Source organism: Aeromonas sp. s2, assembly GCF_040907935.1.
GTDB lineage: Bacteria > Pseudomonadota > Gammaproteobacteria > Enterobacterales > Aeromonadaceae > Aeromonas > Aeromonas dhakensis.
Genome location: NZ_JBFOCR010000020.1, coordinates 1 through 113104, shown reverse-complemented (window position 1 = coordinate 113104; position 113104 = coordinate 1). Strand labels below are relative to the sequence as shown.

Here is a 113104-nt window from a genome sequence, read left to right as displayed (position 1 = left end):
AACTTGCTTTGCCCGGGAAGCGTTCCGGTTCTTTTGAGGCTGATAACCGAAGCTATGTCATGTTTCAGGGCGCCGGAAAACACGGTATGGGCAAGATCGGTCGAAACCAGATAGTAAAAACGGAGCAGTTCGGTCATGGGGATCAGCAGCCCCAGGGGATCGTCATTCCAGGTGACGGCCATCAGCCGGGTTTTGCCGTTGCCGACGCCAAACCTGTAAAACCGGGGGCTGACGAGCCAGCCGCCGCCGACCTGGCGGTTGGCGGTGACGACCCGGGTCGTGCCGGGACTGACAAGCAGATCCCGGAACGTCTCCTCCCGGCCGGCGTAATGAGATTGGCAGATGCCATCCTTCCAGAGTGAGCCGATGCACAGCAGCGGCAGCTGACCGGTGCCGACCAGCACGGTCGTCTGCTCCTGGGCGTTTATCGCCCGGACCGAGGCGGGATCGGTATCGGAGAGGGAGGAGGAAGTCCTAAGCGGACTGAGCAGGACCTGGATGGCCGGTTCGGAGGGAACGTAGGGATTTCTTTCTACGCCTCCGAACCAGTCTATGCGCCAGAAACGGCCATCCGAGGGGAACTCCCTGATCCTTGGAATCCTCGTGATGGCCATGGTCGTCAGTCCTGGCGGTACATTAATGCGTTGTCGGGTACAAAATAGTTATGTTCAGTCCTTTTTAATTTTGTAACCCACAACCTCTTCCCCCTTGGCTTGCAGATCAGCGTGGTAGGAGGAACGCACGAAGGGGCCGCAGGCGGCGTGGCTGAAGCCGAGCTCCATGGCCACGTCTTTGAGCTCGTCGAACTCTGCGGGCGGTACGTAGCGCTTCACCGGCAGGTGGTGGCGGCTTGGCTGCAGATACTGGCCCAGGGTCAGCATGTTGACGCCGTGCTCGCGCAGATCCTTGAGCACCTGGACTATCTCTTCATTGGTTTCGCCCAGACCCATCATGACGCCGGATTTGGTCGGCACATGGGGGTGCATCTCCTTGATGCGGCGCAAGAGCTCCAGCGACCACTTGTAGTCGGCGCCCGGGCGGGCGACCCGGTACATGCGCGGGGCGGTTTCCAGGTTGTGGTTGAAGACGTCAGGCGGGGTCTCGCGGAACACCTCCAGCGCCTGCTCCATCCGGCCGCGGAAGTCCGGGGTCAGGATCTCGATACGGGTCTGCGGGCTGTGCTCGCGGATCTGCTTGATGCAGTCGGCGAAGTGCTGGGCACCGCCGTCGCGCAGATCGTCGCGGTCCACCGAGGTGATTACCACGTATTTCAGCCCCATCTCCTTGATGGTCAGCGCCAGCTTCTTCGGCTCTTCCGGGTCGAGCGCCAGCGGGCGGCCGTGGGCCACGTCGCAGAAGGGGCAACGACGGGTGCAGATGGCGCCCATGATCATGAAGGTGGCGGTGCCGTGGTTGAAGCACTCCGCCAGGTTGGGGCAGGAGGCCTCTTCACACACCGAGTGCAGCTTGTTTTTGCGCAGGGTGCTCTTGATGTGCTCGATCTTCTGGCTCGACGGTGGCAGCTTGATCCGCATCCAGTCAGGCTTGCGCAGCACTTCCTCGTTGGGATCCGGCATGAATTTCACCGGGATCAGGGCCATCTTGTCGCCATCGCGCAGCTTGACGCCCGGCTCCATACGAACGGGTTTGCTCATGATTCACTCTCGGTGTTTGTTATTGTTTGATAACCAATCAGGCGGGCCAGTTCGGCCACCAGGATGGATTGCGCCTCGGCCACGCTCTGCGGGCCGCCCAGGGCGCTGGTCTGGGTCATGGCCATGCCCGCATAGCCGCACGGGTTGATGCGCAGGAAGGGGGTCATGTCCATGTTGATGTTGAGGGCCAGCCCGTGGAACGAGCACCCCTTGCGAATGCGCAGGCCAAGGGAGGCCAGTTTGGCCTCCATGCCGAGCTCGTTCTTCACGTAGACCCCAGGGGCATCGGGTTTGGCATAAGCCTCAATCCCGCTCTTGGCCAGGGTATTGATGATGGCGGTCTCCAGGCAGGTCACCAGCTCACGTACCGTCAGCTTGCTGCGACGCACGTCCACCAGCACGTAGAGCACCAGCTGGCCCGGGCCGTGATAGGTCACCTGACCGCCGCGATCGCTCTGCACCACCGGGATGTCGCCGGGGGCGAGCAGGTGTTCGGCCTTGCCGGCCTGCCCCTGGGTGTAGACGGGGTCATGCTCCACCACCCAGAACTCGTCCGGGGTGTCGGGGGTGCGGCTGTCGGTGAAGGCCTTCATGGCATCCCATACCGGCTGGTAGGGACGACGGCCCAGCTGTCTCACCAGCAGCTGGCTGGCGGACTGTGATGACTCGGCGGGAGTTTGGGGTGACATCTTTCCTCACTGACAGGCGCTTGGGTCGGCCGGCACGGCGCTGGTCGCCGGCGGCAAATAATCAGTCGCCCCGGTGGCGGGGCGAAAGAGGCGACTTACAGGACGTAGCGAACCAGTTCTATGTTGCCGAGGGCGGTATACATGGCTTCGATATGTTCCTTGCTCTGGGCAGTCACAGTGACCCGGACCGAGTGGTAGTTGCCCTTGGAGCTGGGCTGGACGGTCGGGCTGTAGGTGCCGGGGGCGTGCTGCTGCAGCACTTCCACTACCATGTCCGGCAGGGCCGGGTCGGCAACGCCGAGCACCTTGAACGGGAACTTGCAGGGGAACTCCAGCAGTTCATCAAACTTGGTATTCATTTACTCACCTTTTGCGGTCGTCGCGAGACGACTTTCTTGCTTGTGGCTAATGGCCGTTGGCCCCTCGGGGCCGCCATGCCCCCGTCTGTGCGGGGCACTGCTCAAGTGTATATGGGCATTGCCCGGGCCGGGATCAAGGCCGGACCGGCAGACAAGGGATGGAGGTGCTGCTTTTTACCACAAATCGTCAGTCGGCGGAACCTGCAGTTTACAGGGTTATTGACTGGCCCGACCCCAAAAAGACAGCAGCGGCGCCTGTTGGCGCCGCTGTTTGGTCGGGATCCTGCGTGTGGATTACTTGAACCAGCTGGAGACCAGCATCACCAGGTAGTCCCACAGACGGCTCATCAGGCCACCCTCTTGCACCTCTTCCAGGGCGACCAGCGGTACCTGCTTGATCTCCTTGTCCCCTTGCTTGAGGAACACGGTGCCGACGCGCTGACCCTTGGCCAGCGGTGCCTTCAGCTCGCTTTCGAGCTGGAAGTCCGCCTTGAGGTTGTTGCCCTGGCCACGGGTGACCAGCACGGAGACGTCCTTGTCGACGCCCAGCTTCACTTCCGGCTTGTCGCCCATCCAGATCTTCTGGGTCACCAGCTCGGTGCCGGCCTTGTAGGGGGTCAGGCTCTGGAAGAAGCGGAAACCGTAGGTGAGCAACTTCTTGCTCTCGGCGGCGCGGGAGGCTTCGCTGCTGGCGCCCAGCACCACGGCGATCAGGCGCATGCCTTCGTTGTTGGTGGCGGAGGAGACCAGGTTGTAGCCGACCTGGCTGACGTGGCCGGTCTTGATGCCGTCAACCTGCAGGGACTGGTCCCACAGCAGGCGGTTGCGGTTGTGCTGGGTGATGCCGTTGAACACGAAGGATTTCTGGGCGTAGATCTTGTACTCCTCCGGCAGGTCGCGGATCAGGGCCTGGCCCAGGCGCGCCATGTCGTGAGCGGTACTGTAGTGACCTTCCGCATCCAGACCGTGCGGGTTCATGAAGTGGCTGTCGTTCATGCCGAGCTTGGCGGCCCAGCTGTTCATCAGGCTGGCGAATGAGTCGGTGCTGCCCGCCAGGAATTCGGCCATGGCGACGCAGGCGTCGTTGCCGGACTGGATGATGATGCCCTTGTTCAGGTCATCGACGGAGACCTGCTTGCCCACCTCGATGAACATCTTGGAGGAGTCGGAGTAGTTCTTGGACCAGGCGTTCTGGCTGATGGTCACCATGTCGGTGCGCTTGATGTTCCCCTTCAGCAGCTCCTGGCCGATGATGTAGGAGGTCATCATCTTGGTCAGACTGGCGGGCGGCAGACGCTCTTCGGCGTTCTGCTCGGCCAGTACCTGACCGGAGTAGTAGTCGATCAGGATGTGGGCCTTGGCGGAGATCTCCGGCGCGGCGGGAACCACCACGGGGTTGGCGTTCGGCGTCGGGGTCGGTACAGGCGTGTTGGCCTGGGCGGTGGCGCTTATCAGGGAGGCCAGAATAACTGAACGGGCAAATTTGGACATCTTGAAATTCCTGGTGCCTGGTTGGGGTAACCCAAGTTAAAAATGCGGGCTTCACTATACCAGAAGCGACCGTCGGTCAAAGCCCGACGTGCCATCTGGTCTGGTTTTTTCTCCCTCCGTTGCCGCCATCACGCCGGGAAACGACGTGATGGCGGGCCACAGAGGGCGGTTCGGTCAGCTTGAACCTGAGACGCTCAGGGGACGATGAAGGCTTGCTCCAGCCCCCCCTGGCGCACTTTCTCCAGGGTGGCGGCCTGCTGGTCGGCAGGCACGGGGCCGATCAGCACCCGGAAGATGGCACCATGGGCGTCCACCCGATAGGGCAGGCCGTGACGCTGGGTCATCACCTTGCCCATCGCCTCCGCCCGAGCCTGCGAGCCGCTGGCCAGCACCTGGATCATCTTGCCCTCGCCGCTGCTGGCGGGCGCAGCCGTCTTGGCCGCTGCCGGTTTGGCGGGTTTGATGACCGGCGCCTTGACGGGGGCCGGTTCGGCGGTGGCCGGTGTGGCCATGGCCAGCTCGGTGGGCTGGCCGACGAAGCCGTCCTGAGCGACGGGGGCCGCGGCGGCCGGGGTGGTCGGCGTCATCTCGATAGGCTTCATGGGGGCCATGAGCACCATCTGATCCGGGGTGTCGTTGATGAGCTCGAGCCGTACCCGCGCCTCGCCCCCTTCCACCATCCCCAGCTGCTTGGCGGCGGCATGGGAGAGGTCGATCAGCCGATCGCTGCCGAAGGGGCCGCGATCGTTGACCCGCACTATGGTCTCCTGCCCGTTGTCCAGGTTGGTGACCCGCACATAGCTTGGCAGCGGCAGGTTGCGGTGGGCGGCGCTGAACAGCTTGCTGTCCTGCACGTCGCCGTTGGCGGTCTTCTGGCCGTCCAGATCCTGGGAGAGCCAGCTGGCGGTCCCCTCTTCGCTGTAGTGCTTGATGTCGCGCCACACCTCGTTCTTCTGCTTGCCTATCCAGTAGTCACGGTTGCCGCTGGCGCTCAGGGGCTCGGGACGCGGGATGGCGCCGGTGGCCTGCGGGATCTCGATGACCTGGGGTTTTTCCGGCTGGACCGGTTCGGGAGGCGGGGGAAGCTGTTCCGGCTGGCTGCTACAGGCGGCCAGCAACAAGGTCAGGCTGAGCGGGAGAAGTTTGTGGCTGTAATGCATACGCGTCCTGGATTGCTTGACTGAGTTGATGCACCGCCATCGCATAGAGCGGGCTGCGGTTATAGCGGGTGATCACGTAAAAATTGTGGCGCGCGACCCAGTATTCCGGTCCATCGGCCTGTTCCAATGCCAGCAGTTTCACCGGCGTGTCGGGTGCCAGCGGGGTGGCGAGTTCAATGCCCGCGGCGGCCAGCTCGGCCCAGGTCTGGGTCAGCTCGGGGGCAGGCCCCAGCAGGGTACCCACTGGCGCCAGTCCGATCAAGGCGGGTTCGACCGCCGACTCCCCCCAGCGCCACTGGTGCTCGGCAAAATAGTTGGCGACGCTGCCGATGGCATCCACCGGATTGGCGAAGAGATCGCGCTTGCCGTCGCCGTCGAAGTCGACCGCGTAGTGGCGATAGCTGGAGGGCATGAACTGACCCATCCCCATTGCGCCGGCATAGGAGCCCTTGAGAAGGGTGAGCGGCCACTTCTCTTCCCGGGCAAGCAGCACCAGCTGGGCAAACTCCTTGGCGAAGAAGTCGGCCCGCTCGGGGTAGTGAAAGCCCAGGGTGTAGAGGCTGTCGAGCACCGGATGGCGGCCCATCTGGCGGCCGTAGAAGGTCTCGATGCCGATGATGGCGACGATGAGGGAGGCCGGCACCTGATAGGTCTGCTCGGCCCGCGCCAGGGTGGCGGCGTGGCGTTGCCAGAAGCCGACCCCGTCCCGGATCCGCTCCGGGGTGATGAACAGCGGCCGGTAGCGATGCCAGGGTTTGGCCTCCCAGGGGCGGCTGATGGTGTCGAGCACCTCCTGGCGCAGGCTGGCCTGGGCGGTGGCGGCCTGGAGCTCGGCCAGCGGCACCTGCTGCTGCTCGGCGAGCCGGGCGAGCCCGGGGGGCTCGACGGCCGCCGTTGCGTTCAGGGCAACGAGCGAGAGCAACACACCGGCCAGTCGCATCAGGCCAGCAACCTTCTGTGGGTCTGGATGGACATCAGGATGCCGAAGCCGGCCATCAGGGTCACCATGGAGGTGCCGCCGTAGCTCACCAGCGGCAGGGGGACCCCCACCACCGGCAAGATGCCGCTCACCATCCCCATGTTGACGAACACGTAGACGAAGAAGGTCAGCGTCAGGGCACCGCCCAGCAGGCGTTCGAAGCTGTTCTGGGCCTGCATGGAGATAAACAGACAGCGGCTGATGATGTAGAGGTAGATCACCAGCAGGAGGGCGACCCCCACCAGACCGAACTCCTCGCTGAACACCGCGAAGATAAAGTCGGTGTGGCGCTCGGGCAGAAACTCCAGCTGGGACTGGGTGCCCTGCAGCCAGCCCTTGCCGAACACGCCACCGGAGCCGATGGCGATCTTGGACTGAATGATGTGGTAGCCGCGGCCGAGCGGGTCCTTCTCAGGGTCCAGCAACATCAGCACCCGCTGGCGCTGGTAGTCGTGCATCAGGAAGAACCAGAGCACCGGCATGAAGGCGCAGATGAGCAGCACCGCGAGCCCGATGAGCCACCAGCTGATCCCCGCCAGGAAGATGACGAAGAAGCCGGAGGCGGCCACCAGGATCGAGGTGCCAAGGTCGGGCTGGGCCGCGATCAGCAGGGTGGGCAGCAGCACCATGATGAGGCTCAGCACCAGGTGGCTGAACTTGGGCGGCAGCGAATGACGGCTGAGCCAGGCGGCCACCATGATAGGCATGGAGAGCTTCATCACCTCGGAGGGCTGGAACTTCATGAAGCCGAGGTCCAGCCAGCGCTGGGCCCCCTTGCCGATGTGGCCGAACACGTCCACCGCGATGAGCAGCAGCACCACCACTGCGAATAGGGGCACCGACCAGCGGGCATAGAGAGAAGGTGGCAGCTGGGCCATGCCGATCATCAGGGCGAACGCCAGTCCGCCACGCACCAGCTGGCGCACGATGGAGTCGACATCCTGACCGGAGGCGGAGTAGAGCACCACCATGGAGAGGGACATCAGGGTCAGCAGGCCGAGCAGCAGCGGCAAGTCGATGTGCAGCTTGTACCAGATGCTCTGCTGGCGAGCGGAATTACTCATGAGGAGCGACCTCTTTAGATTGGGGCTTCTTGGCCGGCGCCGGCGGCAGCTGGGGCTCCGGCGGCAGCAGATAGGCATCCAGCATGTTGCGGGCGACCGGCGCCGCCATGGCGCTGCCGCCCCCGGCGTTCTCCAGCACCAGGGCGACCACCGCCTTGGGTGCTTCGAACGGGGCGAACGAGACGAACAGGGCGTTGTCGCGATGCTCCACCTTGGTGGTAGCCGCGTTGTAGACCTGGTTCTCCTTGAGGCCCACCACCTGGGCGGTACCGGACTTGCCCGCCGCCTTGTAGGGGGTGTTGGCAAAGGCGCGCCGACCGGTCCCTTCGTGGCCGTTGATGACCCGCCACATGCCGTCCTTGGCCACCTGCCAGTAGCTGTCGCTCTTGGTCTGGATGGCCATGTTCGGGTTGATGGGGGCGTTGACGACGCCATCGATGGAGGCGGTGCTCTTGAGCAGGTGCGGCGTCACGTCGTGGCCGTTCTGGGTCAGGATGCTGATGGCCTTGGCGAGCTGGATCGGGGTGGCGCTCCAGTAGCCCTGGCCGATACCGATGGAGATGGTGTCACCCTGATACCAGGGCTGGCGCCAGCGGGCCATCTTCCAGTCGCGGGACGGCATGACCCCCTTGGTCTCTTCGTAGATGTCGACACCGCTGTACTGACCGAAACCGAACCTGGTCATGTAGCTGTTGATCTTGTCGATGCCGACCCGGTAGGCGAGATCGTAGAAGTAGGTATCCGCCGACACCTCGATGGCGCGATAGACGTCGAGCCAGCCGTGGCCCCAGCGGCGCCAGTCGCGAAACTTCTTGGTGGTGCCGGGGATGGAGAAGCTGGGGCCGCCGAAGTAGCGGTAGTTGGGGGTGATGGCCCCCTCGTTGAGCCCCATCACCGCCATCATGGGCTTGACGGTGGAGGCGGGGGCATAGATGCCCTGGGTGGTGCGGTTCACCAGCGGCCGGGCCGGATCGTTGAGCAGCGCCGAGTAGTTGGCGCTGGAGATGCCGGTCACGAACAGGTTGGGGTCATAGCTCGGGCTCGACTCCATGGCCAGGAGGGCGCCGGTATTGGGATCCATCATCACGATGGCGCCGCGGCGGCCGGCCAGCAGTTGCTGAGCCTTGAGCTGTAGGCGGATGTCGATGTTGAGGTAGATGTCCTTGCCGGGCTCGGGCGGCTGGAACTTGAGGGTGCGCACCACCCGGCCGCGGTTGTTCACCTCGACCTCCTGGTAGCCCGCCACGCCGTGCAGCTGATCCTCGTAGTACTTCTCCACCCCCTGCTTGCCGATGTCCTTGGTGGCGGCATAGTTGGCGAGCTTGTCCTCCTTGTCGAGGCGCTCCACGTCGCGGGTGTTGATCTTGGCCACGTAACCCAGGGCATGGGTCAGGGTGTCGCCAAACGGGTAGTAGCGCTTGAGGTAAGCCTCGATGCTGGCACCCGGGTAGTTGTGCTGGTTGACCGAGAAGAGGGCGACCTGATACTCGGTCAGCTTCTCGTACAGGGCGACCGGCTTGAAGCGGCGCTGGCGTTTCACCTCGGCCAGGAACTTCTCCTTGGTCCCCTCCGGCAGCTTCAGCAGGGCGATCAGCTCGTCGGCGGTCTTCTCCAGATCTTTGGTCTCTTCCGGCACGATCTCGAGGCTGTAGACCGGGCGGTTTTCCGCCAGCAGCACGCCGTTGGTGTCATAGATGAGGCCGCGCGGCGGCGCCACCGGCACGACGCGGATGCGGTTGTCGTTGGAACGGGTCTGGTAGGTGTCGTAAGACTCTACTTGCAGGTAGTAGAGATTGCCCAGCAGCACCAGCATCAGCACTATCATGCCAACGTAGGCGACCAGGGTTCGTCGGAAGAAGAGGCGACCCTCGGCGCTGTGGTCGCGCATTTCGATGCGAGTCTTCAGCATGCCGCTACCTTATGACTGTCGAGCAGGTGAGAAACGGGGTGCAGATGTGCATGCTCACGCTCTGTGATATGGGTATGTGAGGGTGATGCTGGAATAGCGCATGGCTCACTCTCTGTGATACGGGTATGTGAGGGTGATGCTGGAATAGCGCATGGTTCACTCTCTGTGATACGGATGATTGGTTGTGATGCTCCAGGCGCGATAGAGGCTCTCGGCCACCAGCACCCGCACCAGCGGATGGGGCAGAGTCAGCGGCGACAGCGACCAGCTCTGCTCGGCGGCAGCCTTGCACTCGGGCGACAGCCCTTCCGGACCGCCCACCAGCAGGGCCACGTCGCGGCCATCCAGCTTCCAGGCTTCCAGTTGCACGGCCAGCTGCTCGGTAGTCCAGGGTTTGCCGGGGATGTCCAGGGTCACGATGCGCGAGCGGCCGGCGGCAGCCAGCATGGCTTCCCCCTCTTTTTGCAGAATGCGGGGAATGTCGGCATTTTTACCACGTTTTCCGGCGCCGATCTCGACAAGTTCGAACGGCATGTCTTTGGGGAAACGGCGGCGATACTCTTCGAAGCCATGCTCTACCCAGGCGGGCATCTTGGTGCCCACCGCAATCAACTGGATTTTCATCGGTCGTTACACTTGTGCTCGTTTATTGCGCATTCACCTGAGCGGTGTTGCTCCAGAGTTTTTCCAGCTGATAGAAATCGCGATGCTCATCCTGCATCACGTGCACGATGACGGAGCCCAGATCCACCAGCACCCACTCGCCGGTGAGCTGGCCTTCCACGCTCAGCAGATCGAGCCCGGCATGGCGAGCTTCGCTGGCCAGATGGTGGGCAATGGCGCTGACGTGACGGCTGGAGTTGCCGGAGCAGATGATCATGGTGTCGGTGATGCTGGATTTGCCGCGCACATCGAGGGTGATGATGTCGCGGCCTTTCATGTCATCGATCTTGTCGACGATAAAGGCATGCAGTTCTTGGCCTTGCAATGAGTCTCTCCTGTATTCCGGCGCGCTTTCACGGCGTGAGGGCGGCGGATTATATCATGGTCACTCCCGTTTCCCAGTCCGGTGAAGGGGAGTGGAACAGGGGCCGTGCCCGCTCGGAAAACGGCCCCCTGTTGATCACTATAGTGCGCGATCCGCGCCGGACAACCACCCCGGCAAACCGGGTTCAGGCCGGTCGATAGAGCCCCTGCTGGCGGATGTACTCCGCCACCGACGGCGGCAGCAGATAGCGGGGATCCGCCCCCGCCGCCAAGCGCTCTCTGAGCCGGGTGGCCGACAGCTCGACGGGCAGGTTGTCCGCCAGCCAGATGCGGCCGTGGCGCAGCCGGTGCAGCTCCGCCACTTCGCGGGCCTGGTGGCGGGTCAGCAGCGCGACCACTTCGGCCGGGTAATCCGGTTGCCAGCCGGGACGGGTGCTCACCACCAGGTGGGCGTAGTCGAGCAGCTCCTGCCAGCGGTGCCAGCTTGGCAGGCTCAGCAGGGAGTCCATCCCCATCAGAAAGCAGAGCGGGGTGTCGGGCAGCTCGCTCCTCAGCTCGATCAGCGTGTCGATGGTCCAGGAGGGGGTATCGCGCTTGAGCTCCCGCTCATCCACCACGAAGCCCGGGTTTTCCGCCGCCGCCAGGGCAACCATGGCCAGACGCTGCTCGCTCGAGCAGAAGGGGCTGGCGCGGTGGGGCGGGATATGGTTCGGCAACAGGCGTACTTTGGCCAGACCAATGGCGTCGCGGGCCTCGATGGCCGGGCGCAGATGGCCGATGTGGATGGGATCGAAGGTTCCCCCCAGGATGCCGATGGGCGGCTGCAACATGAGTTCCCCTCCGGTGATGGCCGGGATGTCGACGGGCTGGCTCATGCGTCAGATCCCGCCAGCGGCAAAGGGGTGCCATCGCGAAAACCGAGGGCGATGGTCTGCAGCATCAGCCAGGCCTGCTCGGTATCGAAGCGACGCTGGGCGTCGTCGAGGCGGGCCATCAGCTGCCACAACTGCTGCAGTTTGGCGAAGGGGAGCCGGGTCAGCGCCTGTTGAATGAGCTGCTGGCGGCTCTGCCAGATGCGCAGGCGGCTGAAATGCTCCACCAGCGGCTGACCGGCGCGGGCCGCCAGCGCCAGCTCGGTGAGCTGCTCCAGCTCGCGGCACAGGGTCCAGGCCAGCATGCCGGGCTCGGTGCCTTCGGCGCGCAGGGCCAGCAGGATGCGCTGGGCCCGGTTCACCTTCCCTTCCAGCAGGGTGTCGATGAGCTGGAACGGGGTGAAGTGGGCGTGGCGGATGATGGTCTCCTGCAGATAGGCGACGCTGATGGGTTGGGGCGGCGAGAGCAGGGTCAGCTTCTCGATCTCCTGGCTGGCGGCCAGCAGGTTGCCCTCGTAGGAGTGGCACATGAAGTTGACCGCATCCGGCAGCGCCTTGAGGCCGAAGCGCTGGAAGCGGGCGCTCATCCAGCGCGGGAAGAAGCGGGGCTCGGGGTGGTTGACCGGCACATAGGTGCCGCTTTGGCTCAGCTTGTCGAACCAGGCTGCCTTCATCTGGGTCTGGTTGAGACGATTGCCGCTAAGTACCAGCAGCAGGTCGGGGTGCAGCTGCTTGCCGATCTCGCTGATGCGGGCGGCCAACTCCTTGTCGACCTTGGCCGGCAGCTCCAGCTCGATGATCTGGCGGGCCGAAAACAGGCTCATGGCCTGGCAGGCATCGTAGACCTGATTCCAGTCCAGCCCCTGTTCCACCACGAAGCTGTGGCGCTCATCGAAGCCCTGTTTGCGCGCCACCTGGCGCACGGCGTCGATGGCCTCGAGCTTGAGCAAGGGCTCGTCCCCAAAAATGAGATAGCAGGGCTTGAGCCCTGCCTTGAGATGATCCGCAAACTGCTCGGGATAGACTCTCATCAACACACTCTCATCAGGATGGGCGCATCAGAATTTGACCTGACTGAGCTGGCGGATCACCAGGTTGGCGGCCTGCTCCTGCATCTCCTTGCCGAGCTGCTCCTGCTCGCGGGAGGAGGCAAGCGCCGCGTCCGGCTTGTTCAGGAAGCTGCGGTTGAAGGCGATGGGGAAAACCTGGGTCGGTTTGCCCGGCATGGAGACGGTGAACTGGGTGTTGTAGCCCAGCACGTACTCACGGGCCTGGCCGATGGAGTCGACGGAGGCGACCTGACTGGTGCTGCCGACGCCGGACAGGGTCAGCACCGGAATGCCCTCCTTGTCGGCGAGTTCGACGCCAGCGGCCTTGAGGCGGGTGGTGACCAGCCGGTAGAAGTCGCTCTTGTTGTCACCGACCACCTTCATGGTCATCAACTCGGGCGGGATGGCGGTGCCGCGCATCTGGAAGCCGCAGGCCTGCAGCAGCAGACCGGTCAGCAGGATGGCCATCCAGCGGGTGAGGGTGGTGCCCATAGAAAATCCTCTTTGCATGAAGTGAAGAGCGGCGGGCGCAGGGCCCGCCGTTATCATCCGTTTGCTGTGACCGCTTGGCAACCGCTCCGTTGGCGACGCAGTTGCGTCGACCCGAACCGGTACCCGGTTGCCAGTAAGCGATATGGCATCAGTTGGCTACGATGTTGAGCAGCTTGCCCGGCACGTAGATCACCTTGCGCACGGTCAGACCGTCGGTGAACTTCTGCACGGAGGCATCGGCCATGGCCAGCTTCTCGACGTCGGCCTGGCTTATCTCGGCCGGCACGGTCAACTTGCCGCGCATCTTGCCGTTGATCTGCACCACTACCAGCTTCTCGGTCTCGACCATGGCGGCCTCGTCGGCCACCGGCCATGCCGCGTGATCGATGTCGTCGCCCTTGCCCAGCATCTTCCACAGCTCGAAGCCGATGTGCGGGGTGATGGGGTAGAGCATGACCACCACAGCTTCCAGCGCTTCCTGCATCAGGGCGCGATCCTGAGCATCGCTGCCCAGCTTGGCCAGGTTGTTCATCAGCTCCATGATGGCGGCGATGGCGGTGTTGAAGGTCTGACGGCGACCCACGTCGTCGCTCACCTTGGCGATGGTCTTGTGCAGCTCGCGGCGCACGGCTTTCTGGTCGCTGGTGAGGGCGGCCAGATCCAGCGCGGCAACGGCGCCACCAGAGACGTGCTCGAAGGTGATGCGCCACAGGCGGCGCAGGAAGCGCTGGGCACCCTCTACGCCGGAGTCGGACCACTCCAGGGTCATCTCGGCCGGGGAGGCGAACATCATGAACAGACGGACGGTATCGGCGCCGTAACGCTCCACCATCAGCTGCGGGTCGATGCCGTTGTTCTTGGACTTGGACATCTTGGTCATGCCGGAGTGGATCACTTCACGGCCTTCGAGGTCGACCGCCTTGGTGATGCGGCCCTTGTCGTCGCGCTCAACCTTGACGTCGAGCGGGCTGACCCAGACGTTGCCGCCCTTCTCGTCCTTGTAGTAGAAGGCGTCAGCCAGCACCATGCCCTGGCAGAGCAGGCGCTTGAACGGCTCGTCGCTGTTCACCAGGCCCGCATCACGCAGCAGCTTGTGGAAGAAGCGGGCGTAGAGCAGGTGCATACAGGCGTGTTCGATGCCGCCGATGTACTGATCCACCGGCAGCCAGTGGTTGGCAGCAGCCGGATCCAGCATGCCCTTGTCGTAGTCCGGGGAGCAGTAGCGGGCGTAGTACCAGGAGGACTCCATAAAGGTGTCGAAGGTATCGGTCTCGCGGAACGCTTCCTGGCCGTTGTAGGTGGTCTTGGCCCACTCGGCGTCGGCCTTGATCGGGCTCTGGATGCCATCCATCACCACGTCTTCCGGTAGCAGCACCGGCAGCTGATCTTCCGGGGTCGGCACGACGGTGCCGTCAGCCAGGGTCAGCATCGGGATGGGGGCGCCCCAATAGCGCTGACGGGAGACACCCCAGTCGCGCAGACGGTAGTTGACGGTGCGCTTGCCGTGGCCGAGGGCTTCCAGCTTGTTGGCGATGGCATCGAAAGCGCCCTGGAAGTCGAGGCCGTCGAACTCGCCGGAGTTGAACAGCACACCCTTCTCGGCGTAGGCGGCTTCGATCACGTTCGGCGCTTCACCGTCGGCCTGCTTGATGACCGGCTTGATCTCGAGGCCGTACTTGGTGGCGAATTCGTGGTCACGCAGGTCGTGACCCGGTACCGCCATCACGGCGCCGGTGCCGTAGTTCATCAGCACGAAGTTGGCGACCCAGACCGGCACCTTGCGGCCATCCAGCGGGTGAATGGCGTAGAGGCCGGTGGCCATGCCCTTTTTCTCCATGGTGGCGAGCTCGGCTTCGGCCACCTTGGTGTTCTTGCACTCTTCGATAAAGGCGGCCAGCTCCGGATTGCTTTCGGCAGCCTGCAGCGCCAGCGGGTGACCGGCGGCGATGCCCACATAGGTCACGCCCATGAAGGTGTCCGGACGGGTGGTGTAGACCTCGAGATGCTCAGTTTGATCCTCGATGGCGAAGCTGATGTTGACCCCTTCGGAGCGGCCAATCCAGTTGCGCTGCATGGTCTTGACCATCTCAGGCCAGCCTTCGAGGTTGTCGATGTCGTTCAGCAGCTCTTCGGCGTAGTCGGTGATCTTGATGAACCACTGGGGGATCTCTTTCTGCTCCACCGGGGTGTCACAGCGCCAGCAGCAGTTGTCGACAACCTGCTCGTTGGCCAGCACCGTCATGTCGTTCGGGCACCAGTTGACGGAGGAGGTCTTCTTGTAGACCAGACCCTTCTCGTAGAGCTTGGTGAAGAACCACTGCTCCCAGCGGTAGTAGTCCGGCTTGCAGGTAGCCAGCTCGCGATCCCAGTCATAACCCAGACCCAGCATCTTCAGCTGGTTCTTCATGTATTCGATGTTTTCGTAGGTCCAGGGCGCCGGCGCCGTGTTGTTCTTGATGGCGGCGTTTTCCGCCGGCAGGCCGAAGGCGTCCCAACCAATGGGTTGCAGCACGTTCTTGCCATTGAGGCGTTGATAACGGGAGATCACATCACCTATGGTGTAGTTGCGAACGTGCCCCATGTGTAGACGACCAGACGGATAGGGGAACATGGAGAGGCAGTAGAACTTTTCCTTGTCTACTTTCTCCACCGCCTTGAAGGTTTTCTTGGCATCCCAGTGCTTTTGCACTGCTGGTTCTATGGATTGGGGAACGTATTGCTCTTGCATTGGTGACATCCGGATCTGTGAAATGGATAGATAAATCAGCTGGGAAATCGCAATAGAATACCCATATCCTGCGGCGGCAACAACCGCCAGCGTCCCTCGGGCCTTAAGCCGGGCTCGATCAGGGTTCAGTAGAGGAGTAACGGCCATGGACAAACGTCAAAAAGGGTACGAAGCCTTCATTGCCGAACTGCAGAAGCAGTGGCAAGAGACAGAACAGTTCCAGGGGGAGCGCCTCAACCGGATGATCGCCAAGGTACAGGCCTATCTGGAGGCGGCCGGGGATCTGACCCAGGACGAGCTGGCGCTGATCGCTGAGTATGTGAAGCGGGATCTGGGCAACTATGACGAGGGGCGCAAGGATGAGCAGGTGGAGGAGTCTGCCTTCATGCTGGCGCTCAAAGACACCGCCTGGTCCTGGTTGGCGGACGTGACCGACCGCACCCAGGTGGAGTGGCAGGAGCTGGCGGACGAGCTGGAGCACAAGGGGGTCTACCGGGCCGGTGACTGGGTGGGGCTCGGGGTATTGGTGTGCGATCACTGCGAGTGGCGCCATACCGTGCTGCACCCGGAACAGCTTGGCACCTGCCCCGAGTGCGGGGCCGATGAGTATCACCGTGAGCCGCTCTCGCCCTGAGAACCTGTCCACACTCTTACTGCGAGGCCGTGATCAAGGCTCATGTACTGCTCGCTTGCTTGTAACCGATAGTTCTCACGTATATCTATACGCTCCGGTTCCTGCGCTGCTCTTTACCTTGCTGACGACCTCTCGTTGCAGAGCCTGAACAGGTTCTGAGCGGGTATCAGACTGAACAGAAGAGAGGCGCCCCTGGGCGCCTCTCTTGTTTATCTGCCTTGTGTTGCCTCAGCCCTTGCGCGCCCAGGGGTGGGCACGGGGGCGCAGCCCCAGTCCCAGCGCCAGCAGCAGGGCGGCGATGCCGTACATGGGCCAGCTGCCAAAGCGCAGATAGGGGGTCACGCCGTGGGCGGGACGCACCTCGGTGCGCAGCACGCCAGCCTCGAACTGCGGGATCTGGGCGATGATGCTGCCGTCGATCTCGGTGACTATGGTGATGCCGGTGTTGGTGTCGCGCAGCAGCGGGCGGGCCAGCTCGAGGGCACGCATGCGGGCGATCTCCATGTGCTGCCAGGGGCCGATGCTGGTGCCGAACCAGGCGTCGTTGGAGACGGTCAGCAGGAAGTCGGTATCCGGCTGCACGTTGCGGCGCACCTCGTCCGGGAAGATGATCTCGTAGCAGATGGCGGCGGCAAACTTGAGCCCCTTGGCGATCAGGTTCGGCTGCACCTCGTCCCCGCGGCTGAAGGAGGACATGGGCAGGTTGAAGAAGGGCGCGATGGGGCGCAGCAGATCTTCAAACGGCACGAATTCGCCGATGGGCAGCAGGTGATATTTGTAGTAGCGGTTCTTGTGCTGGTAGTAGTAGGACTCCTTGCCTTCCGCATCCTGCACCCCCATGCCGAGCACGGTATTGAAGAAGCGCTGCTGCTCGAGATCGTAGTGGATGATCCCCGCCAGCAGGCCGGTATCGTTCACCTTCATCGCCTTGTCCAGGCTCTCCAGGTAGTTGCCCATCTCCTTCTCGATGGCCGGGATGGCGGATTCCGGCCAGACGATGATGTCGGCATCCTGGTTCTCGCGGCTCAGATCCTGATACTTGCGCACCGTCGGCACCAGGGCCTCCGGATCCCACTTGAGGGACTGCTCGATGTTGCCCTGCACCAGCGCCACCTTGACCGGTTCACCGCGGGTCACCCAGTTGAGCTGCATCAGCCCCTGGGCGGCGCCCACCAGGGCCACCGGCACCAGCAGCCAGGCCGGTTTGCGGCTCTGCCAGAGCAGCCAGAGGGCGGAGGCGGTCAGCAACAGCGCGAGGGTGATGCCCTGTACGCCGAGGATGGGGGCAAAGCCCTTGAGCGGCCCGTCGATCTGGCTGTAGCCAAACCAGAGCCAGGGGAAGCCGGTCATCACCCAGCCACGCAGCCAGTCGGCCATCAGCCAGAGCGCCGGGAAGGCGAGCAGCCAGCGGCTCCAGTGACGTTCGCGGAAGAAACGGGCAAACAGCCAGCAGGCCAGGGTCGGATAGAGCGCCAGATAGGCCGACAACCCGGCCAGCAGCACGAAGGCGACCGGCAGGGCGATGCCGCCGAACATGGTCATGCTGACGTGGATCCACCACAGCCCCGGCAAAAACAGCCCCATGGCGTAGCCAAAGCCGCGCCAGGCCGCCTGCTTGGGGGTGGCCTTGTCCAGCAGGGCGTAGAGGCCGAGCAGGGACGGGATCACCAGCGGCCAGTAGTTGAAGGGGGAGAAGGCCAGCACGGCGATGGCGCCAGAGGCCATGGCAAACAGGCTGGTCAGAAGTTTCGATTTTGCGGGCTGTAATTTCACGGGCGATGAGGCTCGGATTGGACTGCTATGGGTTGAATGGCCGGTATCTTAACCCGTAAAGGCGGTCAACGGCGAGCCTCCCGGCCGACGGCCCGAAGCGAGGGGATAAAAGGGTGATGACGGGCCCGGTAGTCGGTGGGAAACAGGGGACATGTGGCCAAACGAACAGCGCCCCGACGGGCGGGGCGCTGTTGACTCGAACCAGGGCTTATTGGGCCTCGGACTGGGCCGCGACATGGTTGTCGGGGATCTTCACCTGCAGCTGCTGCAGACGACGCTTGTCGGCATGCATCACCTTGAACAGGTAGCCGTCCAGCTCGATCTCCTCGCCCTTCTTGGGCAGGTGGCTGAAGGCGTGCATCACCAGACCGCCGACCGTATCCACCTCTTCATCGCTGAACTGGGTGCCGAAGAAGTCGTTGAAATCCTCGATCTCGGTGAGGGCGCTCACCGAGAAGACCCGTTTGCTGATGCGGCGGATCTCGTCCGGCTCGTCCTCGATGTCGTCGAATTCGTCGTCGATCTCGCCGACGATGAGCTCAAGGATGTCCTCGATGGTCACCAGACCGGAGACGCCGCCGAACTCGTCCACCACGATGGCCATGTGGTAGCGCTCTTCGCGAAACTCCTTGAGCAGCCGGTCGACCCGTTTGCTCTCGGGCACGATCACCGTGGGGCGCAGGATATTCTCCAGTTGCAGCGGTTCGCTGGCGTGGTGGCCGCCGAACCCGAACGGCAGCAGATCCTTGGCGAGCAAGATGCCCTCCACGTGATCCTTGTCCTCGTTGATCACCGGGAAGCGGGAGTGGCCCGACTCGATGATCACCGGCAGGATCTCGTCCACCGGCTGGGATTTCTCGATGGTCACCATCTGGGAGCGGGGGATCATGATGTCGCGCACGCGCAGCTCGGCAATTTCGAGCACCCCCTCGATCATGTCCTTGGTGTCCTGATCGATGAGATCGCGCTCTTCGGCGTCGGCTATCACTTCCACCAAATCGTTGCGGTCTTTTGGCTCGCCCTGGAAGAGTTGGCTGAGTTTGTCGAGCCAGGTTTTCTTCGGCGAGCCGGTACTAGGGTGATCGTCGGTCATTTTCTCTCTTGGTTACTCGTATGAACACACTTGAAATCGTTGTGGCTATATGAGGATGACCATCGGCTGTTTCAAGGCGATGACCATCCCGCGGTTTACTCTTCGTCGTTCAGATAAGGATCGGCGAAACCGAGCCCCTGCATGATGTCGCGCTCGAGCGCTTCCATCTCTTCGGCCTCGTCATCCTCGATATGGTCATAACCTAGCAGATGGAGACTGCCGTGCACAACCATATGGGCCCAGTGGGCCATCAGCGGCTTGCCCTGCTCAATGGCTTCGCGCTCCACCACCTGGCGGCAGATCACCAGATCGCCCAGCAGCGGCAGTTCCAGACCGGGCGGCGCCTCGAACGGGAAGGAGAGCACGTTGGTGGGCTTGTCCTTGCCGCGATAGGTGAGGTTGAGCTCGTTGCTCTCCGCCTCGTCGACGATGCGCACCGTCACTTCGGCCTCCTGCTGGAAGCCGAGAATGGTGCCGTCGAGCCAGCCCTGCAGCTGGGCCTCGCTCGGCAGGCCGTCGGTGCTGGCACTGGCCAGTTGCAGATCCAGGGTCACGCTCATTGGGCACTCTCTTTACTGGTGTGGGTGGCGATTTTGTCGGCCGCCTGTTTGGCATCGAACGCCTCGTAGGCCTGCACGATGCGGGCCACCACAGGGTGGCGCACCACGTCGGCGGACTGGAAGAAGTTGAACGACAGGCCGTCGACATTCTGCAGCACTTCCAGCGCGTGGCGCAGGCCCGACTTCTGGTTGCGGGGCAGGTCTATCTGGGTGATGTCACCGGTGACCACCGCCTTGGAGTTGAAGCCGATGCGGGTCAGGAACATCTTCATCTGCTCGGTGGTGGTGTTCTGGGCCTCGTCCAGGATGATGAAGGCGTCGTTGAGGGTGCGGCCGCGCATGTAGGCGAGCGGCGCCACTTCGATGATGTTGCGCTCCATCAGCTTCTCCACCCGCTCAAAGCCCAGCATCTCGAACAGGGCGTCGTAGAGCGGGCGCAGGTAGGGATCCACCTTCTGGGAGAGATCGCCGGGTAGGAAGCCGAGCTTCTCGCCCGCTTCCACCGCCGGACGGGTCAGCAGAATGCGGCGAATTTCCTGACGCTCCAGCGCATCCACCGCCGCCGCCACCGCCAGATAGGTCTTGCCTGTTCCTGCAGGGCCTATGCCGAAGCAGATGTCGTGGCGCACGATATTGGCGATGTACTGGGCCTGGTTGGGGCTACGCGGCTTGATGAGGCCACGCTTGGTCTTGACCGTCACCTCCTTGCCGTAGGGGATGCTCGGCGCCGGCTCGTCATCCTGCTCCAGCACCCGCGACTCCTGAATGGCCAGATGGACCATGTCGGGGGTGATGTCGGTCACCTTGCCGCCCTTGAGCGGCTGGGTTTCCACATAGAGGTGCTTGATGATGACGGCGGCCGCGTCCACCTGGGCCTGCTTGCCCAGCAGCTGGAAGTGGTTGTCGCGGTAGCTGATCTCGACGCCGAGGCGGCGCTCCAGCTGTTTGATGTTGTCATCGAACGGGCCGCACAGACTGGCGAGACGCTGGTTGTCGGCGGGTTCCAGATGCAGATTCAGGGTCGAGAGGTGTCGGCTCAAAGTGTCCTCGTCTTGACGCGACCCCATCCGGCCGGGGCCGGATGGGGTGAACAGATTAGTGGGGAGTGAAGGCGGCCACGCCCAGCTGGTCCGGTACGTTGTCCGGGCGGCGGGCCAGGATTTCGCTCGGGGCGGTGGCGATGCGCAGGTTCATCTCGTTCTCGCCGCGCAGGAACTTGCCGCGCAGGGAGTTGGGGCGCACCTCGGTGATCTCCACGTCGGCAAAGCCGCCGATCAGGGTGTGCGGGCCTTCGAAGTTGACCACCCGGTTGTTCTCGGTGCGGCCGCACAGCTGCATGGGATCGAGCTTGGAGGGCCCTTCCACCAGGATGCGCTGGGTGGAGCCCAGCATGGCGCGGCCAATCTGCATCGCCTGGTTGTTGATGACGTGCTGCAGGCGGCTCAGGCGGGCTTTCTTCACCTCCATGTCGACGTCATCGGGCAGGTCGGCGGCCGGGGTACCGGGGCGCGGGCTGTAGATGAAGCTGAAGCTCATGTCGAAGTTGATATCCTCGATGAGTTTCATGGTGGCCTCGAAATCCTCGTCCGTCTCGTTCGGGAAGCCGACGATGAAGTCGGAACTGATGGTGATGTCGGGACGGGCGGCGCGCAGGCGGCGGATCTTGGACTTGTACTCCAGCACGGTGTGCGGGCGCTTCATCATGGTCAGGATGCGGTCGGAGCCGCTCTGCACCGGCAGGTGCAGGAAGCTGACCACTTCCGGGGTGTCCTTGTAGACCTCGATGATGTCGTCGGTGAACTCGATGGGGTGGCTGGTGGTGTAGCGAATGCGGTCGATGCCGTCGATGGCGGCCACCAGTCGCAGCAGCTCGGCGAAGGTGCAGATGCCGCCGTCGAAGGTCGGGCCCCGGTAGGCGTTGACGTTCTGACCGAGCAGATTCACTTCGCGCACGCCCTGCTGGGCGAGCTGGGCGATCTCATAGAGCACGTCGTCGAGCGGACGGCTCACCTCCTCGCCGCGGGTGTAGGGCACCACGCAGAAGGAGCAGTATTTGGAGCAGCCTTCCATGATGGAGACGAAGGCGGTCGCCCCTTCGGCGCGCGGCTCGGGCAGGCTGTCGAACTTCTCGATTTCGGGGAAGGCGACGTCCACTTGGGCGCCACGCCCCTCCTGGACCTGCTTGATCATGGTGGGCAGGCGATGCAGGGTCTGCGGACCGAACACTATGTCCACATAGGGGGCGCGGGTGCGAATGTTGTCCCCCTCCTGGGAGGCGACACAGCCGCCCACGCCGATCACCAGACCGGGCTTGTTCGCTTTCAGTTTTTTCCAGCGTCCCAGCTGGTGGAACACCTTCTCCTGCGCCTTTTCGCGAATGGAGCAGGTGTTGAGCAGCAAGACGTCTGCCTCTTCGGGCTCTTCGGTCAGCGTGTAGCCATTGCTGGCATCCAACAGGTCGGCCATCTTGGACGAGTCGTACTCGTTCATCTGGCAGCCCCAGGTTTTAATGTGAAGTTTCTTGCTCATTGCTTCTCTTGACTTGTTTTGAATGCGGCATGGTCAAAGGACCGGGCATTTTACTCCGCAATCCGGAGGCTGCCTAGCAAATATCCAGCCCGCCATGGCCGGAACGCAGCCGTAGCCGCCCCGAGAGGCATCGGCTTTCTCCTTGATTTGGCGCACTAATTCTCCACGGCCTTCACTGTTTCTCGGCGCCCCTTGCGGTATCATGTGACCATTCGGTCCGGCTGCGCTCTCCCCTTGTCCGGGCCCACCCCTTGCAGGAATCAAGTTATGGAACAGTGTGATATCGCCATCGTCGGGGCCGGCATGGTCGGCGCCGCCACCGCCTGTCTGCTGGCGGCGCAGGGCCTCTCCATCCGGGTCATCGAGACCCGGTTGCCGGAGCAGTACGCCCCCGAGCAGCCGCTGGATCTGCGGGTCTCCGCCATCAGTCAGGCCTCGGTGGCGCTGCTGGAGCAGGCCGGTGCCTGGCAGCACCTGCAACAGATGCGGCTGTGCCCCTATCGCCGGTTGGAGACCTGGGAGCTGGACGGCTTCGCCACCCGCTTCAACGCCGCCGACCTCGGCTTGCCCCAGCTTGGTTACATTATCGAGAACCGGCTGGTGCAGCTGGCGCTGCTCAGGCGCATGGAAGATTTCCCCAACATCCAGACCCACACTCCGGCAGCGGTGACCAGCCTGCGCCAGGGCGCGGACGAGGCGGTGCTGACCCTGGATGATGGCAGCGAGCTGGCCGCCCGTTGGGTGCTGGCCTGCGATGGCGCCGAATCCCGCACCCGCCAGCTGGCCGGCATCGGGGTGTCGCGTTTTGAATACCGCCAGCACTGCATGCTGATCAACATCGACACCGACTTCGAGCAGGAAGACATCACCTGGCAGCAGTTCACCCCGAGCGGCCCTCGCGCCTTCCTGCCGCTGCCGGGCTGGCACGGTTCCCTGGTCTGGTATGACAGTCCGGCCCGCATCCGGGCGCTGGCGGCCATGAGCAACGAGGGGTTGACGGCCGAGGTGCGCCGCCACTTCCCAGCTCGCCTCGGTGGTTTTTCCGTGACTGGCAAGGGGAGCTTCCCGCTGGTGCGCCGCCACGCCAACGACTACCACGCCGGCCGGGTGCTGTTGCTGGGCGATGCCGCCCACACCATCAACCCGCTGGCGGGGCAGGGGGTCAACCTCGGCTTCAAGGATGTGGCCTGCTGGGCGGATCTGTTGCAAAGTGCCGGTGCCGAGTGGCACAAGCCCGAGCTGGCGACCCGCTATGAACGGCGGCGTCGCCCGGACAACCTGCTGATGCAGTCGGGGATGGATCTCTTCTACGGTGTCTTCAGCAACGAGATAGGCCCCCTCAAGCTGGCTCGCAACCTGGCCCTCAATCTGGCGGACAAGGCGGGCCCGCTCAAGGAGATGGCGCTACGCTATGCGCTGGGGCTGGTTTAAGGCGCGTGGCGCCATCATGAGGGAGGAGAGCCCATGAACAAGGCATTGCTGGTGATCGACTTCATCAACGACATCGCCCACCCGGACGGGCGCATCGCCGCCTCGGCGGCCCATGTGCTGGAGCAGGACGCCATCGCGCACGCCAACCAGGCGCTGGCCCATGCCCGCGCCCACGGCTGGCTGGTGGTGCAGATCAAGGTGGGCTTTGACCCGCACTATCTGCTGCAGCCCAAGGGTTCCCCCATGTTTGGCCGGGCTCACCAGTTCGGGGCGCTGTCGCTTGGCGATAGCGGCACCGACTTTCACCCTGATCTGGACGTGCGACCCGGCGATCTGGTGCTGACCAAGCCCAGGGTCAGCCCCTTCTACGGCACGGCGCTGGAGCCGGCGCTGCGGGCCAATCGCATCGAGCACCTCTATCTGTGCGGGGTGAGCACCGGCTGGGCTATTCAGGCGGCGGCGCGGGAGGGTCACGATCGGGATTACGCCATCACCATCCTGGAAGATGCCTGCGCGGCGGCTGATGCCAACGAACACCACGCCTCGCTGCGTCTGCTCGGCCGCATCGCCGAGATCATCAAGGTGGCCCAGCTGGCCTGATCCCGGCCGCAGGCGGAGCTTGCTCACTGTTTTGACATTTTGTCTGCGGCCCCCTGTCGGGCCGCAGCCATTTTGGGCAACATGAAGCGAGCATCGATGGCCACAAGGATGGGGACATGCGTTATCAGGGACGGATCGTGCGCTGGAACGAGGCGCGCGGCTTTGGTTTTATCGCGCCCGAGCAGGGCGAGGGAGCCCCGAAAGGGGCCGAACTGTTCGTGCACATCTCGGCACTGAGGTGTGACGGCCTGCCGCCCATGGCGGGAGAGCGGGTCTCCTACCTGGTGGGGGCTGGCCAGGATGGCAAGCCCAGGGCCGAGCAGGTGTTTTTCCCCGAGCGCCCCCTGTCGCTGGCAGACGGCAACGAGAGTCGACCCGCGCCGGCGGCCCGCCGCATGTCGGAGGGCAGTCGCATTCCGGCGGGCAGCGGGTCTACCCCGCAGCACACGCGTCCTCGCCCCGCCTACCGGCGCCGCAGCCACTGGCGCGGCAAGCTCATCCCGCTGCTGGTGCTGGTCGGGATCTTCTCCCTCTACTCCCGTTTTTCGGCCGAGTCGGTCTCACCTACCTCCACTTCCGCGTTCAGCCAGGCAGAGGCCGACAGTTCGGACACCCCGCAGCAGACCGCCAATTTCGTCCGCCAGTGCGACGGTCGGCAGTACTGCTCCCAGATGACCTCCTGCGAGGAGGCGACCTGGTTTTTGCGAAACTGCCCCAATACCAGGATGGACGGCGAGGGCGACGGCATCCCCTGCGAGCGGCAGTGGTGTGGCCACTAGCGGACCCGGGGGCCGACTCAAGTCGTTGATCATCTATCATTATCTTGCTGGTCGGGTCATGGCAGGTGTGGCCCCGGTCATTGGCAACACACGGGCGGGCCGGGATGGCTCCGGTTGTCGCGGCCATGCCGGGGGCGCCGTTTTTGGGTGAGGAGTGCGGTCATGGCGGACTATTTTCAGGGCTCACTGTTTCACTTCTCCGATCGGGCGCAATACCTGGCCGCGCTGCTCAATTCGCTGGAGGAGCAGATCTCGGTGATCGACCGGGATGGCGTCATCCACTACACCAACCTCGCCTGGAATCGCTTTGCCGAGCAGAACGGCATGCCGGCAGGCTATGACTGGCTGGGGGTCAACTACTTGCGGGTGTGCGACAACTCGGTGGAGCCGCTGGCCCTGATGGCGGCGGAGGGGATCCGGCGGGTGCTGCGCCATGAACAGCAGCACTTTCATCTGGAGTACCCCTGTCACAGCCCGGACACCCAGCGCTGGTTCATGATGCGGGTCTCCGCCATTCCGGGTATCGAGGTCGAGTTCTACACCATCAGCCACATCAACGTCACGGAGCGCAAGCTGCAGGAGCTGGACATGGCCTACCTCTCCCTGCACGACCCGCTGACCGGGCTGGCCAACCGACGACTGTTCAACAGCTTCTTGCACAACGAGTGGCGGCGCAGCATGCGCGAACAGACCCCGCTCTCCTTCATCATGCTGGATCTGGACAACTTCAAGCTGTGCAACGACCATTTCGGCCATCAGGTGGGGGATGACTTCTTGCAGCAGGTGGGCCGGCTGCTGAGCACCTTTTGCCAGCGAGCCACCGATCTGCCGAGCCGTTTCGGCGGCGACGAGTTTGCCCTGATCCTCGGCAACACCGGGGCCGAGGCCGCCGCCCGCATGGGGGAGGCCATTCGCCTCGGCATCGGCGAGCTGCTGATCCAGGGGGCGGACACCCTTAGGCTCAGCGCCAGCGTCGGCATCGCCACCCTGCTGCCGCAGCAGGCCCGCGTCTCGGAGGAGGAGTTGCTGAGCGCCGCCGACATGGCGCTCTATCTGGCCAAGCAGGGGGGCAAGAATCGCTGCCACAGCGTCAGCTGCAGTGCCCTGCCATCCCCCTGATATTCCTCGTTTTATCCTGCCTGCGACCCTGTTCTCTATGAACGATTCTGCTTGCTGTTAACGCTGTTGCCCGGCCGGCTGCGGTTCGGGATGGGCATCGACGACCAGTTGCAAGAAACGATCGCGGATCGGGTCGGCAAAGTCGGGGTTCCACACCAGGCTTATCTCCCACTCGGAGCAGGGGCCGGAGAGGGGATAGAGGGTGACGTCCCGGCCCGCGATGAAGCTGACGCTACGCGGCAGGATGGCGTTGCCGATGCCGGCGGCCACCAGCGCCACCAGGGTCTGGATATCCTCTGCCTCCTGCACCATGCCGGTCAGCCGGTTGGCGCCGAGGAAGCCGGCGATCTGCTGGCTGAGACCGGGGCAGCGGTGCCCCACCATCTGCAGCAATGGCTGGCTGGCCAAGGCCTGCTCGATGTCGAAGGCGGCCGGATCCGGCTGCGTCATCTGGGTCGGCACCGCCAGCACCAGCCGGTCGGTCAGCAGCCTGTGCTCCCTAAGCTGCGGGGCCTGTGGCCGGCGCATGAAGCCAAGCTGCAGCTGGCCCGACAGCAGCCGCTCTTGCTGGATAGCGGAGGTCATGTCCTGCAGGTGCACCATCACATCGGGGGCCTGCTGTTTGAAGCGGGCCACCAGCGCCGGCGCCAGCGCAAAGCTCGACAGCCCGAAACCAATCTTGAGTCGTCCGGCAATGCCGCTGGCCAGCGCCAGGGCGTGGCGCTCAAAGCCCTTGCCATGCTCGACCAGCGCCCTGGCCTGGGTGAGCAGCTGGGTGCCGATGGCGGTCAGCTCGGCGCCGTGACGCCCCCGGTTGAACAGGGTGCTGCCGAGGGTCTGCTCCAGCCCCTGGATCTGCTTGGTGAGGGCCGGCTGGGTGATGAACAGGCGGTTGGCGGCCTCCCGGTAGTTGGCGGTCTCCGCCAGGGTCACGAAGGCCTGCAGCTGTCTCAAATCGAATTTCATTCTGTTTGGTTATCGAAAGTGGCCATTTTGTGATTATAAATTATCTAACTGCCTTGTTCTAATAGACCTGAAGCGGGCCCTGTCGGCCCCGTCAGCTTGCTAACAAGGAGTCATTCATGCCTGCCGAACGCTATCTGTTTTTGATCAAGGGAGATCTGGTGCTGGCCCAGCCGCTTGCTGCGCCGGAGACGGGGGAGCTGCTGACCAGCCTGTTGCAGCAGGGCTTTGCGGTGGGTCCCCTGCAAGTCTGGGCGAGCAATGCCGAGCAGGCGCTGGCCTGTTATGAGCAGGCTGCCCAGCGGCGGGCCTTCGGCGATATTCTGGCCGGGGCCGAACCCGCCGTGGCCGGAGCCGTTTCATGAGCATACTCACGCTGCGGGCCCGCGCCCTGCTGCTGGACATGGATGGCACCCTGGTGCACTCCACCGGCGAGGTGGAGACGGTGTGGCGGCTCTGGTGTCGCCGCCATCAGCTGGCGCCCGAGCCGGTACTGGCCATGTGCCACGGGGTGCGCTCGCGGGAGGTGATCCGCACCCTGGCCCCGCAGCTCGACCTGGCACAGGAGGTGGCCCTGCTCGACGAGCTGGAGATCCATCACACCGGCCAGGCCGAGGCCCTCGCCGGCGCCCGGACCCTGCTAGCGGATTTGCCCGTCGAGCGCTGGGCAGTGGTGACCTCCGCCAGTCAGCGGGTGGCCAGGCATCGATTGCGCAGCGCCGGTCTGCCGCAGTCCGCCCTGCTGGTGGGGGCCGAGGATGTGGAACACGGCAAGCCGGATCCCGCCCCCTACCTGCTGGCGGCCGAGCGTCTGGGGCTGGCTGCGGCCGATTGCCTGGTGTTTGAAGATGCGCCCGCCGGCATCAGCAGCTCCCTGCGGGCGGGTTGCCGGGTGGTACAGGTGGGGGGCAGGCAGCGGCTCAGTCCCGGCATCAGCGCCCTGATCCAGGACTGGCGCCAGGTGAGCGTAGTGGTGGAGGCTGAGGGTCTGCAGCTGACGCTGCTCACCTGACAACAAAAAGCCCCCGCGAGCGGGGGCCTGACTGACGATGGGACTATTACTTGAACACGCGAAAACGCACGGCGTCGTCCATGAAGGTCTTGTCACCGGCCGGTTGCTGGATGCTGCCAAAGGGCATCTGGGCGCGCAGCAGCCAGCTGGCGGGCAGGTTCCACTCCTTGCGCACCGCCTCGTCGATGAGCGGGTTGTAGTGCTGCAGGGAGGCGCCGATCTTCTCCTGGGCCAGGGTGGTCCAGACCGCAAACTGGGCGATGCCGGTGGCATGTTCCGACCAGATGGGGAAGTTGTCGGCGTAGAGGGCGAATTTTTGCTGCAGCTCCTTGATGACGTCGGTATCTTCGAAAAACAGCACTGTGCCGACACCTGCGCGGAAGCTGCCATTCACCTTGGCTTCGCTCTGGGCGTAGGCTTCCGGCGGCACGATCTTCTTCAGCTCTGCCTTGACGATATCCCACAGCTTGTGATGCTGGGCACCAAACAGGATGACGGCGCGGGAGCTCTGGGAGTTGAACGAGGAGGGACTGTGCTTGATGGCGTCCTGGATGAGGGCGGTCAGCTGCTCCGGCGTATGGGAAACCTGGTCACCCAGGGCATAGATGGTACGACGTACTTTGATCTGTTCGATAAACGGACTGCTCATAACATCTCCTTTGTTTGACGGGGAATCGTCTTCGGTGATCCTTGGCAAGGCCATCCGGCTCCGATTGCTCGAGTTGTAGACTATAACACCCTCTTGCGGGTTAGCCGTCAACGCACAGTGGTCACTGTTTTTACTTTTTGTTGATATACATATCTACCGTATGGATGAGCAGTATCACGTTTATGTGTTTTTTGTCAGTTAGCCGAAATCCGGCTGATATCAATCAATGAATAATTCCGTTTGAGCACCATAAAATTCTCGCATTCCAGTTTTTGTTGCGGAGTGTTGATGATCCAGTGGTTGGTTAGTCGGCGTTATTATCTGTTGACCTCGTTTACCCTCTTGCTGGGGGCCCTGGTGCTGGTGGTCACCCTCACCCTGGCGATGGCCAGCTATCTGCGCAGCATCGACAAGACGGTGACCGGCTACGGTCACATGCTCTCCTCCCTCGAAGCAGCCCTGATCCACGAGCTGGTGCTGGCCAACCAGCGTCAGATCGCCGTGCTGGAGGCGTCGCTGGACAAGGCCGCCATCGCCCGCGGCGAGCCGGCCGACAACCCGCTCTGGGCCATCGCCCACCAGATCAAACGGGACAGCCACTACATCTACTTCTATCACCCGCAGACGGATCGCCTCAGCAGCTACCCGGCCTGGCAGCAGCCGGTCGAGTATCGTGCCGCCAGCCGGCCCTGGTATCAGGCGTTGTCGATGCCGGGGGCGGATCTCGTCTGGCTCGGCCCCTATCCGGCGTTCGACACCCAAAAGCCGATCCTGACCCTCATCAAGCGGGTAAAGGGGCTGGATGATCAACTGCTCGGCCTGCTGATGGTCGACATGTCCTTCAACACCATCGAACAGGCGTTGCAGCGGGCCATGGGCAGCAACCGGGCTGCCATCTACATCAGTGCGCGGGAAAGCGGAAAGCTGGTGGTGGGCAGCAACATGGGGCTCTATCAGCCGTCAGCGGCCGAGCCGGGCGGTGCGGACAAGGGGCTGGCGGTGATCTGGCACGGCAGCCATCTGCGCCGCGAGCTGGAGGATATCGACTGGGATCTCAACATCTATCTGCCGCCAAGGCTGTTTCATGACGACCTTGAAGAAGCCCTGCTGATGGTGGCGCTGCCGCTGCTCCTGCTGTTTGCCATCTGGTTTTGCAGCATCAACTTTCTGGTGCGGGTGTTCAATCAGGAGCAGGCGCTGGTGGCGGGCTCGCTGACCGGCATAGTGCGGGATCCGACCCAGGCCAGGAGACCCGGCCGGCTGAAGACCTGGTTCGTACACGACAGCCTCAGCGAGATAGATCAGGTGCGGGCGAGTTTTCTGCAGGGGCAGGATGCGCTGCTGCACGATCCCCTCACCGGCATCATGAACCGGCGGGCCTTCACCCAGCGTCGCGCCGAGCTGGAAGAGCGCGCGACACCCCACTGGCTGCTGCTGTTCGACGTGGATCACTTCAAGCGCATCAACGACAGCTGGGGGCATGCGGTGGGAGATGGCGTGCTCTGCCGGGTGGCCGAGCTGCTGGTGAGCGAGCTTGGCAGCGGCGGCGTCTTCCGGATCGGGGGGGACGAATTTGCTGCCCTGCTGCCCTGGCCGCGCAGCGAGCTGGAAGCGGGGCTGACCCGGCTGCTGACCAGGGTGCGCAACCAGCGCTGGCGCGAGTTTCACGAGGCGGTGACCCTGAGCGTGGGCGGCGCCCACTGCCCGGAGGACGGGGCTCTGCTGTTCGAGCGGGCCGACGAGTGCCTCTACCGGAGCAAGCGGCTGGGGCGCGACGGCTGGTCGCTGACGCAGTGGCCCCGGCCGGACGGAGATGCTGACAGATCCTGTCATATCGATCATGGGTGAGCGGAGGTGCTCTGCCCGGGGGGTCGGCGACTGCCTCTGCTGCTATTTCACAACATCTGTTTTTTAGTAAGCAAATTCAAAAGGTTAAGCCTGATTTGGTCAGCGCGGCAGGTCGTGCCAGGCCGGGTGTCGCTCTGCTGCGACAGTGGCGCCCTTTGCCGGGAATCGTATAGTTCGGGGAAATTAATCAGGTTTGACAGGAGTACCCCATGGAGATGAACAAGCACGGCATGCGCGCCCTGGCCCTGTTGGGCTCACTGCTGCTGGTCAGCGGCGTAGCGCAGGCCTCGGAGACACTCAATACCATCCTGGGCGGCGGTGCGGGCGGCGTGGCCGGCACCATGATCGGCAAGGAGCTGGGCGGTGACACCGGCGCCCTGGTGGGTGCTGCACTGGGCGGGGCGGCCGGCGGCGCGGCCACGGCCAACAAGGGCAACAAGAACGAAGCCGCCCTCGGCGGGGCCGTCGGGGCGCTGGGCGGGGCCGCCATCGGCAAGAGCGTGGGTGGCAGCACGGGTCAACTGATCGGGGCCGGCGTCGGCGGGGCCAGCGGCTCTGCCATCGGGGCCAAGACCGGGGATGGCCACAAGAGCAACGATCGCTACTACGACGATGACCACAGGCACTACAAGAAACACAAGAAGCACAAGAAACACAGATGGCATGACGATGATTGATCGCAGCCAGCATTGAGAGAGGGGCCGATGGGCCCCTCTCTCGTTTTGGTCGCCAGAGGGGTCACACCAGCCGGTGCTGGCGGCGCCCCTCGGCGAAGGCGTTGATGTTGTCGATGAGCTGATCGGCGAGGCGCTGCATCGACTCCTCGCTGGCCCAGGCCACGTGAGGGGTGAGGATGAAGTGGGGGTACTGCAGCGCCTTCATCAAGGGGTGGTCGGGGGGCGGCGGTTCGACGCTCGCCACGTCGAAACCGGCGCCGCCGAGGCGACCGTTGGCCAGCGCTCGCAGCAGGGCCTCCTCGTCCACCAGACCGCCGCGGCCGACGTTGATCAGCAGGGCACCCGGCTTCATCAGCCCCAACTCCCGCTCGCCGATGAGGTTGCGGGTATAGGGGGTGAGCGGGCAGTGCAGGCTGATGACGTCCGCGCTTTGCAACAGCTCGTCCAGCGGCAGCCGATCCTCGTCGTGGCTGGCACCGACCTGGCTCTGGGCGTAACGCACCTCCATGCCGATCCCCCTGGCCCGCTCGCCTAGGGCCTGACCGAGCGTCCCCTTGCCGATGATGCCGAGCCGCTTGCCGTGCAGATCCGTGATGTGGTGATCGAAGAAGCAGAACTGGCCGCTCTGCTGCCAGCGCCCCTCCAGCAGCGACTGGCGCCAGCAGAAGAGGTTGCGCGCCAGGGCCAGCATCAGCGCCATGGCGTGCTCCGGCACCGAGGGGCCCGAGTAGTTGCGGATGTTGCAGACGCCGACGTTGGCGGCGCGGCACGCCTCCAGATCCACGTTGTCGCTGCCGGTGGCCGCCAGCGCGATGAGTCTGAGCTCCGGCAGCTGGGCCAGCTCGGCTGCGCCGATGCGTACCTTGTTGATGATGGCGATGCTGGCGTCTTTGAGTCGCTCTACCACCTGCTCGGGGGCCGTGCTCGGGTAGCTCTGCCAGTGGTGGGGAAAGTCGGGGTGGCGCAGGGTGATGCCGGTATCCAGGGTATCGCTGTCGAGAAACACAATTTGCTGCATGAAGCCTCCTGCCGTTGAGGCGTCCATGATGCCAAACATCGGCGGCCGAGGGCCAGTTTGCTGCACCTCAAGGCCTTGGCAATCGCGCCGGATGTGAGACAGGCGGCATTTTTGGTGTCAGAGCCAGCCGAGGTGGGTGAGCCAGCCCTGGATCCGGGTTGGCGTTTCATCCAGCTCCAGCAGGGCGTAGGGGCGGTAGTTGAGCTTGTGGCTGCGGCGGCTCTCGCTTCTGCGCGCCTCGGCGGCCAGCAGCGGCCAGCGTCCGCCATCCTCCTGATAGAGGTCGAGGGTCGGCATGGTGGCCTGGGCGATCTCCTTGGCGAAGATCTGGTTGCTCTGCTGGTCAGGGAAAAAGCCGTCGAGCAGCACCAGCGCATCGGGGGCGGGCAGCTGTTCGCTGGCGATGAGGTTGGTGGCCCAGGCGGCACCTGTGCCTTGCGCCAGTATCAGCTTGAAGCCCCCCTCCTGCAGCTTGGCATCTCCCAGCTTGCTGATGCGGGTGGCGAACTGCTTGCGAAAGTCGTCTATGGCCTGCTGTTTCTTCTCGGCGGCGGGGTCAAATTCGGTTTGCTGCGGCGAGGGGAGCAGCAGCAGGGTGTCGAAGCCGAGCCGGCCGAGGGCCCGGGTCAGCTGCCACAGCTGGCCGCTGCGCTGCCAGTCGGGCAAGAGGATGGCGAGCCCCACGTAGCTGTCGCTGTCGTGCTTGGCGAACAGCACCGTCTGCTTGTCGATCTGGGTGCTGTTGGGCAGCCCCTGCCAGTCACTGTTCTGCCAGTAGTCGAGGGGCGTGAGCGGTGTGCCCTCGCTGGCCTGCAAGGGGTTGCCTGCCAGCAGGGTCAGTAACAGCAGTGATAAGAACAGTCTGGCCATAGTGCGCTCCCCCGGTTATTCGGGTTAGCGGCACCAGGCCGGTTTTCTGAAGGGGGAAGTGGCAGCGCTAGCGTGGCGGTCGCTTGAGGCTGGCCAGCCCGGCCAGCTGGCGGTCGTGCAGGGGGGAGAGCAGCAGCAGGGCGCTGACGGCGCCAATCAGGGCGAAGAACATGTCTGACTGGGTATCCCAGGGATCGCCCTGGGTGCCGAGAAACTCATCCGCCCCCTGGCCAAGCGCAAGGGCGGCTCCCCACTCGATGAACTCGTAGGTGGCGCTGATGGCGAGCACCACGCAGACCACCAGAAACGCCAGCATGCGCCGGCCCTGCACATAATCTCCGCGCAGCAGGATCTCCCGGCACACCAGGGCGGGCACGAAGCCCTGGAAGAAGTGGCCAATCTTGTCATAGGGGTTGCGACCGAACTCGAGCCACTGCTGCAGTTCGAACCCGAGCGGGACGCGGGCGTAGGTGTAGGCGCCGCCCAGCATCAGCACCATGGCGTGCAGGGTGATGCACAGATAGAGCAGGCTGGTGAGCGGAAAAGAGCGGTGCGTCAGGACAAGCAGCGGCATGGCGATGAGCACGGGCGCGATCTCCATCAGCCAGGTCGCCCTGTCATAGGGTTGCCAGCCGGAGAGCGCCAGCAGTAGCAGGGTCAACAGCAGCAACAGCGCTTTGTGCAGGGATGTCATGGGGCGCTCCGGTTGGATGGCACAAGCCAGCATGCTTCATTTAGCCATGTTTGCGCCGTGAATACAGCCAGGGGGCCGATGCGCCCATAAAAAAAGCGAGCCGACGGCTCGCTTTTTTACCACTGATCCAAGGGGTCAACTTAGTTGACGCGACGCTTGAACTCACCGGTGCGGGTATCGATTTCGATCTTGTCACCGATCTCTACGAAGGCGGCAACGGCCAGCTCGTAGGTGGTGCCCTTCAGACGGGCAGGCTTGGTCACTTTACCGGAGGTGTCGCCACGGGCAGCCGGCTCGGTGTACTCAACTTCGCGCACGATGGTGGTCGGCAGTTCTACGGAGATGGCTTTCTCGTTGTAGAAAGTCACTTCACACAGATCTTCCATGCCGTCTACCAGGTAGTTCAGCGCGTCACCCAGGTTGTCTTTCTCGACGTCGTACTGGTTGTATTCGGTATCCATGAATACGTACAGCGGGTCGGAGTAGTAGGAGTAGGTGCACTCTTTACGTTCCAGCTGAACAACGTCCAGCTTGTCGTCGGCCTTGAAGACGGTCTCGGTGGCGCTGCCGTTCAGCAGGCCTTTCAGCTTCATTTTGACCACGGCGGAGTTACGGCCGGATTTGTTGAATTCAGCCTTCTGGACCACCATCGGCTCGGTGCCGATCATGACTACGTTACCAGCGCGGATTTCCTGTGCGGTTTTCATGTAAAAAATTCCTGTTCGTGAAACGGACGGATAAAAACTGCCAGATTATATACGGCTTTCTAAAAATTTCACCAACCTCGTGACGAGATCCCCGTCCTGGAGCAGCTTATGTGACCAGTGTCGCCCATGTTGCTGCCATATCGCGGCGTGATCCGGCCATTGGGCCCACCATTCGCGGCTATTTTCCCCCTGATTGAGGGCGTGGCTGAAACCGCGCAGCCACTGGCTGGTGGCGGTGGGCAGCTCCGCCAGATAGTGGTCGAGAAAGCCGTTCAGCTTGACCATGTGCGCCTGCTCTTCCTGCGGGTAGATATGCCAGAGGAAGGGGCGGGCAGCCCACTGGGCCCGCACGAAGGAGTCTTCGCCGCGCACCAGGTTGAGATCGCAGCTCCACAGCAGCCGATCGTAGCCGGCCTGATCGGTCATCGGCAGCAGCTTGATGGCGAGGTTGCCCGAGTGCAGCAGATCCCCCGCCCGGGCCGTGGGGATGGCGTCTGCCAGCCCGGCGCCGGTGAGCACGTCGTTGAGGGAGCGCCCGAGCGGCAGCAGCAGGGTGACGGGGGTGGCGCTCTGGCACCAGCACTCGACCAAGCTGGTCAGGGCGGCGCTCTCGTAGGTAAAGAGGCTGACCCGCAGCTCGTGCTCCTGTTTGGGGGGCAGGCCCAGGCTCGCCCAGTAGGCGTTCAGTCCCGCTTCATCCTGTTGCCAGCGCTCGCGCTCGACGATGAGACCGCGCTCGCACAAGAGGCCGCCGGTTCTGGCGGTGAAGCCCGGGAAGAAGAAGTATTTGTTGAGACTCAGGCTGCCGAGGCTCTGGCTCTCGAGACGTTGGGGGGAGGCGAGGCCATGGCAATCCTCGACCCAGCTCTCGGCCGAGAGGTATTCGAGGTTGAGCCAGCAGGGGGGGCTTGGCTGGCTCGCCATCTGCGCGACGAAGGGGGCGGGCAGTTCACAGGCGAACGCCTCGATCACCACCCGGGCCGGGATGGTGTCCGCCGGCAGGGTCTCGTGCCAGTGCTGGATATGGATGCCGTCGACCCACTGGCTCTCCTGCGCGGGGTCTAGCCCAAGGCAGATGCGGGCGAAGCTTTCTAGATCGTCCACCCAGAGCCGCACCTGAACCTCACTCTCCTGCGCCGGGAGCGCTCCTTCCTGTTTCAACTGGCGGGCCAGCCGCCAGGTGACACCGATGTCACCGAAGTTGTCCACTACGCAGCAGAAGATGTCCCAGTCAAACGGGGGAAGCGGGCTTGTCATGTCGCGGGGTTCCAGATGCAAAAAACCGGTGCGCAGGGTAGCACACCGGTTGGCTGGCTTCTAACCGTCAGCGCGTGACGGTGGCTGCGGCAGGTTACTCCTTGCCGTAGACGTTGTTCTCTTGCTCACGCACCCGGATAAAGGTGGTGCGCTTGGTGAGTTCCTTCAGCTGGCTGGCCCCCACATACGTGCAGGTGGAACGCACACCGCCCAGGATGTCGCGCACCGTGTTCTCCACCGGGCCGCGGTAGGGCAGCAGGACTGTCTTGCCCTCGGAGGCGCGGTACTCGGCGACGCCGCCGGCGTGCTTGTCCATGGCGCTCGATGAGCTCATGCCGTAGAACTTCATGAAGGGTTCGCCATCCACATCGACGATCTCGCCACCGCACTCCTCGTGGGCCGCCAGCATGCCGCCCAGCATCACGAAGTCGGCGCCGCCGCCAAACGCCTTGGCCACATCCCCCGGGCAGGTACAGCCGCCGTCACCGACGATCTGGCCGCCCAGACCGTGGGCCGCATCGGCACACTCGATAATGGCGGAGAGCTGCGGATAGCCGACGCCGGTCTTGACCCGGGTGGTGCAGACCGAACCCGGACCTATGCCCACCTTGACGATGTCGGCGCCGGAGAGGATCAGCTCTTCGACCATCTCGCCGGTCACCACGTTGCCCGCCAGGATGACGTGGTTGGGGCAGGCGTCACGAATCTTGCGCACGAACTCGACGAAGTGCTGGGAGTAGCCGTTGGCCACGTCGACGCAGATGAAGCGCAGCGCCTCGGACATGGCGAGGATCTGACGGGTCTTGTTGAAGTCATCCTCAGAGGTGCCGGTAGAGACCATCACGTGGCCCAGCAGGGCCGGGTCGGTTTCATTCACAAAGGTTTGCCACTGCGCAAGGCTGTAGTGCTTGTGTACTGCGGTCATCATCTCGAAGCCGGCCAGGGTACGCGCGATGGCGAAGCTGCCGACGGTATCCATGTTGGCGGCAATGACGGGCACGCCCTGCCATTGGGTCTGGGTGTGCTTGAAGGTGAACTGGCGGGTCAGGCTGACTTGGGAACGGCTCTTGAGAGTAGAGCGCTTGGGGCGGAACAGGACATCCTTGAAACCGAGCTTCAAGTCTTCTTCGATACGCATTACGAATTCCTTATTGAGCCTTGTTTGATAGGTCACTTTGCAGTGGCAACTTTTCGGCAGGCACAAAAAAACCGGTGGTTTTCAGGGCCTCCGGTTTACAACAGTGTAGGCAAAAATCCATCCGGAACAAGACTGATAATTCGCGAAGCCTTGTGGTAGCCTTTGGCGTCACAACCTGAGCACAGCCTCGGGTTTCATCCAACGCCAATCTTGCCTCCCTCCTTGCCTGCCAGGTCGGCTTCTGATGACACTGTTCTGCCCCGTCACCGCAGGCTGCTGACGCACCGCATCCGGCCACTCGTTACTCGCTGGTCTGCCGTGCTTTTCAGCGGTTGACAGTGGCGCTTTCCATCCCCACTCTGGGCGGCTCGGGCCTGTGTCGGCCCCGTCCTGACAAGGAGTAGACATGATCCGATTGCGAATGATACCGCTGCTGCTGGCCGGGTTCGCCCTGCCGGCCCTCGCCGCGCCGGCGCCCGCCATCTATGGCTGGATTGAGAAGGGGCTCATCATGCCAAGCGGGGTGGCGGTGAAGATGAAGCTGGATACCGGGGCGCTCACCTCCTCGCTCGATGCGCGGGATCTGCGCCACTTCAAGCGTGACGGCAAGCCCTGGGTGCGCTTTACCCTGCAGGTGACCGATGCCAATACCGACCGGCAGGTGAGCCAGACCCTGGAGCGGCCGGTGGAGCACATGGTGACGGTGCGTGGCGCCGGCGGCATGGAGCAGCGCCCCACGGTCACCATGTCCATCTGCCTGGGTGACAAGGTGTACGAGGAGTGGTTCACCCTGCGGGATCGCAGCAAGATGATCTATCCGGTGCTGTTGGGGCGCCGCCTGCTGGCGGATCTCGGCGCGGTGGATTCGAGCCGTACCTTCACGGTGCAGCCGAGCTGCCGCTGAGGCGAATAGCAGCATGAGAAACGGGGGCCTGGCCCCCGTTTCTCATTGCGCTGGTTGGGTCTGGCGGGCAGGGGCGGGCAGCAGCACGCTCACCTCCAGCCCCCCTTCTGGCCGGTTGTGGATGTCGAGATCGGCGCCGTGCAGCTGGGCGATGCGCGAGACGATGGCCATGCCGAGGCCGACTCCGTCCCCCTGCTGGGGATTGACCCGAAAGAAACGCTCGCACAGGCGCGACAGGGCGGCGGTGGGGATGCCGGGGCCGTTGTCGCGGATGTCGACTCTGACCCTGTGCCCCTCCTGGCGCGCCTCGACCACGATCTCTCCCTGGGCCTGGGTGTAGCGCAGGGCGTTGTCGATGAGGTTGCTGAACATCAGCTCCAGCAGAGTGGCCTGCCCCATCACCGTCAGTTGCTCGGTGCCCTCCAGCGACAATTGCTGATCCTTTTTCAGGGCGATGGGGGCCAGGGTGGCCAGGGTGCCCTGCAGCAGCAGGTTCAGGTTGAGCTCGCTCAGCTCCAGCCCCTGCTGGTTGTCGATGCGGGCCTGGGTCAGCAACTGGCGCAGCAGCCGATCGCTGCGATCGAGCGCCAGCAGCATCTTCTGCAGGGAGTGCTGACGGCTCTCGGCATCCTCGGCGGCCAGCGCGTTCTCGCTGTGGATGCGCAGCACCGCCAGCGGGGTGCGCAGCTCATGGGCCGCCTCGTTGGTGAACTGCTTCTCCCGCTCTATGGTGTCGGCAAGGGCGTGCATCAAGCGGTTGATCTCGTTGGTGAGCGGGGTCAGCTCCTGGGCCCGGATCTTCAGGTTGAGCGGACTCAGGTTGGCCGGGTGGCGCTCACCGATGGCCTGGGCCAGCTGGCGCAGCGGCGCCAGCCCGCGCGAGATGAGCCACCACAACAGGCCGAGCAGGAAGGGCAGGGTGATGAGCAGCGGCAGCATGGTCAGGGTGGCCATCTTGCTGGCCAGCTCGCTGCGCTCGTCGTCCCGCTCCGCCACGATGAGCCAGGTCTGCGCATCCTGGTTGTAGAGGGTGAAGGTGCGCCACTCGTGGTTGTCCTTGGTGACGCTGTTGAAGCCGGGGGCCAGCGCGCCGAGGGGCTGGCTGGGGGCGCTGGGGGAGCGCAGCAGTATGCCGCCCTGCTCGCTCAGCAGCTGGAAGTAGAGGTTGCGTTCGAACTCGTGACCAAAGGGGGTGAGCTCTCTGTCTTCCCCCCGCAGGTTGAAGCTCTTGTCTTTCTGCCACGGCTCCGGGTTGCTCTGCTCCCACTCCTGATAGACGGTACCGTTGGCGGGCAGCTCGCCGTTTTGTTCCAGATAGCGGCCGAGCAGCTGGTTGGTAATGCGGGCCGACTGGGCGAGCCTTGCATCGAACAGCTCCTCCATTTCGTGGCTCGCTTCCAGATAGCCGATGAGGGCGCTGACGGCCAGGCTGGCGCTGACCAGCGCCAGGATGCCGGAGAGCAGAAAGCGGCGGATGGAGCGGGGACGTGTCATGCCCGGCCGTCCCGGCGCTGGGCCTGCTCAAGCTGGGGAATGATGTAGCCGACCCCGCGGATATTGCGGATGAGGTCGCTGTAGAACTTCTTGCGCAGGTGGTGAATGTGCACCTCTACCGCGTTGCTCTCGGCCCCCTCGTCCCAGCCGTAGAGGCTCTGCTGCAGCTGATCCTTGCTCAGCACCCGGCCGCTCTGGGTGATGAGCTCCTGCAGCAGCTTGTATTCGTGGGGGGTGAGCTTGACCGGCTCGCCGCGATAGGTGACCTGCTGGGACTCGGGATAGAGCTGCAGTTCGCCGTACTCGAGCACCGCCTGGGCCTGGCCCTTGCTGCGGCGCACCAGGGCGCGCAGGCGGGCGTTGAGCTCCTGCAGGGCGAACGGCTTGACCATGTAGTCGTCGGAGCCCGCATCCAGCCCCAGCACCCGGTCGTCCAGGGCGTCGCGGGCGGTGAGGATCAGCACCGGCAGCGTCTGCCCTTCCCGGCGCAGCTTGCGCAGCAGGCTGATGCCGTCGATGTCCGGCAGGTTGAGATCCAGAATGAGCGCGGCAAACTCCTCGCTCTTGAGCACCGACAGGGCAGGCAGCCCCTGCTGCAGCCAGTCCACCGTGTAGCCGCTGCTGCGCAGGGCATCCACCATGCCGTCGCCCAGCATCACATCATCTTCCACCAACAGGATCCGCATTGTTATTCCCCTCAAAAGACGCTGCCCACCAGTATGCAAGCTGGTGGGCAGAGTTTAAATAGCCCGCTGATCCCGAACGGATTTACAGCTTGTCGAGGCGGTCGCGGATCTCGATGCGCCGACCCTGATCCGCCAGCTCGCGACCCGGCCGGGGCGGGGCGCTCAGCGCCTTCTCCAGATAGCTCTTGGCCTCGGCCTTGCGACCCTGATCCAGCAGGAAGTCGCCGTAGAAGAAGTTGGGGTCTATGCCGGTCGGGTTGATGGCCAGCGCCTGCTTGAGCAGCTGCTCGGCCTTCTCGTCATCGCCAAAGCCCACCGGCCAGCCCGGCACCTGGTAGTAGAGCGAGCCCAGGCTGGTGTAGGCGGAGCCGTCCAGTGCCTTGGGGTCCTGCCTGAGGGCGATCTCCAGCTTGGCCTTGGCCTCCTTGACCAGACCGAGCGCACCCAGCCCGCCCTTGGCGCCGGCCCAGGTGCTTTTGACGATGGCCGACCAGATCAGCAGATCGGTGCGAAAAGCCTCCTTGGCGCTGGCCTGATCGGCCTCGCTGCTCAGCTGTTCGAGACAGCTCTCCTTGGCCTTGCCGGTCTGTTGATACTGGCAGACGGCCCACTGCTGCTGGATGGCTGGCAGGGCGTCGGCGGCCTGGGCCATCCCCGAGCCCAGCATGAGCAGCAGGAGGGCGCCGTGGGTGAAACGGGGGCGGAAAGTGGCGTGCTTCATCTTAACGTTCCTTCTCTGTCATGACGGAGGTGGGGTGCCCCGACGTGCCGGCAGCGGGCGCCGGGTGGCGGGCATAGCGCTCTATGATGGGTTTTTGCCTGGCCAGCGCCCGGTCGACCAGGCCGGGCAGCAGGCCGTTGAGCCGCACGAACAGCTTCTCCGGCCAGCCGAGCCAGCTGCGGCGGGTTTCGTTGCACAGGGCGATGACGGCCTCCTCGGCCACGTCCTGCGGGCTGTCGGTGTGGGTGCCGAGCTCGGCATTCATCTCGTAGGCCGCCTCCGAGTTGAGGCGGGTACGGGTGGCACGGGGGGCAAAGTGCAGCACCTGGATGCCGGTCCCCTCCAGTTCGCGGCCGAGCGCCTCGCTAAAGCCGCGCAGGGCGAACTTGCTGGCGCAATAGACGCTGTAGCCGGCGTAGCCGATGGCACCGAAGCTGGATCCGATGTTCATGATCACCGCCGGTTTGCGCAGGCGGGGCAGCAGCATGCGGGTGAGCTGGATCGGCGCCTCGACGTTGAGCAGCAGCTGGCGCTCGACCTGCTCGCTGCTCTGATCCTCCAGCCAGGCAAACTGGTTGCAGCCGGCGTTGTTGATCAGCACGTCCAGCCCCTCGTCCAGCGCCGGGTGCTGCAGCAGTCTGGCCCGCTCCTGGGGCGAGCCCAGATCGGCGATCACCGTCTGGTGGCGCTCCGGGTGCGGCAGCTCCTTGCACAGCCGATCCAGTGCACCGGCCCTGCGTCCGTGCAGCAACAGGTGCGCTCCCTGGGCCGCCAGCTCCTGGGCCAGCGCCTCGCCGATCCCGCCGCTGGCGCCCGTGAGCAGCACGAGTTTTCCTTCAAGCTTCATGATGTCTGGTTTTCCGTCAGTTGATAGAGCATGTCGGCGTAGAGGCGGTAGACCACCCTGGCCGAGTGAATGATGGCCGCCTGATCGGCCGGGCTCTCCACCCGGTTCATCAGGGATTCGAAAAACTTGAGGTGATCCTGATCCAGTGCGCCGTGGGAGCTGAGATAGCTCATGGCCTGGGGCGGCAGACCGAGGCCAGCCTTGAGCTGGTCGGCCACGGTCAGGGCGATGGCGACGCTGGTCCCCTCCAGCACCTGCACCATGCCGAAGAAGCCCATGGGGTTGCCGCGCTGCACCTGGTCATAGAGAAAGGCCACCATCAGCTCGATGGGCAGCTCGGGCTGGCCGTGGCGCACCGCCTCGGCATCGCCGCCGCAGGCGCGGATGTCGCTCAAAATCCACTCCTGATGGCCGTACTCCTCGTCGATGTACTCCTTGATGGCGCCGCGCACCCACTCATACTCCTGGCCCAGCTTGCCGCCCGTGGCCATCAAGAGCGGCACCGTGTGGCGCACGTGATAGAAGGCCTGGGAGAGGAAGCGTAGATAGGTGTCGCGGGAGATCTCCCCCTTGCGGCACGCCTCTATGATGGGGGCGTTGAACAGATGCTCGCGCTCACTGGCAGTGGCTTGTTGCAGAGTCTGATAGAAGCTCATGAGGTCTCTCCTGTAAGGCATTGGCTTATCTGCCGGGAAAAGTGGTGATAAATCCGTTCGCGACGGGGGCGGCCGTTGGCAGTGAGCAGCTCCGGATGTTGATCCAGCGCCACCGGCAGCCAGTGATGGATGCGGGCATAGTCGGGCAGGCGATGATTGAGCTGCTCGATCTGCTGGGCCAGCAGGGCGTCGGTGCCGGGCTGCGGCTGGATCAGGGCGACGTTGGCCGGCTGGCCGTCGCCGAAGATCACGATGCGGGCGATGGCCGGGCAGAGCTGGGCTTCCGCCTCGACCCACTCGGGGGAGAAGTTGCGGCCGAAGGCGGTGATCTGGACGTTTTTCTTGCGCCCGGTGATGTGCAGATAGCCCTCGGCATCCAGGTGGCCCAGATCGCCGGTGGCGACCTGTACTGGCGTCGGTTCGTCGCTGTCCAGATAGCCGAGCATGGCGGCTCCCTCCACCAGGATCTCGCCGTCGGCGGCGATCGATACCCGGCAGTGGGGCAGTGGCTGGCCGACGCTGCCCAGGCTGTGGCCATCGGGGCCGTTGAGGGCCACGACGGAGCCGCACTCTGACAGGCCGTACCCCTCGTAGACCGGCAGCCCCAGCTTGCGGGCCCGGCTGATGAGCTCGGGCGAGACCTTGCCGCCGCCCACCGCGACGAAGCGCAGGCCGGCCAGCTGTTCGGCCAGCGCCGGGTTGGCGCTGCACAGGGCTAGCAGCAGGCGCAGCAGCTCGGGCACCAGCACCAGGCTGTGGGTGGGCCAGCGCAGCAGGGCCTGGGCCAGGGTGGCCGGATCCAGCTTGCTGGAGCCGGCAAAGCCGAGCTCTGCCAGCGAAGGGATGCGGCTGCAGGCACCGGTGAGCAGCGGCACGTAGAGACCGGTGAGGTTTTCCAGCAGGGTGGTGAGCGGCAGCAGGGTCAGGTGTTTCTCAACCTTGGCCGGGGCGACCCGTTCGGCCAGCGAGCTGCAGACCGCCATCATCTGGGCCAGCGACAGGCAGACCCCCTTGGGCTGCCCTGTGGTGCCGGAGGTATAGGTGATCTTGGCGGTGCCGGCCGGCAGGGGCGGCAACCGGGCAGGGGGACGGCGCCACAGCGGTAGCTCGCCAACCACCAGTTGCAGCGGATCGCTGGCCTGCCAACCGGGATGGTGGGGGCCGATCAGGGCGTCGGCGCCGCTGCTCTCCAAGAGCCACTCCTGCTGCTCCAGGCTGAAGAAGTGGGGGATCGGGATCACCACGATACCGGCCATGGCGCAGGCGAGATCGATGAGCGCCCAGGGCAGGCCGTTGTCCAGCTGCAGCGCCAGTCGGCTGATCCCGGCCATCTGCAGGCGGTCGGCCAGCGGCGGCAGCTGCTGCCACAGCGCCTCGTAGCTGAGGCTGTGCTGGCTGCTGGCGAGGGCCGGGCTGTGGGGCGTCTGGCGGGCAAAGTAGGCGATTTGGTCAAACAACATCATAAGGCGCTCCGATGCGGGCAGTTGAACAGGGAGGGCATGGGCGCCAGCAGGGAGAGCAGCAGGCTGCCCCGGGCCAGCGCCTGCCGTCCGACGCCGAGGTCGCCAACCATCACCTTGGGCTGGCAGTGGTAATAGGCGCCCCAGGCGCTGGCGTCGTCACCCACCTTGTCGGCCTGGGCGGGGGCCAGCTCCACCGGGGTGAGATGGAGGCGGTGAAAGCTGTTGCGCAGCTTGGCGGTGCCGGTGAACACAACATAATCGAGGTCGTTGTCGCACAGCAGGCGGCAGAGCGCCGCAAACATCAGGCGGGCGTTGCCGGGCTCGCTGCAGGCGAGGTTGCCCACCTCGACGATGCGATCACGCCGGGCGGGGGCGCCGAGCCGGGTTTCGATGGCGACCTCGATGGGCTGATCCAGATACTGTTCCAGATAGAGGCGATCGCTGCCGGCCAGCTTGAGACCACAGGCGCCGACCAGCAGGCCATCGGCCCGGTAGAGACCGAGCAGGCAGGGCAGAAAATGGGGAATGCGGGCGTTGAACTCCTGGCTGTAGGCCGCCTGGATGTAGCCCTGCAGTGCCATGACCTGTTGTGGGGTATCGGCCAGCGTCAGCCGATAGGGGGCTTGAATGTCGGTGGTCATGGATGGCTCCTTCTTGTCGATTGTCATCAGACTAAAGGGGCAAACTTAAGAAACCCTTAAGAGGTAAAAAATCTGTTTCACACAGATGCAACTGGTTGAAAAAAGAGGTAAAGCTGCGACCCGAACACGGGGCGTGCGGACAAAAACCTTGTCAGCCGCCAGCCTGGCAGGCAAGCTGCGGCCACGTTTGACCGCCCCGCTTTCGAGAGGAGATGCCATGACCCCCTTATCCTGCCCGCTCTGCTGCGCCACCGATGCCTATGAGCTGCCGGTGGCCGGCAAGCTGTACCATCGCTGCCGGGCCTGCGAGCTGGTCTGGCTGGATGCGGCCGAGCACCTGGATCCCGCGCGCGAGAAGGCGGTCTATGACGGCCACGACAACCAGGTGGATGACCCCCGCTATCGCCATTTTTTGCAGCGTGCCTTCGGCGAGGTGCAGCGCCGCCTCCCTCCGCCGGCCAGCGGCCTCGATTTTGGCTGCGGCCCGGGCCCGGCGCTCATCGCCATGGGGCGGGAGGCGGGCTACCAGATGGCGGGCTACGACAAGTTCTATGCCGATGAGCCCGAATTGCTGACGCGGCAGTATGACTTCATCACCAGCACCGAGGTGATCGAGCACATCGCCACCCCGAGCGCCGTGCTGGAGACGCTGTGGGGCTGCCTCAAGCCCGGCGGCCTGCTGGTGCTGCAGACCCAGCGGGTGCTGGGGGACGAGCGCTTTCGGCAGTGGCGCTACCGCCACGATCCCACCCACATCGTCTTCTTTGCCGAGGCCTCCTTTCGCGCTCTGGCGGACCGCTGGCAGGCGCAGGTCGAGTTTCCCCACGCAGATGTGGCGGTGTTCACCAAACCCTGAGCCGGGCGTTTTCATTTGGCGGCGGCTTGGGCATGCTGATGGCCTGATTGGCGGGATCCGCTTGCCTGTTCCCCTGCATTGAGTCCCAGGCGCCGCAAGCCGTCCGTCCCCCGATACCAAGGAGTGGTTCTTCATGTCGATTCCCCATCTTTCACTGCAGGATGCCCGCCATCTACAACTGGCGGCCCAGGGCCTGCTGACGCCGCGCCGCGGCAAGGCGAAACCGGCCGATCTGCTGGCCACCATCCGCCGCATGGCGCTGCTGCAGATAGACACTATCTCGGTGGTGGCCCGCAGCCCTTACCTGGTGCTGTTCAGCCGGCTGGGGCAGTACGAACCAGGCTGGCTGGAGCAGTTGCTGGCCGATGGCGATATCTTCGAATACTGGGCTCACGAGGCCTGCTTCGTGCCGCGGGAGGATTACCGCCTGCTGCGTCATCGCATGCTGGATCCCGCCGCCATGGGCTGGAAATTTTCGGCCAACTGGCTTGCCACCCATCAACAGGAGATTGGCGAGATCATCGAGCGCATTCGCCAGCATGGCCCGGTGCGGGCGGCGGATTTTGAACGCAAGGGGGGCAAGGGCAATGGCTGGTGGGACTGGAAGCCGGAGAAGCGCCATCTGGAGGTGCTGTTCACCGCAGGCCAGCTGATGGTGCGCGAGCGGCGCAACTTCCAGCGGGTTTACGATCTGGCCGAGCGGGTGATGCCCGAGTGGCGCGACGCGCGGGATCTGCCGAGCCCGGAACAGGCGCAAAGGGACATGGTGCGAGCCAGTTGCCGGGCGCTGGGGCTGGTCAAGACCGGCTGGGTGGCCGACTACTATCGGTTGCGACGCGGCAAATACGACGCCCTGCTCCATCAGCTGGCGGACGAAGGGGAGCTGCTGCCGGTGCGGGTGGAGGGGTGGCAGCACGGCGCCTTCGTGCACGCCTCGCTGGCGGACGAGCTGGCCCGGGCCCAGGCTGGCACCCTCAAGGCCAGTCACACCACGGCGCTGTCACCGTTTGATCCGCTGGTCTGGGATCGCAAGCGGGCCAGCGAGCTGTTCCAGTTCGACTATCGCATCGAGTGCTACACCCCGGCGCCCAAGCGCCAGTACGGCTACTTCGTGCTGCCGCTGCTGCATCGCGGCAAGCTGGTGGGCAGGATGGACGCCAAGGCCCATCGCCAGCAGGGGATCTTCGAGATAAAGAACCTCTATCTGGAGGCGGGGGTCAGGGTGACCCGGACCCTGGCGCAGGACCTGGCCAAAGCGCTGCAGCGGCTGGCCAACTGGCACCAGACTCCGACCTTGCGCTACGGCGCCATCCCCGCGCCCCTGCTGGCCCTGTGGCAGGAGGGGGCACCCTGAAGGGGAGCATCACCCCGTCTGCACTAAGCTGCAAGGGAGGCGAAGGAGGGAGACAATGACGCGAGCCATGTTGTTGCTGCTGGGATGGGGCCTGACCGGGCTGGTGGAGGCGGCCCAGCCCGAGGTGCAGATCTGCCTGGGGGAGGGCAACGAGTGGGCCCCCTTCACCTACTGGGAGCGCAAGGATGGCGTGCCCGATACCGGCCGTCTCACCGGTTCGGCCACAACCCAGGTGCTCGAGGCCCTGCAGCGGCTCGGCTTGTCCTACAAGATCCGCTATCTGCCCTGGGCAAGGGTGCAGCAGGAGCTGGCCGACTATCGCCAGAACCGCTTGTGCGAGCTGACCTGGGATGCCAGTTACAAACCGGAGCGGGCGGAATATGCTTTCTACAGCGTGCCGCTTTACTACACCCACCTCGGATTTTTCTACCTCAAGCGGCGCTTCCCCGAGGCGCCCGATCTGCAGACGGTCAATCGCTCACGGGTGTGCGGGGTGCTCGGCTACAACTATGCCCCCTACGGGCTGGCGCAGGAGCCGCGCCGGCTCAAGCAGTTGCAGCAGGCGCTGGACATGCTGGGGCGCGATCGCTGTGACTTTTTGCCCAGCGAGATTGAACCCCTGATGAGCGGTATCGGCCTTGGCATCTACCAGAGCGAGAGCGGCCTGCTCCACCTCGCCCTGCCCAGCCGCAAGGGCTTCTATCTGCTGGTGAGCAAGGGCTCGCCGCGCTCCTATGAGCTGGTGACCCGCCTCAACCAGTTGCTGATCGAGTTTCAGGACAGCGGTTACAGCGACGAGGTGATGCGCCGCTTCTTGCCGCCGATGGAGTGATGACCATAAAAAACCGGGCCTGATGCCCGGTTTTTTATGGCTGTGATGGCGCTGACTGGGGCGGCAACTTATCAGCAGGTTTCGCGTGCTGATGTCATCTCGCCCTTTGCCGCGACGCAGCCTCCTGGCCGAGGGGGCTTTACCCTCGCACCAGGCCGGGCAGGACCAGAGCAACGGCGGCGGCGATGCGCGCGCGGATGTCGCTGCCCGGCGCCAGCAAGCCGAGCGCCATCTGGCGCAGCGGCTCCGCCATGGTCATCGCCAGCAGCAGATCGCTGGTCTGGGCTGAATCAAGCTCGCGCAGCCAGCCCAGTTGCTGCTGGCGCTGCAACCACGCCGCCAGCGTCGCCCTGCCGCGCGCAATACCGTTCTCCTGATAGGCCATCAACAGGGCATCGCGCCCTGTGAACTCATGCTGCAGCAGCCGGAACATGCCGACCGCCTGAGCACTCAGCACCTGATCTGCAATCGCCTGCAAGCCCTGCTCCAGTATCTCCCCCAGGGCGCCTGGGTGAGTGGCATCCTGCTCGAATGCGGGTTGAAAGGCATCGGTCCAGCTGCGCACCGCCTGCGCCACCAGTTCGTCGCGGTTGGCGGCAAAGCGGTAGAGGGTCTTCTTGGCGACCCCCGCCTCTTTGGCCACCGCATCCACGGTCGCGGCGCCGTATCCTCCCTTGAGCAGCAAGGTCAGCGTTGCCTCGGCGAGGGCGCCACGCAGATCCGCTTCCGGGGTGACCGGACGGCCTCGTGAGCGTGTCTCTTGATCGGTTTGCTGTGACATGATGGGCTCCTGGAAAGCATTGACAGACTCAGCATACAGGCATAGCGTAATTTAGGAAACGACTTTCGTTTCCTAAATTTATCGGAGTCTCATCATGAATACTTCCGCCTTGTTTGCCCCCTGGGGCGTCAATGACATCAATGAGTTGCTCAGGCCGCAGCCGCTGCGCCTGGAAATGGGCCTGACCCGCAGCACCGAGGGCCTGCTGACGGTCGCCATCCGCACCGATCTGCACGGCTGCAAGGGGCGCATGCTGGATTGGTGGTTCACCTTCTTCGAGACGACCCAGCACATCCATTGGTGGCACCCCCACGACCACGTCGAACACCGGGGCTGGGATCATCACTGGAAGAGAGGTGAGCGTTATGTGGGAGCCAGCATAGAGGCGGTGGAGTGGCTTGCCGAGCTGCCGCCGGTGGCAGCTCGCCTCAAGTTCCACGGCGCCGAAGAGGTGTTCGCCCCGCAGCCGCTGCAGGAGGCGCGGGAGACACAGGCTCTCTCTGCCGCCATCTGCGCCCGTATCGGCTTTGGCGATGAGGTAGTGCTGGATGAGAACGGGGCGCCGCTGGATGGCGAGATGTTGCACCTGGCGCGCGATACCCCATACGGCTGTGTGCTGCGCAGCCGCTTCCTGCTGGGCAAGGCCTGCACCAATCCGCTTGACGAGGTGCCGGACGAGATAGGCTTCAATTTGATGCGCCACTGCTACAGCGAATTCAGCTATCTGGCGCAGTTTCTGCCGTCGCTCTACTACGCGGAAAACGGCCGTGAGCCGGCACCGAGGCTCTGGTGAAGGATGCCGAACGAGTGCGCAGGCCAGCTGCCGGATGGAGATGAGCCGCGGAAGATGGTCATAAAAAAACCGGGCACTTGGCCCGGTTTGTCATGCAGTCTGGATGTACTTACTGGAACACCAGCACCATCAGCAGACCCAGGGTGATGGCGGACACCAGGAAGGCGAAGCCATAGAACACATAGTGGTGCAGCTTGGTGGTGTGGATCCCCAAGTCATGCAGGCCATGGTAGATGCGGTGCATGCCGTGCCAGATGGGCAGGGCGATGATGGCCAGCAGGATGCAGGCACCCCACCAGGAGCTGGCGAATTCCAGCACGCGCTCGTAGCTCATGGTCTCCACGTCCATGATGCCCATGGGCACCAGCAGACCTGTGATGAGGACAATGACCGGCAGCAGCATGGCAACGACCATGCCGCCGGCACCAAACAGACCCCAATATATAGGCTCGTCAGAACGTCTCATATTTTTTCCTCAAATCATGATTGAGTGATCGTGGCCAACGTTTCTGAATGAGAGCCCGGTACCAAACAGACACCAATAACCAGGCTCGTCAGAACGTCTCATTGTTTTCTCCTCAGGCCACGATGATCAGGACAAGCAGGGATACCACCGCCAGCGCCACATACTGGGCGATGACGATCGGCTTCTCCGGCACCAGGTCTTCGCCACGGAAGATGCGCATGGCTTTCGGCGCCAGTGCGAACCAGGTCTTGGCGTGGAACAGGCAGGCTGCCAGGGCGATGACATGGAACAGGATGGCGATCGGGCTCTGCAGGGATTCCAGCCAGCCGTTGAACGCCTCCTGACCCTGTACCAGCCGCAGCAGACCCCACATCAGCACGACGGCGTAGATGGAGACGAAGATGCTGGTGCCTTCGCGGATCATGTAGCCGGTGTAGAAGGCATTCTTCAGCCACCAGTCTTTCTTCATTTCGCGGACGTAAGGCTTACGTTTGCTATTGGTGTTGTTCATGGTCTCATTCCTGCTCTCAATCTGGCTTGAACATGGCGATCATGTAGTCCTTGGCGCTCTCGACCTTGCCAAGCTGGATGGCGGCGGCCGGATCCACGCCTTTCGGGCACACTTCGGAGCAGTAGCCCACGAAGGTGCAACCCCAGACGCCCTCGTCCTGGCTGATGATCTTCATCCGCTCTTTGGACGCGCTGTCGCGGTTGTCGGCGTTGTAGCGGTAGGCCAGTGCCAGGGCCGCCGGACCGGTGAACTTCTTGTTGATGCCATACTGCGGGCAGGCCGCGTAGCACAGACCGCAGTTGATGCACATGGAGAACTGGTGATACTTCGCCATGTCAGCCGGGGTCTGGGTGTACTCGCCATCGCACAGGTTGCGCGGTTCAGACGGGATGATGTAGGGCTTGATGCTCTCCAGCTTCTCGATGAAGTCGGACATGTCGACCACCAGATCGCGCTCGATCGGGAAGTTGTTGAGCGGCTCGATAGTCATCTTGCCCGGCAGGTAGTCCCGCAGGAAGGTCTTGCAACCGAGTTTCGGAATACCGTTGACCATCATGCCGCAGGAGCCGCAGATCGCCATCCGGCAGGACCAGCGGAAGCTCAGGGTAGAGTCCAGATGATCCTTGATGTATTGCAGCGCATCCAGCAGGGACATCTCTTTGAGGTAGGGCACCTGGAAGGTCTGCATCCAGGGCTCGTTATCCTGCTCGGGACGGTAGCGCAGGATTTCAATTTCGATCATCTCAGCCATTCTTCTTAGCCTCGTCTTGTTTCTCACCCTCGGAACCGTATACGCGTTTCGCCGGTTGGGATTTAGTGATCTTCACATCGGAGTAATCGATGGTCGGGGCCCCTTCGCCGTTGTAGAAGGAGAGAGTGTGCTTGAGGAAGTTCACGTCATCGCGCTCCTCGTAACCGTCCAGACGCTGGTGGGAACCACGAGACTCTTTCCGGTTGAGGGCGGAGTGCGCCATGGCTTCGGCCACGTCCAGCATGTAGCCCAGTTCGATGGCGTACAGCAGGTCGGTGTTGAAGACCGAGGACTTGTCGTTGATCTTGATCTTCTTGTAACGGGCTTTCAGCTCGTTGATCTTGTCGATGGTGCCCTGCATCAGCTCTTCGGTACGGTAGATACCGACCCCGGCTTCCATGGACATGCCCAACTCGTTGCGGATATCCGCCGGGTTTTCGGTGCCGTCGATATCGAGCAGGGAGAGGTGCTGCTTGATCAGCGCCTCGGCCTTGGCGGCCAGCGCCTGGGTGTTGCCGTGAGACTGAGTCTTGGCAAATTCACCGGCGTGCTCACCGGCCACCTTGCCGAACACCACGATCTCGGACAGGGAGTTGGAACCCAGACGGTTGGCGCCGTGCAGACCGACGGAGGCACACTCGCCCAGGGCATAGAGGCCCGGCAGACGGGTGGCGCATGCGCCGTTGGTCTCGATGCCGCCCATGGTGTAGTGGGCAGTCGGACGCACCGGGATCGGCTCCTTGACCGGATCCACACCCACGTAGGCCTTGGCCAGTTCGCAGATGAAGGGCAGACGCTCTTTCAGATACTTCTCGCCAAGGTGGCGCAGGTCGAGGTGAACCACGTCGCCCATCGGGCCCTGGATCACGCGGCCTTTCTGTTGCTCCTGCCAGAAGGCCTGGGAGAGGCGGTCACGGGGACCCAGCTCCATGTGCTTGTTCTTCGGCTGGCCGACCGGGGTTTCCGGGCCCAAGCCATAGTCTTGCAGGTAGCGGTAGCCATCCTTGTTGAGCAGGATGCCACCCTCACCACGACAACCTTCGGTCATCAGGATACCGGTGCCCGGCAGGCCGGTCGGGTGATACTGGACGAACTCCATGTCGCGCAGCGGTACGCCGTGGCGGTAGGCCAGCGCCATGCCGTCACCGGTGACGATGCCGCCGTTGGTGTTGTAGCGATAGACACGACCGGCGCCACCGGTGGCCAGAATGACGGATTTGGCCTGGATGAAGCGAGTGATGCCGTTCTGGATGTCAAAGGTCAGTACGCCCTGGACGCGGCCATCTTCCACGATGAGATCCATGCAGAAGTGCTCATCGAAGCGCTTGATGCTCGGGTACTTGATGGAGGTCTGAAACAGGGTGTGCAGAATGTGGAAACCGGATTTGTCTGCCGCGAACCAGGTGCGGGGGATCTTCATCCCGCCGAAACGGCGCACGTTGGCCTTGCCGTCCGGCTTGCGGCTCCAGGGGCAACCCCAGTGCTCCAGCTGGATCATCTCGTTGGTGGCGTTGTTGACGAAGTAGTCGACCACGTCCTGCTCACACAACCAGTCGCCACCGGAGACGGTGTCGTTGAAGTGGTTTTCGAGGGAGTCATCATCACGGACGACACCGGCGGCGCCGCCCTCTGCGGCCACTGTGTGGCTGCGCATCGGGTAGACCTTGGAGATCAGGGCGATCTCCAGCTCCGGGTGAGCTTCCGCTATGGCGATTGCGGCACGCAGGCCACCACCACCAGCACCGATGATGGCGACATCGGTCTTGATAATATCCACATCTGCCTCCTTAGGGATAGATTTGCTGGGCACGATTTTGCTCTATGAAAAAAATTCAGGCTTGATGCAAGTCAAACTGGTCTGTTTTAGTGCTTGGCAATGGTGATCTTTATCAAAATCACCCCATTCCTTGGATGAAAACGCCGTAATTATCGCCATCCTGCAGTTATCGGTATCAGCCGCTGTCATTACTATGGTTATTTTAAGCTCAGGATTATACGTAGTTTTCTTTCAAAAAAATGAGAAACACCTCTCTTTTTAGGTATTACCCCCAAAGTTTTTAAGTTTTTTATCAAAAATATTTAATAAGAATTATTCACGGATAGAAGAATGTGGTGATTGAGTTCAAAAAACTAATCCGAAGATTGTGATGGGTCAGCTGTTGCAGAGTCGATGGCTGACCGGTGTCGTGCAGGAGAGTCGGTAATCCCTGCGGGTTGATGTAGTAATAACTATTGAAACCAAAGCATTTTTTCATAAAAAAAGGGGCCTGCATGGCCCCTTTTGTCGAACAGCATCAGATGCGGAACATGCCGACCTGATTGCTCAGTTCACCTGAAATATTTTTAAGTTGTTCAGAGAGATGGCGCGAGCTGTCGGCATCGACCGCCAGCTCGTCCGAGACATCCTTGACCGCCTGGATGTTGCGGCTCACCTCGTCGGTAACGGCACGCTGCTCCTCGGCGGCGCTGGAGATCTGGGTCGCCATGTCGGAGATCTGGTTGATGGAGGCGGTGATCTGCTCCAGTGCCTGGGTGGCATCGTTGGCATCTTCCACGCTGTTCTGGGCCAGCAGCTGGCCTTCGTGCATGGTGCTGACGGCGCCCTGGGTGTTGCGCTGCAGGGTCTCGATCATGTTGCGGATCTCGACGGTGGAGCTGTGGGTGCGCTGTGACAGCACCCGCACCTCGTCGGCCACCACCGCGAAGCCGCGGCCCTGCTCGCCGGCACGGGCTGCTTCGATGGCGGCGTTCAGTGCCAGTAGGTTGGTTTGCTCGGCGATGCCCTGAATGGTGGAGAGGATGGTGTTGATCTCCTGAGCGTTCTTCTCCAGCTCCTGGATGATGCCGGAAGCCTGTTTGACCTGGGTGGCGAGATCCGTGATGGAGCGCTGGTTGCGGGCGATCACCTGCTTGCCGTGCTCACAGCTGCTGGAGGAGCTGCGGGCCGCATCGGCAGTCTGCTCGGCGTTGCTGGCCACTTCCACCGCGGTGGCGGACATCTCATGCACCGCAGTCGCGATCTGGGAGATCTCGTTTTGCTGGCGGGCCAGACCTTGGCTCGATTTCTCCGCCATGTTGTGGGACGACTTGGCCTGCTGGTTCAGTTGCCCGGAGGAGTTGGAGATGTCCTGTACCATCACGTGGATGCGGTCGATGAAGGTGTTGACGTGTTTGGCGACTATGCCCACTTCGTCTTCCCGCTCGATCTTGACGCGGCGGGTCAGATCCCCGTTGCCGCGGGAGAGATCGGCAATCGCCTCACCTAGAGTCTTCAGCGGTGCCAGGGAGCCGCTGATGGCGACGTAGGAGAAACCGGCCACGATGAGGATGGTCAGCAGGCCTTGCAGCAGGGCGGAGGTGACCATGCGCGAGACGGACTGGTAGGCGACCGCTTCGTCCACCACGATGCCGAAATACCAGTTGGTGTTCGGGATCTCGGTCAGGTCGAATACGCTGGGTTTGCCGCTGATCTCCATCTCGGAGATGGTGTTGTCATGGGCCAGTTCGTTGACCTTGGCGGCTGTCAGATCGGGGGAGAGGGCGGTGGCCGGCTTGAGCGCCAGCTCCTTGTCCGGGTGGGCGATGATGGTGCCATTACCGTCAACCAGGATGGCGTAGGTGCCTTCCGAATTGAGGGCCAGCACATCGCGTACCAGGGCATCGATGGAGACGTCACCGGCGATGACCCCCTGGGTGTTGCCCCGGGTGAAGGGTTCGGCGATGGTGATGATCAGCTGACCCGTGGTGATGTCGGCATAGGGCGAGGTGATGGCCAGCTTGCCGGCGGCCATGGCGTCCTTGTACCAGGGACGTTGACGGGGGTCATAGCCGGCCGGCAGGTCGGTCGGCTTGCTCTGGATCATCTTGCCATCCTTGGTGCCCACGTAGACCAGGTCGAAGTTGCCTGCGTTCATGGTCTGGGCCAGATGGCTGATGGGTTCGTCTTCCTTGGCGAAGGCCTCCTTGGTGGCGGTGACCATGCCGATGCGGGCATCCAGCCAGCGGGAGATGCCTTTGACATTCGAGACCGAGCTGTCGTCGATGAAGCTCCAGATCAGACGCCGGGTCTCGCTTTTCAGTTGACTTGTGTTGTACCAGACCTGCAGGCCTGTGATGACCAGGATAATGACCCCGATGGCGAGGACAAGCTTGTTCTTGATGGATAAGTTCATGTTTACATCCTTGTGAGCTTCAGTCTGCGATGTGTGGTTTTATTGTTATGGGCCAACACTGTATCGGCCAAAGTCGAACTTTTTGTATCCCGGTGCGCCATTAAATTTATAGCTTAAATCAGCGGTTATCGATCACCCCCAACACAATGAGTCCAATTTGGCGGATGGCAGAAAGCGATCCGGCCGGTTGGTGAAGATGCCGTCGACGCCGATGGCGGCCAGCATAGCCTGATCGGCGGGATCATCGACCGTGTAGACCAGTACCCTGAGCCCGCGATCGTGGGCATCCTGCACCAGCTGTTGATCGACAAAATCCACGTCGCAGTTGAGCGACCAGGCCCCCAGCTCGGCCGCAAAGGCCGCCTGGGTGAGGGGAATGGTGGAGGTGAGCGCCCCCAGCCGGATCTCGGGGCGCAGGGCGGCGAAGCGGGCAAGCTCGGGATGGTGGAAGGAGGAGACGACCCACTGGGCGGTCGTGAAGCCAAGCTCGGCCTCGGCACGCCGGGTCAGTCGGGCCACCTCGTCGGCTGTTTGTGCTCCTTTCAGCTCGATATGCAGCTCGGTCTGTCCGGCGATGGCCTCCATCACCTGCCACAGGGTCGGGATCCCCTCTCCCTCGCCGGCATTCAGGCTTTCCAGATAGGTGCGTGACTGGGCCATCAGCACGCCGCGGCCGTCGGTGCAGCGCTCCAATCTGCGGTCATGGAAGACCCACAGCTCGCCGTCGGCCTGCTGCACGTCGATCTCGATGGCTTCAGCCCCCAGCGTCAGCGCCAGCCTGATGGCCTTGAGGGTGTTCTCCGGTGCCAGTCCGCTGGCGCCGCGATGGGCGATGATCTGCATGTTGTGCTCCTGTGAGGGCGACTCAGGCCCGGCTCAGACGAATGTCGATCTGCTGGTGCGGCAGCCCCAGCCCCTGTTGCTGCAGTTTCTCCAGCACCAGCGAGTGGACCTCGTGGGTGATGGGCATGCGGTGATCCATGCTGTTCACGTAGAGCCGGATCTCGTAGATCAGGGCCGAGTCGGTGAATTCGATCAGGAACACCTCGGGGGAGGGGGTCTCCAGCACCAGGGTGGAGGCCTTGATCGACTCTTCCAGAATGGTCTGTATCTTTCTCGGCTCCTGGGTCAGGCCGATGCGGATGCGCAGCCGTACCCGGGTGATGGCGTCGGACAGGGACCAGTTGATGAACTGCTCGGTGATGAAGGCCTTGTTGGGGACGATGATCTCCTTCCTGTCCCAATCCACTATGGTGGTGGCGCGGGTCTTGATCTTGGTGACGGTGCCGGTCAGCTCGCGGATGGTGACAGTGTCGCCGAGCCGGATCGGTTTCTCGAACAGTATGATGAGGCCGGAGACGAAGTTGGCGAAGATCTCCTGCAGCCCGAAACCCAGGCCCAGGGAGAGGGCCGCCACCATCCACTGCGCCTTGGACCAGTCGATGCCGAGGATGGAGAAGCCGGTCAGCGCCCCCACCACCAGCACTATGTACTTGGTCACTGTGGTGATGGCGAAGCCGGTGCCGGGGGAGAGGCTCAGGTGCTGGAGCAGGGTCAGCTCCATCAGGCCTGGCAGGTTGCGGGCGGTGACCACGGTCAGGATGAAGGTGAAGGCCGTCAGCATCAGATCCTGCAATGTGATGGCGACGACCTGCTCGATGCCGCCGATCTTGCTGCTCACCTGCCACACCTCGATGCTGCGCAGGAAGCTGAACGCCGAGTTGAGTTCGGACCACTGCACCACCACCAGCATGGTGAAGCCCAGCATCAGCAGGGTGCGCACCAGCCCGAGGGACTGGGCGCTGATGGTATCCAGGTCCAGCTCGGTGTCCTCCACCACGTCCGGGATCTCGGAGCTGAGCTCGTCGTGTCCCTCTTCCCGGCCGCGCTGGGCCAGGATCTCGGCGCGCTTGCTCTTGGCCCGCTCGAAGGCGAGGCGGCGGCGCTGGATCAGCATCCAGCGGTGCGCCAGATAGTAGACGAGCAGACAACCCAGCCCCATCAGCAGGCTCAGCTCTAATTGGCGCAACAGGATGCGGGAGGTATAGAAGTAGCCGAGCAGGGAGCCGATCACCGCCAGCAGCGGCGCCAGCATCAGGCTGTTCCAGATGAAGTGGTGCAGCAGGTGGGGCTTGGTCATGTCGGCTTGACCCCAGGTGAGCGGCAGCCGCTCCCGGTTGAGGCGGGCGAAGAACAGCAGCAGCCAGAGGGCGCCGACGATGAAGGCCAGCCGGCCGAGGGAGTCGTAGAAGGCGTGCTCCTGATAGCTGTTGGCCATGCCCTGCACGAAGAAGCTCGGGATGATCACCAGCAGCAGGGTGCGAAACTGGCTCCACACCTTCTGCACCCGCTCCTTCTGCCAGCGGAAATGGAGGATCAGGATCCCCTTCTCCAGCGTCAGGTGGCGCGCCATCAAGAGCGCCAGCAGCAGGAACCAGATCTCGCCGAGGCCGCGGGCCACCGCCACCGCGAACGGGTATTGCCAGGCGCCGTCGAGCAGGCCGCGCACCATCAGCACCATGGCGGGCAGCGGCAGGGAGGCCAGCAGAGAGCGCATCAGCAGCCGGCTGGTGAGGCTGAACTTGTCCTGGGTCACCTTGCCGATGCGGGGCGCTATGTACTGGCTGTAGTGGGTCAGGTGGCGAGCCAGTTTGAACCAGCACCAGGCCAGCACCAGGATGCCGATACCGGCGAAAGTGAGGGTGATGGGGTTGTTCTCGGCGATGGCCTGGGGCAGCTGTAACCAGTTGACCGGGTTGAGGGCGAGACCGAGGGCGGCCGGCACCCCGAGCAGCACGGCCGGGGTGAGCGGGCGCACGTCCGGCATCCAGAACAGGTGGCTGGCGCTGAGCTCGCGGATCTCGTCGATCTTGCTGTTCTGGCGGCTGTAGAGCAGCTTGAGCCGGGTCTGCTCCTGAATGAGGCTGTCGGCGGCGTCGTTGAGTCGGGTCAGCAGCTGCCGTCTGGCCTTGAGCAGGTTGTCGAGCACCGCCAGCTGGGCGCGATCCAGGGTGATGCCGTCGGTGGCCAGCAACTGATCGCGCAGCTGACGCGGATCCTTGAGGGCATCCTGCTCGGTCTCGTACTGGTATTTGGCCATGCGGGCGTTGACGATGGCCGACTCCAGCTTGTCGAGGGGGAAGTAGGCGGGCAGATCCGAGAGCTTGCTGCGCAGGTTCTCGCCGTAGGCGTTGCTGATCTGCAGCCACTCCAGTTGCTCGCGCACCGAGTTGACCAGGTCGTTCAGGGTCGAGAGGTTCGTGTCGATCACCCGCTGCTCGTCCTGCACCCGCTCAATCTGATCTTCGAGCGCGCCGAGCTGGATGGAGAGCGCCTGGTTCTGCTGTTGCTGCTCCAGCAGCAGCGGCATGTCGGAGGTGAGCTGCTTGCGCAGCCGCTCGCTCTCCGCCAGTGCCTGTTCTGTCTTGTCGCGGCGCAGCTGGTTCTGCTGGTTGAGCAGGCTGGTCTGCCACTCGTCCTCGTCGGTGATGGCGAGGTTGAGCTCCTGCAGCCTGAGCTTGCCCAGATCGTTGCGCTGCTGGGCGGAGAGCTGCTCCAGCTCCAGCATCTGGATCCGGTCGGAGAGGCTCTGCTCCTTGAGGCGGGTCACCAGCTGCTGGGCATCCTGCTGGCGGTCAGACTCGCTGCTGAAGCTGAGCCGATCGAGCAGGGCACGGGTCTGCTGCAACTGCTTGCGCAGCTCGTCGACCCGCAGGTGATACTCCTGGCCGGTGCTCTCCAGCTGGTTGAGGCTGTCCATCACCCCCTGGCGCTCCTTGCGCAGGTTGAGCTGGCGGTTGCTGCTCAGGCCGATGGCCTGGCGCAGCGCCTCCTCCTTCAGGGATGAGAGGGCAGGGCGAGGCTGGGGCTGGTAGTTGTGCAGGCTCTCCTTGAGGCGGGCCGACTCCTTGGGATAGTCGATGAGCACCTGCTGATAGGCCTTGCCCTGCTCGCGGTAGCGCTGGGCCTCCCGGGCAAATTGCAGTGCCTGCTGGTAGCTCTCCCGCAGCTTCTGGTTCTCCGGGGTGTCCGTCTTGGGCACGCTCTGCAGCAGCTCTTCCACCTGGGTGATGGCGTCATCGGCCTGGGCAAGGGGAGAAAGAAGAGTAAGGCAGAGCAGCAGGGAGAGCAGGCGTTGCAACATGGCGCACGTTTCCGTTCAGGTGGAGTCGCCCTAGCCTAAAGCAGGGGCCAGGGCGGGTAAAGTTTTCCATATTAATGATTTGTAACATAAATAACGGGCGATCCCGGCCCGCTTTGGCTATCATTCCGGCCGTTTTCCCCTCCATTGAGCATCCTATGTCCGCAGTCGATCTGGGCACGGCCCCCCTTTCCCGCCTGTTCTGGCGCTACGTCACTCCGACCGTGGCCGCCATGCTGGTCACCGGCATCTATGTCACCATAGACGGCATCTTCGTCGGCCATATTCTGGGCCAGGACGGCCTGGCCGGCATGATGCTGGCCTACCCCATCTGCGCCGTGCTCTATGCGGTGGGGGCGCTGATCGGCATGGGCTCCTCGGCGCTCGCCTCGTTTTATCTGGGCAAGGGGGAGCAGGCCAGGGCCCGTCACATCGTCGGCAACGCGCTGGTGATGGTGCTCATCGCCTCGGCGCTGCTCGCCTTCATCGGTATCCACTATGGCGACGAGATGCTGGTGTGGATGGGGGCGGAGGGGGCCATCTTCGACGCTGGATACGCCTATCTGCAGTGGTACTCCTGGCTCGGGGTGTTCGCGGTGCTCTCCATGGCCTTTACCGCCCTGCTGCGCAACGACGGGCGACCCGGCCTCACCACCTGGATCCTGGTGGGGGGCGGCGTGCTCAACGTGCTGCTCGACTATCTGCTGATGGCGGTGATCCCCTGGGGGCTGGCGGGGGCCGCCATTGCCACCATGCTCTCCCAGGCGGTGACCGGGGGGCTGTGCCTGTGGCACTTCTTCACCCCGCGCAGCCAGCTGCGCATTGGCTGGGATACCCTGCGGCCCGACTGGCGGCTGATGGGGGAGACATTGCGACTCGGGGTGTCGAGCTTTCTGATGTACCTCTATCTGTCGGTGGTGCTGGCGCTGCACAACAAGGCGCTGCTCTCGGTCGGCACTTCACTGCACGTGGCTGCCTATGGGGTCATCAGCTACAGCGAGGCCTTCTTCTATCTCATCTTCGAGGGGATCGCCATGGGCATCCAGCCCATCGCCAGCTTCAACGCCGGGGCGGGCAACTGGGCACGGGTGCTGCGGGTGCGCAACCTGGCGCTCGGGGTGACGCTGCTGGTGGCCCTGTGCGGCATGTTGCCGCTCTATCTCTGGCCGGAGGGGGTGGTCTACCTGTTTGCCGGTGACAACGCGGCCCTGTTGCCGGTGGCCAGCCTGGGCATCTGGCTCTACTTCTGGGGCTTGCCGATGGAAGGCCTGCTGCTGGTGGGGGCCACCTACTTCCAGGCCATCAACCGGGCCCGTATCGCTTCCCTGCTCACCGGCGGCAAGCTGGTGCTGATCGGCGGCTTTCTGTGGGGCTTCTCTTCCCTGTGGGGGGTATCCGGCGTCTGGTTGGCGCTGCCCACCTGCAGCACCCTGCTGGTACTGGTGATGTGGCGGGCGATGAACAGGGAGGCGCGCCAGCACAGCGCTGCCTGACAGGTGGTCATTCGTCCATGAAAAAGGCAGCCTAGGCTGCCTTTTTCGTTTTGAACGCCCCTGCCTGCGCGCGACAGGTCTCCGGCCTCAGGGCTTGAAGGCACCGATGAAGATGGCGGGATCGACGCGGGCGTCGTTGAGGCTGACATTCCAGTGCATATGGGGACCGGTGGCGCGGCCGGTGGCGCCGACCCGGCCGACGATGCCGCCGCGGGGCAGGCTCTGACCCAGCTTCACGTCGACCTTCGACATGTGGCAGAACATGCTGATGAGCCCCTGGCCGTGGTCGACGAACACCGTGTTGCCGTTGAAGAAGTAGTTGCCGATCAGGATCACCTTGCCCGCCGCCGGCGCCTTGATGGGGGTGCCGGCACCGACTGCGAAGTCGAGGCCGGAGTGGGGGTTGCGCTCCTCGCCGTTGAAGAAACGGCGCAGCCCGAACGGGCTGGAGAGCGGCCCCTCCACCGGCTTGTCGAACAGCAGGTTGCTGGGCTGGGCCGGGCTGAAGGTCTGGTAGGCGCGGGTCTGTTCCGCCAGCTCGCGGTTGATGCGGGCCATGTCCTCGGCCAGCGGGTTGACCTGGCGGCTGTTCTTGAGCTTGATGTGCTGCTCGCGGTATTGCTTGCTGCCGACCGTGAAGTCGAGGGTGCGGCCATCGCTCACCTGCAGCTGGTGGGGGCCGGGCTGGCTCTTGAGGGGGATGCCGACGATGGCAATCCAGCGCTTGCCCTCTTCACGCACCACCAGTACCGGCTTGTCCTGATAGCGGGCGGTCGGGGCCTGCGCCTCGCTGCCAAGGGGCACCACGGCGACGCCACCTGGCACCGGGTGGTTGAGCAGGCGACTGATGAAGCCCTCGGCGAGGGCGGACTGGCTGGCCAGCAGCAACAATAGACAACAAACGACTCTCATGATGATTCCAGGCTGGGTTGACTAAGACGAAACGGTAACGAAATCAGGAGGCTGGCTGGAAGCGCTGGTAGATGGCCTCCATCTGGACCGAGACCTCCTGGCGCACCAGATCCAGCTCCAGCATGTCTTGCAGCACCTTGAGCTGATCCGGGCTCAGGAAGCCGCGGCTGCTCTCCAGTACCCGCTGGGTATAGGCGCGCTGGTTCTCCAGATAGGTGCCGGCATCACCGCTCTCCTGCTGGGCCAGCTGCTGGTTCGCCTCGCTCAACAGGCGCGTCAGGGATTGGCGCTGGGCCGGTGCCAGCAGCTCGCCGCGCTCCGCCAGGCGGCCCTGGATCTCCAACAGGCGGTTGGTGTCGCCCGAGTAGATCTCCTGCTCGAGCCGGGTGCGGGTATCCTCCCCCAGCAGGTTGCTGAGGTTGCTCCAGATGCGCTGGCTCTCCTGCTCATAGGCGTCAGGATGATCGAAGCCGAGGCGATAGAGCTCGCGCAGCTGCTCCTGCACCTGGCCGCGCACGTCCTCCACGATGTCGAGCCGATCGAAGACGGTGGTGAGCTGGCTGCCCTGCTCGGCGTCATAGAGCCGTTCGATCAGCACGGACCCTTCGCTCGACTGGCTCCACTGGCTGATGGCGGCTTCCAGTTCGGGGTTGGGGGGGAGCGACTCCTGGGTGGGCGCAGGCTCGCTCTGGGGGCCCTTGCCGGGCAGCTTGGCCAGCAGGTTCTGCCCCGGGTTCTGGCTGCTGCTCTGGGAAGCTGACGCGTCGCACTGGGCTGCGCGGGCGGTGCCGGCTGCGTCGGACTCCGGCTGGGCGGCGGTGTGGTCGGCTTGCCACTGCCAGAGGTTGAGCAACAGGGAGGCCAGCAGCAGCGGCGTCAGGTGAGATGTACGCATTTTGGATTCTCTTGAATAAGTGAACGCCCCTTGCTGAGGGGTCTCTTATGATAACCGTAACGTCTGATACAAGCAGCCATGACGTGCATCTGCGGTGTCGATGGCGGCCCGCCATTGAGTCGGGGGCCCCATGGCTCTAGAATCGGCAACCAGCCGTTTTCATCCGAGGAACTGTTATGAATGGATTGTCCCCCCTGCGCACAGCACCCGCCCGTCACCCCATAGGGCGTGGCTGGGTCTGGGTGCGGTCCGGCTTCGATATCTTCAACAAGGGGATGGGGGCCAGCGTCGGCATGGTTCTCGTCTGGTTTGCGGTCGGTCTGCTGCTGGAACGCCTGCCGGCGGGCAGCCTCATCTCCCAGCTGCTCTACATGGTCTGGGGCGCCGGCTGGGTGGCGGTGGCCCACCACGGCTATGAAGGCAACCCGCTGCGCTTCGCCGACTTTTTCTCTGGTTTTCGCCACAAGCTGACGCCGCTGATGCTGGGAGGGCTGCTGGTGCTGGCCCTGTTCAGCCTGATCGGTCTCATCTGCCTGGGGCTGCTCTCCATGTGGGGGCTTACCTCCCTGCTGACCCAGGATCCCGAATCCCTGGTGGTCACGGCGGCCCAGGCCCAGGGGCTGCTGCTCTGCCTGCTGCTGGGGCTGGCGCTGCTGATCCCGGTGCTGATGGCCATCACCTTCGCCCCCGCGCTCATCTATTTCCACGACGTGGGGATCCTGCAGGCGGCCAAGCTCAGCTTCAAAGGCTGCCTGACCAACATGTGGCCCTTCCTCTGGTGGGGCATAGTCGCCGCCATCCTGATGCTGTTTGGTGCGGCGCTGATGCTGGTGGGGCTGCTGGTGGTGATCCCGGCCCTCAACTACTCCATCTATGTGGCATATCGGGAGATCTTCCTGGATGTGGCGCGGGAGACGCCGGCCGATGCCCCGCTGAGCGGTTTCGAAGCCTGAGTGCGGCCAGCATCTGGCATATTGAACGAAAGGGGCCTGACGGCCCCTTTTTCATGCCGGTTTAATCGCGCCACATGGGGTCGGCGGCCATGCGTTCCACCATAAAGTCGAGGAAGCTGCGCAACAGCGGTGACATCTGCTTGCGGGTGCCATAGACGGCGTAGACGCCGAGCTGCTTGGGCTGCCACTGCTCCAGCAGCGGCACCAGGGTGCCGGTCTCGAGATGGGGCTGGGCGGAATAGCGGGGCTGCAGGCTGATGCCGGCACCTTCCAGGGTCGCCTCCAGCAACAGGTTGGAGATGTTGGCGCTGAGGTTGCCGCTGACCGGCACAGATTCAGGCCCGTCCGGCCCCTGAAATTCCCACAGGCTCTTGCCGAAATAGGTGTAGGTGAGGCAGTTGTGCAGGGCGAGCTCCTGCACCTTGTGTGGCGTCGGGTGCCTGGTCAGATAGGCCGGGCTGGCACAGACCACGGAGTGGCAGGTGCCGAGCCGGCGGGCCACCAGGTTGGGATCGAGATCATTGGTGATGCGGATGGCGAGATCGATCCGCTCCTCCACCAGGTTGACGGTCCGGTCCAGCAGCAGGATATCGATGGCGGTGCCAGCATAGCGCGCCAGGTAGTCGTTGGCGGCCCCCACCAGCAGGGCTTCCGAGAGCGAATAGCTGCTGGTGATGCGCAGCTGCCCCTTGGGCGCCTCGTCGCCGCGCACGGCGATCTGCTCCATCTCTTCCCCCAGCGCCAGCATGGCCCGGGCCCGGTTCAACGCCTCTTCCCCTGGGCCGGTCAGGCTCAGCCGGCGAGTGGTGCGGTGCAGCAGCCGTGCCCCCATCCACTGCTCCAGCTCCGCCAGATAGCGGGTTACCATGGCGCGCGACATCTCCAGTTTCTCCCCGGCGCCGCTCAGGCTGCCCTGTTCGACTACGCTGACAAAGACCCGCAATGCGGTCAGTCGATCCATGTTCAGGCTCTCTATATGCTCGATTAATGCAACAGTGATGCGCTCATTATGCTGTATTTGTACCGAAAGTGATCCAATAAACTGTGTCCATCTGATGAACCCCTGATGACTTGATGAGGAATACCCGATGAACAATACCCTGATCCGCAATCTGACCCTGGCTACCACCCTGCTGAGCGGTGCCGCCATGGCTGCCCCGCTGACCGTAACCGTCTACAACCCTGGCGAGAAGGCCATCTTCCCGGTCTCCTCTTCCTTGGTGGCTGGTGACAAGGAGGCGATCCTGATCGATGCCCAGTTCGACGTGCAAAACGGTCAGGCACTGGTCGACATGATCAAGAAGAGCGGCAAGAAACTGACCACCGTCTATATCAGTGCCGGTGACCCCGACTTCTACTTCGGTCTGGAACCTGTCATGGCCGCGTTCCCCGACGTCAAGGTACTGGCCGACCAGCATGTGGTTGACCACATCAACCAGACCAAGGATGCCAAGCTGAGCTACTGGAGCCCCATTCTGGGCAAGGGTGCACCCAAGAGCCTGACCGTGCCGCAAGTGATGACGGCCAGCCACCTGACCCTGGATGGCGAGAAGATCGAGATCAAGGAGATGAACACCCCGAATGCTTACCTGTGGGCACCGTCCATCAAGACGGCGTTTGGTGGTGTGCCGGTCTACAGCGGCGTACATGTGTGGATGGCTGACAGCCAGACCAAGGCCGCTCGCAGCAACTGGGTCAAGGCGCTGAACAATCTGCTGGCGCTGAAGCCCGAGCGCGTGGTGCCGGGTCACTTCCTGGGGACTGCGCCCAAGGGTACCGAAGCCGTGACCTTCACCCGTGACTACGTAGAGCGTTTTGAGCAGGAGCTGGCCAAGGCCAAGAACTCCGGGCAGCTGATTGAAGCGTTGAAGAAGGCTTACCCGTCCCTGCCGGTCGACGATGGTCTGGCCATCGGTGCCAAGGTCAACACCGGCGAGATGAAGTGGTAACCCCCTGACGCCTACTTCCCTGTGTTTTTTACCGGGCCCGAGGGCCCGGTTTTTTTAGCCGAATGAACGAGTGAATGATATGAACGAAACGACTCTGCATTATGTATACGACCCCCTCTGTGGCTGGTGCTACGGCGCCGCCCCGCTGTTGAAGGCTGCGGCTGCCATCCCGGAACTGCGCATCGAGCTGCACGCCGGTGGTCTCTGGCTTGGCGGGCGCAGGCAGGCGATGGGCCAGGCCCTGCGTGATTACGTCCGTCCCCATGACGAGCGGATCCAGGCGCTGACCGGCCAGCCTTTCGGCGAGCGCTATTTCAACGAGCTGCTGCTGCGCGATGGGCTGCTGCTGGATTCGGAGCAACCGATCCGCGCCATCCTGGCGGTGACATCCCTGGGGGGCAATGGGTTGGTGATGCTGCACCGCATCCAGCAATCCCACTATCGCGATGGCATCTGGATCGGTTCTCTCGAGCATCTGACCAGCCTGGCGGCGGAGCAGGGCATTGCGCAGGAGGCCTTTGGGCAGGCGTATCAGGCGGTTGAGATGGCAAGCCATCTGGCGGACAGCCAGGTCTGGATGCGTCGTCTCGGCGGGCAGGGTTACCCGACTCTGGGGCTGGTGCAGGGGGACAAGGTAACGCCCTTGTCAGCGTCCTCTTTCCTAGGCGAGCCCCAGGCATTTGCCCGCCATATCCAGCAGCTGATGGGGCGCTGAGAGGGGAATTGGTATCCTGCCGAAGATAATCTTGGCCGGATGAGTCCTGAGTGGATTTTCCTGCCTGGGCGGCCCTCATGCTATCCCCGTGAAGGGCGATATATTGAGCCGCGGATAGTATGAAAATCATCCGCTTGCAATCATCGCGCTATGCTCTATGGGGATAGCCCGGACGTTCAATGTCAGGGGCTTGCGTCTAGCCGCCAAGGATACCAATCATGTTCAAAAATATGTCTATAGGTCAGAAGTTGAGCGCCGGTTTTGCGGTGTTGGCATTATTGGTGCTGGTCATCGCCGGATTTGGGATCTCCAGGCTCTCCTACCTGAATGCGAACACTCAGCTTATTGTCAATAACCTGGTGCCTTCCATTCGCTATGCCAGCCAAATGCACGTTGCGCTGCTGGATGCGCGTCGAGCCGAGCTGGCCATGGTCATTGCGTTGACCAACAATGACCAGGCGGATATCGCCAAACGAAACGACAGTTTCTCGGATGCCAAGGCTCGCTTTCTAAAAGCGTTGTCGGATTATGGCCGTTTGGCTTTCAACGACGCAGAAGAAGAGCAAACCTATCGTGCCTTGCAACCAGCAGGAGAGGCCTATTTCAGCGCCCATGATCAGCTGTATCAAGCGGTCATGAACAACGAAGGCGCCAAGATTGGCGAGTATCGGGATGGCATTACCCGCACTACGTTGGACCAGACCACTCAGCTCACAATGACGTTGCGCGAAATTAACGACCGCATTGGTAGTGCCATGCATACCAGCAGTGAGCAATCATATGAGTCAGCCAAACTGCTCAGCATAGCGATTGGACTCGTGACGCTGCTTTTCGTGGTGTTGGTGGCTTGGTATCTGACTCAACAAATCAAGCGCCCGGTCAACGCGTTGCTGGAGGTGGTTGGTAAAGTGTCGGGAGGTGATCTGGCGACCCATCTTGACACCAGCCAGTTCAACAATGACGAACTGGGTCAACTGGCCAAGGGCTTTGGCGAGATGCAGAAAAACTTGCGCAATCTGGTCAGTGAAGTCTCCGGATCCGTGGTGCAACTGAGCTCTGCGGCCGAGGAGATCAGCGCGGTTGCCCGTCAGTCCGCCAACAACATGAACAGCCAGCAGCACGAGCTGAACCAGCTGGCCACCGCCATGAACGAGATGCAGGCGACGGTGCAGGAGGTGTCCCGCAACACCAGCGATGCCGCCAGTGCCGCCAGCGCCGCCAGCAGCACCGCCGAGCTGGGGGCCCGTACCGTCAACGACTCCATCAAGCGCATTGAGCAGGTGGCCGGTGCCATCGAGAGCACCGCAGTGGTGATTCATCAGTTAGGTGACGACAGCCGCAACATCGGCATGGTGCTGGAGGTCATTCGCGGGATCGCCGAGCAGACCAACCTGCTGGCACTGAACGCCGCCATCGAAGCGGCCCGGGCTGGGGAACAGGGGCGCGGTTTTGCGGTGGTGGCTGATGAGGTGCGCACCCTGGCGAAACGGACCCAGGACTCCACCTCCCAGATCAACACCATCATTGCCGAGCTGCAGCAGCGGGCCGAGCAGGCCGGCACCACCATGCAGCAAAGTCAGGACATGATGAACTCCACCGTCAGTACGGCGCGTGAGGCGGGGGCGTCCATCTCCGAGATCAGCGGCTCGGTGGAGAGCATCTCCCACATGAACATCCAGATTGCGACCGCCACCGAAGAGCAGGGGGCGGTGAGTGAAGAGCTCAACCGCAACGTGGTCAATATCAGCCATGCCTCGGAAGAGGTGGCGGCCGGGGCAACCCAGATGGCGCAGGCCTGCAACGACCTGAACCATCTGGCCACCCAGCTGCAGGAGCTGGTACGCCGCTTCCGGGTGTGATGAGGCGACGCTGACCCGACGGGCCCGGATCCAGGATCCGGGCCCGTTTTATTTATCCCCTGTGCATGGTCTGTCCAATCTCACCATCCCTTGTCCCTCCCGCCGTTCTTGGGCATGCTAATGGCCCCATTGGTTGGCAGGATTCTGGATGTATGAACCTTCGCGATCTCGAGTATTTGGTGGCGCTGGAAGAGGAGAAGCACTTTCGCAAGGCGGCGGAGCGCTGTTTCGTCAGTCAGCCGACCCTGAGCGGCCAGCTGCGCAAGCTGGAGGATGAGCTGGGGGTGATCCTGATCGAGCGCACCTCCCGCAAGGTGCTGTTTACCCCGGCTGGCGATGCCATGGCCCAGCAGGCTCGCAAGGTGCTCAAAGAGGTGCGCGAACTCAAGAGCATAGGCCAGCACTTTGCCGAACCCATGTCCGGCGAGATCCACATCGGCTTCATTCCCACCGTCGGCCCCTATCTGTTGCCCCACATCATCCAGGATCTGCGCGAACATTTTCCCAAGCTGGAGTTCTACCTCTATGAAGAGCAGACCCAGGTGCTGCTCAAACGGCTGGAAGAGGGGGAGCTGGACTGCCTGATCCTGGCCGAACTGGAGGGGATGGAAGGGTTTGGCTCCATCCCTCTCTATCAGGAGCCCATGTGGCTGGCGGTGCCCCAGCAGCATCCGGAGGCGAAGGCCAAGGCGGTGCCGCTCAGCAATCTCAAGGGCAAGAAGCTGCTGATGCTGGCCGATGGCCACTGTCTGCGGGATCAGGCGATGGGCTTCTGTTTTGCCGCCGGCATCGGCGAGGATCAGCGTTTCAAGGGCACCAGCCTGGAGACGCTGCGCAACATGGTGGCGGCCGGCAGCGGCATGACGCTGGTACCCAGGCTCGCTGTGCCAGCCAATACCGAGGAGGGGGGCGTGAGCTACCGGCCGGTGATCGATCCGGTGCCAGGGCGTACCATAGCGCTGCTCTATCGCCACTACTCGGTGCGCCGGCCCTGCTTCAACGAGCTGGCCGCCCGCATCTCGAGCCTGATGAAAAGCTTGCTCGGCTGACGACAACGCATTCGTGTTCACCAAAAGAAAACCGGCGCCTTGGCGCCGGTTTTTGTCTGCTGCGGTTGCTTAGAAGATATCGTCGGTGGAGACGGGGCCGTCAGTGTCCGAGCCATCGCCGCCATAGACCTGATTGCCATCCGAGCTCTGGGTGGCGAAGCGGGTCGGTTCGGTGCCTTCCTTGAAGAACTCGTCCGTGCTGCTGCCATCGGTGCGGTTGGTCAGCAGGCCGGTTTCACGGTCGATGCGCACCGTGATGATCCCTTCCGGCACCGGCATCTTGCGCTCGGGGATCTGCTTGAGCGCCGTCTTCATGAAGTCGATCCAGATGGGCTGTGCGGCGCCGCCGCCAAACTCGGCCCGGCCCAGGCCACGCTGGTGGTTGTCAAAACCGATCCAGGAGGTGGCGACCAGGTTCGGGGTATAGCCGGAGAACCAGGCATCGCGCGACTCGTTGGTGGTCCCGGTCTTGCCCGATATATCGTGGCGCTTGAGATCGCGAGCCGCCCGCCAGCCGGTGCCGCGCCAGCCATTGCCGCCCCAGATGGCGGTGGTCAGGGTATCGGTGACCAGGAAGGCACTCTGGGCACTGATGGTCTGCGGCGCCATATTGTTGGGCACGACGGGATCGATGGGGCACTGGGCTTTCCAGTCGGGGGCCGTATTGGCATAGGCATCCGCGCTGTCTAGACCGGCAGCGGCCAGTACGCCGCAATCGCGGCAGGCGGCGGCCGGGTTGGCCTGATAGAGAGGCGCGCCGAAGCTGTCGGTCACCTCGGTAATGAAGTAGGGGGTGACCTGGAAGCCGCCGTTGGCCAGCACCGAATAGCCGCGCACCACTTCCAGCGGGGTGAACTCGGCAGCGCCCAGTGCCAGCGATTCGTTGGGCGAGATGGTGTCGCGGGCAAAGCCGAAGCGGGTGAGGCCGTCGATATAGGTATCCAGCCCGATGGCACGCATCAGCCGCACCGACATCACGTTCTTCGACTTGGCAAGACCAAGGCGCAGCGGTGTGGGGCCGTCATAGATAGCCGGGGAGTTCTTGGGCTGCCACATGGGACCCTTGGAGGGATCCCACTGGTTGATCGGCGCATCGTTGATGAGCGAGGCCAGGGTATAGCCCTGCTCCAGTGCGGTAGCATAAAGGAAAGGCTTGATGTTGGAGCCTATCTGGCGACGTGCCTGATCGACCCGGTTGAACTTGGACAGCTCGAAGCTGAAGCCGCCGACCAGCGCCTCGATGGCGCCATCCTGCGGATTCATGGCCACCAGGGCGGCGTTGACCTCGGGGATCTGGGAGAGCAGCAGCTCTTCACCCTTCTCTCGTACCCAGATCTGGGCGCCCACCTTGAGTACGTCACGTGCCGATTTCGGGGCAAAACTCTGGCGATCGTCAGTGATGAAAGAACGAGCCCACTTGATGCCGTTCCAGCCAAGCTCGGCCTGTTTGCCGTTTTTCAGCACTATGGTCGCGCTCTTGTCACCCAGCTTGGTGACCACGGCTGCCATCAGCGGCTGATAGGTCGGCTGCTTGGCCAGATGGGCCATGATCTTGTCGTAATCCCAGTCGGCCTCGCCGCTTTTCCACAGCTGGGCGGTCACCCCCTTGTAGCCATGGCGGGTGTCATAGTCGAACACGCCGTCGAGCAGAGCCTGACGGGCAGCCCGCTGACGCTTGGCGGTGACCGTGGTGTAGACGTGCAGGCCCATGGTGTAGGCATCTTCCCCAAACTGCTCCACCATCTTCTGGCGAACCATCTCGCCGAGATAGGGGGCGTTGAGGGTGGTCTCTGCTCCGTGATAACGGGCCTTGATCGGCATCTTGGAGGCTTCGTCATACTGGGCCTGGGTGATCTTGCCGGTTTCCAGCATGCGACCCAGCACCACGTTGCGGCGGGCGAAGGCCCGTTCCGGCGAACGGATCGGGTTCAGCATGGAGGGGGCCTTGGGCAGACCGGCAATGATGGCGATCTCGTCCAGAGTAAGCTCTTTCACCTCCTTGCCAAAATAGACCTGGGCGGCGGCGCCGACCCCGAAGGCCCGATAGCCGAGCGGGATCTTGTTGAGGTAGAGCTGCAGTATCTCGTCCTTGGAGAGATTCTGCTCGATGCGCCAGGCCAGGAAGACCTCCTTGATCTTGCGCACCAGGGTCTTCTCGTTGCTCAGGAAGAAGTTGCGGGCAACCTGCTGGGTGATGGTACTGGCGCCCTGGCGTGCCTGGCCGGAGACGGCCCAGACGGTGGCAGCCCGCAGGATGCCGATGGGGTCGATGCCGGGGTGCTCGTAGAAGCGGGCATCTTCGGTGGCGAGCACCGCATCGATCATGGACTGGGGAATTTCATCCAGATGCAGGGGGATGCGACGAATTTCGCCAAATTGGGAGATCAATTCCCCATCCCGGCTGTACACCTTCATCGGGGTGGCCAGCTTGACGTCGCGCAGTGCGGTCACATCCGGCAACTGGGGCTTGATGTAGAAGTAGATACCGATGAGGCTGGCAACACCCAGCACAGCACCCAGCATCATGACAATAAACAGGCGTACGAGCCATTTCAGCATGGAAGAACTACCAATCGTCTTAAAATTAGCCAACGGGCGCAGAGTATAGCCCTTTTGCCTTCGTGAATTCGAGGTTTTCCTGACGACGGTCCGGCTCCTCGAGAAGAGGCGGGAGGTTAGCACTCTGCGACTCAATAACCAAGGGGAGGAGGGCGCGGCTCGGAAAGCGAGTTGCATCACTTTTCGGCATAAACTTTATGACATTGATAGATAGAGCATTTAGGATGAGTTAAGCCATCATCTTCTGATTAGCTGTCCTACAATCAATCCTAAAACCCATATAACGCATGGATGTGTATATGTTTGGGCTATTCAACAAGGGTTCTCTGCTTCCACTGGCAGGCATTGATTTTGGAAGTCAGACCATCAAGGCCGTGACCATCACCGGCCGTCCCGGCAAGCTGCACCTCGAATCCGTGGCGGAGGTTGCCACCCCCAAAGGCACCCTGGTCGATTATCAGCTGCAGGATATCGAGCGGGTCGGCCAGTCTCTCAAGGGCCTCAAGCGCCTCATCTCGGGCAGCAGCCAGTATGTGGCTACTGCCGTTACCGGTTCCAACGTGATCACCAAGGTCATTCAGGTGGATGCCAGCCTGAGTGAAAGCGAGCTGGAAAATCAGGTCCAGCTTGAGGCTGAACAACTCATTCCTTTCCCCCTCGATGAAGTGAGCCTGGATTTCGAGATCCTGGGCAAGGTCGCCGATCAGGAGCGCCAGGAGGTGCTGCTGAGCGCGGCCCGCACCGAGAGCGTGAATGGTCGGGTCACCGCGCTGGCGGAAGCCGACATGACCACCAAGGTGGTGGATGTCGGGGCACACGCCTTGGGGCGGGCGGTACTCGCCTGTCTGCCTGAGCTGCAGGAGTGGGACAAACCGGTCGGTGTCATCGACATCGGCGCCAGCGCCATGACATTTGCCGCGCTGGTGAAGGGGGAGGTGATCTACTCCCGCTTGCAGAACTTCGGTGGCGACCAATACAGCCAGGCACTGGCCTCTTTCTACAGCCTCTCTCTGGATGATGCCGAGCAGGCCAAGCTGCAGGGCAAGTTGCCGATCGATCACGAGCTGGATGTGTTGCTGCCCCACATGAATGCGTTGCTGCAGCAGGTGCGGCGCAACGTCCAGCTGTTTTGCAGCTCTTCCGGCCACCGGGAGCTTTCCAAACTGGTGTTGAGCGGAGGGGGCAGCCTGCTGCCCGGGTTGGCGGCTCAGATTGGCAACGAGCTCAGCTGCGAGGTGTTGCATCCCGATCCCTTTACCCTGTTCGGCAAACCCAAGGGAGAGGTCGCTGCCCATGGTGCCAAGTACATGACGGCGCTGGGTCTGGCATTGAGGAGCTTCACGCCATGTCAAATATAAACCTCTTGCCCTGGCGCGAGGCCAGGGCCCAGCGGCAGAAGAAGCAATTCGGGGTCATGCTAGGCATCTTCATGGCCATCACGGCTTCACTTGGCTTTGCCGCCGACTGGCTGGTGGAGCAGCAGATAGGCCATCAGCAGCAACGCAACCAGCGTTTGCTGCAGGAGATGACCATCCTCGATGCCCAGCTTGGCGAGATCCGCCTGCTCAAGGAGCGGCGCAAGGAGTTGATCGATCGCATGCAATTGATCGAACACCTGCAGATGCGTCGCAATCTGCCGGTTCGCCTGTTCAACCAGCTGCCTTCGTTGGTACCCAATGGGGTGTATCTCAACACGTTGGCTCTGCAGGACAACCGGATCGACGTGAACGGCAAGACCGAAGCCTATGGCAGGGTGGCCAGCATGATGCGTCGCATCGATGGTTCCGGCTGGCTGGGGCAGTCGCAGATCAGCACCATCTTTGCGGCTGACGTGGTACCAGTTTCGCTCAGCCAGTTTTCCATGATGTTCCAGGTCGCCGTGGCGGCTGGAGCCAGCCTCGACATGGCTAAGGGGCAGAAATGAACCTGCAACAGCTCAACGAACTGGATTTCAACAACATCGCCAGCTGGCCCAAACTGGCCAAGGGGATCTTCATCCTGTTCTTCTGTGCCCTGCTTGGGGGCGCCATCTATTACTACGTGATTGCCAAGTCGCTGACTCTGTTGACCCAGGAAACCGACAAGGAGGCGGAGCTCAAGTCACAGTTTGAGAGCAAGGCGATGCTGGCCGCCAATCTCGGTGCCTACAAGGCGCAGATGGTGCAGCTTGAACAACTGGTCGATACCCAGCTCAAACAGCTGCCCAATACTCATGAGGTGGCCGGGCTGCTGGATGACATCAGCTTCATCGCCACCGACAATGGCCTCAAGTTGAATCGCATCAACTGGGAGCCGGAGATCAAGCACGAGTTTTCCACCGAGCTGCCCATGCGAATAGAAGTGGTGGGTACCTATCATGAGATCGGCAAGTTCACGGCTGACATGGCGGCCTTGCCAAGGATCGTCATTCTGGAGTCGTTCACGCTGGGTCAGGGCAAGGAGCAGGATGACATGATCGCCATGTCGATGCTGGCCAAGACCTATAAATACAACGGCAAGACGGTGGAGCAGAAAAAATGAGGATACTCTGCGTTTTGTTGCCGGCATTGTTGCTGACGGCCTGCGGCGGTCAGGATGACATGGATAATTACGTGGCCGAGGTGAAGGCCAGAAAGCCGGTTCCCATTGAACCTCTTCCCGAAATAAAGCCCTTCTCTCCCATGGCTTATCATCTCAGTGACCAGCGCAGTCCCTTCATCGCTCCCCAGCCCGAGGCCAGCAGTGCCAAGACGGATGCCAAGGTGAAACCGGATTGCGCCCAGATTGTCGCCAACAGAGAGAAAGAGGTGCTGGAGAACTATTCACTGGCCAGCCTGAGCATGCAGGGTTCCCTTGGCAAGCAGGGGCAGCTCTGGGCCCTGATCAGAACGCCGGATGGTCAGTCCATCCGAGTGGGCCTCAACCAGCATATGGGGCTGGATCAGGGGCGGGTGATCAGGATCACTGACACTTATGTGGATTTGATTGAGACTATACCGGACGGCAAGGGATGCTGGGTTACTCGAGAAACCCAGCTGGGCATGGCCAATCTTGAAGCAAAACGATAATCAGGGATGAACTGCGATGAGAACAACAATAGGTAAGGCAACCAGAGTGGCCCTGCTGTTTTGCGTCGGTGCATGGGGCCAGGCCTGGGCGGTGGCCACCCTGCAGGAGGTCAAAGTCAATCCGCTGATGGCCGATCAACTGCTGCTGGAGCTGAGTTTCAGTGAACCGGTCAGCGGGTTTACCGATCGGCTATCCTATGAACCCAACCAGTTGCTGCTGCATGTGCCGGGGGCGGTGGGGGCACTCAACGTGAATCCCCTGCCCATCAAGCAGCAGGGGGTGGATAACATCAAGGTAGAGGGCAAGGGGGCGGGTCTCGATATCAAGATTGCGCTCGATCAACTGACTCCCTATCAGGTGCACCAGCAGGGCAACAAGCTGTTAGTTGCGTTGGGGGACAAGGCGGCCATGCCGCTGCCAACCACGACCTCTTCCTCCGGGATGGTGGCTCCCCAGCCGAATTCGTCCGCCCTTATCAATACCCCGCCGGCAACCTCGTCGGCATTGATCAACAGCCAGCAGCTTGCCCGCCAGAGTGCCCCGGTGGCGGCGCCGGTTGCCAGCAAACCTGTGTTGCCAACCCCGCAAACTTCGGCCAGTGGCGCTTACTTCAACTCCGTCAAAGGCGTGGATTTTCGACGTGGCAAGGACGGACAGGGGGAATTTCTGGTGACGCTGGATAACAGCTCTGCCGCCGTGGACGTCAGCAGCCGCGGTCAGACTGTGCTGGCCAAGTTTCACGGCACCCGGGTTCCGGACGACCTGCTCAATCTGATCAATGTGCAGGATTTTGCCACCCCTGTTTCTCAGGTTGAGGTGTTTCGCCAGGGCAATGACACCCTGTTCGAGCTGTCGGTCAATGGCCAGTTTGATTATCGCTACGACCAGGCAGACAAGATGTTCATCGTCGAGGTGAAAAAGCGCACCGCAGCGAGTGCCGGCAAGCAGTATCAGGGCAAACCCATCTCTCTCAATTTCCAGGATATTCCGGTCAGAACCGTGTTGCAGCTCATCGCGGATTTCAACAATCTCAACCTGGTGACCACGGACTCGGTGTCGGGCAACATCACCCTGCGGCTGGATGGGGTGCCCTGGGAGCAGGCCCTCGACATCATCTTGAAGGTGCGTGGACTCGACAAGCGGCTCGACAACAACATTCTGCTGGTTGCACCGGCAGAAGAGATTGCCGCCCGCGAGAAACAGCAGCTGGAGAGCCGCAATCAGGTTGCCGATCTGGCCCCGCTCTACACCGAATATCTGCAGATAAACTATGCCAAGGCATCCGAGGTGGCGGCGCTGCTCTCGTCTGAAAGCACCAAGCTGCTCTCTGCCAAGGGGGCGGTGAGCGTGGATGAGCGGACCAACGTGCTGGTAGTCAAGGACACCGCCGACGTCATCAGCAACATCAAGCGCATGCTGGATATTCTGGATATCCCGGTCAAGCAGGTGGTGATAGAAGCGCGCATGGTGACCATAGACGATGGTTTCGACGAGGCACTCGGGGTACGCTGGGGGGTGACCAAGAACGATGGTCACGGCAACAGTACCTCGGGCTCCATCGAGGGCAATGATGGTTCCGGCAACAACAACGGTGGCTCGACCATTACCCGCCCCGGGGTGGACGATCGGCTGAACGTCAACCTGCCGGTGACCAACGCCGCCGGTACCCTGGCCTTCCAGGTGGCGCGGCTGGCGAACGGCACCTTGCTGGATCTCGAGTTGTCGGCACTGGAGAAGGAGAGCAAGGCCGAGATCATCGCCAGTCCCCGGGTGACCACGGCCAACCAGAAGCCGGCGCTGATCGAACAGGGGACCGAGATACCCTATGTGGAATCCTCCTCCAGCGGGGCTACCTCGGTCACCTTCAAGAAGGCAGTGCTGAGTCTCAAAGTGACACCGCAGATCACCCCCGACAACAGGGTGATCCTGGATCTGACCGTGACCCAGGACACCAAGGGTGAAACCGTACCTACCGGTACCGGTGATGCCGTCTCCATCAACGCCCAGTCGATCACCACCCAGGTGCTGGTCAACAATGGCGAGACGCTGGTGCTGGGCGGTATCTATCAGCAGACCATTACAAACGATGTGACCAAGGTCCCCCTGCTGGGTGATATCCCGGGTCTGGGGGTGCTGTTTCGCAAGACGACCAGCGCGAACAAAAAGCGGGAGCTGCTGATTTTCGTGACACCGAAGATAGTCACCGAGACTTTCTGAAGACTTTACATGTGAAGGTAAAACACATATAACCTTACGCCCCAATGAGGCTGGGGCGTAAGGGCTGCGGTTGCCAGTCCTGATTTCTATTGAGATAATCCCCCTCCTGATCCATCGCAAGATAAGGTTCATAGGTACCCCGATCGAGAGTTTGTCGGGGTCGTACAGTTTGTAATTACTAACGAAAAGACATGGCTGAGAAACGCAATATTTTCCTGATAGGTCCCATGGGTGCGGGCAAGAGCACCATAGGTAGACATCTGGCAGAACAACTGCATATGGAGTTTTTCGACTCAGATCATGAGATTGAGCGCCGCAGTGGTGCCGATATCGGCTGGGTGTTCGATGTTGAAGGCGAAGAGGGTTTCCGGATCCGCGAAGAGAAGGTCATTGGTGACCTTTCCGAACAGCAGGGTATCGTGCTGGCAACGGGTGGCGGTGCCATCAAGAGCCGTGAAACACGCAACAAACTCTCTGCTCGCGGCATCGTGGTGTACCTCGAGACCACCATTGAGAAGCAGCTGGCCCGGACGCAACGTGACAAACGTCGCCCGCTGCTGCAAACCGAAGAGCCGCCGCGCGAGGTACTCGAGCGTCTGGCGCAAGAGCGCAACGCCCTGTACGAAGAAGTGGCTGACTTTGTCATCCAGACTGATGACCAGAGCGCAAAAGTTGTTGCCAATCAAATCGTCAAGTTGATCGGCATGTAATCAAGAGGACGTCCATGGAAAGGTTGAAGGTCGAACTGGGTGAACGCAGCTATCCCATCGAGATAGCGGCAGGTCTGTTGCAGCATGCAGAGGTGCTGACGCAAACCATCAAGGGCAAGCGGGTCATGATAGTGACCAACACCGTTGTCGCCCCCTTGTATCTTGAGCGCATTACCCAGCTGCTGTCCGGTTATCAGGTTGAACACCTGATCCTACCGGATGGCGAGGCCTACAAGAACTTGGCAACCTTCGAGCGGATCATGTCCGCTCTGCTGGAAACCAACCATGGCCGTGATACCACTCTGATCGCCCTGGGGGGCGGTGTGATAGGTGACGTGGTCGGCTTTGCTGCGGCAAGCTACCAGCGTGGCATTCCTTTCATTCAAGTGCCTACCACACTGCTCTCCCAGGTTGACTCCTCCGTCGGCGGCAAGACCGCCGTCAACCATCCTCTCGGCAAGAACATGATCGGGGCCTTCTATCAGCCCAGACACGTGGTCATCGACACCGAGTGCCTTCAGACCCTTCCTGCCCGTGAATTCGCCGCCGGCATGGCCGAGGTGATCAAGTACGGCATTATCTGGGATGTCGAATTCTTCTACTGGCTCGAAGCCAACATGTCCCGTCTGCAGGCGCAGGAGCCGGCCGCGCTGGCCTATGCCATCCGTCGCTGCTGCGAAATCAAGGCCGACGTAGTCGGTCAGGACGAGACCGAGCATGGCGTGCGTGCCCTGCTCAACCTGGGTCATACTTTCGGCCATGCCATCGAAGCCGAAAAAGGCTACGGCAACTGGCTGCACGGCGAAGCCGTGGCGGCGGGCACCATGCTGGCTGCCTGGACCGCACAGGCCCGTGGCGATGTGACCGAGCAGGACGTAGCCCGTATCCGGGCGCTGCTGCTGGCGGCCAATCTGCCGGTACAAGCCCCGCCCGAGATGGATTTTGCCGCCTTCATTCGCCACATGCGTCGCGACAAGAAGGTACTGGAAGGCAAGCTGCGTCTGGTGCTGCCGGTTGGCATCGGTCATGCCCAGGTAGTGGCCGATGTCTCCGATGCTGAACTGCTGGCGGTGATCGAGTCTGGTCGTGACAAATAAACTGCTGAAGCTTCCTTCCCAGCGGCAGCTGGTTGACCGGCTGCTGCATCTGATTGAATTCAATCACCCTTTCATTTTTCTTTCCGGCAAACCCGGTAGTGGTCGCGGCACCTTGTGTCAGGCCATGCTCGATAGCCTGCCTGAAAAAGTCCGCGTCGCCAGCCTGATCGGCAGTCCGGCCATGAAGATGGTGGACGTGCGTCAGCTGTTGCTGCCCCAGGTGGTGGCCCGCCCGCTGTTCAATCCACAGGATGCGCTGGCAGACAGCTTCTTTCGCATGCTGGAGGGCAAACCGGCCACATTGCTGCTGCTGATCGAACGGGCAGACGAGCTGCCTGCCGAACTGGTTGGCGAGCTGTGGAGCCTGTGCCGCCACAACGACACCCTGGCTGTGCCCCATCAGCTGGCGATCATGGTGTCCGGCAGTGACGTCTGGTGTCGCACCCAGAAGGCGTTGCTCAAAGGGCGTGCCATGCCGGCACTGGAGCTGGAAGTCGCGCCACTGAGCGCCCCCGAACAACGTATCTTCTTGTATGAGAAGGCCAAAGAGCTCAAGATCCCGACAGCCCTCTTGCCCAAGCCGAAAGTGGAAGAGATCCTGAAAGTGGCGAATGGACATCCGTCCACCATCATGCAGTTACTGGAGGATATCATGACCGACAGAAGGCCCAAGAAACGTCAGGCCGAGTTGCCCGTCAAGAAGATTGCGACCCTGCTGGCACTGGTTGCCGGCGGCCTGCTGGCGCTGAGTTATCTGCTGCCGGCCCTGTTCAGCAGTGACGAGAAAGGGGCCGTACCTGAACCCGTCCAGAGCACGGCGCTGCCGATCCCCGTGTCGGGTGGCGATCCGCTCACCGTCGGCGGCAGCAACAGCAGCCAGAACGGCACTCAGAGTGTGAACAATGATGGTGCCGCCATCAATCAGGGTGGTGTGGTTCGTGACTGGCAGCCCGATGCCAAGGCCTTGCCCAAGGCGGTGGAGAGCGACACGGTTACCACCGAATCGACCAACTACGAGGGGCGCCGGGTGGTGATCTCTGACGAGGTGGTCGAGAAGCTGATGAAGCAGCCCAACGTCAGCGGAGCCCTGCCCACGGCGGTGGTGGATGAGCTGACCGGTGCCGATTCCCGGGCGGCAGCCACCCAGGATGCGCCTGCCAAGCAGGCGGCCACACCCAATGCCACCGCCCAGGCTGCCCAGCCGGCAACAGCCGCCAAGGCCCAGCCCGCGCAGGTTACCAGCAAGCCGGTGGCCAAACCGGCTGCCGCCGAGCCGGTGGCGACTCCGGCGCCCAAGGTCGCGCTGACCCCTGCCGCCACCCTGAACAAGAAGCCGCGCAGCCACTACAGCATCCAGCTGATGGGGGCGAGCAACACCAAGGCGGTCGACAAGTTCGTGGCCGAGAATGGCCTTGCTGGCAAGATCTGGGTCTATCAGACCCAGTTCCGCGGCAGCCCTTGGTATGTGGTGCTGCAGGGGGACTACGCCAGCAGCAACCAGGCCAAGGCCGCCATTCGCAAGCTGTCGCCCGCCTTGCTGAAGGGTCAACCCTGGCCCAAGTCGTTTGCGCAGGTACAAAAAGAGTTGAAGCAATAGCCATTTTGGCCGGGAAGGGGGTAGAATCGTCCCCCTTTTTTGGTCGATGCCTTCTTAACACCGGATTTCCATGAAAAAAACACGCGCTTTTTTAAAATGGGCCGGGGGAAAATACTCCCTGGTTGAAGAGATTGCCGAGCGTTTGCCGGCCGGGCGTGTGTTGCTGGAGCCCTTCGTCGGGGCCGGGTCCGTGTTTCTCAACACCGACTACGACGCCTATGTGCTCAACGACATCAATCCGGATCTGATCGGGCTTTACAACCACCTCAAGCAGACGCCGGACAGCTTCATCGCCGAGGCGCGCAAGCTGTTCGTGGCCGAGCACAACCACAAGGCCGCCTACTACCGGCTACGTACCCAGTTCAATCAGGCTGATACCAGTTTCGAACGTGCTCTGCTGTTCCTGTTTCTGAACCGGCACGGTTTCAACGGCCTGTGCCGTTACAACAAGAAAGGGGGCTTCAACGTCCCGTTCGGTTCCTACAAGAAGCCCTATTTCCCGGAAAAAGAGCTGTGGGCCTTCGCCGAGAAGGCGCAGAAGGCGACCTTCATCTGTGAAAGTTATGCTGACGCCATCCAGCGCGCCGAAGAGGATTGGGTGATCTATTGCGATCCGCCCTATGCGCCGCTTTCCACCACTGCAAGCTTCACCACCTATTCGGCCGGCGGCTTTACCCTGGACGATCAGGCCGTGCTGGCCAGGCTGGCCCGTCACACCGCGGCCCGCAAAGGGGTGCCCGTGCTCATCAGCAACCACGACATCGAGCTGACCCGCGAACTCTATCGCGGCGCCCGCCTCGACGAGATCCTGGTCAAGCGCACCATCAGCCGCAACGGTGGCACCCGCAATAAGGTAGCCGAGCTGCTGGCGCTCTATCCGCCCGGCATCGAGCCGGAGCAGGGATACTACCCGAGCGACGCCGAACTGGCGCCACTCGGCTGAGACAGACGGCACCTTGGGTGCCGTTTTTTTATATCTCCCACGGGTGATGATGGCATTCGCTTTTTCCATACCGTGTGCGGGTCGTTTTCGGCGCTCGTTTGCGGTAAAATTGCGCCGCTTTTTCTGCCACGCTGCCAATGGATGACGCTGATGAAAGACTTTCTGATTGCCCCCTCGATCCTCTCCGCCGACTTTGCCCGTCTGGGGGACGATGTCGCCAAGGTGCTGGCCGCCGGTGCCGACGTGGTCCATTTCGACGTGATGGACAATCATTATGTGCCCAACCTGACCATAGGCCCCATGGTCTGTCAGGCCCTGCGTGACTACGGTATCGAAGCCCCCATCGACGTGCACCTGATGGTCAAGCCGGTGGATCGCATCATTCCCGACTTTGCCAAGGCCGGCGCCTCCCTCATCACCTTCCACCCGGAAGCGTCCGACCACGTCGACCGCTCCCTGGGCCTCATCAAGGAGCAGGGCTGCCAGGCCGGTCTGGTGCTGAACCCGGCCACCCCGCTCACCTGCCTGGAATACGTGATGGACAAGCTGGACGTGATCCTGCTGATGTCGGTCAACCCGGGCTTCGGCGGCCAGAGCTTCATCCCTGGCACCCTCGACAAGCTGCGCCAGGTGCGTCGCCTGATCGACGAGAGCGGCCGCGACATCCGTCTCGAGATCGACGGCGGGGTCAAGGTGGAAAACATCCGTGAAATTGCCCAGGCGGGTGCCGACATGTTCGTGGCCGGGTCTGCCATCTTCAGCCGTCCGGACTACAAGGCGGTGATCGACGAGATGCGGGCGGAGCTCTCTCATGTCAAACGCTGAACGTGATTTTGACCTGGTGCTGTTCGATCTGGACGGCACCCTGATCGACAGCGCCCCGCAACTGGCGTTGGCGGTCAACCGTACGCTGACCGAACTCGGGCTGGCCGAGGCCGACGAGGCCGTGGTACGGACCTGGGTCGGCAACGGTGCCGACAAGCTGATCCAGCGGGCGCTGGACTATCGCGCGGCGCCCGAGCTGTTTGCCGGCGCCCGTCCGCTGTTTGACCGTCACTATCAGGCCTGCCTGCTGGAAGGGCTGGCCATGTATGACGGGGTTGAGCAGAGCCTGCGCCGCCTGCAGGCGCTGGGCTACCGGCAGGGAATCGTGACCAACAAGCCGAGCCACTTCGTGCAGCCGATCCTCGATGCCCTCGGCATCGCCGATTGCTTCGCGCTCTGGCTGGGGGGCAACTGCGTGCCGGTCAAGAAACCGAGCCCGGAACCGCTGCTGCTGGCCTGCCACGAGCTGGGCGTCAGCCCGTCGCGCACCCTGATGGTGGGCGACTCCGAAAATGACGTGCTGGCCGCCCAGGCTGCCGGCATGAAGGTGGTGGGGCTGACCTACGGCTACAACTATGGCCGTCCCATCGCAGATTCCCGCCCGGACTGGGTATGTGAACAGTTTGCCCAGCTCGACGCGCTGCTGGCCGAATAAGCTGGCCAGGCAGGCCGAATAACAAGGATCAACACTCTGATGACTAAACCTATCGTATTGAGCGGGGCCCAACCGTCGGGCCAGCTGACCATCGGCAACTACATGGGGGCCCTGCGTCAGTGGGTCAACATGCAGGATGACTTCGACTGCCTCTACTGCATCGTCGACTTGCACGCCATCACCACCCGCCAGGATCCGGCCGCCCTGCGCAAGGCCTGCCTGGACGCCGCCGCCCTCTATCTGGCGGTGGGGATCGATCCGGCCAAGAGCACCGTCTTCATCCAGTCCCACGTGCCGCAGCACGCGGAGCTTGGCTGGATCCTGAACTGCTACACCCAGATGGGCGAGCTGTCGCGCATGACCCAGTTCAAGGACAAGTCCGCCCGTTTCGAGAACAACGTCAACGTCGGCCTGTTCGGTTATCCGGTGCTGATGGCGGCCGACATTCTGCTCTATCAGGCCAATCAGGTGCCGGTGGGCAACGACCAGAAGCAGCACCTGGAGCTGACCCGCGACATCTGCACCCGCTTCAACAACCTCTACGGCGAGGTGTTCACCCTGCCGGAGCCCTTCATTCCGACCGAAGGCGCCCGGGTGATGAGCCTGCAGGATCCGACCAAGAAGATGTCCAAGTCGGATGACAACGAGGCCAACTTCATCGGCCTGCTGGAAGATCCCAAGCAGATCGTCAAGAAGATCAAGCGCGCGGTGACCGACTCCGACGAGCCGGCGGTGGTGCGTTTCGATCCGGAGAACAAGCCGGGGGTCTCCAACCTGCTGACCCTGATGTCCGGGGTGACAGGTCGCTCCATCCCCGAGCTGGAGCAGCATTTCGAAGGCAAGATGTACGGTCACCTCAAGACCGAAACCGCCGAGGCCGTGGTTGCCTTGCTGGAGCCGATCCAGGCGCGCTTCCACGAGCTGCGTCAGGATGAGGCTCATCTACAGGCCATTTTGGCGGCAGGTGCACAAAAGGCGCGGGAAAGGGCTGAAAAAACCCTGGCCAGCGTATATGATGTAGTCGGCTTCGTTCCTCGAGCCTGACATACTGGGAAGGTGTAGTAGAAGAGAGCTGGGTATTTGCCTGGCTTTCTTTGTTTTACCCGACCTGCTATTCGTTGTTTTCATCTTCCAATTTCAAACGCGGGCGTCTGCCCCAAGAGTTAGCATGTCTGTCGAATCAAATACCACGATTGAAGAGTTGGGTGACAAGGGTCACTGGCTGCGCAAGTTCCGCAAGGCCAAGAACCTGCATACCCTGCAACTGATGGTCTCCAACGCCATCGACAAGCACCACAAAATCCCCGCCATCGCCGCCGCCATCTACCTGGCCGAGTGCCAGCGCGAGCGCGAGATGGAGCAGGGTCGCTATCTGGATCGTTAATTCTCTGCCCTGGTTGACCCATGCTGTTGTTGATCGATAACTACGACTCCTTTACCTGGAATCTGGTGCAATATTTTGGCGCCCTGGGACAGGAGGTGGTGGTGAAGCGCAATGACGAGCTGACGCTGGACGCCATCGCCCGGCTCTCTCCCCGCTATCTGGTGATCTCTCCCGGCCCTTGCACGCCAAACGAGGCGGGCATCTCTCTTGCGGCCATCTCCCGTTTTGCCGGCCAGCTTCCCATCCTCGGCGTCTGTCTCGGCCACCAGTCCCTGGCGCAAGCCTTTGGCGCCCGGGTAGTGCGCGCCCGTCAGGTGATGCACGGCAAGACCTCGCTCATCTGCCATCGGGGGGAGGGAGTCTTCAAGGGGCTCAACGACCCGTTGAGGGTCACCCGCTACCATTCGCTCATCGTGGAGCGCGACACCCTGCCCGATTGTCTCGAGATCACCGCCTGGAGCGAACATGCCGACGGCAGCCCGGACGAGATCATGGGCCTGCGCCATAAGCAGTTGAATATAGAGGGGGTTCAGTTCCATCCGGAGAGCATTTTGAGCGAACAGGGCCATCAATTGCTGGCCAATTTTCTGGAAAATTCCTGACAAGTCGTGATCGGCCTCTCAAAATCGTGATGAGGCCAAAAATATTTTCCCTGACACTTTATTCACCTGCCTACCTGTCCAAATTATCTCTTGCCAACACCCCCTGAGCCGTTATGCAATGCGGTTGCCTAAAATCTCACGGGCAATCGAACATTGTTCCCTGTAACGCGCTTTGTTGCAGACTTTTAGCTTTTTTTCTGTGACAATGCCGATGTGTTTACATGGATTTAACTTTTGGGCGGTGGATTATTCTGTCGCCAGATCGAAGGAGAGCAATATGTCAGAGTTGTTGGCAGTGACACGTGAAGTGTTTGATGAAGTGATGGTTCCCAACTATGCACCCGCCAAGATCATCCCGGTGCGTGGTGAAGGGTCACGTGTCTGGGATCAGGAAGGCCGTGAGTATGTGGACTTCGCCGGCGGGATCGCCGTCAACGGCCTGGGCCATTGCCATCCCAAGCTGGTAGAGGCCCTGAAAACCCAGGGCGAGAAGCTGTGGCACCTCTCCAACGTGATGACCAACGAGCCGGCCCTGCGCCTGGCCAAGAAGCTGGTCGCCGCCACCTTCGCCGACAAGGTCTATTTCTGCAACTCCGGTGCCGAAGCCAACGAAGCCGCCCTCAAGCTGGCCCGTCGCTACGCCATCGAGAAGTTTGGCGCCCACAAGACCCAGATCATCGCCTTCCATCAGGGTTTCCACGGTCGTACCTTCTTTACCGTCAGCGTCGGCGGCCAGGCTGCCTACTCCGATGGTTTCGGTCCCAAGCCCGCTGACATCACCCACGTGGCTTACAACGATCTGGCCGCACTGGCCGAGGTCATCTCCGACAATACCTGCGCCGTGGTGATGGAGCCGCTGCAGGGCGAGGGTGGCATCATTCGTCCCACCGACGAGTTTGCCAAAGGGGTGCGCGAGCTGTGCGACAAACACAACGCCCTGCTGATCTATGACGAAGTGCAATCTGGCGTCGGCCGTACCGGCGATCTGTTTGCCTACATGGGTCTGGGTGTCACGCCGGACATCCTCACCAGCGCCAAGGCACTGGGCGGTGGCTTCCCCATCGGCGCCATGCTGACCACCACCGAGATCGCCTCCCACCTGAAAGTGGGTACTCACGGCTCCACCTACGGCGGCAACCCGTTGGCCTGTGCGGTGGCCGAGGCGGTAATCGACGTGATCAACACCCCGGAAGTGCTGAGCGGCATCAAGCAGCGCGAGCAGCTGTTCCGCGAAGGGCTGGAAGCCATCAACGCCAAGTACCACTGCTTCAGCGAAGTGCGCGGCAAGGGGCTGCTGCTGGGCGCCGTGCTGAACGACGACTACAAGGGACGTTCCCGCGACTTCCTGCTGGCCTCCATCGATCAGGGCCTGATGGCGCTGGTTGCCGGCACCAACGTGGTGCGCTTCGCGCCGTCCCTGGTTATTCCGGAAGCGGACATCAAGGAAGGGCTGGCCCGGTTCGAGAAAGCGGTTGCCCAGGTGGTTAACGCCTGATCCAAATTGAGGTGGGGAACCCGCCCGGCAGGAGCCGGGCCCCCACCTGTCGTCAATGAAAGGGAGTTGTCATTTATGTTGGTTATCCGTCCCATCGAGCAAAAAGATTTTGCCGGTCTCAAGACCTGTGCCATCGAATCCGGCACCGGCATGACCTCGTTGCCCGTCAACGATGAACTGCTGCAGCGCAAGATAGACGCCTCCACCCAGACCTTTTCGGACAAGCCTGCGGGCAAGGGTGACTGCCTCTATTTCTTCGTCGCCGAGGATCTGGAGACCGGCGAAATGGTCGGTACCTGCGCCATCGATGCGGCCGTGGGCCTGTCCCAGCCGTTCTACAACTATCACATCGGCAAGGTGGTGCACTCTTCCCCCAAGCTCGGCATCTACAACGTGGTGGAGACGCTCACCCTCTCCAACGACTACACCGGCAATTCCGAGCTCTGCACCCTGTTTCTGCGCGAATGCGCCCGCGAGGGGCTCAACGGCCGTCTGCTCTCCAAGCACCGCTTTCTGTTCATGGCCGAACACCCCGAGCTGTTTGACGAAACCGTCTTCGCCGAGATGCGCGGCGTCTCCGATGGCGATGGTCACAGCCCCTTCTACGAGTGGCTGCAAAAGCATTTCTTCTCGATGGATTTTCCCACCGTCGACTATCTCACCGGTATCGGCAAGAAGCGTTTCATCGCCGAGCTGATGCCCAAGTACCCCATCTACGTCAATCTGCTGAGCAACGAGGCGCGCGCCGTCATCGGTCAGACCCACGAGAAGACCCGCCCGGCCATCAAGATGCTGCAGGACGAAGGATTCGTGAATCGCGGCTATGTCGACATCTTCGATGCCGGCCCCACCGTCGAGTGCGACGTGAAGAACATTCGCAGCGTGCGCCGCAGCCAGAAGCTGCGGGTACTGGTGGGCGAGCCCATCGGCGGCAAGACCCACCTGATCTGCAACACCCGCTACGAGCACTACCGCGCCTGCTACGGCAACATCCGGGTCGATCTCGACAAGCACGAGGCCATCATTCCGCCCAAGATGGCGGCGGCGCTCAAGGTGCAGGATGGCGACATGGTGCGTGCCGTCGATCTCGACTGATCCGGCTGGCGACGAAACCGAATATGAAACAGGCAGCCTCGGCTGCCTGCATACCACAGGGAGTGATTGGATGACTCATTTAGTGCAGTTTATCGACGGTCAGTGGCTGGCCGGTGAAGGCAAGCCGTTCGAATCAAAGGATCCGGCCAAGAATCAGGTGATCTGGCAAGGAGAGGCCGCCAGCGCCGCCCAGGTTGATGCCGCCGTCAAGGCCGCCCGCCAAGCCTTCTATCATTGGTCCGATCTGGCCCTCGACGATCGTCTGGCCATTGTGCGCCGCTACGCCGACCTGCTTGGCGAGCACAAGGAGGCGCTGGCCCTGACCATCGCCCGCGAGACCGGCAAGCCGCTGTGGGAGACCCGTACCGAGGTCGCCGCCATGCAGGGCAAGATTGCCATCTCCATCCGTGCCCATGACGAGCGCACCGGTACGGTGGAGAACCCCATGCCGGGCGCCAAGGCATTCGTGCGTCACAAACCCCACGGGGTGGTGGCGGTGTTCGGCCCCTACAACTTCCCGGGCCACCTGCCCAACGGCCATATCGTGCCGGCGCTGATCGCCGGTAATACCGTGGTGTTCAAACCCTCCGAGCTGACCCCCATGGTCGCCGAGGCCATGGTCAAGGTGTGGCAGGAGGCGGGACTGCCCAAGGGCGTGCTCAACCTGGTGCAGGGCGAGGTGGACACCGGCAAGGCGCTGGCCGGCAACCCAGACATCGACGGCCTCTTCTTCACCGGTTCGTCCCGCACCGGCCACTTCCTGCACCAGCAGTTTGCCGGCCAGCCGGGCAAGATCCTGGCCCTGGAGATGGGCGGCAACAACCCACTGATCGTGAAAGACGTGAGCGACATCGACGGCGCCGTCCATGCCATCGTGCAGTCCGCCTTCATCACCTCGGGCCAGCGCTGCACCTGCTCGCGCCGCCTGTTTGTCGAGCGCGGCGAGCGGGGCGATGCTCTGGTCAAGCGCCTGGTGGAGGTGGTCGGCCAGATCAAGGTCGGTCACTACGATGACGAGGCTCAGCCCTTTATGGGTGCCATGATCAGCGAGAAGGCAGCACTGGGCATGGTCGAGGCGCAAGCCAACCTGCAGCGCCTCGGTGGCGAGAGCCTGCTCACTCTCAAGCACCTGGAAGCGGGCACCGGCTTCGTCTCCCCGGGCATCATAGACGTGACCGCGGTCAGCGCGCTGCCGGATGAAGAGTACTTCGGCCCGCTGCTGCAGCTCATTCGCTACGACGACTTCGATGCCGCTATCGACCAGGGCAACGCCACCAGCTTCGGCCTCTCGGCCGGCCTGCTCGGCGACAGCGAGGCGGACTGGCGCCACTTCTTCAAGCGCATTCGCGCCGGCATCGTCAACTGGAACAAGCCCATCACCGGTGCCTCCAGTGCCGCCCCGTTCGGCGGCATCGGCGCCTCCGGCAACCACAGAGCGAGCGCCTACTACGCCGCCGACTACTGTGCGTATCCGGTCGCTTCCGTCGAAGACAGCAAGGCTGCCATGCCGGATCAGCTGTCTCCCGGCCTGAGCTTCTGACAACAACGAAAAGGGGGCACCTCAGGGTGCCCCTGTCTGTACCCGCAATCAAAGGAAAGAGAGATGCAAAAGGATATCGACACCCTGTTCAGTCATCTGTGGGACAACTACATCAAGGTGACCCCGAGTGCCCACAAGGTGCACACCCTGCTGGGGGGCGGTGAACCCATCGTCAACGATCACGTGGCGTTTCGCACCTACAACCTGCCCAAGCTGGGGCTGGAGAAGCTGGCGGCCCACTTCCTGGCGCTCGGCTACGAGCAGAAGGGCGAGTACGTGTTCAAGGCCAAGAAGCTCTACGCCAAGCACTTCGAGCACAAGGATCCGGACGCTCCCAAGGTGTTCATCAGCGAGCTGAAGGTAGAGGAGCTCTCAGAAGGCGCTCAGGCCATCATCCACAAGCTGGTGGATCAGGTGCCCGATCATCTGACCGATACCGCCGCCTTCCTCTATGCCGGTGCCCCCTGGCAGGTCTCCTATGCCGACTACCAGACCCTGCTGGCGGAGAGCGAGTATGCGGCCTGGATGGCGGCCTGGGGTTATCGCGCCAACCACTTCACCGTCAACATCAACCGCCTGCGGGATTTCGACACCATAGAGCAGGTGAACGCTGCTCTGAAAGCGGCCGGCTTCGTGCTCAACAGCGTGGGCGGCGAGGTGAAAGGGGACCCGCAGGTGATGCTGGAGCAATCCTCCACCATGGCCGACAAGGCGGACGTGGCCTTCAGCGACGGTGTACGCACCATCCCGAGCTGCTTCTACGAATTCGCCCTGCGCTACCCACAGGCCGACGGCGTGCTCTACCCGGGCTTCGTCGAGGCGTCGGCCGACAAGATCTTCGAATCCACCAACGCCATGTAAGGCGGGGCCGGCTCACTCCGGCACGACTGCATGCAAAACGCCTCCCTTGTGGAGGCGTTTTTGTCCTGGCTGACGCAGAGTGGGAGCTAGCGCTGGTAGAGCTCCCCCTCCAGCACCAGTACCGTCTCCATTCCGGCGGCGCGGCCCGCCTGCAGGCCGATCTGGGTGTCTTCGAACACCAGGCAGTTGGCGGGGTTGGCCCCCAGCTGCTCGGCCACTTGCAGGAAGGTGTCGGGATGGGGCTTGTGGTTGACCACATCGTCGGCGCTCACCACCACCTGGATGTAGGCATCGAGCCCGGTACTTTTGAGGATCGACTCCGCCTGATTGCGCGGCGAGCCCGTGCCGATACCCATGGGGACCTTGCCGTGGCAGCGCCTGACCAGCTCCCACATGGCAGGAAAGACGCTCACTTGCTGGATATGCTCCATGTAGAGGGCCACCTTGCGGCGGGTGAAGGCCTCCACGTCTATGGTCAGGCCGTGCTGTTCGGCCAGGATGGCGACGATCTTGCGGGTGGGAATGCCGCCGTACTCGTTGAGCTGGGCGCGATCGAAGGGCAGGCCAAACTCGGCGCTGGTGGCTTCCCAGGCATCCAGGTGGCGCGGCATGGAGTCCACCAGGGTGCCATCCATATCGAAAATCAGGGCGTCGTACTGCTCAAACCGGAACTGCTCGGACATGGGGCTGCTTCCTCTCGGGGTAAAAGGGCAGCCTACCAGAGCGGGGGGCACAATGCCGCGACCGGGGTCATGCTTGCCGGCACGGATGCCCCGGTTTTGGTCATCCGCCAGTGATGTATGAGACAATAACAAGTTCTGCGCCGCAGACGCTGGAGCAACAAAGGAGCGAGCCCGTCTTATGTCCCCCAAAACCATCTTCTCGAGCGTGGCCCTGGTGATCGCGCTGGGTTCACTGGAAAAGAGCATAGTCACCACCCCGCTGCCCATCATAGGGGCCGAGCTCAATGCCGGCGCCGCCCTCACCTGGGTAGTCACCGCCTACCTGCTGGCGGCCACCGCCGCCCTGCCCATCTACGGCAAACTGAGCGACATGTTCGGTCGCGTGCGCATGCTCAACATCGGCATTGGCCTGTTTCTGGCCGGCTCGGTGGCCTGCGGCCTGGCCCAGGATCTGCCGACCCTGCTGGCCGCCCGGGTGCTGCAGGGGCTGGGGGGCGGGGGGCTGATCGCGCTCGCCTTCACCGTCATCGCCGACAGCATACCGCCGCGGGAGGTGGGCAAGTACCAGGGCTACATCTCGGCGGTCTATGCGGTTTCCAGCATCGCCGGCCCCTTGCTCGGCGGTTATTTTACCGAGCAGCTCAGCTGGCGCTGGATCTTCTGGATCAACCTGCCGCTTGGGGCCATAGCCCTCTGGCTGGTGAACCGCAACCTGGGCCACCTCAATGTGCGTCGTCACAGCCGCTTCGACTGGAAGGGGGCGGCGCTGCTCATCACTGTCACCACTCTCACCCTGTTGCTGCTCTCGCCGGAGGCGGCGCTGCCCGCCATCTGGCTCGCGGCCGCGCTAGTGGTGGCCCTGTTGTTGCTGGTGCTGATCGAGCGGCGGGCCCACGACCCCATCTTGCCGGCCCACCTGGCGCGTCAGCCCGGTTATCTGGTGAGCGTGCTGCTGGCGCTGGCCTCGCAACTGCTGATGTTCGCCGTGCTGGTCTACCTGCCGCTGCAGATGCAGTGGCAGAAAGGGATGAGCGCCAGCGACAGCGGCGAGATCATGGTGATCTTCATGGTCTGTATCACGGCGGGGGCCTTCGTCGGCGGCAAGCTGATCGGTCACACCGGCTACTACAAGCGTTTCGTGGTGGTGGGGTTCGCCCTGGCGGCGCTGGCCCTGTGGCAGATCCACTTCGACGTCTGGATCAGGCTGGGGCTGGCGTTTGCCGGCATCGGCCTTGGCCTGGTGCTGCCCGCGCTCTCGGTGGTGGTGCAAAACGCCCTGCCGCGGGAAGATCGCGGCATCGGCATGTCGCTGTTCAACTTCGGCCGCGAGCTGGGGGGCGCGGTCGGGGTGGCCATCTGCGCTGTGCTGTTCCACTCCGCCCTGCCAGCGGGCAGCAGCCACAACCTGGCCAGCCTGAGCCCGGTCGAGCTGGCGCCCGGCTTCAGCGCCACCTATATCGGCATGGCGCTGATCGCCAGTGCCGCCCTGCTGGTCACCCTGCTGGCGTTGAAGCGCCACGAGCTGGCCGACATGCCCGCCTGATGGCCGCCAGCCGATAAAAAGAGGGCTCCCCGCGGGGAGCCCTCTTTATTGGTGGCAGCTTGCGCGCTTACTTCTGCGCCGGCGCCTCCTTGCCGGCCAGCTGGCTCAGCCAGGCGAAGCGGCGGTGGGCATCCTCCTGCGCCTCCTCATAGAGCCGGCTGGCCACCTCCGGCAGCTGGCGGGTGAGGCGCTCGAAGCGGGGCTCCTGCTGCAGGGTCTCGGCCAGCGACGCGCTGGGGGCGCGGGAGTCGAGCGCCAGCGGCGCCTTGCCCTCCTCCTTGCGGCGCGGATCGTAGCGATAGAGCGGCCAGAAGCCGGTGGCGGTCAGCTGCTTCATCTGCTCGTGGCTCTGGGCCAGATCGTAGCCGTGCTCCTCGCAGGGGCTGTAGGCGATGATGAGGGAGGGGCCCGGGTAGGCCTCCGCCTCCTGAATTGCCTTCACCGTCTGGTTCATCTGGGCGCCGAGGGAGATCTGCGCCACGTAGACGTGACCGTACATCATCACGTTGGCACCGAGATCCTTGCGCCCCTTGCGCTTGCCCTGCTCGCCAAACTTGGTGATGGCGCCGAGCGGGGTGGCCTTGGACTGCTGGCCGCCGGTGTTGGAGTAGCACTGGGTGTCGAGCACCAGCACATTGATGTTCTCCCCCAGGCTCAGCACGTGATCCAGCCCGCCGTAGCCGATGTCGTAGGCCCAGCCGTCGCCGCCGATGAGCCAGACCGATTTCTCCACCAGATAGTCCGCATCATGGGCCAGCTCCCGGGCCGCGGCGTCGGTGCGCCCCTGCAGCAGGGCGCGCAGCTGCGCGATATGGGCCCGCTGCTCGGCGACCGGCAGGCTGGCGTCCTGCAGCCCCTGTTGCAGCTCGGCCGGGACGGCGTCCCCCAGGCTCGCCAACAGGCGACGTACCCGCTCGCGATGCTGATCCACGGTGAGCCGAAAGCCCAAGCCAAACTCGGCGTTGTCCTCGAACAGGGAGTTGGCCCAGGCCGGCCCGCGCCCGTCGGCGTTGGTGGTGTAGGGGGTGCTGGGCAGGTTGCCGCCATAAATCGACGAGCAGCCGGTGGCGTTGGCGATGAGCAGTCTGTCCCCGTAGAGCTGGGTCAGCAGCTTGATGTAGGGGGTCTCGCCGCAGCCGGAGCAGGCACCCGAGTATTCAAACAGCGGCGAGATGAGCTGGGAGGTGCGGATGTCGATGCGCTCCAGCTGCTCGGCGCTGCGCTCGGGCAAGTCCAGGAAGAAGTCGTAGTTGGCCTTCTGGGCCTCGAGGTGATCCAGCCTAGACTCCATGTTGATCGCCTTGCGATTCGGATCGGCACGATCCTTGGCCGGGCACACCTCGACGCAGAGGTTGCAGCCGGTGCAATCCTCCGGCGCCACCTGCAGCACGTACTGCTGGCCGCGCATGTCGCGGGCCTTCACATCCAGCGCGTCCAGGGTGGCCGGCGCATCGGCCATGGCCGCCTTGTCCACCACCTTGGCGCGGATGGCAGAGTGGGGGCAGGCGGCCACGCAGTAGTTGCACTGGGTGCAGAGGTCTGCCTGCCAGATGGGCACCTCCTTGGCGATGTTGCGCTTCTCCCAGCGGGTGGTGCCCACCGGCCAGGTGCCGTCAGGGGGGAAGGCGGAGACCGGCAGGCTGTCGCCCAGCCCCGCCAGCATGGCGGCGGTGACGGTCTGCACGAAGTCAGGCGCCTTGGGGGAGACCACTGGCGGGCGGGGCCGACTGCCGGCCTCCATCTCGCCGAGGGGCACCTGAGTCAGCGCCTCACAGGTGGCGGCGAGGGCCTGCCAGTTGCGCTCGACCAGCGCCTGCCCCTTGCTGCCGTAGCTGTTGGCGATGGCCTGTTTTAGCAGCCGGATGGCCTCATCCAGCGGCAGGATGGCGGTGAGCTGGAAGAAGGCCATCTGCATGACGGTGTTTATGCGCTGGCCGAGTTGGCAGTCGCGGGCAATCTTGGCGGCGTTGATGGTGTAGAGACGGGCCCCCTTCTCGCGCAGGGCATGTTGCACCTCGAGGGGGAGGCGGCCCCAGAGCTCGGCCGCACCATAGGGGCTGTTGAGCAGGAAGATGCCCCCCGTCTTGAGCCGCTCCGCCATCTGGTAAAGGTCGATGAACTGCCACTGGTGGCAGCCGACGAAGTCTGCCTCTTCCACCAGGTAGGCCGACTGCAACGGCCGCGTTCCCACCCGCAGGTGGGAGACGGTGAGGCCACCCGCCTTCTTGGAGTCGTAGACGAAGTAGCCCTGGGGGTAGAGCTCGGTGTGGTTGCCGAGGATCTTGATACTGTTCTTGGCCGCCGACACGGTGCCATCGCTGCCAAGGCCGTAGAACAGTGCCTCCAACTTGAGGTGGCTGGCCGGGGGCACTGAGGTTGGCAGCGGCAGGGAGAGGCCGGTGATGTCGTCAAAGATGCCGACGGTGAAGCGCGGGCGCGGGTTAGCCAGCGCCAGCTCGTCAAACACCGCCTGCACGCAGGCCGGGCCGAACTCTTTGGAAGAGAGGCCGTAGCGCCCGCCGATGACCCGCGGCAGGCTGGCCCGCTCACCCCGGCTGACCGCCTCGGCCAGCGCCGCCATCACGTCCAGATAGAGGGGCTCGGCCAGGGCGCCCGGCTCCTTGGTGCGATCCAGCACCGCTATCTTGCTGGCGCTCGCGGGAATGACCGCCAGCAGGTGCGCGGCCGAGAAGGGGCGGTAGAGGCGCACCTTCACCAGCCCCACCCTCTCCCCTTGGGCCAGCAGGTGTTCGATCACTTCCTCACAGGTGCCGATGGCGGAACCCATCAGCACCAGCACCCGCTCGGCTTCTGGGTGACCCAGGTATTCGAACGGCCGGTAGTGGCGGCCGGTCTGCGCGCCGAAGGCGTCCATCGCCTCGCTCACGTGGCGATAGCCCTCGTCATACCAGGGGTTGCTCGCCTCCCGACACTGGAAGTAGGTGTCCGGGTTGGCGGCGGTGCCGCGAATGACCGGCTTGTCGGGGGTCAGCGCTCGCTCCCGATGGGCACGGATCGCCTCGGCGGGCAGCAGGGCGCGCAGGGTGTCGTCAGCGAGCGGCACTATCTTGGCTATCTCGTGGGAGGTGCGAAAACCGTCGAAGAAGTGGATGAAGGGGAGCCGGCTGTTGAGGCTGGCGATTTGGGAGATGAGGGCGAAGTCCTGCGCCTCCTGCACATTGCTGGCACAGAGCAGGGCGCAGCCGGTCTGGCGTACCGCCATCACGTCCGAGTGGTCACCGAAAATCGACAGGGCGTGGGTCGCCACGGTACGCGCCGCCACGTGCAGCACGAAGGGGATGAGTTGACCCGCCAGCTTGTAGAGGTTGGGGATCATCAGCAGCAGCCCCTGAGAGGAGGTGAACGAGGTCGCCAGCGCTCCGGTCTGCAGGGCCCCGTGGACGGTGGCGATGGCGCCCCCCTCCGACTGCATCTCCACCACTCGCGGCACATCCCCCCACAGGTTGGCACTGCCCTGGCTCGCCCAGGCCGACGACTGCTCGGCCATGGCGGAGCTGGGGGTGATGGGATAGATGGCGATCACTTCGCTGGTGCGATAAACCACGGAGGCAACGGCGCTGTTGGCGTCCGTCGTTAGCATGTCGTGTTTCATTCTCAAACCTTGGTTGCACAGTCGGCGTGGGTACGCAAACGACAAAAGAGACCGGGCCTTGCCCCGGGGGGAGCGAAAGCGTGCTGTACCATTCCTTGTGGCTATCTGTGTCACTGACCTGTGACGGTGAATTCGCTGATCCTGCTCTGGGGTGAATCAATGTTGCGGCAAGAAAAATATGTGATGGAACGTTAATATGAGTAATGTTTTGCCGTTGTGATTGTCAATCTTCAAATTTATCCGCTCGATGAATTAAGGCTTCATATTTATTAAGCAAGAGTCGGCATTGCCAAAATAAATATCTGGTGAATCAGACCATCCTGTTTATGGGGAAATAGATGCCAATGCGTCCCTGCACTGGCATGCAGTAATAGTCATCAGAAGGTCATCATTTTCTTGTCATTAAAATTTATCGGACCAGCCCAGCTGCTGAAAAATCTGCTTTGATTTTTCCCCTTTCAAATATTCGGCGAAACGTACCGCATCCTGGCTCGGGCTCTTGTTAAGGACGATGTTCACATCCCGATAAACCACCAGCTGCTCTTCAATCGCCACCACGTCGCCCACGTCCGGGTTGCTCCTGGCCCAGTCAATCCAGGTTATCCAGGCATCGACGCGGGGATCTTCCTGGAACGCCTTGCGGGCGCTGCCGCTGTTGGGGGTGTATTGCACTATGTTGTTTCGAAAATCGGCCACCAGCTTGATGTCACCGGTGCGACCTATCATGTCTTCCCACACTCCGGTTCCCGAGGTGTTGCTGACCCCGGCCCCCTCCGGCACGACTATGCCGATGCCCGGTTTGGCCAGATCGGCCAGCCCCTTGATATTCTTGGGGTTGCCCTTCTTGACCAGAATGATGGCCGGGCGCAGGTAGAGCGGGGTAATCTTGTTGATGTCGAACTGCTGCTGATGGTCGGTGGCGATCGCCAGGGCCGATTGCTCGGAGGCGCCGAACAGCATGTCGGCGTTTTTGCTGGCATCGTCATTCCAGGTCGCCTGCGGCCCGAAATGGACGTTGACCTTGATCCCCGTCTCCGCTTCAAAGGCGCTGCCCACCTTGATCAAGGCGGTGTGCGGCCCGCCGGGGCCATATAAGTTGACGTCCGCCAATGTGGCATAACTGGTCAGCATGGTCACCAATGCGGAAGCCGTCATAAATATATGCTTTTTCATTATCTACACTCCTTTGGGACTGATGGTTCAAGCGAAAAGGACCGGTCGTTTATCGAATTTATTGCAACGAAAGATGTGCGGTGAAATATTTCATGGTCAGGCATCAATATTATTTAAAGTCGCACAAGCCATGATTTAACATCTCTTCTTTCTTATATTCTGACGCCCACCATACCGGCAATGATGGCCAGCGCGAGGGCTGCCGAGCCGGCCAGTCCGGTGTACCACAGCAGCCTGATGCGGCTCGTTGCCACGCCGTGGGCCGCGAGCACCACCCGCAACCCGGCCAGCAGATGCGCCAGTACGAAGAAGACGCCGAGGGTGTAGTGGGGCACCAGGCGAATATTCCAGGGATCCATCAGCAGGCCCGCCTCGCCACCGGTGGCAAAACTCCAGTCGGTCGGTATGCCGAGGAAGCTGCGGGCATAGATGAACACCGAGTTCATGTGCCCTAGCACGAACACCGACAGATAGACGCCAGAGGCGATCTGGAAGGTGGTCAGCCAGTTATGTCGGGTACTGCTCCAGCGCCAGGCAAGGTAGAGACCTGAGCCGACCTGGAAGAGAAACGCCGCCACCAGCAGGGGTTCGACAACGCCGGCCCGGTAGACGGTGCGACCCGCCTCCATGACCCGGGCATGAAGCTCGGGGCCGACCAGCCCGGTCAGATGATTGGCCAGATGAAAGATCACATAACAACAGAGCACCAGCGCGCTGATGCCATGGGCGACGCGCCAGCGTCCCAGTCCGCTCACGGGACGGGCCTGCACTGCCTCTGTCTGGTGTGACTCCCACCCCAGCAGCATGGCGCCAACCCAGAACAGAGACCACACCAGCACATCGGGCAGCGGGCTGCCGACCAGCGTTTGCACCACTCCGAGCAGGACATAGAGGCTGGGGGCCGCCACGCTCAGGTAAGCCAGTCGACGCATGCCTGTGGCGATGCCGGGCCGATTGGCGACGATCAGCCCCGCCAGGGGAACGGCCAAGGCCAGCAGCAGCGAGAGCAGGGCGCCGAGCAGACTGGCTACGCCGTTCTGGTCGATCCATTTGTTGAAGATCACTAACAGAAACGGATAGCCGAGCGCGGCCAGCGGGGGGAGCAGACAGAGTGAGTGAGGGCGCTGCACCATGATGTGCTCGCGGCTCTCGTCCGCGATCCTGGAAGGTAGGGACATACTGATATTCCTGCTTGATAGGGCGGAAAACCACCTTGATTCGGGTCTATTCAGATAACCGCGGCGCGATATCCTGCGCGGGGCAACCCGTCATGCCGCCATGAGCGAGCGGCCGCAGTGACCGAGAGTCGGCTCCCAGCAATCGGGGCCGGCGAGAGGTGGGCCAATCTATTCCAGGGAATATCTCAGCAAGGAGGTCAGGTAATGCATATGTTTTATTTCCCCTTTAACTGAGTGCCAGGTTGATAATGTGAGGATAAAAAAAGCGGCCAAGGGGTAACAGGGACAAGAATGGTCATATGGAGTAGTCCATACAGATAACAGGGAGTAATTGGATTTCCTTTGACTCCCTTTTATTGATTGCCGACAACCGGCAGGCCGGCAGAGATAATTCGGCCACTGCGTGATATAAAGACGGGCGGGAGGCGACGGATTTTAATCTTGACGTATCACGCAGGCTTGTATAAAAAATACGCCAACTGATAGCGCTATACCAAGGAGAGTGTGTCGTGTTCGAGTTCACTGTTAATAAGGCGGCGCTGCTGTCTCTTTCACTTTTATTTACCTCCTCGGCCATGGCCATGGAAATATCTGCAGATAAAACCAGAACGCTTCAGGAATTTACCGGCAATGTCATGTTGAAGGTAAATGATAATGAGTCTGTGACTGTCTCTGCCGATTCGGTCAGAAAAAGCCAGGATGGCATGGAATATTCTGGCAAGGTCACCTTGTCTGCCGAAAAATTCAATGCCGAAGCTGATGAAATAAAGTCGGTGACAGATGGCCACGGTACGACCACCTTTACCACTGACAAGCTGACGCTGATCAGCAAATAGCGGTCAGCCAATGCACTCCCGTGATGGCGCCATATACCATGTTTTCATGGTACAGGGTGTTATCAGCCAATCAATATTGTCATGCTGCTCTTCTATCGTGATGCCAACAGGAGTGGATAATGGATAAGCAACGGAAGTGATAGAATACAGAGCCATATTTCATGGACCCTTCTCATGGACATTCAGGATCTGAACCTCAGCCGGGAGCAGGCAACCCCACTCTATCTGCAGATATACCAGCGCTATTGCCATGCCATCGCGAGCGGAGCCTTGAACGCTGGCGACCGTGTGCCCTCGGTGCGCAGCCTGGCAAGCGAACTCAACCTTGCGCGCGGCACGGTTGAAATGGCCTATCAGATGCTGATCGGTGAAGGGTATCTGATATCCCGCGGTGCCGCGGGCACTGTGGTTGCCGCCGGGCTGAACAGGCTCGTCGAGGCGCCACCCTCTCCCCGACCCGCCGCCGCACCTGCGCCGGTTCAGGGGATCCCTCACAGCGAAATCCTGCCGTTCCAGCTGGGGGTGCCTGCGCTGGATCTGTTCCCACGCAAGAGCTGGGCCCGGCTTGCCACCCGGCATCTGCGCAATATGGAGATGGTGACGCCGGATCCGGCCGGGCACCCGGCCCTGCGCCGCGCCATCGCCACCTATCTGGGCATTTCACGGGGGATCCGCTGCAGCCACGAACAGGTATTCATCACGGTTGGTTATCGGGGGGCGCTGGATCTGGTGTGCCGCGCCCTGCTGCGAGCGGGGGATCTGGGCTGGTTTGAAGAGCCAGGCTATTTTCATGCGCGCCAGTTTTTGCAGCAGGCGGGCCTGCGGTTGCACCCGGTGCCTGTCGACATGCACGGCATGGATGTCAGCCAGGGTGAGCAAACCGCCGACGAGGCCCGGTTTGCGGTGGTCACCCCCACTCACCAGAGCCCGATGGGGGTGGCCCTCAGCCTGCCGCGTCGACTGGCGCTGCTGGAGTGGGCGGAGCGGCGCAACGCCTGGATCATCGAAGATGACTATGACAGCGAGTTTCGCTACCACGGCCGGCCCTTGCCACCCCTCAAGAGCCTGGACCATCAGGGGCGCGTGCTCTACACGGGGACCTTCAGCAAGGTGCTCTACCCCGGCCTTAGGCTGGCCTATCTGGTGGTGCCCGAGGCGCAGGTCGCCCGTTTTCGCGAGCTGGTGGCGCAGTTGCCCGGCGCGGGTAATCCGGTGCTGCAGGCCACCCTGGCAGACTTCATGGATCAGGGGCATTTTACCCGCCACCTGAGCAAGATGCGCAGAGTCTATGCCGAGCGGCATGGCTATCTGGTCGATGCCTTGGCAGCCCGCCTGGGCGACCGGTTGCGGGTGCAGCCGCAGGCTGGCGGGATCCAGCTATTGGCGCAGGTTGCCGGGGGCGTGACGGATCAGCAGCTGGTTGAGATCGCCCAAGCCAATGGGCTGGCGTTGCACGCCCTGAGTAGCTGGTACATGAACCCGGCGCAGCAAAGGGGGGTGATGATGGGGTTTGCCAACTTTGCCAGCGCAGAGCAGGCCGATCGGGCCGTGCAGCAGCTGTTGTCCCTGTGGCCGGCAGAGTGAGCGCCATCCTTGGGTGATGCACATCCCTCGGCTTGTGAAGAGAAGGGGCTGGTTATCAAGCGTCGTCTGCCACATGGCAGAGGTCATGAAGAGGGCTCCCGCGGGAGCCCTCTTGTCATTGTGCCTGTTGTACTCAGCCCGGCAGCCGCACCGGGCGCAGGGCGAGGATGGCCCCGCCAAACAGCAGCAGGGCCAGCAGGGCCATGGCCATGGGGCCGGCGCTGTAGGCAAAGCCGGCGACGGCGGACCAGAGCGCCACCCCGAGGTGCATCAGGGTCATGGCCAGCGACATCAGCATGCCGCGCTGAGCCGGGGCGAGCTGGGCGATGTAACCCTGCAGCGCCGGTGAGCCGATGCCGCCAGCCAGCGCCCACAGGCCCAGCGGCAGGGCGAGGCTGGCCAGGCTGCCGGCCGGATAGAGGTAGAAGAAGGCGCTGACCAGGGCGCACACCACCAGGGCTCCGCGCATCAGGGGGCGGCCGCTCTCCACATAGCCGGCCAGGCGCGGCATCAGCACGTTGCCGACCACGCTGATCACGCCAAGGGCGCCGTAGAGCAGCCCCACCGACCAGACGGGCAGCCCCTGGCTGTCGTGCAGGTGCTGGCCGACCAGGTTGAACAGGCCGATGCCGCCCCCCAGTCCCAACCCCATGGCGAGCAGGGCGCCGAGCGCCCCCGGAATGGCCAGCACCGAGCCCTGCGCCGCGGGGGGTGTGCCGCTCCCATGAGCCTGCGGCGTGCGCGCCGTGAGCCAGGCCAGGGCCGCCGCCACGGCCCAGGCGCAGAGACCGAGCACGATGAAGGGGGTGCGCCAGCTGCTGAGCTGGGCCAGCAGGGCGCCTACTGCCGGGCTCGAGATCATGCCGAGGGTGAGCCCCGACTGCACCCAGGCGATGCGCTTCATGGCATCGGCCGGCGCCCCGTCCGCCGCCATGGCAAAGGCGATGGGGAGCATGCCGGCGCTGGCCAGCCCGGTGATCACCCGGGTCGCCAGCCCAACCTCGAAGTTCGCCACCAGGCCGGTGGCCACCGAGGCGGCGCCAAACAGCAGGGAGGCCGGCAGCATCACCCGCAGCCGGCCGTGGCGATCCGACAGGCCGCCGAGCAGGGGGGCGATGAGGGCCAGCGCCACGCTGTAGGCGGTGATGAACAGGGTCACCCGTTCCGGGGCGACCCCCAGCTCGGCGCCGATGGGGGCGAGCAGGGGGCCCAGCATCAGCTCATCGGCCCCGACCAGAAACGCAATCAAAAACAGCAGTACTTTCAGTAACATAATTTTTATTCCTTAAGCTTGGGTCGACACGGCGGCGAACTGCTGGATGTCCACCACCCGACCCGGCCAGTCGGCCACAAAGGCCGGCTCGTGGCAGACGGCGAGCACGCTGCCCGGGTAGTCGCACAGGGCCTGGCGCAGGACGGCCTTGGTGGAGGCATCCAGGTGGGTGGTCGGCTCATCCAATATCAGCAGATGAGTGGGCTGCAGCGCCAGTCGGCACAGCTTGACCCGGGTCTGCTCGCCGCCGCTCAGGGCACTGATGGGCTGGATGGCCAGCTTGCCGCCGATGCCAAGGCGCGCCAGCTGCTGGCGGGCCCCCTTGTCATCCAGCCCGGGGGCGGCGGCCTTGACCAGAGCCAGCGGGGTGGCCGCGGGATCGGGCCAGTGCAGCGCCTGCTCGAAGTAACCCGACTTGAGGCCGGGGGCCAGGGCCAGTTCTCCGGCGAGCGGGGCGAGGCGGCCGGTCAGGGTGTTTAGCAGGGTCGACTTGCCGATGCCGTTGAAGCCGGCGATCACCACCTTCTCGCCGCGGCGCAGCTGCAGGCTGAGCGGTGCCAGCAGGGGCTGGTGGTAGCCGATCTCCAGCGCGCTTGCGGTCAGCAGTTGCGGGTGGCCCCCCTGGGCGGCGCGAAAGCTGAGGGTGACCGGTTTGGCCTGCTCGGGGGCCGCCAGGCGCTCGATGCGCGCCAGCTGCTTCTTGCGGCCGTTGGCGATGCTGGCGTTGACCCCGGCCCCGTTCTTGGCGATGAACTGCTCGAGCCTGTCGATCTGCCGCTGCTGGGCCTGGTATTGACGGGCGTGCAGCGCCTCGGCGGCGCCCTTCTGGGCCAGCGCCTGGTCGAGGTTGCCGCGATAGGTGTGGATCTGCTGGCGGTCGATGTCGGCGATGGCGGTGGCGATGCGATTGACGAAGGCGCGGTCGTGGGAGACCACCAGGAAGGCGCCGGGGAAGCGCTCCAGGTAGCCCGCCAGCCAGTCGACGTGGGCTGTGTCCAGGTAGTTGGTCGGCTCGTCGAGCAACAGCACCTCCGGCGTGCGCAGCAGCAGGCCGGCCAGCATCACCTTGTGGCGCTGGCCGCCGCTTAGATTGGCGAGCCGGGTCTGCATGCCGAGCTGGGTCAGACCGAGGCCGGCCGCCACCTCGTCGATGCGCGGATCTAACTGGTAAAAACCCTGGCTCTCCAGGTGCGCCTGCAGATCGGCCGCCCGGGCCAGCTGCCGCGGCCCCAGTTTGGGGTCGGCGTAGAGGGCCAGCATCTCGGCTTCCGCCTCATAGAGGTCGGCGAACACCGACTGCAGGTAGCCCCGCAGGGTGAGGTGGCCATCCCGCGCGGCGTGCTGGTCGAGATAGCCCGCCTTGATGCCGGGCTGCCAGAGGATGTCGCCGCCGTCTGGCAGACGCTCCCCCTGGATCAGCTGGAGCAGGGTGCTCTTGCCGGCGCCGTTGTGGCCGGTGAGGCAGACATGCTCGCCGGCGTGGAGACGAAAGCTCGCCTGCTGGTACAGGGTCTTGTCGCCGATGTGATAGGTCAGGTTGTGGATAGTGAGCACACTCATGGTTGTAACATCCATAAAAAAACGGGGGGCAGGTACGCGACGTACCGGCCCCCCGTCTCAGCAAGGTGAAACGCTGCCAAATGGCAGAGACAAAAAGGCCGGCGATGAAGCATCTCGCCGGCCTGTGTCTCCTGTTTTCATCAGATGCGGGGCAGCCTCCCAAAGAGAGGGCATTCGCGCAGCTGATGAAGATTCAGTCGATGGGCTCCGGGCAACACTTCATCGTGTTAGTGCACGGAGCACAGCCTCCTGACCGAGCATTTGAACAGGATGTACAACATTGAAAAGCGGTCCAATAAAAATTCTGGTCGCAAAATACCCAGAATTTGCCGGTGAGTCAAATCTGCGACCCTCGCACTACTCGTGGTGCAGGGTGATGCAGTCCAGCCCGCCGCTGCCGCGCAGCAGGGCCTCCGCCTGGTTCAAGCCGTCCCGTCGGTTGCTGGCAGCCTGCCCCACGAAATAGGGGGTGAGCCCGGCCACCTCGCGCTGCAACCAGGCGGCGAACGCCTCATTGAGGGGGGTTATGCTGGCGGCATTGGTGATGTAGAAGGGCTGCTGACGGGTGCCCATGATGCCGTTCATCCAGTTCACCGGCCGTTTGCCCACGCTGAAGGCGCCCGGGGTGGCGATGGGGGTCAGGCCGGCATCGCTCAGTTGCTGATGGATAAGGGCATGGATCTTGTGCCAGCGCTCGCCCTGCTGGCGCAGGTCGGTCACGCTCTTGGCAAGTTCCTGCCGCTCGCTGTCGCTCAGGGTGGCATCGCTGGCCAGCACCTGCTCGATCAGCGCCGCGCTGGCGGCGTGATCATTGAAGAGGATGCGGCCATCGGCCAGCGGGCGCATGGCCATGTCGAGGTGGAAACCGGGCTGGGCCAGGATCACCAGATCCCGCTCGGCCACCTTGAGCTCCTGCGCCATCAGGCGCTGGCTGATGGCCATCATGGCGAGGAAGCGGCGGGTCTGGTGCGCTTGCTCGGCCCCGGTCAGCCTGGTTCGCTGATAGCCGCCGGCCTGCAACATGCGGCCAAGCCGGGTCAGGGTGGCGGTATCGGCCGTCAGCGTCTGCAGCGCATCGGTTATCTGCTCATCGCCGAAGTCGGCGTGCAGTTCGGCGGTTACCACCAGCCCTGCGTACTCCCGTTTGAGCTGGGCCAGCAGGTCGAAGGAGGCCGGCAGCGGCTGGCCGTGGATGGCGCGATAGCGCTCGGCGATGCGCTCCCCCTGTTGAGTGCTCAGAAACATGCGCTGCTCCGCCGCCTGGCGGGTCGCCCAGTTCACCTCGTACTGAGCCAGCTCGGCCTTGGCGCGCGCGGTTTTGGCAAAGGCGTGGCGCTGCGGTTCATCCAGCCCCTGTGGCAGCAGGTTGGCCGCCTCCAGCAGGATGAGGTCCACCTCGGTGTCATGGCCCTTCTGGAAGGTATGAGGGCTGCCCAGCCACTCCTCTTCGCTGAGTTGCAGCCGAAACTCGCCGTCGCGCTCCATCTTCTGCTGGCGGGTGGCGATACGCTCGCTATCCAGCCGGCTGTGGTGCAGGGTGGTTTGCAGCAGGGCGTCGCGACCGATCAGGGCATAGGGGGTACCGTCTGGGCGCTGGCCGGTCAGCATGTTGCCGCCATCGATGATGGAGAAGGTGGGGATGAGCTCGCGCCCCTGCGCCTCGGCGAAGCTGTTGGCCTGGGAGAGCATGTAATCATCCAGCCCTTGGGAATCCTGGCTGCCGAGGCTGTGGTGCCCCTCCTGCTCGGCCTCCGGGCTCTGCTCGGTGAGGGCGGTAACGAAGGCGTGGTAGCGCCCCTTGTCGGCCAGCGGCGCCTGGGGACGGAAGACGAGAGCGCCATCGCGCGACAGCCACATGTTGTCCTCGGTCCAGGCGTACATGTCAGCGTGGGTGCTGACCGAAAAGCCCTGCTCCCTGCCAATCTGCTCCAGCTCCGCCACCAGTTCCGGCTCGGTCTGGAGGGGCAGGTGGAGCTGGTGGATCCGGTTGCCCAGATCGTCCTGGGCCAGCTGGAAGCTGCGCTCGAGGGCGGGGGAGTGCTGGCCGTTGCTGAGGGCGGGATCGTCCGGGAAGATCAGAGGGGCCGCCATGGCCGAGTGGAACCAGAAGAGGCTGGAGATGGCGAGTGCCACACCGGTTTTGCGCATGATGATGTCCTGTTGTTATGGCGGGCTGGTGCCCGCAAGCCTGAACGTCGGCGTTCGGCGCCGTGCCGCACGCTTCGGATGGAAACCATAAGGAGCTCACCAAGAACCACAAGGGCGCAAATCTGAATTGACTTTTAACCCAGACTAAACCGTGTTGAATATATTCACTTGATGACAAACGAGTCTTTTTTGATGCTGCTTATTTCCAGCAAAAACAGGGTGTTGCACTATTTCAATTGTCGATAGCGAGGGAGAGTCGGATATTTCAAAGCGGTGTCGTACGAGCCGTTAAATGCGAAGTTTTTAAGTGAGTAAATCGCCGGTGCGGGTCGGCAAGGTCAGCGGGAGGGGAATAAGCAGGGGGAGGCACAGGGGCCAGCCCCCTTGACGAAGGCTGACGCCGAGCCAGGGAGTGCCCGTTACTCCCTTGCTGGCAGCAGCCAGGCCGCCGCCTGATAGGGGGCAAAGGTGGCGGTGGGCTGCCCCGGGTAGTTGCTTGTCAGCAGGGTGGCACCTGCCTCCAGCTGGTCAAAGTGCGGCATGACCAGGGGGTGGTCAGTGAGATTGGCGAGCAGCAGCAGGGTGTGTCGCTCTGCGCTCGCCGGATCTTGCCAGCAGCGGCGATAGCCGATGCGCTCCGGGTCATCCCCATCCAGAAACTCGAAGTCGCCGTGGCGAATGACCGGATGGGCCTTGCGCAGGGCGATGAGCTGGCGATAGCAGTGAAACGGCGAATCGGGTCGGGCCAGCTGCTCGGCGGCGTTGATCTCGATGTGATTGGTGTTGAGGGCAATCCAGGGGGGGGCCGTGCTGAATCCCGCGCTGGGGCCGGCATCCCACTGCATCGGGGTGCGGGCGTTGTCGCGGCCGATAGCATCGAGGCGGCGAGCGAGCTCGGCAGGGTCCAGCCCCGCCTGGCTGACGCGGTAGTTGATGGCCTCCACATCGCGCAGCTCGTCCGGCTGCCAGTGGCGGTTGGTCATGGCGAGCTCCTCACCCTGATAGATGAAGGGTGTGCCCTGCATCAGGTGCAGCACCATGGCCCACAGTTTGGCGCTGGTTTCCCGCCACTTTGGGCTGTCGTCGCCAAAACGGGAGACGGCGCGGGGCAGATCGTGGTTGCCGAGAAACAGGCTGTTCCAGCCACGCCCATGTAGCCCTTGCTGGTGGCGGGCCATGGCTCGCTTGAAGGCGAGGGGGTCGAAGCGGGATGACCACTTGTCACTGCCCAGCCCCAGATGCTCGAAGTTGAACACCATGCTGAACTCGCTGCCGTCGGGGTTCGAATAGTTCTGCATATGGGCGAGGTCGGCCGACCAGGTCTCCCCCACCGTGATGATCCCTTGGCCACCGAAGCTCTCGGCATTGAGCTCGCGGATATAGTCGTGCAGGCGCGGGCCATTGCTCATGGCAAGCCGGTCCCAATCCTTGCTCACCATGTCGATCACATCGAAGCGAAACCCTTTTACTCCTTTGCCCAGCCAGAAGTGGATCACCGCCGCCATTTCGGCGCGCACCGCCGGGTTGTCCCAGTCCAGATCGGCCTGACTGGGATCGAAGTTGTGCAGGTAGTAGCGATCCAGCGCCGGCACGTATTGCCAGCCGCTGCCGCCAAAAATCGAGGTAACCGGGTGGGCATCGACGAAGGCCTGATCGCGAAACACGTAATAGGCCTGATAGCGGGGGTCGCCTGCCAGCGCCTGCACAAACCACGCGTGCTCGGTGGCGGTGTGGTTGGCGACGATATCCATCATGATGCCGATGCCGTGGGCGGCCGCCTCGGCTATCAGCTGCTCCATCTCGGCCAGGGTGCCGAAGGCGGGGTCGATGGCGCGGTAGTCCGCCACGTCGTAGCCGTTGTCCCGCTTGGGGGAGCGATAGAGGGGGGTGAGCCACAGCATGTCGACCCCCAGGGTGGCCAGATAACCGAGGCGCTGGCGGATGCCGTTGATGTCGCCCATGCCGTCGCCGTCGCTGTCCTGAAAGCTCATGGGGTAGATCTGGTAGATGACGCAACTATCGAGGTCGATGTCGGGTGTGTGGAGAGGTCGCGGGTTCATCAGCTGGGCCGGTAGGGGGAGGAGAGTGTCTATCTTACGCAGATGAGCGGGAAGTCAACAGGGCGGTGAAAATCTTGAAAAGGGTTCCATTAGTGGCCGATTGTCAGAAGTGAGGGGAGGGTCACAACTGGGCCATCCCGAGCCACGGGGGGTCGGGATGGCACGGTACCCAGCGGGGATGCTGTGCAAGGAAGGGGGCTATTGGGGCGCCTTGACCTGTTCGCTGCGCTGTTCCTGCTGGCGCTCTGCCTTGTCTTGCTGGCGTTCCGCTTGGGCTTCCAGCTCCTTGCCGAGGAAGTAGTTCAGGAAGGTGCGGATCACCGCGATGATGGCGAGACGGATCAGCTCCTCCTTGCTCGGCGCCACCGTGGTGGCCAGGATGTCGGCGGCCAGCTGGAACTCCAGCGCCAGAATGAGCCAGCTGCCGAAACAGAGCCGGATATGGGGAAAGCCGGGCTCGTGAGCCCGCACCCGCGCCGCCAGCCAGAGGGTCTTGCCCAGCCCTATCACCACGCAGGCGATGGAGATGATCTCCAGCAGCAGCTGGAACAGCTCGACCCCGTGCATCATGCCCTCTCGCAGGCTCGCTATCTCAAACACTCGGGTCACCTCTCTGATTCAAAAGAGGACACTATTAACACATCGCTCGGCAAAGGCCAAATCTGGCTCAGGCAAGCAGTTTGAATTCAATGACATAGAGCGGCGGCAGGGTGGGGTAGATGTCACGGATCACCTGTTTGAGCTCAGGCAGGGTCATGTTCTCCTGGCGGGCGTGCTCGTCATTCAGTTCATCGAAGGCGACAGCCTTGACCGACAGCACCTCTATGGTGCCAAAGGGCTGGTGCTCCGGGTTGGTGAACAGGGCCAGACGTTGGCCGGGTTGCCAGTTGGCCTCGCTCTCGTCGCGGATGGTGATGGTCTTGCGGCCGGCCTGGATGTCGGCGACAAAGCGGCTGAAGAAGGTGAACTCGGGGTAGTTTGAGACGGACATGTTTGAAACAGGCATGGGGACTCCGATGGTAAAGGAAGGTCAAAGTTCGAGATAGGCGCGCAGCCTGGCCAAATCGGCGATGACGGGGCCGTCGGGGCCATCGGCGACGATACCCTGTTCGATCAGCTCCTTGAGGGCGCGCCGATAGACCCGCTCGGTGGTACCGAAGCGCGCCGCCTCGTGGGCCCGCTTGCGCGAACCCAGCATGGGGGTGCGCTGGCGCTCGCGCCACAGCTCGAAGGCGATGTTGTAGGCGATGGGGTGCAGCAGCCGGCTGGTGGTGATGTCCAGGGTATCCAGATAGTCGCTGGCGAGCGCCGCGGCGAAGAAGAGGGTCAGCTCGGGCTCGGCCAGCAGCCGCTTGGCCAGCTTGTCGGCGCAGATGACGTCGGCGTCCAGCTCGGTCTCGGCCACCACGCTCCACTGCACCGGGGTGGCGCTGAAGAACTCCATCTCGCCGAAGATCTGCTGGTGGCACTCGATTTCGCCGAGTTGAAACAGCCGCCCCGAGTGCACCGCACTGTTGAGGGAGATGCGACCCTGGGCCACCAGATAGAGGTGCTCGCACTGCTCCCCCTGGCGCATGATGGGTTCGCCCGGCAGGTAGCGGCGAGAATGGAGGGTGCAGGCCGTCAGCGCCGCGGCAAAGCGCGGTTCGAGAGCGGCAAGCTCGGCGTGAAAGCGACCGAGGGGGTAGGGTTGTTGCTGCATGGGGAAGGCCCGGCTTGACGAGGGTCATGAGGCTAGCAAGGGCGGGGGCTGGATGCCAGCGCTGGTGCCCCCGAATGTGCCGGGCGTAACGTTTTGCCGGGGCCTTTGCGGCCCCGGCAGACCCGCTCTATTGGGTCAGGGCGTGGAGGGCCGCGGCGATGGCCAGCTGCTCGCCGGTCATCATGGCGGCTTCGCTGGCTGCGTAGTCGCTCACCCCCGCTTGCACGTCCTGCTCGAAGGCCACCACGTTGCAGAGCACGGCGGCCACCCGCACCTTGCGCAGGCGCCCGACGGCGAGCAGGGAGGCGCTCTCCATGTCCGCCCCGAGCACACCGCGGGCGTGCCAGTAGCGACACACCTCCTGCTCGTCATCCCGGTAGAAGCTGTCGTGGGAGCGCACCAGCCCGTGCCAGTGAGGCTGGCCACTGGCGCCGAGATGGGCGAGCAGAGCGGCCTGCAGGCGGATGTCGGCGCAGGCGGGGTACTCGGGCGGCAGATAGGCCTGCGAGGCGCCTTCGCTGCGCACCGCCCCCTCCACCACGATAAGATCCCCCAGCGCGATCTCATGCTGCAGGGCGCCGGCGGAGCCGACCCGGATGAGGGCGCGGGCACCCGCCTGCACCAGCTCCTCCAACGCGATGACGGCGGAGGCGCCGCCGATACCGGTGCTGCACACCGTAATGGGTAGCCCCTGATAGCGGCCGTTGATCAGGCGAAATTCCCGGTGCTGGCCCAGCACGTCACACTCATCGAGCTGGCTGGCGATGCGGTCGACCCGGGCCGGGTCGCCGCACAGCACCACCCGTTCGGCGATCTGATCCGGGCGGCATTGCAGATGGGGTAGTAGGCTCATGCGATGACTTCCTGTTGCGGACGTTTGGCGCTGACCATCCACAGGCGAGTGCCGTTGGCGGCGATGAACAGCAGGATCAGGTACTCAAGGGACATGGCATAGACCCCCTGGGCAGCGTAGACGCCGATGCTGATGATGTTGATGACCACCCAGAGGATCCAGTTCTCCACGTACTTGCGGGTCATCAGGATCTGGGCCACCACGGAGAGCACCGTCATGCTGGCATCCCAGAAGGGGAAGGCATCGGGGGAGGGCTCTGGCGTGGCGAGGTTGGCGCCAAACAGGTTGAGCAGGGCGACCGAGGTGCGTGCCAGGGCGGCGAAGACCGGGTCGATATAGAGGGTCAGCAGGGCGATGGCCAGCACGCTCACGGCGGCGGTGGCGACGAGCTTGGACTTGCTGAGCCAGCGGATCTGCAGGGTATCCCCCTGGGCATTGGCCGGGCGGGTCCAGGCGTACCAGCCATAGAGGTTGGCGCAGAAGAAGAACAGCTGCAGCAGCAACAGGCCGTAGAGCTGGATCTGGAAGAAGATGATGGCGAACAGGCTGACGTTGATGAGCCCGAACAGGTAGTTGATGGTCTTCTCCTGGCTGGCGCACCAGATGCAGGCCAGCCCGAACAGGGTGCCGACGGCTTCGATCCACGACATGGCGTAGCCACCGCCCAGCGGTATGGTCACCAGGGTGTGATTGATGCTGAACCACTCGAATATGCTCATTTTCATTTCCTTGGAAAATAGGGGGGAGTGAACCGGGCCTATTCTAGGGGCGGCGTGGGGGTCTTTGCAGGACTTTTGTCCGTGCAGGGCCGAGCCACCTCAAAGAATGGACAAACCGCAAGCAACTTTAGGCCCCCGATGACACCCTGATATGCGATGATGCCCTGCCCTTTATTGACATGTCACAAAATGGGGATGAATGGGCTGTGGTCTGATGGAATCCCCCCGCTGCGGTCGGGGGGTGTTGAACGAAAGGAGCGAGCGTGAATTCCGAGCTGGTCTGGGTCCTCTGCATGCTGGTGGGCGCCATTTATCTGTTTGTGAGCAACAGGGTCCGCATGGACGTGGTTGCCTTGCTGATCATCATCTTGTTCGTGCTGAGCGGCACCCTGACCCTGCCACAGGCGCTGGCGGGGTTCAGCGATCCCAACGTCATCCTGATCGCCGCCCTGTTCGTGGTGGGGGAGGGGCTGGTGCGCACCGGCATCGCCTATCAGGTGGGGGATGCGCTGGTGAAGGTAGCCGGCAGCAGCGAGACCCGATTGCTGGTGCTGCTGATGGTGGCGGTCGCCCTGCTGGGGGCCGTGATGAGCAGCACAGGGGTGGTGGCCATCTTCATCCCTGTGGTGCTGAGCGTGGCGAACCGGATGGGGATCCCGGCCGGCCGGCTGATGATGCCGCTCGGTTTTGCCGGCCTCATCAGCGGCATGATGACCCTGGTGGCGACGCCGCCCAACATGGTGGTCAACAGCGAGCTGATGCGCCACGACATCCACGGCTTCGGCTTCTTTGGTTTCACCCCCATGGGGGTCATCATCCTGGGGATGGGGATCCTCTACATGCTGCTGATGCGCACCTCTCTGGTACGTAGCGAGGAGGAGGGCAAGCACAAGCAGAGTGGGCGCAGCACCATGCGCGATCTCATTCGTGACTATCGGCTGGCCGGGCGGGCGCGCCGGCTGGCGTTGCGGCCCGATTCCCCCCTGATCGGCCAGACCTTGGACGAGCTGCAACTGAGGGCCCGCTACGGGGCCAATGTCATCGGGGTGGAGCGCTGGCGCAAGTTCCGGCGGGTGATGGTGACCGTCTCCGGCGTCACCGAGTTCCAGGCCAAGGATGTGCTGCTCATCGACATGTCCGACCCCGATGCGGACGTGCGGGAGTTCTGCAGCGAGGCGCGGCTCGAACCCATGATCCTGCGCGGGGAGTATTTTTCCGATCAGGCGCGGGAGGTGGGCATGGCGGAGGTGTCGCTCATCCCCGAATCCCGTCTGCTCGGCAAGAGCATCCGCGAGGTGGCGTTTCGCTCCCACTACGGCCTCAACGTGGTGGGGATCCGCCGCGCCGGCGAGGCGCTTGGCGGCAAGCTGGTAGACGAGGCGCTGCAGATGGGGGATACCCTGCTGGTGGTGGGCAACTGGAGCCTGATCCGCCTGCTGCAGACCCACAGCCGCGACTTCCTCTTGCTGGGGCTGCCGGCCGAAGTGGACGAGATGGCGCCGGCCCGCAGTCAGGCCATTCACGCCCTGATCGCGCTCGGGGTCATGATAGTGCTGATGGTGACCGATCCCGTGCCCAACGTGATAGCGGCGCTGATCGCCTGCCTGCTGATGGGCAAGTTTCGCTGCATCGACATGGAGAGCGCCTACAAGTCCATCCACTGGCCGACCCTGATCCTCATCGTCGGCATGCTGCCCTTTGCGCTCGCGCTGCAAAAGACCGGCGGGGTGGATCTCATCGTCGGCGCACTGATCTCGGCGGTGGGGGAAATGGGGCCGCGGGTGATGCTGGCCAGTCTGTTCGCCCTGTGCGCCGTCATCGGGCTGTTCATCTCCAACACCGCGACGGCGGTACTGATGGCCCCGATCGCGCTCGGCACGGCCCAACAGATGGGGGTCTCGCCCTATCCGTTTGCCATGACCATCGCCATCGCCGCCTCGGCGGCCTTCATGACGCCGGTCTCCTCGCCGGTCAACACCCTGGTGCTGGGCCCAGGCAACTACAAGTTCGTGGACTTCGTGCGCATCGGCGTGCCCTTTACGGCGCTGGTGATGGTGGTGAGCGTCATCGCCATCCCCTGGTTCTTCCCGTTCTGACGACGCACATGACATGGCGGCCTGCGGGCCGCCTTTTTATTGCCCGCAGTAATCTGACATGAAAAGGACGGCATAAAACGGGAGCGGGGCATGAGCGTCGTCGCAGAGGAGAGCACAAGGCCCAGCCGCTGATACATGGGAGGGGTTGTAGAGGTGCAATGGCATGGAGAGGGGAAGAGAAAAGTGGCAAACGCCGGATACAAAAAAACCAGCCTGAGCTGGTCTGTTTGGTACTGCTTTCGATGGTGCGGAAGGAGAGACTCGAACTCTCACGCCTAGGGCGCCAGAACCTAAATCTGGTGCGTCTACCAATTTCGCCACTTCCGCAAGAGTAATGGTGGCTATGACGGGATTCGAACCTGTGACCCCCGCATTATGAGTGCGATGCTCTAACCAACTGAGCTACATAGCCGTCTTGTGCACGACTTTCGTCGAATACAAGTAAAAATGGCTGGGGTACTAGGATTCGAACCTAGGGATGGCGAGATCAAAACCCGCTGCCTTACCGCTTGGCGATACCCCAACAGTGTTCTTTGCAATCAGATGATTGCAGGAACGTTCTTCAAAATGGTGGCTATGACGGGATTCGAACCTGTGACCCCCGCATTATGAGTGCGATGCTCTAACCAACTGAGCTACATAGCCGTTTGTTGTCAACCACTGGGTGGAAGAGAACAGAATAATGGCTGGGGTACTAGGATTCGAACCTAGGGATGGCGAGATCAAAACCCGCTGCCTTACCGCTTGGCGATACCCCAACAGCAATGTCTGACAGA

General features: G+C 62.9%; 102 protein-coding genes and 5 tRNA genes (1 of these 107 cut by a window edge). 42 read left to right on the top strand and 65 right to left on the bottom strand.

The annotated features are described in order from the left end of the window. From AB5Y81_RS16255 to leuS, 15 genes are all read right to left on the bottom strand, one after another. Positions 1–614, bottom strand: partial view of a hypothetical protein gene (locus AB5Y81_RS16255; RefSeq protein WP_279485404.1) — the start only. It extends 1135 nt beyond the left edge of the window; 614 of the gene's 1749 nt are visible here — the first part of the coding sequence; its start codon is at positions 612–614; its stop codon lies beyond the left edge, outside the window. Positions 615–668: 54 nt separating this feature from the next. Continuing rightward, on the bottom strand, positions 669–1655 hold the full coding sequence (gene lipA, locus AB5Y81_RS16250; protein WP_095592189.1) for a lipoyl synthase: 987 nt from the start codon (positions 1653–1655) through the stop codon (positions 669–671). Continuing rightward, the gene (lipB, locus tag AB5Y81_RS16245) at positions 1652–2344 is read right to left on the bottom strand and encodes a lipoyl(octanoyl) transferase LipB (RefSeq protein WP_195879002.1); all 693 of its coding nucleotides are present in this window, start codon (positions 2342–2344) and stop codon (positions 1652–1654) included. Before lipB ends, lipA begins: the two co-directional genes overlap by 4 nt. Before the next feature lie 95 nt (positions 2345–2439). Next, positions 2440–2703, bottom strand: a complete 264-nt coding sequence (gene ybeD / locus AB5Y81_RS16240; protein WP_005298227.1) for a DUF493 family protein YbeD — start codon at positions 2701–2703, stop codon at positions 2440–2442. A 294-nt stretch (positions 2704–2997) separates the two neighbouring features. Then, positions 2998–4194: a D-alanyl-D-alanine carboxypeptidase family protein gene (locus AB5Y81_RS16235; RefSeq protein WP_005298230.1), complete on the bottom strand. Its 1197-nt coding sequence runs from the start codon at positions 4192–4194 to the stop codon at positions 2998–3000. Between the two features lie 194 nt (positions 4195–4388). Then, positions 4389–5354 (bottom strand): septal ring lytic transglycosylase RlpA family protein, encoded by a 966-nt coding sequence (locus AB5Y81_RS16230; protein ID WP_279485405.1) that lies wholly within the window; start codon positions 5352–5354, stop codon positions 4389–4391. Continuing rightward, positions 5296–6294 carry a lytic murein transglycosylase B gene (gene mltB / locus AB5Y81_RS16225; RefSeq protein ID WP_017788444.1) on the bottom strand — a complete coding sequence of 333 codons (999 nt, stop codon included), beginning with the start codon at positions 6292–6294 and terminating at the stop codon, positions 5296–5298. The genes AB5Y81_RS16230 and mltB overlap by 59 nt, the downstream gene beginning before the upstream one ends. Continuing rightward, positions 6294–7397, bottom strand: coding sequence for a rod shape-determining protein RodA (gene rodA / locus AB5Y81_RS16220; RefSeq protein ID WP_005298235.1), 1104 nt, complete (start codon positions 7395–7397; stop codon positions 6294–6296). The genes mltB and rodA overlap by 1 nt, the downstream gene beginning before the upstream one ends. Continuing rightward, on the bottom strand, positions 7390–9306 hold the full coding sequence (gene mrdA / locus AB5Y81_RS16215; protein WP_279485406.1) for a penicillin-binding protein 2: 1917 nt from the start codon (positions 9304–9306) through the stop codon (positions 7390–7392). The genes rodA and mrdA overlap by 8 nt, the downstream gene beginning before the upstream one ends. Positions 9307–9462: 156 nt before the next feature. Beyond that, positions 9463–9930, bottom strand: a complete 468-nt coding sequence (gene rlmH / locus AB5Y81_RS16210) for a 23S rRNA (pseudouridine(1915)-N(3))-methyltransferase RlmH (protein ID WP_005298242.1) — start codon at positions 9928–9930, stop codon at positions 9463–9465. A gap of 22 nt (positions 9931–9952) precedes the next feature. Next, on the bottom strand, positions 9953–10294 hold the full coding sequence (gene rsfS / locus AB5Y81_RS16205; RefSeq protein WP_005298244.1) for a ribosome silencing factor: 342 nt from the start codon (positions 10292–10294) through the stop codon (positions 9953–9955). 184 nt (positions 10295–10478) lie between these two features. Further along, entirely contained in the window at positions 10479–11123 is a 645-nt protein-coding gene (nadD, locus tag AB5Y81_RS16200) for a nicotinate-nucleotide adenylyltransferase (protein WP_279485529.1), read from the bottom strand. Positions 11124–11164: 41 nt separating this feature from the next. Next, positions 11165–12196 (bottom strand): DNA polymerase III subunit delta, encoded by a 1032-nt coding sequence (holA, locus tag AB5Y81_RS16195; RefSeq protein WP_095592195.1) that lies wholly within the window; start codon positions 12194–12196, stop codon positions 11165–11167. 27 nt (positions 12197–12223) lie between these two features. Next, positions 12224–12706, bottom strand: coding sequence for an LPS assembly lipoprotein LptE (gene lptE / locus AB5Y81_RS16190; RefSeq protein ID WP_005298250.1), 483 nt, complete (start codon positions 12704–12706; stop codon positions 12224–12226). Between the two features lie 148 nt (positions 12707–12854). Next, positions 12855–15434, bottom strand: a complete 2580-nt coding sequence (gene leuS / locus AB5Y81_RS16185; protein WP_279485407.1) for a leucine--tRNA ligase — start codon at positions 15432–15434, stop codon at positions 12855–12857. A 145-nt stretch (positions 15435–15579) separates the two neighbouring features. Here leuS and AB5Y81_RS16180 point away from each other — a divergent pair, with 145 nt between their 5' ends. Then, the gene (locus tag AB5Y81_RS16180; RefSeq protein ID WP_005298255.1) at positions 15580–16068 is read left to right on the top strand and encodes a zinc ribbon-containing protein; all 489 of its coding nucleotides are present in this window, start codon (positions 15580–15582) and stop codon (positions 16066–16068) included. Between the two features lie 228 nt (positions 16069–16296). Here AB5Y81_RS16180 and lnt read toward each other — a convergent pair whose 3' ends face one another. The 5 genes from lnt to miaB form a co-directional block, all read right to left on the bottom strand. After that, positions 16297–17841, bottom strand: a complete 1545-nt coding sequence (gene lnt, locus AB5Y81_RS16175; RefSeq protein WP_025201276.1) for an apolipoprotein N-acyltransferase — start codon at positions 17839–17841, stop codon at positions 16297–16299. A gap of 208 nt (positions 17842–18049) precedes the next feature. Then, complete coding sequence (gene corC / locus AB5Y81_RS16170) at positions 18050–18934, bottom strand: CNNM family magnesium/cobalt transport protein CorC (RefSeq protein ID WP_005298259.1); 885 nt, start codon at positions 18932–18934, stop codon at positions 18050–18052. Between the two features lie 95 nt (positions 18935–19029). Further along, entirely contained in the window at positions 19030–19494 is a 465-nt protein-coding gene (ybeY, locus tag AB5Y81_RS16165; protein ID WP_279485408.1) for an rRNA maturation RNase YbeY, read from the bottom strand. Further along, entirely contained in the window at positions 19491–20534 is a 1044-nt protein-coding gene (locus AB5Y81_RS16160; protein WP_279485409.1) for a PhoH family protein, read from the bottom strand. Before AB5Y81_RS16160 ends, ybeY begins: the two co-directional genes overlap by 4 nt. A 55-nt stretch (positions 20535–20589) precedes the next feature. Beyond that, positions 20590–22023 carry a tRNA (N6-isopentenyl adenosine(37)-C2)-methylthiotransferase MiaB gene (gene miaB, locus AB5Y81_RS16155; RefSeq protein WP_005298264.1) on the bottom strand — a complete coding sequence of 478 codons (1434 nt, stop codon included), beginning with the start codon at positions 22021–22023 and terminating at the stop codon, positions 20590–20592. A gap of 267 nt (positions 22024–22290) precedes the next feature. Here miaB and AB5Y81_RS16150 point away from each other — a divergent pair, with 267 nt between their 5' ends. The 4 genes from AB5Y81_RS16150 (at position 22291) to AB5Y81_RS16135 (ending at position 25952) form a co-directional block, all read left to right on the top strand. Further along, complete coding sequence (locus AB5Y81_RS16150) at positions 22291–23454, top strand: FAD-dependent monooxygenase (RefSeq protein ID WP_279485410.1); 1164 nt, start codon at positions 22291–22293, stop codon at positions 23452–23454. 33 nt (positions 23455–23487) lie between these two features. Beyond that, on the top strand, positions 23488–24054 hold the full coding sequence (locus AB5Y81_RS16145) for a cysteine hydrolase (protein WP_279485411.1): 567 nt from the start codon (positions 23488–23490) through the stop codon (positions 24052–24054). 116 nt (positions 24055–24170) lie between these two features. Continuing rightward, the gene (locus tag AB5Y81_RS16140; RefSeq protein WP_279485412.1) at positions 24171–24833 is read left to right on the top strand and encodes an excalibur calcium-binding domain-containing protein; all 663 of its coding nucleotides are present in this window, start codon (positions 24171–24173) and stop codon (positions 24831–24833) included. Between the two features lie 162 nt (positions 24834–24995). Continuing rightward, positions 24996–25952: a sensor domain-containing diguanylate cyclase gene (locus AB5Y81_RS16135; protein WP_005298271.1), complete on the top strand. Its 957-nt coding sequence runs from the start codon at positions 24996–24998 to the stop codon at positions 25950–25952. 57 nt (positions 25953–26009) lie between these two features. Here AB5Y81_RS16135 and AB5Y81_RS16130 read toward each other — a convergent pair whose 3' ends face one another. Then, positions 26010–26918 carry a LysR family transcriptional regulator gene (locus tag AB5Y81_RS16130; RefSeq protein WP_126881290.1) on the bottom strand — a complete coding sequence of 303 codons (909 nt, stop codon included), beginning with the start codon at positions 26916–26918 and terminating at the stop codon, positions 26010–26012. Positions 26919–27034: 116 nt separating this feature from the next. Between AB5Y81_RS16130 and AB5Y81_RS16125 the strand changes: the two genes are divergently transcribed. Both AB5Y81_RS16125 and AB5Y81_RS16120 read left to right on the top strand, forming a co-directional pair. After that, positions 27035–27280 (top strand): hypothetical protein, encoded by a 246-nt coding sequence (locus tag AB5Y81_RS16125; protein ID WP_017780557.1) that lies wholly within the window; start codon positions 27035–27037, stop codon positions 27278–27280. After that, positions 27277–27927 (top strand): HAD-IA family hydrolase, encoded by a 651-nt coding sequence (locus AB5Y81_RS16120; RefSeq protein ID WP_279485413.1) that lies wholly within the window; start codon positions 27277–27279, stop codon positions 27925–27927. Before AB5Y81_RS16125 ends, AB5Y81_RS16120 begins: the two co-directional genes overlap by 4 nt. 46 nt (positions 27928–27973) lie before the next feature. Here AB5Y81_RS16120 and AB5Y81_RS16115 read toward each other — a convergent pair whose 3' ends face one another. Next, positions 27974–28576 (bottom strand): nitroreductase family protein, encoded by a 603-nt coding sequence (locus AB5Y81_RS16115; RefSeq protein WP_279485414.1) that lies wholly within the window; start codon positions 28574–28576, stop codon positions 27974–27976. 288 nt (positions 28577–28864) lie between these two features. On the opposite strand from AB5Y81_RS16115, the gene AB5Y81_RS16110 reads away from it, so the two are divergent. After that, complete coding sequence (locus tag AB5Y81_RS16110) at positions 28865–30424, top strand: GGDEF domain-containing protein (protein WP_208200708.1); 1560 nt, start codon at positions 28865–28867, stop codon at positions 30422–30424. Positions 30425–30633: 209 nt separating this feature from the next. Continuing rightward, positions 30634–31101 (top strand): YMGG-like glycine zipper-containing protein, encoded by a 468-nt coding sequence (locus AB5Y81_RS16105; RefSeq protein ID WP_065016815.1) that lies wholly within the window; start codon positions 30634–30636, stop codon positions 31099–31101. Positions 31102–31162: 61 nt separating this feature from the next. Here AB5Y81_RS16105 and AB5Y81_RS16100 read toward each other — a convergent pair whose 3' ends face one another. The 6 genes from AB5Y81_RS16100 to AB5Y81_RS16075 all read right to left on the bottom strand — a co-directional run bounded on the left by AB5Y81_RS16100 (position 31163) and on the right by AB5Y81_RS16075 (position 36785). Then, on the bottom strand, positions 31163–32119 hold the full coding sequence (locus AB5Y81_RS16100; RefSeq protein WP_005298289.1) for a D-2-hydroxyacid dehydrogenase: 957 nt from the start codon (positions 32117–32119) through the stop codon (positions 31163–31165). Between the two features lie 117 nt (positions 32120–32236). Further along, positions 32237–32989 carry a DUF3530 family protein gene (locus AB5Y81_RS16095; RefSeq protein WP_005298290.1) on the bottom strand — a complete coding sequence of 251 codons (753 nt, stop codon included), beginning with the start codon at positions 32987–32989 and terminating at the stop codon, positions 32237–32239. Positions 32990–33056: 67 nt separating this feature from the next. Continuing rightward, entirely contained in the window at positions 33057–33683 is a 627-nt protein-coding gene (locus AB5Y81_RS16090; protein ID WP_208200707.1) for a DUF2238 domain-containing protein, read from the bottom strand. Between the two features lie 140 nt (positions 33684–33823). Then, positions 33824–34390, bottom strand: coding sequence for an elongation factor P (efp, locus tag AB5Y81_RS16085; protein WP_005298294.1), 567 nt, complete (start codon positions 34388–34390; stop codon positions 33824–33826). A 45-nt stretch (positions 34391–34435) separates the two neighbouring features. Then, a complete protein-coding gene (gene earP, locus AB5Y81_RS16080) occupies positions 34436–35647 on the bottom strand; it encodes an elongation factor P maturation arginine rhamnosyltransferase EarP (RefSeq protein ID WP_279485415.1) in 1212 nt (403 codons plus the stop codon). A 94-nt stretch (positions 35648–35741) separates the two neighbouring features. Next, positions 35742–36785 (bottom strand): GMP reductase, encoded by a 1044-nt coding sequence (locus AB5Y81_RS16075; protein WP_123246764.1) that lies wholly within the window; start codon positions 36783–36785, stop codon positions 35742–35744. Between the two features lie 406 nt (positions 36786–37191). On the opposite strand from AB5Y81_RS16075, the gene AB5Y81_RS16070 reads away from it, so the two are divergent. Beyond that, a complete protein-coding gene (locus AB5Y81_RS16070; protein WP_005298299.1) occupies positions 37192–37689 on the top strand; it encodes an ATP-dependent zinc protease in 498 nt (165 codons plus the stop codon). Between the two features lie 42 nt (positions 37690–37731). Here AB5Y81_RS16070 and AB5Y81_RS16065 read toward each other — a convergent pair whose 3' ends face one another. The 7 genes from AB5Y81_RS16065 to AB5Y81_RS16035 all read right to left on the bottom strand — a co-directional run bounded on the left by AB5Y81_RS16065 (position 37732) and on the right by AB5Y81_RS16035 (position 44197). Continuing rightward, complete coding sequence (locus tag AB5Y81_RS16065) at positions 37732–39183, bottom strand: ATP-binding protein (protein WP_279485416.1); 1452 nt, start codon at positions 39181–39183, stop codon at positions 37732–37734. Continuing rightward, the gene (locus tag AB5Y81_RS16060; protein ID WP_005298307.1) at positions 39180–39869 is read right to left on the bottom strand and encodes a response regulator; all 690 of its coding nucleotides are present in this window, start codon (positions 39867–39869) and stop codon (positions 39180–39182) included. The genes AB5Y81_RS16065 and AB5Y81_RS16060 overlap by 4 nt, the downstream gene beginning before the upstream one ends. Positions 39870–39951: 82 nt before the next feature. Next, on the bottom strand, positions 39952–40590 hold the full coding sequence (locus AB5Y81_RS16055; RefSeq protein WP_139431983.1) for a tetratricopeptide repeat protein: 639 nt from the start codon (positions 40588–40590) through the stop codon (positions 39952–39954). A 1-nt stretch (position 40591) separates the two neighbouring features. Continuing rightward, entirely contained in the window at positions 40592–41437 is an 846-nt protein-coding gene (locus tag AB5Y81_RS16050; RefSeq protein WP_279485417.1) for an SDR family oxidoreductase, read from the bottom strand. Then, positions 41434–42093 (bottom strand): TenA family transcriptional regulator, encoded by a 660-nt coding sequence (locus AB5Y81_RS16045; RefSeq protein ID WP_099358722.1) that lies wholly within the window; start codon positions 42091–42093, stop codon positions 41434–41436. Before AB5Y81_RS16045 ends, AB5Y81_RS16050 begins: the two co-directional genes overlap by 4 nt. Beyond that, positions 42090–43556 (bottom strand): AMP-dependent synthetase/ligase, encoded by a 1467-nt coding sequence (locus tag AB5Y81_RS16040; protein WP_279485418.1) that lies wholly within the window; start codon positions 43554–43556, stop codon positions 42090–42092. Before AB5Y81_RS16040 ends, AB5Y81_RS16045 begins: the two co-directional genes overlap by 4 nt. Further along, on the bottom strand, positions 43553–44197 hold the full coding sequence (locus AB5Y81_RS16035) for a thermostable hemolysin (protein ID WP_279485419.1): 645 nt from the start codon (positions 44195–44197) through the stop codon (positions 43553–43555). The genes AB5Y81_RS16040 and AB5Y81_RS16035 overlap by 4 nt, the downstream gene beginning before the upstream one ends. 217 nt (positions 44198–44414) lie before the next feature. On the opposite strand from AB5Y81_RS16035, the gene AB5Y81_RS16030 reads away from it, so the two are divergent. From AB5Y81_RS16030 to AB5Y81_RS16020, 3 genes are all read left to right on the top strand, one after another. Then, the gene (locus tag AB5Y81_RS16030) at positions 44415–45053 is read left to right on the top strand and encodes a class I SAM-dependent methyltransferase (RefSeq protein ID WP_139725040.1); all 639 of its coding nucleotides are present in this window, start codon (positions 44415–44417) and stop codon (positions 45051–45053) included. A 133-nt stretch (positions 45054–45186) separates the two neighbouring features. Beyond that, the gene (locus AB5Y81_RS16025) at positions 45187–46407 is read left to right on the top strand and encodes a winged helix-turn-helix domain-containing protein (protein ID WP_279485420.1); all 1221 of its coding nucleotides are present in this window, start codon (positions 45187–45189) and stop codon (positions 46405–46407) included. Positions 46408–46462: 55 nt separating this feature from the next. Beyond that, entirely contained in the window at positions 46463–47239 is a 777-nt protein-coding gene (locus AB5Y81_RS16020; protein WP_201898949.1) for an ABC transporter substrate-binding protein, read from the top strand. Positions 47240–47378: 139 nt separating this feature from the next. Here the strand turns inward: AB5Y81_RS16020 and AB5Y81_RS16015 are convergent, their stop codons facing one another. Next, complete coding sequence (locus tag AB5Y81_RS16015; protein WP_279485421.1) at positions 47379–48020, bottom strand: TetR/AcrR family transcriptional regulator; 642 nt, start codon at positions 48018–48020, stop codon at positions 47379–47381. Positions 48021–48114: 94 nt separating this feature from the next. Here AB5Y81_RS16015 and AB5Y81_RS16010 point away from each other — a divergent pair, with 94 nt between their 5' ends. Continuing rightward, a complete protein-coding gene (locus AB5Y81_RS16010; protein WP_279485422.1) occupies positions 48115–48813 on the top strand; it encodes a hydrolase in 699 nt (232 codons plus the stop codon). Between the two features lie 109 nt (positions 48814–48922). On the opposite strand, the gene frdD is transcribed toward AB5Y81_RS16010, so the two are convergent. The 7 genes from frdD to mscM all read right to left on the bottom strand — a co-directional run bounded on the left by frdD (position 48923) and on the right by mscM (position 58857). After that, the gene (frdD, locus tag AB5Y81_RS16005; protein WP_005298330.1) at positions 48923–49279 is read right to left on the bottom strand and encodes a fumarate reductase subunit FrdD; all 357 of its coding nucleotides are present in this window, start codon (positions 49277–49279) and stop codon (positions 48923–48925) included. Between the two features lie 112 nt (positions 49280–49391). Further along, positions 49392–49790, bottom strand: coding sequence for a fumarate reductase subunit C (locus AB5Y81_RS16000; RefSeq protein WP_005298336.1), 399 nt, complete (start codon positions 49788–49790; stop codon positions 49392–49394). A 16-nt stretch (positions 49791–49806) separates the two neighbouring features. After that, complete coding sequence (locus tag AB5Y81_RS15995) at positions 49807–50541, bottom strand: succinate dehydrogenase/fumarate reductase iron-sulfur subunit (protein WP_005298338.1); 735 nt, start codon at positions 50539–50541, stop codon at positions 49807–49809. Next, positions 50534–52318 (bottom strand): fumarate reductase (quinol) flavoprotein subunit, encoded by a 1785-nt coding sequence (gene frdA, locus AB5Y81_RS15990; RefSeq protein WP_279485423.1) that lies wholly within the window; start codon positions 52316–52318, stop codon positions 50534–50536. Before frdA ends, AB5Y81_RS15995 begins: the two co-directional genes overlap by 8 nt. A gap of 517 nt (positions 52319–52835) precedes the next feature. Continuing rightward, positions 52836–54713: a methyl-accepting chemotaxis protein gene (locus AB5Y81_RS15985; protein WP_017764984.1), complete on the bottom strand. Its 1878-nt coding sequence runs from the start codon at positions 54711–54713 to the stop codon at positions 52836–52838. A 132-nt stretch (positions 54714–54845) separates the two neighbouring features. Then, a complete protein-coding gene (locus tag AB5Y81_RS15980) occupies positions 54846–55556 on the bottom strand; it encodes a glycerophosphodiester phosphodiesterase (protein WP_279485424.1) in 711 nt (236 codons plus the stop codon). Positions 55557–55578: 22 nt separating this feature from the next. Beyond that, complete coding sequence (mscM, locus tag AB5Y81_RS15975) at positions 55579–58857, bottom strand: miniconductance mechanosensitive channel MscM (RefSeq protein WP_139753215.1); 3279 nt, start codon at positions 58855–58857, stop codon at positions 55579–55581. A gap of 155 nt (positions 58858–59012) precedes the next feature. Between mscM and AB5Y81_RS15970 the strand changes: the two genes are divergently transcribed. Continuing rightward, positions 59013–60347 (top strand): MATE family efflux transporter, encoded by a 1335-nt coding sequence (locus AB5Y81_RS15970; RefSeq protein WP_042049708.1) that lies wholly within the window; start codon positions 59013–59015, stop codon positions 60345–60347. An 87-nt stretch (positions 60348–60434) separates the two neighbouring features. On the opposite strand, the gene AB5Y81_RS15965 is transcribed toward AB5Y81_RS15970, so the two are convergent. After that, positions 60435–61259, bottom strand: coding sequence for a M23 family metallopeptidase (locus AB5Y81_RS15965; RefSeq protein WP_279485425.1), 825 nt, complete (start codon positions 61257–61259; stop codon positions 60435–60437). Positions 61260–61302: 43 nt separating this feature from the next. Next, positions 61303–62154, bottom strand: a complete 852-nt coding sequence (locus tag AB5Y81_RS15960; RefSeq protein ID WP_279485426.1) for a hypothetical protein — start codon at positions 62152–62154, stop codon at positions 61303–61305. 176 nt (positions 62155–62330) lie between these two features. Between AB5Y81_RS15960 and AB5Y81_RS15955 the strand changes: the two genes are divergently transcribed. Then, on the top strand, positions 62331–63107 hold the full coding sequence (locus AB5Y81_RS15955) for a BPSS1780 family membrane protein (protein WP_279485427.1): 777 nt from the start codon (positions 62331–62333) through the stop codon (positions 63105–63107). A 61-nt stretch (positions 63108–63168) separates the two neighbouring features. On the opposite strand, the gene AB5Y81_RS15950 is transcribed toward AB5Y81_RS15955, so the two are convergent. After that, positions 63169–64068 (bottom strand): LysR family transcriptional regulator, encoded by a 900-nt coding sequence (locus tag AB5Y81_RS15950; protein ID WP_279485428.1) that lies wholly within the window; start codon positions 64066–64068, stop codon positions 63169–63171. Positions 64069–64195: 127 nt separating this feature from the next. On the opposite strand from AB5Y81_RS15950, the gene AB5Y81_RS15945 reads away from it, so the two are divergent. From AB5Y81_RS15945 to oxyR, 4 genes are all read left to right on the top strand, one after another. Then, a complete protein-coding gene (locus AB5Y81_RS15945) occupies positions 64196–65056 on the top strand; it encodes a Vmh family MBL fold metallo-hydrolase (RefSeq protein WP_017778962.1) in 861 nt (286 codons plus the stop codon). A 79-nt stretch (positions 65057–65135) separates the two neighbouring features. Then, positions 65136–65771 carry a DsbA family protein gene (locus tag AB5Y81_RS15940; protein WP_019839665.1) on the top strand — a complete coding sequence of 212 codons (636 nt, stop codon included), beginning with the start codon at positions 65136–65138 and terminating at the stop codon, positions 65769–65771. A 218-nt stretch (positions 65772–65989) separates the two neighbouring features. Beyond that, the gene (locus AB5Y81_RS15935; protein ID WP_017764994.1) at positions 65990–67630 is read left to right on the top strand and encodes a methyl-accepting chemotaxis protein; all 1641 of its coding nucleotides are present in this window, start codon (positions 65990–65992) and stop codon (positions 67628–67630) included. Positions 67631–67782: 152 nt separating this feature from the next. After that, a complete protein-coding gene (oxyR, locus tag AB5Y81_RS15930; protein WP_010633192.1) occupies positions 67783–68679 on the top strand; it encodes a DNA-binding transcriptional regulator OxyR in 897 nt (298 codons plus the stop codon). Positions 68680–68748: 69 nt separating this feature from the next. Here oxyR and AB5Y81_RS15925 read toward each other — a convergent pair whose 3' ends face one another. Then, a complete protein-coding gene (locus AB5Y81_RS15925) occupies positions 68749–71238 on the bottom strand; it encodes a penicillin-binding protein 1A (protein ID WP_010633193.1) in 2490 nt (829 codons plus the stop codon). A gap of 287 nt (positions 71239–71525) precedes the next feature. On the opposite strand from AB5Y81_RS15925, the gene tapM reads away from it, so the two are divergent. From tapM to AB5Y81_RS15835, 18 genes are all read left to right on the top strand, one after another. Further along, a complete protein-coding gene (gene tapM / locus AB5Y81_RS15920; protein ID WP_017787953.1) occupies positions 71526–72596 on the top strand; it encodes a PilM family type IVa pilus assembly protein TapM in 1071 nt (356 codons plus the stop codon). Then, on the top strand, positions 72584–73162 hold the full coding sequence (tapN, locus tag AB5Y81_RS15915; RefSeq protein ID WP_017778957.1) for a PilN family type IV pilus biogenesis protein TapN: 579 nt from the start codon (positions 72584–72586) through the stop codon (positions 73160–73162). Before tapM ends, tapN begins: the two co-directional genes overlap by 13 nt. Next, a complete protein-coding gene (gene tapO, locus AB5Y81_RS15910; protein WP_005298374.1) occupies positions 73159–73758 on the top strand; it encodes a PilO family type IV pilus biogenesis protein TapO in 600 nt (199 codons plus the stop codon). Before tapN ends, tapO begins: the two co-directional genes overlap by 4 nt. After that, on the top strand, positions 73755–74285 hold the full coding sequence (locus AB5Y81_RS15905) for a pilus assembly protein PilP (protein ID WP_005298376.1): 531 nt from the start codon (positions 73755–73757) through the stop codon (positions 74283–74285). Before tapO ends, AB5Y81_RS15905 begins: the two co-directional genes overlap by 4 nt. A gap of 16 nt (positions 74286–74301) precedes the next feature. Then, positions 74302–76503 (top strand): type IV pilus secretin PilQ, encoded by a 2202-nt coding sequence (locus AB5Y81_RS15900; RefSeq protein WP_201891794.1) that lies wholly within the window; start codon positions 74302–74304, stop codon positions 76501–76503. A 191-nt stretch (positions 76504–76694) separates the two neighbouring features. Continuing rightward, positions 76695–77213 carry a shikimate kinase AroK gene (gene aroK, locus AB5Y81_RS15895; RefSeq protein ID WP_005298388.1) on the top strand — a complete coding sequence of 173 codons (519 nt, stop codon included), beginning with the start codon at positions 76695–76697 and terminating at the stop codon, positions 77211–77213. A gap of 14 nt (positions 77214–77227) precedes the next feature. Next, entirely contained in the window at positions 77228–78310 is a 1083-nt protein-coding gene (aroB, locus tag AB5Y81_RS15890; protein WP_017781611.1) for a 3-dehydroquinate synthase, read from the top strand. Then, on the top strand, positions 78300–79907 hold the full coding sequence (locus AB5Y81_RS15885; RefSeq protein WP_279485429.1) for an SPOR domain-containing protein: 1608 nt from the start codon (positions 78300–78302) through the stop codon (positions 79905–79907). The genes aroB and AB5Y81_RS15885 overlap by 11 nt, the downstream gene beginning before the upstream one ends. A 70-nt stretch (positions 79908–79977) precedes the next feature. Then, entirely contained in the window at positions 79978–80850 is an 873-nt protein-coding gene (locus AB5Y81_RS15880) for a Dam family site-specific DNA-(adenine-N6)-methyltransferase (protein WP_017765003.1), read from the top strand. Between the two features lie 150 nt (positions 80851–81000). After that, a complete protein-coding gene (gene rpe, locus AB5Y81_RS15875) occupies positions 81001–81675 on the top strand; it encodes a ribulose-phosphate 3-epimerase (RefSeq protein WP_010633199.1) in 675 nt (224 codons plus the stop codon). Then, entirely contained in the window at positions 81662–82330 is a 669-nt protein-coding gene (locus AB5Y81_RS15870; protein WP_017765004.1) for a phosphoglycolate phosphatase, read from the top strand. Before rpe ends, AB5Y81_RS15870 begins: the two co-directional genes overlap by 14 nt. A 39-nt stretch (positions 82331–82369) precedes the next feature. Further along, positions 82370–83374 carry a tryptophan--tRNA ligase gene (gene trpS, locus AB5Y81_RS15865; protein ID WP_005298400.1) on the top strand — a complete coding sequence of 335 codons (1005 nt, stop codon included), beginning with the start codon at positions 82370–82372 and terminating at the stop codon, positions 83372–83374. A 124-nt stretch (positions 83375–83498) separates the two neighbouring features. Continuing rightward, a complete protein-coding gene (locus AB5Y81_RS15860) occupies positions 83499–83714 on the top strand; it encodes a hypothetical protein (protein WP_005298403.1) in 216 nt (71 codons plus the stop codon). 20 nt (positions 83715–83734) lie between these two features. After that, on the top strand, positions 83735–84316 hold the full coding sequence (locus AB5Y81_RS15855; RefSeq protein ID WP_201881671.1) for an aminodeoxychorismate synthase component II: 582 nt from the start codon (positions 83735–83737) through the stop codon (positions 84314–84316). A 277-nt stretch (positions 84317–84593) separates the two neighbouring features. Beyond that, positions 84594–85811 (top strand): aspartate aminotransferase family protein, encoded by a 1218-nt coding sequence (locus AB5Y81_RS15850; RefSeq protein ID WP_010633203.1) that lies wholly within the window; start codon positions 84594–84596, stop codon positions 85809–85811. A 75-nt stretch (positions 85812–85886) separates the two neighbouring features. After that, complete coding sequence (astA, locus tag AB5Y81_RS15845; protein ID WP_005298408.1) at positions 85887–86906, top strand: arginine N-succinyltransferase; 1020 nt, start codon at positions 85887–85889, stop codon at positions 86904–86906. Positions 86907–86976: 70 nt separating this feature from the next. Continuing rightward, positions 86977–88446 (top strand): succinylglutamate-semialdehyde dehydrogenase, encoded by a 1470-nt coding sequence (astD, locus tag AB5Y81_RS15840; RefSeq protein ID WP_201881673.1) that lies wholly within the window; start codon positions 86977–86979, stop codon positions 88444–88446. Positions 88447–88509: 63 nt separating this feature from the next. Further along, positions 88510–89307, top strand: a complete 798-nt coding sequence (locus AB5Y81_RS15835) for a DUF1338 domain-containing protein (protein ID WP_005298414.1) — start codon at positions 88510–88512, stop codon at positions 89305–89307. A gap of 86 nt (positions 89308–89393) precedes the next feature. On the opposite strand, the gene AB5Y81_RS15830 is transcribed toward AB5Y81_RS15835, so the two are convergent. Next, a complete protein-coding gene (locus AB5Y81_RS15830; RefSeq protein ID WP_010633205.1) occupies positions 89394–89990 on the bottom strand; it encodes an HAD family phosphatase in 597 nt (198 codons plus the stop codon). 178 nt (positions 89991–90168) lie between these two features. Here AB5Y81_RS15830 and AB5Y81_RS15825 point away from each other — a divergent pair, with 178 nt between their 5' ends. Further along, complete coding sequence (locus AB5Y81_RS15825) at positions 90169–91533, top strand: MDR family MFS transporter (protein ID WP_005298417.1); 1365 nt, start codon at positions 90169–90171, stop codon at positions 91531–91533. A gap of 67 nt (positions 91534–91600) precedes the next feature. On the opposite strand, the gene nifJ is transcribed toward AB5Y81_RS15825, so the two are convergent. The 3 genes from nifJ to AB5Y81_RS15810 all read right to left on the bottom strand — a co-directional run bounded on the left by nifJ (position 91601) and on the right by AB5Y81_RS15810 (position 97497). Next, positions 91601–95134 carry a pyruvate:ferredoxin (flavodoxin) oxidoreductase gene (nifJ, locus tag AB5Y81_RS15820; RefSeq protein WP_279485430.1) on the bottom strand — a complete coding sequence of 1178 codons (3534 nt, stop codon included), beginning with the start codon at positions 95132–95134 and terminating at the stop codon, positions 91601–91603. A 414-nt stretch (positions 95135–95548) separates the two neighbouring features. Beyond that, complete coding sequence (locus AB5Y81_RS15815) at positions 95549–96319, bottom strand: substrate-binding domain-containing protein (RefSeq protein ID WP_279464840.1); 771 nt, start codon at positions 96317–96319, stop codon at positions 95549–95551. A 152-nt stretch (positions 96320–96471) separates the two neighbouring features. Continuing rightward, positions 96472–97497: a hypothetical protein gene (locus AB5Y81_RS15810; protein WP_201881675.1), complete on the bottom strand. Its 1026-nt coding sequence runs from the start codon at positions 97495–97497 to the stop codon at positions 96472–96474. Positions 97498–98006: 509 nt separating this feature from the next. On the opposite strand from AB5Y81_RS15810, the gene AB5Y81_RS15805 reads away from it, so the two are divergent. Next, complete coding sequence (locus tag AB5Y81_RS15805; protein WP_017778946.1) at positions 98007–98333, top strand: hypothetical protein; 327 nt, start codon at positions 98007–98009, stop codon at positions 98331–98333. A gap of 174 nt (positions 98334–98507) precedes the next feature. Beyond that, positions 98508–99917: a PLP-dependent aminotransferase family protein gene (locus AB5Y81_RS15800; protein ID WP_124249969.1), complete on the top strand. Its 1410-nt coding sequence runs from the start codon at positions 98508–98510 to the stop codon at positions 99915–99917. A 133-nt stretch (positions 99918–100050) separates the two neighbouring features. Here the strand turns inward: AB5Y81_RS15800 and AB5Y81_RS15795 are convergent, their stop codons facing one another. From AB5Y81_RS15795 to pnuC, 9 genes are all read right to left on the bottom strand, one after another. After that, entirely contained in the window at positions 100051–101190 is a 1140-nt protein-coding gene (locus AB5Y81_RS15795) for an MFS transporter (RefSeq protein ID WP_201883904.1), read from the bottom strand. Positions 101191–101202: 12 nt separating this feature from the next. Continuing rightward, positions 101203–102750 carry an ABC-F family ATP-binding cassette domain-containing protein gene (locus AB5Y81_RS15790; protein WP_201881679.1) on the bottom strand — a complete coding sequence of 516 codons (1548 nt, stop codon included), beginning with the start codon at positions 102748–102750 and terminating at the stop codon, positions 101203–101205. Between the two features lie 357 nt (positions 102751–103107). Further along, positions 103108–104898, bottom strand: coding sequence for a hypothetical protein (locus tag AB5Y81_RS15785; protein ID WP_043171174.1), 1791 nt, complete (start codon positions 104896–104898; stop codon positions 103108–103110). A gap of 419 nt (positions 104899–105317) precedes the next feature. Further along, positions 105318–106958: an alpha,alpha-phosphotrehalase gene (locus AB5Y81_RS15780; RefSeq protein ID WP_201881681.1), complete on the bottom strand. Its 1641-nt coding sequence runs from the start codon at positions 106956–106958 to the stop codon at positions 105318–105320. 198 nt (positions 106959–107156) lie between these two features. Further along, complete coding sequence (locus AB5Y81_RS15775) at positions 107157–107558, bottom strand: DUF1622 domain-containing protein (protein ID WP_201889420.1); 402 nt, start codon at positions 107556–107558, stop codon at positions 107157–107159. A 67-nt stretch (positions 107559–107625) separates the two neighbouring features. Continuing rightward, the gene (yqfB, locus tag AB5Y81_RS15770; RefSeq protein ID WP_054544317.1) at positions 107626–107949 is read right to left on the bottom strand and encodes a N(4)-acetylcytidine aminohydrolase; all 324 of its coding nucleotides are present in this window, start codon (positions 107947–107949) and stop codon (positions 107626–107628) included. 39 nt (positions 107950–107988) lie between these two features. Beyond that, positions 107989–108660, bottom strand: a complete 672-nt coding sequence (locus AB5Y81_RS15765; RefSeq protein ID WP_201881685.1) for a Crp/Fnr family transcriptional regulator — start codon at positions 108658–108660, stop codon at positions 107989–107991. A gap of 127 nt (positions 108661–108787) precedes the next feature. After that, entirely contained in the window at positions 108788–109513 is a 726-nt protein-coding gene (locus AB5Y81_RS15760) for a nucleoside phosphorylase (protein ID WP_010633218.1), read from the bottom strand. After that, complete coding sequence (gene pnuC / locus AB5Y81_RS15755; RefSeq protein ID WP_010633219.1) at positions 109510–110232, bottom strand: nicotinamide riboside transporter PnuC; 723 nt, start codon at positions 110230–110232, stop codon at positions 109510–109512. The genes AB5Y81_RS15760 and pnuC overlap by 4 nt, the downstream gene beginning before the upstream one ends. A gap of 263 nt (positions 110233–110495) precedes the next feature. Between pnuC and AB5Y81_RS15750 the strand changes: the two genes are divergently transcribed. Continuing rightward, positions 110496–112328, top strand: coding sequence for an SLC13 family permease (locus tag AB5Y81_RS15750; RefSeq protein ID WP_017765020.1), 1833 nt, complete (start codon positions 110496–110498; stop codon positions 112326–112328). 243 nt (positions 112329–112571) lie between these two features. On the opposite strand, the gene AB5Y81_RS15745 is transcribed toward AB5Y81_RS15750, so the two are convergent. From AB5Y81_RS15745 to AB5Y81_RS15725, 5 genes are all read right to left on the bottom strand, one after another. Further along, positions 112572–112655, bottom strand: a tRNA-Leu gene (locus tag AB5Y81_RS15745). A gap of 8 nt (positions 112656–112663) precedes the next feature. Continuing rightward, positions 112664–112740: transfer RNA gene (locus tag AB5Y81_RS15740), tRNA-Met, on the bottom strand. A gap of 36 nt (positions 112741–112776) precedes the next feature. Further along, a tRNA-Gln gene (locus AB5Y81_RS15735) sits at positions 112777–112851 on the bottom strand. A gap of 45 nt (positions 112852–112896) precedes the next feature. Beyond that, positions 112897–112973, bottom strand: a tRNA-Met gene (locus AB5Y81_RS15730). Positions 112974–113011: 38 nt separating this feature from the next. Next, positions 113012–113086: transfer RNA gene (locus tag AB5Y81_RS15725), tRNA-Gln, on the bottom strand. Positions 113087–113104: the final 18 nt, after the last annotated feature.

Excerpts from the sequence above, each read along its gene's own strand:
- lipA (WP_095592189.1), bottom strand. The coding sequence starts at position 1,655 with ATGAGCAAACCCGTTCGTATGGAGCCGGGCGTCAAGCTGCGCGATGGC.
- lipB (WP_195879002.1), bottom strand. The coding sequence starts at position 2,344 with ATGTCACCCCAAACTCCCGCCGAGTCATCACAGTCCGCCAGCCAGCTG.
- ybeD (WP_005298227.1), bottom strand. The coding sequence starts at position 2,703 with ATGAATACCAAGTTTGATGAACTGCTGGAGTTCCCCTGCAAGTTCCCG.
- AB5Y81_RS16235 (WP_005298230.1), bottom strand. The coding sequence starts at position 4,194 with ATGTCCAAATTTGCCCGTTCAGTTATTCTGGCCTCCCTGATAAGCGCC.
- AB5Y81_RS16230 (WP_279485405.1), bottom strand. The coding sequence starts at position 5,354 with ATGCATTACAGCCACAAACTTCTCCCGCTCAGCCTGACCTTGTTGCTG.
- mltB (WP_017788444.1), bottom strand. The coding sequence starts at position 6,294 with ATGCGACTGGCCGGTGTGTTGCTCTCGCTCGTTGCCCTGAACGCAACG.
- rodA (WP_005298235.1), bottom strand. The coding sequence starts at position 7,397 with ATGAGTAATTCCGCTCGCCAGCAGAGCATCTGGTACAAGCTGCACATC.
- mrdA (WP_279485406.1), bottom strand. The coding sequence starts at position 9,306 with ATGCTGAAGACTCGCATCGAAATGCGCGACCACAGCGCCGAGGGTCGC.
- rlmH (WP_005298242.1), bottom strand. The coding sequence starts at position 9,930 with ATGAAAATCCAGTTGATTGCGGTGGGCACCAAGATGCCCGCCTGGGTA.
- nadD (WP_279485529.1), bottom strand. The coding sequence starts at position 11,123 with ATGTTGCAGCCGCCCATCGGCATCCTGGGGGGAACCTTCGATCCCATC.
- holA (WP_095592195.1), bottom strand. The coding sequence starts at position 12,196 with ATGAGAGTCTATCCCGAGCAGTTTGCGGATCATCTCAAGGCAGGGCTC.
- lptE (WP_005298250.1), bottom strand. The coding sequence starts at position 12,706 with ATGGGCACCACCCTCACCCGCTGGATGGCCATCCTGCTGACCGGTCTG.
- leuS (WP_279485407.1), bottom strand. The coding sequence starts at position 15,434 with ATGCAAGAGCAATACGTTCCCCAATCCATAGAACCAGCAGTGCAAAAG.
- AB5Y81_RS16180 (WP_005298255.1), top strand. The coding sequence starts at position 15,580 with ATGGACAAACGTCAAAAAGGGTACGAAGCCTTCATTGCCGAACTGCAG.
- corC (WP_005298259.1), bottom strand. The coding sequence starts at position 18,934 with ATGACCGACGATCACCCTAGTACCGGCTCGCCGAAGAAAACCTGGCTC.
- ybeY (WP_279485408.1), bottom strand. The coding sequence starts at position 19,494 with ATGAGCGTGACCCTGGATCTGCAACTGGCCAGTGCCAGCACCGACGGC.
- miaB (WP_005298264.1), bottom strand. The coding sequence starts at position 22,023 with ATGAGCAAGAAACTTCACATTAAAACCTGGGGCTGCCAGATGAACGAG.
- AB5Y81_RS16150 (WP_279485410.1), top strand. The coding sequence starts at position 22,291 with ATGGAACAGTGTGATATCGCCATCGTCGGGGCCGGCATGGTCGGCGCC.
- AB5Y81_RS16145 (WP_279485411.1), top strand. The coding sequence starts at position 23,488 with ATGAACAAGGCATTGCTGGTGATCGACTTCATCAACGACATCGCCCAC.
- AB5Y81_RS16140 (WP_279485412.1), top strand. The coding sequence starts at position 24,171 with ATGCGTTATCAGGGACGGATCGTGCGCTGGAACGAGGCGCGCGGCTTT.
- AB5Y81_RS16135 (WP_005298271.1), top strand. The coding sequence starts at position 24,996 with ATGGCGGACTATTTTCAGGGCTCACTGTTTCACTTCTCCGATCGGGCG.
- AB5Y81_RS16130 (WP_126881290.1), bottom strand. The coding sequence starts at position 26,918 with ATGAAATTCGATTTGAGACAGCTGCAGGCCTTCGTGACCCTGGCGGAG.
- AB5Y81_RS16125 (WP_017780557.1), top strand. The coding sequence starts at position 27,035 with ATGCCTGCCGAACGCTATCTGTTTTTGATCAAGGGAGATCTGGTGCTG.
- AB5Y81_RS16120 (WP_279485413.1), top strand. The coding sequence starts at position 27,277 with ATGAGCATACTCACGCTGCGGGCCCGCGCCCTGCTGCTGGACATGGAT.
- AB5Y81_RS16115 (WP_279485414.1), bottom strand. The coding sequence starts at position 28,576 with ATGAGCAGTCCGTTTATCGAACAGATCAAAGTACGTCGTACCATCTAT.
- AB5Y81_RS16110 (WP_208200708.1), top strand. The coding sequence starts at position 28,865 with ATGATCCAGTGGTTGGTTAGTCGGCGTTATTATCTGTTGACCTCGTTT.
- AB5Y81_RS16105 (WP_065016815.1), top strand. The coding sequence starts at position 30,634 with ATGGAGATGAACAAGCACGGCATGCGCGCCCTGGCCCTGTTGGGCTCA.
- AB5Y81_RS16100 (WP_005298289.1), bottom strand. The coding sequence starts at position 32,119 with ATGCAGCAAATTGTGTTTCTCGACAGCGATACCCTGGATACCGGCATC.
- AB5Y81_RS16095 (WP_005298290.1), bottom strand. The coding sequence starts at position 32,989 with ATGGCCAGACTGTTCTTATCACTGCTGTTACTGACCCTGCTGGCAGGC.
- AB5Y81_RS16090 (WP_208200707.1), bottom strand. The coding sequence starts at position 33,683 with ATGACATCCCTGCACAAAGCGCTGTTGCTGCTGTTGACCCTGCTACTG.
- efp (WP_005298294.1), bottom strand. The coding sequence starts at position 34,390 with ATGAAAACCGCACAGGAAATCCGCGCTGGTAACGTAGTCATGATCGGC.
- earP (WP_279485415.1), bottom strand. The coding sequence starts at position 35,647 with ATGACAAGCCCGCTTCCCCCGTTTGACTGGGACATCTTCTGCTGCGTA.
- AB5Y81_RS16075 (WP_123246764.1), bottom strand. The coding sequence starts at position 36,785 with ATGCGTATCGAAGAAGACTTGAAGCTCGGTTTCAAGGATGTCCTGTTC.
- AB5Y81_RS16070 (WP_005298299.1), top strand. The coding sequence starts at position 37,192 with ATGATCCGATTGCGAATGATACCGCTGCTGCTGGCCGGGTTCGCCCTG.
- AB5Y81_RS16065 (WP_279485416.1), bottom strand. The coding sequence starts at position 39,183 with ATGACACGTCCCCGCTCCATCCGCCGCTTTCTGCTCTCCGGCATCCTG.
- AB5Y81_RS16060 (WP_005298307.1), bottom strand. The coding sequence starts at position 39,869 with ATGCGGATCCTGTTGGTGGAAGATGATGTGATGCTGGGCGACGGCATG.
- AB5Y81_RS16055 (WP_139431983.1), bottom strand. The coding sequence starts at position 40,590 with ATGAAGCACGCCACTTTCCGCCCCCGTTTCACCCACGGCGCCCTCCTG.
- AB5Y81_RS16050 (WP_279485417.1), bottom strand. The coding sequence starts at position 41,437 with ATGAAGCTTGAAGGAAAACTCGTGCTGCTCACGGGCGCCAGCGGCGGG.
- AB5Y81_RS16045 (WP_099358722.1), bottom strand. The coding sequence starts at position 42,093 with ATGAGCTTCTATCAGACTCTGCAACAAGCCACTGCCAGTGAGCGCGAG.
- AB5Y81_RS16040 (WP_279485418.1), bottom strand. The coding sequence starts at position 43,556 with ATGATGTTGTTTGACCAAATCGCCTACTTTGCCCGCCAGACGCCCCAC.
- AB5Y81_RS16035 (WP_279485419.1), bottom strand. The coding sequence starts at position 44,197 with ATGACCACCGACATTCAAGCCCCCTATCGGCTGACGCTGGCCGATACC.
- AB5Y81_RS16030 (WP_139725040.1), top strand. The coding sequence starts at position 44,415 with ATGACCCCCTTATCCTGCCCGCTCTGCTGCGCCACCGATGCCTATGAG.
- AB5Y81_RS16025 (WP_279485420.1), top strand. The coding sequence starts at position 45,187 with ATGTCGATTCCCCATCTTTCACTGCAGGATGCCCGCCATCTACAACTG.
- AB5Y81_RS16020 (WP_201898949.1), top strand. The coding sequence starts at position 46,463 with ATGACGCGAGCCATGTTGTTGCTGCTGGGATGGGGCCTGACCGGGCTG.
- AB5Y81_RS16015 (WP_279485421.1), bottom strand. The coding sequence starts at position 48,020 with ATGTCACAGCAAACCGATCAAGAGACACGCTCACGAGGCCGTCCGGTC.
- AB5Y81_RS16010 (WP_279485422.1), top strand. The coding sequence starts at position 48,115 with ATGAATACTTCCGCCTTGTTTGCCCCCTGGGGCGTCAATGACATCAAT.
- frdD (WP_005298330.1), bottom strand. The coding sequence starts at position 49,279 with ATGAGACGTTCTGACGAGCCTATATATTGGGGTCTGTTTGGTGCCGGC.
- AB5Y81_RS16000 (WP_005298336.1), bottom strand. The coding sequence starts at position 49,790 with ATGAACAACACCAATAGCAAACGTAAGCCTTACGTCCGCGAAATGAAG.
- AB5Y81_RS15995 (WP_005298338.1), bottom strand. The coding sequence starts at position 50,541 with ATGGCTGAGATGATCGAAATTGAAATCCTGCGCTACCGTCCCGAGCAG.
- AB5Y81_RS15985 (WP_017764984.1), bottom strand. The coding sequence starts at position 54,713 with ATGAACTTATCCATCAAGAACAAGCTTGTCCTCGCCATCGGGGTCATT.
- AB5Y81_RS15980 (WP_279485424.1), bottom strand. The coding sequence starts at position 55,556 with ATGCAGATCATCGCCCATCGCGGCGCCAGCGGACTGGCACCGGAGAAC.
- mscM (WP_139753215.1), bottom strand. The coding sequence starts at position 58,857 with ATGTTGCAACGCCTGCTCTCCCTGCTGCTCTGCCTTACTCTTCTTTCT.
- AB5Y81_RS15970 (WP_042049708.1), top strand. The coding sequence starts at position 59,013 with ATGTCCGCAGTCGATCTGGGCACGGCCCCCCTTTCCCGCCTGTTCTGG.
- AB5Y81_RS15965 (WP_279485425.1), bottom strand. The coding sequence starts at position 61,259 with ATGAGAGTCGTTTGTTGTCTATTGTTGCTGCTGGCCAGCCAGTCCGCC.
- AB5Y81_RS15960 (WP_279485426.1), bottom strand. The coding sequence starts at position 62,154 with ATGCGTACATCTCACCTGACGCCGCTGCTGCTGGCCTCCCTGTTGCTC.
- AB5Y81_RS15955 (WP_279485427.1), top strand. The coding sequence starts at position 62,331 with ATGAATGGATTGTCCCCCCTGCGCACAGCACCCGCCCGTCACCCCATA.
- AB5Y81_RS15950 (WP_279485428.1), bottom strand. The coding sequence starts at position 64,068 with ATGGATCGACTGACCGCATTGCGGGTCTTTGTCAGCGTAGTCGAACAG.
- AB5Y81_RS15945 (WP_017778962.1), top strand. The coding sequence starts at position 64,196 with ATGAACAATACCCTGATCCGCAATCTGACCCTGGCTACCACCCTGCTG.
- AB5Y81_RS15940 (WP_019839665.1), top strand. The coding sequence starts at position 65,136 with ATGAACGAAACGACTCTGCATTATGTATACGACCCCCTCTGTGGCTGG.
- AB5Y81_RS15935 (WP_017764994.1), top strand. The coding sequence starts at position 65,990 with ATGTTCAAAAATATGTCTATAGGTCAGAAGTTGAGCGCCGGTTTTGCG.
- oxyR (WP_010633192.1), top strand. The coding sequence starts at position 67,783 with ATGAACCTTCGCGATCTCGAGTATTTGGTGGCGCTGGAAGAGGAGAAG.
- AB5Y81_RS15925 (WP_010633193.1), bottom strand. The coding sequence starts at position 71,238 with ATGCTGAAATGGCTCGTACGCCTGTTTATTGTCATGATGCTGGGTGCT.
- tapM (WP_017787953.1), top strand. The coding sequence starts at position 71,526 with ATGGATGTGTATATGTTTGGGCTATTCAACAAGGGTTCTCTGCTTCCA.
- tapN (WP_017778957.1), top strand. The coding sequence starts at position 72,584 with ATGTCAAATATAAACCTCTTGCCCTGGCGCGAGGCCAGGGCCCAGCGG.
- tapO (WP_005298374.1), top strand. The coding sequence starts at position 73,159 with ATGAACCTGCAACAGCTCAACGAACTGGATTTCAACAACATCGCCAGC.
- AB5Y81_RS15905 (WP_005298376.1), top strand. The coding sequence starts at position 73,755 with ATGAGGATACTCTGCGTTTTGTTGCCGGCATTGTTGCTGACGGCCTGC.
- AB5Y81_RS15900 (WP_201891794.1), top strand. The coding sequence starts at position 74,302 with ATGAGAACAACAATAGGTAAGGCAACCAGAGTGGCCCTGCTGTTTTGC.
- aroK (WP_005298388.1), top strand. The coding sequence starts at position 76,695 with ATGGCTGAGAAACGCAATATTTTCCTGATAGGTCCCATGGGTGCGGGC.
- aroB (WP_017781611.1), top strand. The coding sequence starts at position 77,228 with ATGGAAAGGTTGAAGGTCGAACTGGGTGAACGCAGCTATCCCATCGAG.
- AB5Y81_RS15880 (WP_017765003.1), top strand. The coding sequence starts at position 79,978 with ATGAAAAAAACACGCGCTTTTTTAAAATGGGCCGGGGGAAAATACTCC.
- rpe (WP_010633199.1), top strand. The coding sequence starts at position 81,001 with ATGAAAGACTTTCTGATTGCCCCCTCGATCCTCTCCGCCGACTTTGCC.
- AB5Y81_RS15870 (WP_017765004.1), top strand. The coding sequence starts at position 81,662 with ATGTCAAACGCTGAACGTGATTTTGACCTGGTGCTGTTCGATCTGGAC.
- trpS (WP_005298400.1), top strand. The coding sequence starts at position 82,370 with ATGACTAAACCTATCGTATTGAGCGGGGCCCAACCGTCGGGCCAGCTG.
- AB5Y81_RS15860 (WP_005298403.1), top strand. The coding sequence starts at position 83,499 with ATGTCTGTCGAATCAAATACCACGATTGAAGAGTTGGGTGACAAGGGT.
- AB5Y81_RS15855 (WP_201881671.1), top strand. The coding sequence starts at position 83,735 with ATGCTGTTGTTGATCGATAACTACGACTCCTTTACCTGGAATCTGGTG.
- AB5Y81_RS15850 (WP_010633203.1), top strand. The coding sequence starts at position 84,594 with ATGTCAGAGTTGTTGGCAGTGACACGTGAAGTGTTTGATGAAGTGATG.
- astA (WP_005298408.1), top strand. The coding sequence starts at position 85,887 with ATGTTGGTTATCCGTCCCATCGAGCAAAAAGATTTTGCCGGTCTCAAG.
- astD (WP_201881673.1), top strand. The coding sequence starts at position 86,977 with ATGACTCATTTAGTGCAGTTTATCGACGGTCAGTGGCTGGCCGGTGAA.
- AB5Y81_RS15835 (WP_005298414.1), top strand. The coding sequence starts at position 88,510 with ATGCAAAAGGATATCGACACCCTGTTCAGTCATCTGTGGGACAACTAC.
- AB5Y81_RS15830 (WP_010633205.1), bottom strand. The coding sequence starts at position 89,990 with ATGTCCGAGCAGTTCCGGTTTGAGCAGTACGACGCCCTGATTTTCGAT.
- AB5Y81_RS15825 (WP_005298417.1), top strand. The coding sequence starts at position 90,169 with ATGTCCCCCAAAACCATCTTCTCGAGCGTGGCCCTGGTGATCGCGCTG.
- nifJ (WP_279485430.1), bottom strand. The coding sequence starts at position 95,134 with ATGCTAACGACGGACGCCAACAGCGCCGTTGCCTCCGTGGTTTATCGC.
- AB5Y81_RS15815 (WP_279464840.1), bottom strand. The coding sequence starts at position 96,319 with ATGAAAAAGCATATATTTATGACGGCTTCCGCATTGGTGACCATGCTG.
- AB5Y81_RS15810 (WP_201881675.1), bottom strand. The coding sequence starts at position 97,497 with ATGTCCCTACCTTCCAGGATCGCGGACGAGAGCCGCGAGCACATCATG.
- AB5Y81_RS15800 (WP_124249969.1), top strand. The coding sequence starts at position 98,508 with ATGGACATTCAGGATCTGAACCTCAGCCGGGAGCAGGCAACCCCACTC.
- AB5Y81_RS15795 (WP_201883904.1), bottom strand. The coding sequence starts at position 101,190 with ATGTTACTGAAAGTACTGCTGTTTTTGATTGCGTTTCTGGTCGGGGCC.
- AB5Y81_RS15790 (WP_201881679.1), bottom strand. The coding sequence starts at position 102,750 with ATGAGTGTGCTCACTATCCACAACCTGACCTATCACATCGGCGACAAG.
- AB5Y81_RS15785 (WP_043171174.1), bottom strand. The coding sequence starts at position 104,898 with ATGCGCAAAACCGGTGTGGCACTCGCCATCTCCAGCCTCTTCTGGTTC.
- AB5Y81_RS15780 (WP_201881681.1), bottom strand. The coding sequence starts at position 106,958 with ATGAACCCGCGACCTCTCCACACACCCGACATCGACCTCGATAGTTGC.
- yqfB (WP_054544317.1), bottom strand. The coding sequence starts at position 107,949 with ATGTCCGTCTCAAACTACCCCGAGTTCACCTTCTTCAGCCGCTTTGTC.
- AB5Y81_RS15765 (WP_201881685.1), bottom strand. The coding sequence starts at position 108,660 with ATGCAGCAACAACCCTACCCCCTCGGTCGCTTTCACGCCGAGCTTGCC.
- AB5Y81_RS15760 (WP_010633218.1), bottom strand. The coding sequence starts at position 109,513 with ATGAGCCTACTACCCCATCTGCAATGCCGCCCGGATCAGATCGCCGAA.
- pnuC (WP_010633219.1), bottom strand. The coding sequence starts at position 110,232 with ATGAGCATATTCGAGTGGTTCAGCATCAATCACACCCTGGTGACCATA.